The organism is Campylobacter sp. BCW_4338 (assembly GCF_001763255.1).
GTDB classification, from domain to species: Bacteria; Campylobacterota; Campylobacteria; order Campylobacterales; family Campylobacteraceae; genus Campylobacter_D; species Campylobacter_D jejuni.
The window spans coordinates 115,343-222,619 of the sequence record NZ_MJYJ01000061.1; the positions used below are offsets into that span (position 1 = coordinate 115,343).

Here is a 107,277-nt window from a genome sequence, read left to right on the forward strand (position 1 = left end):
AGATCTTTATTGTTTTTAATTATTATTTTGATTTTAGGAATTAAATTTTATTCTATTGAATTTTTAGCAACTGTTTTAGTCATCTCATTTTTAATCTTCTTTCACGAATTAGGACATTTTTTAGCTGCAAGATCTTTGGGTGTAAAAGTTGAAGTCTTTAGCATAGGATTTGGAAAAAGTCTTATAGAACGTGAATTTAAAGGCACAAACTATCGCTTAAGTGCTTTGCCACTTGGAGGATATGTTAAACTTAAAGGACAAGATGATATGCGTCCTGGTTTTGAAAATCTAGACAAAGATAGCTATAGCATTTTAAGCCCCTTAAAAAAGATTTATATTCTTTTTGCTGGACCATTTTTCAACCTGATTTTAGCTTTTTTTCTTTATATTATCATAGGAAATTTAGGTCTAAACAAACTTGCTCCACAAATAGGAAACATAGCGCCAAACTCTGCTGCACAAGACATAGGACTTCAAAAAAATGATACTATCTTAGAAATCAACGGTGTAAAAATTCAAAGCTTTGATGAAATTTCAAAGCATTTAAGTTTAGAGCCTTTGAAAATATTAATCAATAGAGAAGGAAAAAATTTAGAATTTATCTTAACTCCAAAAATAGGACAAGGATACAATGACTTTGGGCAAATTATTGAAAAACCTCAACTTGGAATCAGTCCAAATGGTACAAGCACTCTTGTAAAACATCAAGGTTTAGAAAGTTTTAAATATGCCGCACAAGAAAGTTTTCAAGCTTCTACACTCATCATCAAGGGTATAGTAAAACTCATAAGCGGCGAAGTTGAAGCAAAAAATTTAGGCGGTATTATTACCATGACTGAAATCACCTCAAAGGCTGCACAAAATAGCTTTACTTTACTTTTATTTATCACTGCTTTAATTTCTATAAATTTAGGCATTTTAAATCTTTTACCTATTCCTATGCTTGATGGAGGACATATACTTTTTAATATTTATGAAATGATTTTTAGACGCAAGGTTCCACAGCGTGCTTTTGAATACTTAAGTTATGCAGGTATGGCAATACTTTTAAGCTTGATGCTCTTTGCAACTTATAATGATATATCAAGGATTGTAGGTGAATAAAAAATTTTCCTACCCTATTCCAAATTTTACTGATAGAAGAAAAAGTATCATCTTTTGGCGCTATTTGCGTTTTCAAGCAAGAAAAATTCTATATTTTCCTCAAATAAGACTTCTAGAAAAAACGCTTAATGAAGAAAAAAATAAACATTTAAAAGACTTTTTCTCTCAAAGACCCTATGCTTGCTACAATGCTATAAGAAGATTTTGCGATAAAAGTTTTAAAGCAAGTGAACGCGTTAAAACACTTATTTATGATGTTGATAAGGGACTTACTTGTTTTAAATTTCTTCCCGAAGAACAAATGATTTTTTCTTTTGATGAAGATTTTGAGCTTTTTTTAGGATATAACCATAATGTTTACGAAGAAGGTTTTTGGGCTTTTTCTTTAAAATTTAAAAAATACACTATTTCACAATGTAATTTTTGCTTTACTTTAGAAAATAATCTTCTACTTTCTTGCATACAAGGATATAAATACAAAGATTTTAATATTTTAGAAATTAATAAAATTTTAACTAAAAAATGTCATGGTTTGCGCCCTGTTGCTTTACTTATAGAATGCTCTAAGATGCTTTGTGAAATTTTAAAACTTCAAGCTACTTTAGGTGTACATGAAAAAAATCAAATCCGTTCTCAAAAGGGAAAAGAAAAAGGCTATTTTGTAGATTATCAAAAAATTTGGCTAGAAAATGGTGGAGAATTAATAAAAATCGATAAACACAAATACTACAAGCTCCACCACTCGCAAAAAAACCTAGAAGAAATCCCTTCACAAAAACGCTCCATGTATAAAAAACGTTTTGCCATGCTTGAAAATATTAAACAAAATTTATTCCAAATTTTATCTAAATAATACTTTTTAAATATTCTACACTTTTCTCACAACCTTTTTTTTGAAGTTTTAAAAGCCTCTCTAAGCATTCTTGAGATACTTCTTGAGGATAATAATACTGCATAGCTTTTAAATCTTCAAATAAAGCTTTTTCTATCTTAAAAGCCCCTTTACCTAATTCTTTAACCCCGCCTGTTCCTTTTTCTCTTTTAAAAGTCGCACAATAAGGATAACATTGCTCTACATTAATACGGTCAAGTCCTTCTTTTTTAAGAATTTCTACACAAGTTTTAATGTCTAAATTTCCTTCTCCTAAAGGAACGCCACAAACATATTCTACACCCTCTTCAATGAAAACTATATGATCTTTACAATGCGTGCTAAAAGTATATTTAGCCATGTCTTTGCAAGCTTTTATAGGATCTTCATAGGCCATCATGGAATTTCCAAAATCATATAAAAATCCTATTTTAGGATGATTGATCAATTTCAACAAATCAAGCAAATCCTCTGAAGTTTGATACTCATGATTTTCTATAGCAAGTTTTAAATCATATTTTTCCAAAATCGGTATCAAAGCTTTTATTTCATCCTTTGTAGCTAAAAAATCTTCTTTATCGAATCTAGCAGTAATTTTAGAATCATCATAAGCCCCATCGCTAGCATGTTTAACCTTTTTATTTTTATCGGTTAAGGGCACATAAGAGCGTATAATTTTAGCGCCTAAAATAGAAGCTACTTTAGCAATTTTTTCAAATTTATCTTTATTAAAACCCTTAGAGTCGATCTCACAATACATATTGTATTCATCCAATTTAGCTTTAATTTTTTTAAGATGATTTTCGTCATCGCTTCCTAAGCATCCCCATTCTTCATCCAAACCAAAATCTTTAATGATATTTATAATCACACCCTCACAGCCCAAATTTTTAGCAAAATCGATATAAGAAAATATATCCATCCTGCCATTTTGAAACCATAAATGCATGCTTTCAGTTTCTAAACCTATTTTCATGATACCACTCCTTTTGATGCTTTTTTTCTAGCTATCATCTTAAGTAAAATCGTAGTTACAATCACACCACAAATAGCAAAAATCCCCATTAACGCAAAAACAATTTGATAGCCTAATAAACCTTTAAAATGATCGATCATAAAACCATAAAGCGCAAAACAAAAAAGTTGTGGAGAATAACCAAAAATACAAGCTATACTCATAGCAGCTCCGCTAATTTCTCTAGGTACTTCTATCTCATCCACAGGTGCAAAAAATGTCGCACGCATAGTAAAAACAAGAGCGGCAAAACCTAAGGTTAAACTCATACCAAAATAAATATTTAATTTCTCATGAGGCATAAAAACAAAAATTAATATGGCCAAGGCTCCTAAAATCAAAGCAAAACGCAAATATCTTGTTGAAGATTTAAAGGTTTTATCTGCTAAATATCCCCCGATTGGCCCACCTACTAATTTTAAAGTGTATTGATTGATAATACCATAAGCACCAACCATACCATAAATATCTTTTAAAAATGGAATAAAATAAGTCAAACCACAATACACAGAATAAATAGTAAAAATGGTCAAAGATACCACCCAAATTTCAGGAGTTTTAATCGCTTTAATAACTCCATTCCAAGCGGTTTTGTTTTTGCTGATTTCATTTCCTTGCTCATCTTGGGTATTAATTTTGTCATCTTCAAGTAGAAAATATGCCAAAATACCTGCTATAATCACACAAGTGCTATAAAATAATATAGCAGCCTTAAGTCCACCTGCACCAGACCCTAAAAGTAAAAAAATTCCCAAAGCACTAAAAGCAACTATAGTATCTATAACACCACGTCCTGCTTCTAAAAATCCGAAAAGTCTTCCTTGTTGAGTAGAATCTCCAAGCAAGCGAATGGCTTTAAGCAAAACAGGCCAATACACAACTTCTCCAAATAAAGAAAGCAAACCCCAAGCTATTAAAATTCCATAAAAAGAAGGAAAAGTAGAAATATAAATTCCAACCAAACCCACACAAACCAATGAAAAAGGAATGAGTATTTTTTTAGAAAATCTATCTGCTATATAAATAGATGCAAAATTTCCTACCGTTTGCACTATGCCATAAACTGAGAGCGCGAGTCCAATTTGTGTATTGCTAAGATTCATAAATTCTTGCATAGGCACATAAAAGGCATCTTTTAAAGAGGAAAGTTAAAAACAGTTCCTCCGCCAATAACTAAAACGATAAAAGTAAACCAACGAATAGGTTTCGTACTATTCATATCCACCCTCCTTTTTTAACAATTCGCAACTTAAATTAATTATATCACGGATTAAGATAAAAGGTTAAAATTTCACCTTTAAATTATAAACAGTAATTACAAAAAGTTACAACACTTATTGAAGTATAAATTAAGTATATTTTGATATAATTTAGTCTTGCTTTATGCAAAATCCTTGCTCATGAAAATGGGCTTTAATATCCATAAGGAGAAAAAATGAAACATTATGAGGTTTTATTTATCTTAAAACCAACACTTACCGAAGAGGAAGTGAATGCGAAGTTGGAATTCGTTAAAGAAGTCCTAACCAAAAATGGTGCAGAAATTGAAACTGTTGTTCCAATGGGCACTAGAAAATTAGCGTATAAAATCAAAAAATACGAAAGAGGAACTTATTTTGTGATTTATTTCAAAGCTCCTACAAACTTGATCGCTGAGCTTGAAAGGGTGTTAAGAATCACTGAAGAAGTAATAAGATTTTTAATCGTAAAATATGAAAACAAAAAAGAAATTGCAGCTTGGGAAAAACTAAGCCACGGGATTAAGCAATCTAAAAAAGAAATCAAACCTTTAGATGCTCCTGAAATTCAATAAGGAAAAAGATGTTTAACAAAGTTGTTTTGGTTGGAAATCTTACACGTGATATAGAAATGCGTTATGCACAAAGCGGTAGTGCTATTGGGGCTTCTGCTATCGCAGTAACAAGAAGATTTACCACAAATGGAGAAAAAAGAGAGGAAACTTGCTTTATTGATATAAGCTTTTATGGTCGCACCGCAGAAGTTGCAAACCAATACCTTACAAAAGGTTCAAAAGTACTCATAGAAGGACGTTTGAGATTTGAACAATGGAGTGATCAAAATGGGCAAAATCGCTCTAAACATAGCATTCAAGTTGAAAATATGGAAATGCTTGGCGGCAATTCCAATGCTCCACAACAAGGTGGAATTGGCAATAATAGCTTTTCAAACAACAATTATAGTGGAAACTATGAAAATCAAAGCTATGATCCTTATATGAGTGAAAATCAAAATTTTAATAAAGCAAAAGCAAACCCTGCTCCACAAAGAAACCAAAACCCACAACACGAAGAAAAATTAAAAGAAATTGATATCGATGCTTATGATAGCGATGATACTAATTTACCATTTTAAAGGATAAACTATGGCAGAAAAAAGAAAATACTCTCGCAAATATTGCAAATACACTGAAGCAAAAGTTGAATTTATTGATTATAAAGATACAGCAATGTTAAAACATGCTTTATCTGAAAGATTTAAAATCATGCCACGCCGTTTAACAGGTACAAGCAAAAAATACCAAGAAATGGTAGAAGTTGCAATCAAACGTGCAAGACATGTAGCTCTTATCCCTTATATAGTGGATAGAAAAGAAGTAATCAATAATCCTTTTGAAGGACTATAATCTTTTAAAAGCAAACTTGTAAAAAGTTTGCTTTTATATACATTTATTCTCAAAATAAAATTAAACCAAAGTATATTCTAAAACATCACTAAAAGTATCAACAGCAATGATTTCCATATTGTCTCTAACCTCACTAGGAATATCTTTTAAATCCCTTTCGTAATTTTTTCTTGGGATTAAAGCTATTTTTATATCTGCTTTATAAGCCGCAATTAATTTTTCTTTTAATCCACCTATTGGTAAAACTTTTCCTTTTAAATCTATTTCACCTGTCATTGCAATATCTGCTTTAACCTTTCTATCACTAAAAATAGAAGCAATAGCTGTGCTTATCGTAATGCCTGCACTTGGGCCATCTTTTGGAGTAGCTCCATCTGGCACATGTATATGAATATTATAACTATCATAAACATTAACTTTAGGATCGATAATTATTTTTTTAGGTATTTTTATTTTTCCTTCATCGATTAAAACTTTTATCATGCTAAAAGCAATTCTAGCTGATTCTTTCATTACATCACCCAAACTTCCCGTGAGCGTTAATTCTCCTTTACCTTTAATTTTTACAGCCTCTACTTTTAAAACATCTCCACCTACACTTGTCCAAGCCAAACCATTAACCTGACCTACTTGATTTTCTCCATTATTTTTTTCTATTTCAAAAACTTTTTTATCTAAAAATTCATTCAAATTTTTTGTATTAATAATGACTTTTTTAATATTTTCTAAAAGTAGTTTTTTAGCACTCTTACGACACAACTCTGCCACTTTGCGACGCAAATTTCTAACTCCTGATTCACGAGTATAATCACTAATGATTAACTCTATAGTTTCATCATCAATAGATAATTCATTGGATTTTAAGCCATGTTTTTTAAGCTCATCTGGAATTAAATATTTTTTCATTATATGAAATTTTTCACTTGGAGTATAAGAGCTAAGTTCTATAAATTCCATTCTATCTCTTAAAGGTGCAGGAATATTGCTAATATCATTTGCCGTTGCTATAAAAATGACTTTACTTAAATCAATATTAAAATTTAAATAATAATCCCTAAATTTAGAATTTTGCTCTGGATCTAAAATTTCTAAAAGCACCGCACTTGGATCTCCTCTAAAACTGCGATTTAATTTATCAATTTCATCCAATACAATTACAGGATTAATTTGTTTTGCCTCTATAAGTCCTTGGGTAATACGTCCAGGCATAGCGCCTATATAAGTTCTACGATGACCACGCAGCTCATTAACATCTTCAAGTCCACCTAAGGCTATACGAATAAGCTCTCTTTTTAAAGCTTTTGAAACAGAATTTGCCAGTGAAGTTTTACCAACGCCAGGAGGCCCATAAAGACAAAGTATAACTTTAGCACCATCTTTTTCTGCTATTTTTCTTTTTTCTAAAAGTTCCCTAACTGCAAAATATTCTTCTATGCGTTCTTTTGGTTTATTTAATGCATAATGATCATGGTTGAGCTGTTTTGAAACTTCTTTAATATCAAGTTTTTTCTTAGAAATTTTTTCAAAAGGAACATCTAATGCTGTTTCTATGTAAGTTTGAATCATCGATGCTTCGGAATTATCTTGATGAATGCGTTCGAATTTTTCAATTTGTTTTTTGATTTCTTTATAAGCGTCTTCGTGCATAAATTTCTTCTTTAACTCCAGACGCTTTTGATATTCTCTAACCTCATCTTCTTTTTGTGTATCAGAACCAAGCTCTTTTTGAATTTGTCTTAATTGTTCTTTTAAAAAATATTCTTTATTTACCTTGTCAATACGAGAATGTACTTTGTTTTTAATTTCTTTTTGAATTTTATTGGCTTCTATTTCTTGAGCAATTAAATCTATTAATTTTACTAATTTTTGCTCAAGATCTGTTAAAACAAAAAACTCATAAGCAACTTGTTTTTTAATACGCACAGTATTTAAAATCAAATCACAAATCCTAGATGCATCAAAGCCTTCTTCAATTGTTCTTAAAAGATCCGGAGAAAAATAATGACTAATATTTGCCAAATTTTTTACCTTCTCTTTTAAAACTTCAAGAAGTGCTTCTTTTTTAGTTCCTTCTAAAAAGTCTTCTTTTATAAGTTCTATCTTGGCTTCCAAAGGTTTATTAGAAACTTGCTCTATAATTTTACCCTTAGCATATCCTTGAAAAAGTATTTTCACTCTTCCATCAGGTAAAGGAACTTTTCGCATGATAGTCCCAATCACTCCACAATTATAAATTTCATCAAAATTTCTTCCATTTTCCAACCTTGAAGGTGCAACAAAAAGCATACTATCATTTTTAATCGCAAGATCTAAAGCTTTCATATTGGATGAATCGTTAATAAAAATAGGAGTTATCATAAAAGGATATAAAAATAATTCATCTTCAACCAATACTGGTAAATTTGCTGGATAATTTTGTATCTCTTCAATCTGCATTTATTTTCCTTGTTTATTAAAATCTTTCAAATATACTTCTATACCAAGGAAGCTCAGGTTTGATAATACTTTGCTGATAAAATTCACTTTCTTGAAGTCTTTGTTTATAAATTTGTGCACTTTCATCATGCCCTATGCGCTGGTATAGATTTTCTATAGTACTATTAAGATAAAAAACCGCTAAATTAAATTTTGTAAGCATTGTCTGAACCAAAGGTTCATATTCTGTATAAGGATAATCTTTCAAAAAAGTATCTATTTCTTTTTGGCTTTCAAGCATTAAAGCCTGATTACGATTTGGCACTGCAAATGCATCAAATTTTGCTTTAATTTTAAGATAGCGAATATAATCAGCATTGCGTGAATTTCCAAATTTTTTATTATATTCATCTAAATAAAATTCAGCTAACTTATATTCCTCTTCATCCATATGAGCTTGTGCTAAAATAATTAAAGTAGTTTCCAATAAAGGATCGGCAACGTGCTCACTTGCCATACCATTATAATGATCATCGGCTTTTTCCAAATCCTTGTCCTGCAAATCTTTAATAATTTGCTTATACCACTCACTAGCACTAAGATTGTATAAACCTTCATCATTTTTCGTACTACACGCATTAAAAAAAACCAATAAAAAAACCAATAAAAAAATACCTTTTTTCATACTTCACCTTGATTTATATTCTCAAAAATCTATATTTTAACGATTTTATAATTATGTTCTTCTAAAATTATAATAAAATTAATTAAATAATTTAAAATTTTGGAATGATTATTGCTTATTTTATGTTAAAATATTAAACATTATAACTTGAGGAGAAAACATGACCCTAGCTGTTAAATGCCCTATCTTAGGTTTTGAAGAAACCAAAAATATGGAATTTTCAACTATCGATGAAGTATTTGTAAGACTTAAAAGTCTTGATGGTAAAGACTTTTCTTTTGTTTTAATTAATCCTTATTTAATTAGACCTGATTATGAATTTGATATACCAACTTATTATCAAGAGCTTCTTTCTTTAACACCTGAATCTAATATGAAAATTTTTAATATAGTAGCCATAGCAAAAAGCATTGAAGAATCGACAGTGAATTTTCTAGCTCCAGTAGTCATTAATCTTGATAATAATACTATGGTACAAGTGATACTAGATACAGTTAATTATCCGGACTTTTTTCAAGCTGATCAAATTGCTAATTATATTAAAAAATAATGCTCTATATACTTGCAAATGGAGCTATGGCAACAGCCTTAGCCTATGGATTAAAAGATGATTATGAAATTTGTATAGTAGGAAGAAGTATAGAAAAACTTCAAGCCCTCACCAAAGAAGGCTTTAAAACCTTACTTTACAAAGATTTTAACATAGAAGGTAAAGATGTTATTTTAGCATTTAAACCCTATGCTTTAGAAAATATTGCTCAAATACTAAAAGGACAAGCACGTATCTTAATCTCTGTTTTAGCCAATGTTGATTTTGAAAAACTACAAACCATCAAAGCTCAAAATTATGTTAGAATAATGCCTAATACAGCAGCTAAATACAAGACTTCAACCACACCATATATACTTAAAAACTCTCATTTTGAAAATGAAATTTTAGACATTTTAAAAACTTTTGGCTCGGCTTATAAATTAGATAATGAAATACAAATGAATGCAGCTATGGCGATTAGCGGCTGCGCTCCTGCTTTTTTAGCACTTATAGCAGAAAGTATTGCTAATGCTGGAGTTTATGAAGGTTTGTCAAAAGAACTTAGTCTCAATCTTACGCGCTCTTTATTTAAAAGCTCTAGTACTTTACTAGAACATGAACATCCAGCTATTATCAAAGAAAATATTTGCTCCCCTGGCGGAGTTACAATAAAAGGCATAAAAATACTCGAACAAAAAGGAATTCGCGGAAGTTTTTTTGAAGCCATAAATGCTAGCAGCGCTAAATGAAAAAGGCTTTCATACTTATAGAAAGTATTAGTGCTATAACGATCATATCTTTAATTTTCATTGGTATTTTTTATTACTATACTCAACTTTACAAAAACTATGAAAATTTAAATATTTTTGAAAGACTCTATAAACTTCAAGAAGAATTATATGAAAAGCCCATTTTTAAAACCATCATACTTCAAACTTCAGCCTTAAAACCTATAGTTTTACAAGAACAGTTTGTTAATGATGGTATATTTCAATTTCAAAAATTATACTTTCAAGATCAAAATTATAGCGTTTATTTTAAAGAATGAGCAAAGCTTTTACACTTTTTGAACTTATAATATCACTAATACTTTTTACTTTTATAACTAGCTTACTTTCAAAACCTTTAATGGATTTTTATCATTTAAATTTCACTGCTTTACATACAAACAATCTTATCACTCAAACACATTTAAACTTGCTTAAAATAGAAAAATTAATACAAAATTGTATTAATATTACATTTTCACAAAATACATTAAAATGTCTTTTAAAAGATGAGTTAATTAGCCTAAAAGATAATAAACTTTATCTTATTAACTCTGCTCTTATTTTAGAAAATAATCATACACTTTATTCACCTCATTCTGATTTTAAAACACAACTCCAAAACAGAAAAGATTTATATAACGACAATGAGCATATTAGCTATGCTTATAAAATTAATAAGATTGAAAAAATATCCATCTTGGAAAATGGTATATCTGCAAATTTTACAGGTAGTTTTATTCCTTTGCAAGCTCAATTAGTTATCAAATTGCAAAATGAAGGACTTATATATGAAATAAAGCCAAAATTTAATGAACAATTAAACCAACAAGGATTAATTTCTAAAAACATAAGCTCATTTAACCTGCAAAACAATAAATTAAAAATTTGCCTAAAAAGACAAACAACATATTGCCTTGAAAAAAGAATTTTACTATGAAAAAAGCTTATGTTTTAATTTGGACAATTTTTTTAATATTACTAATAAGTCTATGGATGAGCTTAACCTTAAACATATCCAGCTACACTCCAAAAATAATCCAAGATAGTTATTACTACCTTCAAGCTCAAATTTTAAGTCATAATGCAACACAATTTTCTAAATATTTTTTATATCAAGCAAAGCAAGAAAATAAAGAATGTTTAGATAATATATATTTTAATTACGCAAAAGCTTTGATTAAAATAAAATACTTTTATCCTATTGCACAATGTGTTAATTTTAAATTTTCCAACTTTAATCCCGATGCAAATTTAAGCAAAGATGGTGTTATTATAGCCCACATTAGCATTGCTTTAAATCGTGATAAAAATGTCAATGATGAAATTTTACTCACAAAAAGCATTATTATTTATCCCAAAGAAAATTTTTGGAATTTAAAAAATTAAACCAAAGTCTTAGCAAGCTTAACACACTCTAAAAGACTTTGATTTTCGCATATATAAAGATTTTTAAAATTTAAAAGCTTCTTTGCTGTGCTTTGTCCTATAACTACAACCTTATCTTCTTCTTTTAAGCTATAAAATTTTAAAAAATTTTCTACACTTAAAGGAGAGGTAAATATAAAAATAGCAGGATGAGTAAGTTTTTTATCACCTTTTTTAAAAACATTTTCATAAACAATCATTTCATCTAAATCCACACCTGCATTTTTAAGATCCAAATTTAAAGTCGAAACAATATTTTTAGCCCTTAAATACAAACATTTTTGCGTTTTTAATTCCTCTTTAAATTCAAGAAAAAGATCTTTTCCGTAAGCCTTTGATGGAATTTTAATCTTTTTAAAACCTAAATTTTTAGCGTATTGAGCTGTACTTTGTCCCACAGCGTATAAATTGAGTTTGAAATTTAAAGTGATTTTTGCATGTTGCAAAGCTTTTAAAGCATTTTTTGAGGTGCAGATTAAAGCATCATATAAACTCAAATCCACACTAAAATCATAAAAAACAATCTCATTTAAAATAAGATTTTCCACCCCTTCAAAAGGAGTTTCATTTAAGAGGTAAATTTTCATAGATTTTACGCTTTAACTCTTTAGCTGCCAAAAAAGCATCTTTAGCATCCATGATCGCCCTAACCACAGCCACGCCGCTTAAATTTATACCCTTTAACTCAACAAGTGCTTCTTTATCAATCCCTCCTATGGCTACAACCCCTATAGGACTTTTATCACAAATTTGACTTAAAAGCTCAAGGCTTAAAAGCGAACTTTCTTTAGTAGGTGTTGTCTTAATGGCTCCACAACCTAGATAATTTGCTCCTTGTATAAACTCAAGTTGTTCTAGCTTTTTAAGGCTTAAGCCTATGATTTTTTCATCTCCTAAAAGCTTTCTAGCTAGTTTTACTTCTAAATCTTCCTGCCCTAAATGTACCCCATCAGCATCTAAAGCTAAAGCTATGTCCACTCTATCGTTAATCAAAAAAGGTATTTTATAGGCCTTGCAAAGTTTTTGTACCTTTAAACCTAGTTTATAAAATTCTCTTGCATTAAGCTCTTTTTCACGAAGTTGTATGATACTCACTCCACCTTTTATAGCATTTTCTAAAGTATTTAAAAAACACTCCTCGCTTTTATTTCCCTGAGAGGCAACTAGATAAAGACTAAGATCTAATTTATTTTTCATCTAAAAACTTAAAAAAATGATTTGTAGGACCACAACCTTTTCCGAGATTGAGTGAATAATAAATCGCATTTCTTACATATTCTTTAGCTTCACTAACGGCATGAAATAAATCCTTGCCTTTAGCTAAATTACTAGCAATAGCCGAAGAAAGCGTACAACCTGTACCATGAGTATTTTTAGTTTCTATGCGTTCGCCTTTTAAAATATAAATTTCTTTTCCATCATAAAGCACATCATTGGCATTTTCTTCACTATGTCCGCCTTTAAGTAAAACTGCCTTAGCCCCCAAGCTACATAAATGCTTAGCTGCCTTTATCATCTGCTCTTCATTAGTGATCTTAAAACCACATAAAAACTCTGCTTCAGGAATATTAGGCGTAAGAATGTCTGCAAATTTTACTATGGTTTGCTTGAAAAAATCACAATTTTCTTGCGGCATTAAAGCATAACCATTTTTAGCAAACATTACAGGATCGATCACTATGTTTTGAGGTTTAAACTCGCTTAAATTTTTAGCTACACAGCTCATTAATTCACAAGAACCTATCATTCCAATTTTAGTTGCCTTTGGCATTATATCTTCAAATACGGCAAGCATTTGTTCATCCACACTTTGAGTAGGTATATCGTGTACAGAAATCACCCTTGCGGTATTTTCAGCTACCACACTTAAAACCACACTCATACCAAAAAGATTGTGCGCACTAAAGGTTTTAAGATCGGCTTGTATCCCTGCTCCACCACTACAATCACTCCCTGCTATAGTTAAAACAGGTATAAGTTCGCTTCCTTTTGCTTTCATAAATCTTCCTTTAAAATTTTGATCCATTCTTCACCCTTAGAGCTTAATTTTTGTCCTTTAAAACTCTGTTTTGCAAAAGCTACGATCAAAGCATGAAAAATTTGATAAAGTTCGCAAAGTTCGCATTTTCTCCCTAAAATTTTACACAAATTTTCTTGCTCACTCTCTATACCACTTTGAAAAAATTCTCTTAATTCTTCATAATTTTCAAACTCATAGCCTAAGTGAAAAGCCAAACGCAAACTATAATTATCTACAACCAAAATCTCTCTTTTACAAAGATAATTTAAAATACCATCAACACTTTCAAAACCCAAACCTTTGATATTTAAAAGCCACTCTCTGCTTACATTTGTTTTAAAATTTTCTAAATTTTCATAAGTGTTTATGATACTTTCTACTAAGCCTTTTAAACGCTTGGCTTTGGTATTATAAAATCCGCTAGGCTTAATTAAAGTTGCAAGTTCTAAATTGGATAAAGTATTGATTTGTTCTAAACTTGTAATATTTTCTTTTTTTAAATTTTCTAAAGCTTTTAAGACATTTTTCCAATTTGTATTTTGAGTTAAAATCACAGAAATTAAAAGCTCAAATTCACTCAATCCTTGATTTTCAAGCCAATCAAAATCATGATAATTTAAATCCAAATTTAAAAGCTTGGTAAAAATTTGCGCTCCAGTCATTTAAAATTCTCCTTAAAAGCCAAATAAAATTGCTTTGCAGTACGACCACTTCTACTTGCTCTTAGAGTAGCAAATTCTTTAGCTTTAGCGTGTAAAAGCTCTTTATCACAAGAATAATCTTTAAAATAAAAATCTATCATCTTTAAATACTCTTCTAAATTTCCCTGATAAAAACTTAACCACAAACCAAATCTATCACTCAAGCTTAATCTTTCTTCAGCAGCATCGCTTAAATGAAGTTCTGTATGTGCAATTTGTGTATCAAGATTATCAATAATGCTTTCACTTAATAAATGCCTACGATTTGAACTTGCATAAATAATTATATTATTTGGGGCTTTTTCTATGCTTCCCTCAAGTAAAGGTTTTAAAAATTTATAACTATCATCTCCCTTCTCAAAAGAAAAATCATCACAAAAAAGTATGAATTTAAAATTTTCTAATCTGATTTCATCGATGATATCTACTAAGGCAAATAAATCTTCTTTATTTAATTCGACAAGTCTTAAGCCCTGTTCTTTAAATTCATTAAATGTAGCTTTAATTAAACTTGATTTTCCAGTGCCCTTAGATCCCCATAAAAGTGCGTGATTTGCCCCTTTATTTTGAATAAAATTTAAAGTATTTTCATAAAGTGCTTTTTTTTGACTTTCCATACCTACTAAATCTTTTAAAGTGATAGGATCGATTTCAAAAATAGGCTTTAAATAGTCTTTTCTTGCTCTATAAATTGCTGCATAAGTTTTATTCCAATCCATTTTAAGCCTTTCTTAAATGCGTTAAAATTGCCTCTAAAATATCATCATCGTCTTTGCTTTTTGCTTTGATGAGTTCTTTTTCATCATTTAAAGCAGTAAATTGAATATTTTGCTCATAGTTGCTAATACTTTTAAATTTATTTAAAGCTAAAATTTTAATAATAATCAAAGATAAAAATTGCTTAGTATAAACATCAAGTTTTCCAAAGCGATCTTCAATTTCACCTTCGATCTCATAAACCTCATGAACTTGCTCACACTTGCTAAGTCTTCTATAAAGTTCTAATCTTAGGCGATCTTCGCTGATAAGCTCACTATTTAAAAAGGCATTAACATTGAGTTTTAAATCAAGTTTATTTTCTTTTTGATCCACTTCATTTTTACTTAAAGCATTAAGTTCATCTTCTAACATTTTAAGATATAAACTATATCCAATTTGCTCGATATGTCCACTTTGATCTACGCCTAATAAATTTCCACCGCCACGAATTTCAAGATCATGATAAGCCAAAACAGAACCTGCGCCTAAAAAAGAATTGCTTTCTAAAGAAACTAGACGCTTTAAAGCATCTTTTGTGATAGCATTTTTATCTTCGATTAAAAAATAACAATAACCTTGCTTATCACTTCTTCCTACACGCCCACGCAATTGATGCAAATCAGCCATACCAAAACGATCGCTTTTTTCTACTATGATAGTATTTGCATTAGGTAAATCAATCCCACTTTCTACGATAGAGGTGCTTAAAAGCAAATCATATTCTTTGTTTTCAAATTTCAACATTTCTTCTTCTTGCACCTTGGCATCGATTTTAGAATGTAAAATCAAAATACGCAAAGTAGAAAAAAGTTCTAATAAATGTTTTTTGCATTGCTCTATACTTGCAATATGATTATGAATATAAAAAATTTGCCCACCACGTCTTAACTCTCTTGCTATAACTTCTTTTAAAAGCGCGTCATCATTTTCTTTAACAAAGGTTCTTACATCCATCCTATCTTCTGGTGGAGTTTGCAAAACACTATAAGATTTTATAGAGCTTAAAGCTTGATTTAAGCTTCTTGGTATAGGAGTTGCTGACATAGATAAAATATGTGAATTTTGAGTGATTTCCTTAAGCTTTTCTTTTTGCTTCACTCCAAATTTATGCTCTTCATCAATAATAACAAGAGCTAAATTTTCACATTCTACACTTAAAAGCGCATGAGTTCCTACAACTACACAAGCTTTATTTTCTTTTAAATTTTGTAAAACTTGTTTTTTTTCTGCACTACTTGTAAAGCGATCAAGTTTAAAAACCTTTATACCAAAAGGATCAAAACGCTTTTTTAAGGTTTTATAATGCTGATGAGAAAGCAAAGTTGTAGGCGCAAATAAAAATGCGCAAAATCCACTTTTAACCACTGGATAAATAGCATTCATGGCAACTTCAGTTTTTCCAAAACCCACATCACCGCTTAAAAGCCTATCCATGACTTTTCCACTTTGAAAATCTTGCAAAATTTCATGACAGGCTTTATCTTGATCACTTGTATAATTAAAACCTGCACTAGCTATAAAATCAGCTTGTCTATTTAAATCCATTGTGATTTTTTTTGCTTGCACCAAAGATCTTTTAGCGGCCATAATAACAATTTCAGAAGCTATAGCTAAAAGTTTAGTTTTTAATTTTTCTTTAAGTTTAATAAAACTTGTTTTACCTAGTTTATCTAAGCTTGGAATAGATCCACTCACACCCAAATATTTATCAATCAAATAAAGATTTTCCACTGGTAATAAAAGCTTATCAGAATTTTGATACTCTATAGCAACAAACTCTTTTTTTGCTCCGCTTATCACTATCATCTCAAGACCTAAAAATTTGCCCACCCCATAATCTTCGTGCACTATATAATCCCCATTTTTAAGCTCATCTATAATCAAACTAGCTTTTTTTCTTGTTTTTTGTTTTTCTTTTTGATTTAAAGAAATGATTAGCTCTTCAGGACTAATAAGATTAAGCCTTAAATCACTTTTTATAAAATGGATATTTTGAATATCTTCAAGCTCTAAAGCTTTAAATAAAGCTTCGTTTTTAGCTAAAAGTGTGATTTTTTTATTTTTATGAAATTCAAAAAAATCTTTATTGTAAGAACTTTGCAATTCTTTAAATTTTTTAGCTTGAGGTAAAATTTTTGCATTCACAAAACTTATATCTTTTTCATATTCGTTAATATTAAACTTTTCACAAGCTAAAAAATCAAGTTCTAAATAATCAAAAAAATCATCAATACACCAAAACCCTAAAGAATTGATATCATGTATTAAAGTATCACTTTGAAAATCTTCTAATTTTTCTTTAAAAATTTCATAATTTTCTTTGTCAAAATATTTTAAAAAAGGACAAATTTCAAAATGTTCTAGTTCATTAGGAATAGACTTTTGACTTTGCAAATCAAAATATCTTATGCTTTCAATCTCTTCGCCAAAAAGTAAAATTCTAATAGGATTTTCTTCATTGATACAAAAAATATCAATAATATCCGCACGAATTGAAATTTCACCTTTATCCTGAACTATATCTACAAATTCGTATCCCAATCTTGAAATTTCATCTTCAAAACATTTCAAATCAAAATTTTGTTTTTTATCGATATGATAATTTTGTAAATGTTTTTTTGAAGGAAGTTTTTTTAAAACAGTATTTAAAGGAGAAATAAGGATTTTTTTTTCTTCTTCTTTATGATAAGCATTTAAAATCTTGCAAAGATTAAAAAGTTCTTTGGAAAAAGCCCTTAAATCATCTCCAAACTGCGCTCTAAAATCAGGTAAAACAAAGGTTTTTAAACCCTTAAATCGTGAAACTTGAGCGAGCAAATCTGCTTGTTTTTCATCTTTACAAAGCAAAAGTTCACAAATTTTTGGATTTTGTAGGTATTCATAAAATGAAGCTTGCATTATTCTTCGTTGTTATTTTCAATAAGTTTGATAGTATCTTCTTTAATTTTACTAGTTCCATTAAAGCGACCGCCATTTTCTATAGAAATTTTTTGCGTTGAAATATCGCCATTAACAACTCCGCCCGCTAAAATTTCTAAACTATTGGCCTCAAGTTGCCCTTCAAAATACCCATTTACTACAATTTTATCTGCTTGTAATTCACCTTTTAAATTTCCATTTTTTCCGATAACTACAATACTTTCAGAATGAATAATACCACTTAACTCTCCATCGACATGAAGCATAGAAGCAAAATAAAATTTACCCTCAATTCTCGCACCTGAAGAAATTACTGTTGTTTCTGAGCTAGGACTGGATGTTGGGCTGATACCGCCTTTATTAAAGATTGCCATGGAACTCTCCTTTCTTGATTAAAAAAATCATTCATATTTTTTCTTTGCAAATTTAAAAAATACAAAGGTTCTAAAGTTTTATTAATAAACCTTACCTCATAGTGCAAATGCGGTCCCGTAGAAAGACCTGTATTGCCACTATAACCTATCAACTGCCCCTTGCTAACAAATTGACCTGCTTTGACTACTTCTTTGCGCATCATATGAGCAAATACTGTTTTAAAACCAAAATTATGCAATAAAATTACATTATAGCCATAGCCATTATCACTATAACCTGAAAATTCCACTACTCCACTTGCTGGTGCATAAATAGGAGTACCAATTTCTGCTCTTAAATCAATGCCGGGATGAAATTCCCTTCTTTTTAAAAGCGGATGCTCTCTCCAGCCAAAATTTCCTGTAATGCCTTTATTTTCAATAGGCCATCCATTAGGAATTTGCCCCAAAATTCCAAGCTGCTGCTCATTGGTAAGCTGAAGATTATCAAGTCTTGCACTAATTGTAAGATTATTTTCTGCTTCTAAGCCCAAAGCCTCTTCAAAAGAAGCTATTTTATCTTCTATAGCTGCATACTGCTGAGTTTTTTCTTCTATGCTTTTTTGCATTTGCGAATTAGATAATTCCAATTCTTTGCTTTTTTTCAAAAGCTCCTCACGCTTTTCACTGATATCACTAAGTTTGCTATCGAGATATTTGATATAAAAACCACTAAAAACTAAAAATAAAACAATAAAAGCAATAGTATAAAAAACTATTTTTTTGATTATTTGATTTAAATAAAAATGTCTTGAACCGTTAATATCTGTAATGGTAATAGTGAATTTATTTTTTACCACACCACTCCTTTAAAAAATTTTCTACCAGCATAAAAGAGCCAAAAACTAGATTTTTTTTATTTTCTTCTAATTTTACAAATTCTTTACATTGTATGCCTAGCTTTGATGCAATACTATAAATTTCATCATCAGCCAGCTTTCGTTCTGCACTTTTATATTTATATATTTGTATTGTATCAATAATAGGCTTTAATGCATTTAAAATTTGAAAAATATCCTTATCCAAATAAGCATTATAAATAAGATTTATTTTTTCTCCTTGAAATTTATCAAGCATAGCCTTAGCAGCCATGGGATTATGACCCACATCAACAAAAAAATTTGGAGAAATTTCTTGGCATCTTCCTTGTAAATTTAACTCTTGTAACTTTTTTAAAGCTTCTAAGGTTTTTTCTTGCGAAGTTAAAATTTCACAAGCCTTTAATGCAAGCTTTAAATTATGCTTTAAAAAACAAGGTAAAACAAACTTTTTACAATAAATCTCAAAATTTTCTTTCAAAAAAGGATTTAAGGAAGAAACTTGCAAATCAGCTTTTTTTAAAAAAGCAATTTTTTTTGCTAAGTTTAAAACATTTTGCTCTTGCTCATCACTTATAAGTGCTATAGGTGCCATAATTTTAAGCTTGGTTCTTGCAATATCTTCTAAAGAATTGCCCAAAATTTGAATATGGTCAAATCCAATTCTTGTAAAAATATTCATTCTTCTTTCAAAAACAGAAGTAGCATCATATTCTCCACCCACTCCTGCTTCTAAAACAATGAAATCGCATTTTTGAAATAAAATCATAGCTAAAAAAGTAGCATATTCGAAATAACTTAATTTTTGCAAGTCTTGTTTAAAAATTTCTTCAAGTCTTATATGAGCTTGTTCTAATTCTTCATCATTTGCAATCTTACCATCAAGATAAAATCTTTCATTAAAACTAAAAATGTGGGGGCTAGTATAATGCCCTATTTTATAATTTAAATTTTCTAAAAGTTGGGTTAAATATCTACCTGTACTACCTTTACCATTTGTGCCTATAAGTTGGATTATAGGAATATTTTTAAAACATTTCTTATATTTTTCATACATTCTAAACATCAAAAAACGGTCAATTTTATCGTAATTTATACTTTTTTGGGCTAAAAAATTCTCAACTTTCATTATATTGCTCATTAACCGCTGTAATTTGCTTTATTAACTCGTCTAAAATATTAATACTTGGCTTACTTTGCTTATCAAGATAAGCCACTTGAATTTTAGGAGTTATAATATCTTGCTTATAAATAAATCTAAAATTTTCTATAGTTTTAAGATTTGTATTTACAAGCTGTGTAATTTCATCTTTACTTTTTCCTGGCGAAACAATCAAATAACTCTTTTCATCTATCATCCACAGTTCATCAAATTCGCTACAAGAATCTTTTAAAATTTTTTTAAATCGAACAAAAATTTCATTCAAACTTCCCATACCATATTTTTCCATAATGAAACGGTAATTTACTATAGAAAATAAAGCTAAAGAATAATTAACTTTATACTTATTAAAATTTTCATCCATTTTATCAAGCTCTTTAAGAACACTCCAAGCCTCTCTCTCCTCCAAACTTTGCGTGAATTCAATTTGATTATTTAAAGATGTAATTTTTTCTCCAAGTTGTTTAAATTTTAGTTTTAAATCCTCAAAACTAAGTTTTACTTCCCCATTTTCATCTGGTTTTAAGGTATTAATAAAATCCATGTTTTGTTCATTCGATTTATTAAGCAAAACAAGCAATTCATAGATTTTTTTTAGATTATCATTAAAAAAATTTAAATTTTTTTGGACATACATATTATCAACCATTATGCGATGATTGATAAATTCCATTAATTCGTTCTTAAAATTTTCTTCGCCTATTATAAAAGGTTTTTGTGTTAAATTTTGTATAAAACCTTGAATTTTTAAATCTTCCACCAATGAAGGATTTAAACCCAAGCATAATAATTCACTAAAGTGCTCATAACTACGCTCTTCAAGTTTAACTAAGAGTTTTTTAATCACGCTATCATAATCATCATATTTACTAATGCCATATTTACGAGCTTGTTCTTCTAAATTATTTTCATCATAATTTCTTTCAAGCTCTTTCCATTTTTTGGTAAGCAAGTAAATACTTTCACTATCCATAGTTTTAGAAATTCTAATCGAAGTCACCTTAGCCAAATCTCTTATCTTTTTATCCTTACTTATTTGCAAAGTTTTAGATATGGTATATAAAAAATCAAAAAATTCACTAAATTGTTTTCCGCTTTGTCTATTTAAAACAGAAATTAAAAAACTAATTAGTTCTTCTAAACTTCTTATAGTTTTAGAATTTAATTCTTGTTGATAAATCGGTAAAAGTAAGGTTTTGTATTTGTCAAGTTTAGCTTTATTTGAGCTTGTGATACCATATTTTAAAGATAGTTCTTCAAAAATTTCCGTATAATTTTCAGGAGTTGGTTTTAGTTTTCTTTCTTTTAATGCAATTAAAGTTTGCTTTGCTATTTCATTAGTATTTGGAATCACGTTTTTGCCCTTTAATAGCAATTACGGAAATAAACTCATCAAATGCCTCGCTTGAAGCTGCTCGAATAGCCTCATACCTTGCAGAATCACTAATAATACTATTTGGAGAAATTTCAAAATTATAACTTCCACTTGTACCAAAAGCCTGACTTGAACCATCTTTAAAGACAACATTAAAATCTAAATTTAATTTAGCTTTATAACTAATGACATAGCCATTTTTATCATAAGCTAAAGGAATAAATTCTAAATTATTCATTTTAACATTGATTACATCATCTGCCTCGTGTTTTAAAGCAAGTTTACGCCCTAATTTTGAAATTACCATTTCTTTTAAAGTATCGGCAACATAGATACTATTTTTTGGGTCTTGTTGACTTAATTCAACATTAACATAAACCTTCTCATCGAAAATATTATTAGCGATTTTTGATGTAGGAACATATCCACAAGCACCTAAAAATAAACCTATACAAAAAATTAAAATCTTTTTCATTTAATCACTAGATTAACTAGCTTTCCTTCCACATAAATTTCTTTAACTATACTCTTACCTTCAAGCCATTTAGCAGTATTTTCTTTTGCAAAAGCTAAAATTTCTTCTTTACTCGCACTACTTGAAATTTCAAATTCAGCCCTTTTTTTACCATTAATACTTACAGCTAAATTTAAAGTATCTTTTACAAAAACCTCTTCTTTAAGTTCTAATTTTTTGAAATTTTTACATTTAAAAAGCTCCTCGCTAAGCTCAAAACAAACATGAGGAATAATAGGCTCTAAAATATTTAAAATAATATAAAAAGCCTCTTGCTCCAAAGCTTCATTTTTGCAAAGCGCTAAAGCATTTAAAGCTTCCATGCAAGCTGCAATTAAAGTATTGAAAGCAAAACTTTGATGATAAACTTCAAAAGATTTTTTCAAAGCTTCATATACCTTTAATCTTGCATATTTTTCTTCTTTATTTAAATTTTCTTGTTTTAATTCTACAAGCTCACCTTTTTTAACATTTTGCGCCCTATCATAGAGTTTGCAAATAAATCTATAAGCCCCTTCAACCGCATCATCATTCCATTCAAGCTCTTTAGCCGGAGGCGCAGCAAAAAGTATAAAAAGTCTTGCGGTATCAGCACCGTATTTTTCTATAATCTCATCAGGATCTACAACATTGCCTTTTGATTTTGACATTTTAGCACCATCTTTTAACACCATACCCTGAGTTAAAAGTCTATCAAAAGGTTCATTTTGTGTTAAATAACCTAAGTCTCTTAAAGCTTTTTGGAAAAATCTCGCATAAAGTAAATGCAAGATTGCATGTTCAATACCACCTATATATTGATCCACACTCATCCAATACTTTACACTTTTTTCATCTAAAGCTTTTTCCTGCCAAGTTCTCTCATCACTTGCAAAACGTGCAAAATACCAAGAACTTTCAAAAAAAGTATCTAAAGTATCACTTTCTTTTTGAGCCTCTTTGCCACATTTAGGACAAATACAATTTTTCCAAGTTGGATGTTTATCAAGTGGATTACCCTCACCTGTAATTTGCACATCTTCAGGTAAGATAATAGGTAAATTTTCTAGTTTTTGAGGCACTATACCACAAATTTGACATTTAATCATAGGAATAGGCGCACCCCAATATCTTTGGCGTGAAACACCCCAATCACGAATTTTAAAATTTACAACCCTTTTTCCTATATTTTTAGCTTCAAACTGAGAAATGATTTTTAATCTTGCCTCATTACAATCAAGATTATCAAACTCTTGGCTATTAATTAATTTTCCTGATTTTTGCGTATAAGGTAAATTTTCTTGAGTTTGAATAACTTGTTTGATGGCAAGATTATATTTTGTTGCAAATTCAAAATCTCTTTCATCATGAGCTGGAACAGCCATAACCGCTCCACTACCATAATCAGCCAAGACAAAATTAGCCACCCACAAAGGAATTTTTTCTCCGCTTAAAGGATGAATGGCATAAATTCCTAGAAAATAACCTTCTTTTTCAGAACTTTGTCTTTCTCTTGGGCTTTGATTTTGAATAGTTTTGATTTTATTTAATACATCTTGATTTAATAAATTTTGCGAAAGCAAATTTTGAACAATTTTATGTTCTGGAGCTAAAGCGATATACGAAACTCCATAAATTGTATCTGCTCTTGTAGTAAAAACTTCTAAAGAACTTTCTTTGGTTTTTTGCTTGCTTTCTTCGTCTAAATTTAAAGAAAATTCCAAACCTTCGCTTTTACCAATCCAATTTTCTTGCATAGTTAAAACTTGATTAGGCCATTTATCTTTTAATTCTTCTAAATCTTTTAAAAGTTCCTCAGCATAAGCAGTGATTTTTACATAATAACCTGGCATTTTTTTCTGCACCACTTCATGACCACAACGCCAACATTTTCCGTCTTCAACTTGCTCATTAGCCAAAACCGTTTGATCTTGTTCACACCAATTTACATTTGCTTCTTTAGTGTAAATCAAACCTTTTTCAAACATCTTAATAAAAAATTCTTGCTCAAATTTTGTATAAAGTGGATCTGAAGTAGCAAGCATTCTTTTTTTAGAAAAAGAAAAACCTAAAGAAAAAAGTTCTTTTTTCATATAAGCTATATTTTCATAAGTCCATGACTTAGGATGAATTTTATGTTTAATAGCTGCATTTTCAGCAGGCATGCCAAAACTATCAAAACCTATAGGATGTAAAACATTAAAACCTATCTTGCGATAATATCTTGCCAAAGCATCACCTATAGTATAATTTCTTACATGCCCCATATGAATGCGTCCACTAGGATAAGGAAACATCGATAAAATATATTTTTTAGGCAAATTTAAGTCATCTTTTGGCTCAAAATATTCATTTTCATCCCAAATTTTTTGCCATTTTTTTTCTATTAAACTTGCTTCATAAGCCATAAATTCTCCTTACACAGTTCCTTTTTCATACATTGCACGATTGCGTTCTTTATCTTGTTTTCTTTTTGCTTTTTCAATTTCTTTATTTCTAAACTCAAGCACACTAAATTTAAACCATAATAATGTCGGACTTGCAACAAAGATAGAGCTTAAAGTTCCCGCTATAATACCTACAATTAAAGCCAAAGAAAATCCTTGTATCATTTCCCCGCCAAAGAAATAAAGTATCACAACGGTTGCTAAAGTCAACCCTGAAGTTAAAACCGTTCTTGATAAAGTTGCTGAAACACTTTCATTAATAATAGGTGCAAGTTCGGTTTTTTTACTTGTTTTAATACCTTCTCTGATTCTATCAAAAATAATAATTGTATCATTCAAAGAGTACCCAAGCACAGTTAAAACAGCAGCCAAAGTATCTAGATTGACATCAATTTTAAATAAAGAAATTGCTCCTAAAGTAATCACAACATCATGAATTTCACTGATTATAGCCGCAAGAGCAAAACGCCACTCAAAACGCAACGCTATATAAATTAAAATTGCTATCAAAGATACAGCTATAGCCATAAGTCCTTTATTTCTAAGTTCATCACCTACTTTTGGTCCTACCACATCAGCACGACGCACCTCAAATTTTCCCGTATCCTTTAAAAGAGTGCTTATATGCTCGCCTATATCATTGCTTACATTATCATTACTTCCTAAAAAGCGTATAGTTACTTCTTCATTGCTTCCAAACTCAGTTACAGATAAATTTTGAAAAGTTCCTTGATTTTCTAAAATTTCTCGAATTTGCGTTATAGGAGCTGCATTTTCATATTTAAGCTGAACTAAAGTTCCTCCGCTAAAATCAATGCCATATTGTAAACCCCTATCCCAAAGTAAATAAATAGAACCAAAAAACAAAATAAAAGAAAGGGAAATAGCAGCAAAACGCATTCTCATAAAATCATAAATTTTCTTTTCGCTAAAAAACTGCATTATCTTCTCCTATAGCCAAACCAAAATCTTGTATTATTATTTTTTTCTATGCGTTGCATAAAATAATCAAACATTCCGTGAGTTCCTAAAATAGCTGTAATCATAGAAACAACGATACCAATTCCCAAAGTCACAGCAAAACCTTTAACTGCTCCTGTTCCATAGGCATAAAGTGCTACCGAAGTAACTAAAGAAGTGATATTTGAATCTATAATCGCACTCATAGCATTTTTATAACCTTGTTCTATACTAACTCTTATATTTACTCCATCTCGCAAGAGTTCTCGTATACGCTCATTGATAATCACATTTGCATCTACTGCCATACCCACAGTTAAAACAAGTCCTGCCATCCCTGGTAAAGTTAAAGTTGCTCCAAACATAGCCATAACAGCAACTACTACCAAAACATTAACTAGCATTGCAATATTTGCAAAAATTCCTGCCACACCGTAATACATCATCATAAATACTACAATAAAAACCGATGCACCGATTAAGGCTATCATACTCATTTTAATACTATCAGCACCTAAAGATGGTCCTATGCTTCTTTGTTCAAGTAATTTTACAGGCGCAAGCAAAGCTCCACTTCTTAAAGCTACCGCCACATCGCGTGCTTCTTCTTGAGTAAAAGCTCCACTGATTTGCCCACTACCTCCGCCTATGCGTTCATTGATAGATGGAGCAGAATATACTTTATTATCAAGTACAATAGCAAGACGCTTTCCAACATTTGCTCCTGTATAATCAGCAAATTTTTTAGAACCCTCGGCATTTAAAGTAAAATTAATCACAGGATAATTACTCTTATCACTAATCCCTACTCTAGCATCAGTAAGCATAGATCCATCTAAAATAGGTATACTTTTTAAGGTATATTTTAAATTTGGATTTCTAGAATCAGGCACTAAAATCAGTCCATAACTCGCAGCCTCAGCGTCGCTCATTGTGGAAGCTTGACCCATTTTAGAATCATCAACTTCCATAAGTTGTAAATGTGCTGCTTTTGTGATGCGTTCTTTTGCTCTTAGTTCATCTTCTTTGGTTTTAATCCCTGCAAGTTCAACCAAAATCTTATCATTACCTTGTTTAGCAACTGTTGGCTCTGCTAAACCAAATTGATCAAGCCTATTTCTTATGGTTTCAACTGCTTGCAAAAGTGCAAAATTTTCTATATTTTTTACTTCTTCTGAGGTAAAAGAAATTTTATAGTGCATATTTTCACTTTGTATATTAATTCCTTTTATTTCTTTAAGCAAATTTTCAACTTTTGCAATATCCGCATTATCAAGCAAAGTAAATTCTAAAATATCATCATGGGTATTTAAGCCGTCATTTAAAATATTTTCTTTATTAAAAGAATAACTCAATGAAGATGCAATTGATTTTATTTTAGATTTTACAGCTTCTTCATTATCTACACCTAAGAGCATATAAAGCCCACCTTGCAAATCAAGCCCTAAATTAATCTTCACACCACGTTCTGACTGCAAAAAAGAAGGGAGTGAAAAAGCCACTCCAAAAATAAATACCGCTATAAAAATAATCAAGCGATAATTGATTTTAGAATTACGCATCAATTTTCTTTGCTATAAATTCTCTTGAAATTTTTGCAGTAACATTGTCTTCATTAAGCTTAACTTTGATAAAATCCTCCTCTGGTTTTACGACTTCACAAATAAGTCCGCCATTAGTGATGATTTTATCTCCTTTTTGCAAAGACTCAAGCATTTGTTTATGTGCTTTTGCTTGTTTTTGTTGCGGTCTGATCACCAAGAAATAAAAAATTGCAAATAACACTACAAGAGGTAATAATGAAGTTAAAATTGAATTTTCTGCCATATTTTTCCTTTATTCCAAAAAAATTAAACACTAATTCTATCATTTTTAAAATAATAAAAGTCTTTTTTATTGCAATTTTACTTTCAAATTCTATTTATCTATCATTTTTTGAAAATATTTTTACACAAACCATTAGCCCATTTTTAGCTATTTACGGGTTAGTTTTACTTCTAAAAAGTAAAAATTCTAAACAATATTTTTGGATAGGTTTTTTTGTAGGGATTCTTTGGTTTTGGTGGATTGGTTTATCTTCAATTTATTTTAATCTAAACTATTTAGTACCAATTATACCAATTATCATTGGTTTTATTTATGGACTACTTTTTAGATTATGTTATTTATTAAAATTTGATTTTTTAAGACTTTGTGGAATTTTTTGCATAAGTTTTATCCATCCTTTAGGATTTGATTGGCTTAATTGGGGAATTTTTACAGTTTATGGTTTTTTTGACCCAAGTTATCGTGGTATTATTTGCATATTTTTAATAGCATATTTCATCTATGAGGGTTATATATCAAGATATTATAAAATAGCAATTGTTCTTGTTTTATTCTTTAGTGGATTTCAATATAATGAAAAACAAGCTCAAACTCTTAATTTAAACTACAAACTCATCAATACTAATATCTCTCAAGATCAAAAATTTTTACAAGAAAATTTAAAATCAAATTCTGATATCCTAATTCAAGATATATTTCAAGCTATAAATGAAAAAAAAGAACTTGTAATCTTGCCTGAAACCGCTTTTGCTTTTGATTTAAAAAATACCAAATATGAACTTATGCTTAAAGAATTATCTTATAAAATTACCATTATTACGGGAGCATTTTATACTGAAAAAGAGCATACTTACAATAGCACGTATATCTTTAAAAAAGGCAATGTCTATATTTTAAATAAGCATTTTTTAGTTCCCTTTGGTGAAGAAATTCCATTTTTTAAAGACTTAATAAAAAAATATTTTCTTAAAAATATTGAAGAATTTTCCCAAGGTCCTATACAAAGCAAATATAAATTAGACAATCAAATTATTACAAATGCAATTTGTTATGAAGCTACCAAAGAACAAAACTATCAAAATTCACAAATTATTATAGCTCTAAGCAACAATGCTTGGTTTAATAATAGCAGCGAATACAAACTCCAACAACTCTTAATGAAATTTTATGCAAGTAAATATGGGGTTAGTGTTTATCATGCTACAAATGGTAAAGAGAATATAGTTATACTCCCTAAAAAGCTTTTAAGTAAAGATTGGAAAAAATTTATCCAAAGAAATATTTAATGATAAAAAATAATATTAAAATTTTAATTTTAAAGTAATTTAAGTTATTTTATATTATAATTCTGTCAAATAATATTTTGACTTAGAGGGGTTTTTACCCCAAAGCTAAATTAATTTAGCTTCCTTCCTAACTTTTATATTTATGGGGGATATTGAAAAATATCCCTCTAAGTCAAAAATTAATACAACTTCATTAATTCTTTATAATTATACAAGCCTTATTTAAGCTTGTATAATATTGTTAATTTTTTAAAGCAGCTTTTTAAACTGTTCTAGAGCATCAAGTTGTTCCCAAGGATAGTCCTTTTGTCCTACTTGCCCACGAGCCGCTACATCCGCATAAAGAAAAGTTTCTTTACTTGGTTTATCCAGATGAAATTTATCACGGATCCAATTTGGCGTTAAAGAGAAGTTTTGCATAACAAAATCACTTAAAACATCATCATTTACACTGGTATTTGTGCCCATACAATCCACACTTACCGAAGTAGGTTTTGCAACACCTATAGCATAACTAAGTTGAACAATACATTTTTTAGCAAGCCCTGCTGCAACTATATTTTTAGCTAGCCATCTACCTGCATAAAGTCCACTTCTATCAACTTTAGTATAATCTTTGCTCGATTGTGCGCCACCACCTATTGGAGAATAACCTCCAAAACTATCTACTATAAGTTTTCTTCCTGTTAAACCACTATCATGTAAAGAAGAATGATTAATATATTTACCAGTTGGATTGATTAAAATTCTAGTCTTATTAGGGTCAAAAAGTTCTTTTGGTAAATTACTATCTAAGATAAGTTTCATCACCAAAGATCTTAAATCTTCTATTTTCATACTTTCAACACAAGGCGCAGAAACTACTATAGTATGAATACTTTGCGGTTTGCAATTTTCAAAATTCGCCTTAGTGCCATAATCAATAGTTACTTGAGTTTTAATATCCACGCCAAGTTCGTGTGGATTTGCTTTTGCATAAGCGTAGACTTTATCACATAGCATTCTTGCATAGCTAATGGCTGCTGGCATGTATTCTTCAGTCTCACAACTTGCAAAACCAAACATAATGCCTTGATCACCTGCTCCTGTTTCGCCATCTTCTTGATCAACACCTTGATTGATATCAGGGCTTTGTTCATTTAAAAACACCATAACATCAACTTCATCAGGATGCAAACACTGCTCTTTGTTAAAATGCCCTGCCCCATCATAACCAATGTTTTTTAAAACATCTTTAACTAAATTATCGTAATCAGCTTTACTAAGTTTGTGATTTGACTTAACTTCGCCTCCTATCACAACCTTATTTCCTGCGACAAAAACCTCACTCGCCACCCTTGAATTTTTGTCATTTTTCAAGAGTATATCCACTATCGTATCAGCGATTATATCAGCGCACTTGTCTGGATGACCTGCACTTACGACTTCTGAAGTGAATAGATACATAAAAAGTCCTTTCATTTAAAATGAACCACAATTGTATCCAAATAAACTTATCAAAGCTTGATAAATTAAAAATTCTCTAAAATTAAGCAAAAATTAGCTAAAATCAACTTCTGATATAAAAAATATTTAAAAGGTTTTTATGTTTTCTAAAATCATTCAAAGCTACGCTAAAGGCAACCTCATAGTTCAAATTTGCATAGGTATAGTACTAGGAATACTTATAGGCATTAGTTCTAAAGAAATATCTGAAATTGCAAATTTACTCGGAATACTTTTTACAAGTGCCTTAAAAGCTATCGCTCCTATGCTTGTTTTTGTTTTGATTTTAACTTCAATTTGCACTAAAGATTTTTCTCAAAGTGGTGCTAAGATCAAAAATATTATCATTTTATATATAGTAGGCACCTTTCTTGCTTCAGCTTGTGCGGTTCTTGCTAATTTTTTCTTTCCTGTAAAGCTTGTTTTAGATGGAATTCAAACCGCTACAAACTCATCTCCAACCCACATGAGTGAGATTTTTAAAGATCTTTTATTTAAAATTGTCGATAATCCTATAAATGCTCTTTCAAGTGGGAATTATTTAGGAATTTTAACCTGGGCAATAGCTGGAGGCATAGCATTAAAACACTGCTCTAACGAAGTAAAACAAGTTTTTATAGATATCAATGAAGGGGTTTTGAAAATTGTTAAATTTGTAGTAAAACTTGCTCCTTTTGGAATTTTTGGACTTGTGGCTAATTCTGTAGCACAAACAGGAGCACAAGGCTTACTAAGCTATATAAAACTTTTATTTTTACTTGTAGCTACTATGCTTTTTGTTACTTTTGTTATCAATGCCTTAATAGTTTTTTTTTATACAAGAAAAAATCCTTTTCCTTTGATTTTTATCTGCTTAAGACACAGTGCATTTTTTGCTTTTTTCACAAGAAGTTCAGCGGCAAATATCCCTGTTAATATGGCACTTTGCGCCAAACTTGGCATAGATAAAGAATTTTATGGCATTTCTATACCTTTAGGAGCTACTATCAACATGGCAGGAGCGGCAGTTACTATAGCTATTTTAAGTCTTACTACAGCCAATACCGTTGGTATAGAAATCAGTCTTTTGCAAGCCCTTTTATTAAGCATTATTGCCACCTTTGCAGCTTGCGGGGCTAGCGGAGTTGCGGGTGGATCCTTACTGCTTATACCTTTGGCTTGTTCTTTATTTAATATAGACTATGATATTGCTATGAAGGTAGTTGCCATAGGTTTTATTATAGGGGTTATTCAAGATAGTGTTGAAACTGCTTTAAATAGTTCTACAGATGTTCTTTTTACAGCAATTTGTTCTAAAAATGAATTAAATTATAATATCAAATAAGGTAAAAGCATGCGTCATCTCATCACTACAAAGGATTTTAATAAAGTCGAAATTATGGAGCTTTTTAAAGAAGCAAGTGATTTCTTAGATGAAAAACCTAGAACTTTTCTTAAAGGAAAAAGTATCACGACAATTTTTTTTGAAAACTCTACACGCACCCTTTCATCTTTTGAAAGCGCTGCAAGAAGATTAGGTGCTAGGGTTTTACGCCTTGATGTTTCAAGATCAAGCTCTAGCAAAGGAGAAACTCTTTATGATACTGCTGCTAATTTAGATGCCATGAGTCCTAATGCTATTGTTATAAGACACGCAAACTCAGGAGTTCCTTTGATATTGGCAAAGCATATGCATTGTCCAGTTGTTAATGGAGGAGATGGAAAACACGCCCATCCTACCCAAGCTTTGCTAGATTTATTCACTATTTATAATCATTTTCAAGGCGATGTCGAAGGTAAGAAAATTTGCATCGTAGGTGATATCAAAAATTCCCGCGTTGCAGCGTCCAATATAGAACTTTTAAGCAGATTTAATCTTGATATTACCCTAGTAGCTCCACCACATTTTATGCCTAATACCCATCTTAAAAAACATTATAAGCTTGATGAGAATATCATAGCAAATTCAGATATTATCATGAGTCTTAGAACACAAACAGAAAGACATAATAAAACCGTTTATGCTTCACTTAAAGACTATGCAAATGATTTTTGTATTCAAAAAAGCTTGGTAAAAGATAAAAAGCTTATTTTACTACATCCAGGCCCTGTAAATCGCAATATTGACATAAGTGATGAAATGATGAGTGATGAAAGAACTTTAGTTTTAAAACAAGTTAAAAATGGAGTGGCCATTAGAATGGCTGTTCTTAAAAAACTCATATTAGAAAATGAAGGATAAAAAATGTTAGAATGGGATTTAAGTGCTTTATTTCACAATAAAGAAGCGTTGCAAAATTTTACACAAGATCAAATCCAACAAAGTTTAAATTTCAAAAAAAACTATGAAAATAAACTTTATACATTAAATACTAATGAGTTTTTACAAGCTTTAAAAGATTATGAAAATTTAAATCAAGCTCTTGGCAAAATCATGACTTATGCTTATTTGCTTTTTGCTAAAAACACTCAAAATGGTTCTTTTTACGCACAATACGAAGAAGAATGCAAAAAAATAGAAGAAAATTTACTCTTTTTCGAGCTTGAATTTTGTGAGTTAGTTCCTGAAAAAAGTCAAGAATTTACAACTTTTTGTAAAGATTATGATTTTTATCTTTCTAATTTATTGCAAAACAAACGCTATAATCTTAGCAAAAACGAAGAACGCATTATGCTCTATCTTTCAAATACAGGTGCAAATGCTTTTAGTAGGCTTTTTGATGAAAGTATGAGTGCTTTAAAAATCCCTTTTGAAGGTAAAAAACTTAGCGAAGAAGAAATTCTAAGCAAAATGTATGACGAAGATAGAAAAATACGCAAAAAAGCTGCTAAAAAATTCAGTAAAGTTTTGCAAAAAAATAGCAGACTTTTAAGTTTTATTATCAATATGATAAAAACAGAAAGAAAAAATATAAGCTTATTAAGAGGTTATGAAAATGCTGAAATTTCAAGACATATCAGCAATCAAATTTCGCAAAAAAGCGTTGATTCCTTGATAGCAAGTGCGCAAAAACATTTTAACTTAGTATCGCAATTTTACAAAAGAAAAAAACAAATTTTGGGCTATGATGAGCTTAAAGACTATGATAGATATGCACCCATAGGAAAAGAAGCAAGTTTTGATTTTAAAACAAGTAAAAATATTGTTTTAGAGGCATTTCAAGCTTTTTCTCCGCAATTTTATGATATAGCAAAAAATGCTTTTAATCAAGGCTGGATTGATGTTTATCCACAAGAAAATAAACAAGGGGGTGCTTTTTCACATTCTGCAACTTCTGATGCGCATCCTTTTGTTTTATTAAACTACACCGATAAAAGGCGTGATCTTTTTACACTTGCACATGAATTAGGACACACTATCCATCAAAAACTTTCTTACAATGTAAGCTACTTAAATCAAAACACACCTTTAACCACCGCAGAAACAGCTTCAGTTTTTGCCGAAATGCTCGTATTTGATTTTATTAAAGATAAGTTAAAAAAAGAAGAACTCCTATCTTTATATGCAAATAAAATCGAAGATATTTTTGCAACTTTTTATAGACAAATTAATTTTACTTGTTTTGAAAGACGCTTACATGCTCAAGAAAATGAATTAAGCACCGAAGAAATCAATAAAATTTGGATGGAAGAATCTCAAAAAATGTTTCAAGATAGCGTAAAACTTACAAAAAATTATGCTTCTTGGTGGAGTTATATTCCTCATTTTATCCATTCTCCTTTTTACTGCTATGCTTATGCTTATGCCCAACTTTTAGTTTTAGCTCTTTATGGACTTTACAAAAGCAAAAAATGTGAAAATTTTAAAGAACTTTATATCAAAATGCTTTCTTTAGGTGGAAGTGTGAGTCCAAAAGAACTAGTAGGAATGTTTGGATTTGATATAGAAGATGAAAATTTTTGGGAAATAGGCATAAAAGAAATTCAAAAACTCATCAATGAATTTATGGAGTTACAATCATGCTAGAAACAATCTTAAAAAATAAAAATTTTATCCATACCATGCAAAAGCATTGTTATGAAGTTATTTCACACCTTATAGAAGAAAATATAGAATTTTCTATAGTTGCAAATACAAATTTCATAGATTTCAACCCTGAACTTCCCAAAGAGCTTGATGTTAAACAAAATCCTTATGCTCTTTTTGCCCTTGGAGGATACACCTTTGAATCCATACAGCTAAATAAAGATTTCATTCAATTTCACGCAGGTTTTGGTAATGATGATTTTGATAGTTTTGTAAAGGTTGATTTAGGAGCTATCACGCAAATTCAAATAGAAAATAGCATTTTATTTGTTAATTTTAGCCTTTATAAACGTGAAAATAGTAAAAATTTACAAAAATCTAAAAATATATTTTTAAATAATCCAAAAAATAAAGATATTTTCAAAAAATGAATCTATTTGAAGATTTAAATGATAGCCAAAAACAAGCGGTAAGCCACATTGATGGAGCTATGCTTATCCTAGCAGGTGCAGGTAGTGGAAAAACCAAAACTATCACCACTCGTCTTGCTTATCTTATCGGTGAAGTAGGCATCCCCTCGCATAACACTCTTACTCTTACTTTTACGAATAAAGCAGCTAGTGTTATGCGTCATAGAGCATTAAATTTTCTACAAGGTAATCACAATCCTTTGCTTTGCACCTTTCACAAATTTGGACTTTTATTTTTAAAACTACACTTTGAAAGATTGGAGCGTAAAAATAGTTTTATTGTTATCGATACAGATGATACAAAAAAAATAATTAAAGATTTAATCCATGATAAAAACAAAGATAATGTCTATGATATTATCAAATACATATCTTATTGTAAAAATGAAGGCAAAAGAGTAAGCAATGTCTTTGAAGATTTAAATTTACTAAAAGAACATAATTTTGAAAAATATCAAAATGAATACAAATTTGCCAACTATTACCGTGCTTATGAAGAATACTTATTAAAGCAAAATTTTGTAGATTTTGATGATCTTTTATTGCTAAGCAATCTCATTTTGGAAAATGATATAAATTTTGCCAAAGAACAAAGCTTACTTTATAATTACATTACAGTTGATGAGTATCAAGATACTAATACCTTGCAATATAAAATTCTAAAAAATCTATGTTGTATGCATGAAAATATCACAGTTGTTGGTGATGATGATCAAAGTATTTATAGTTGGCGTGGAGCAAAAATTGAAAATATTTTAAATTTTCAAAACGATTTTAAAAATGTTAAACTTGTAAAACTTGAACAAAACTATCGTTCAGTAGGGACTATTTTACAAGCAGCAAATAATCTCATATCTCACAATGAGCAACGACTTGGAAAAACTTTAATCTGCACTAAAGATACTGGGGAAAATATTAAAATATTAAAAAACGAAAACGAAAAAGATGAAGGTTTATATATCGCTCAAGAAGTGAAAAAATTGCTAAATTCTGGAGTAGAAGCTAAAGAGATCGCCGTTTTATTTCGAGTTAATGCACTATCAAGAGCAATAGAAGAAGCATTTATGAAGGAAAAAATTTCTTATAAACTGCTTAGCGGTATGCGTTTTTATGAAAGATTAGAAATAAAAGATTTAATCTCGTATCTTAGACTTATCTTAAATCCAAACGATGATTTGTCATTTAGGCGTATTATTAATCGCCCTAAAAGATCCATAGGAGAAAAAGCCCTAAAAAATTTAGAAGAATATGCAAAAAAACGTCAAATTTCACTTTTTGATGCCTTATGTGAAAGCGATGGCGGTGTAGGAATTTTAACAACAAAAAAAGCACAAAATGAAGCAAATATTTTTATACAAAATATTCACACTCTAAAAAGCTACGATAATGCAAAAAAGGTTTTTGATAATATAGAAGAATTATTTAAAATCAAAGATTATTTTTCAGAGCAAGATGATGGAGATGAAAGAATCAGAAATCTTGATGAGTTTTATGCTAATCTAAGAGAAAAACTCAAAGAAGATCCCGAAGCTTCTTTAGAAGATCTACTTAGTGAAATTTCTTTATTAAGTGATCAAGATAATTTAGATGAAGAATGTGTTTGCTTGATGAGTATTCATGCTAGCAAAGGTTTGGAATTTGATTATGTTTTTATAATAGGCTTTGATGAAGGATTTTTTCCTTTAAATAGCGAAGAAAATCTCGAAGAAGAACGCCGTCTTGCTTATGTTGCCATCACTCGCGCCAAAAAATTTCTCACAATAAGTGTTGCAAATTCTCGTTTTTATCATGGTTCAAGAGCAAATATCAATCCTAGTCGCTTCTTAGAAGAAAGTAAATTAATCAATGAAAAATCAAAAAATCAAAATATACAAAAAACTAGCTTTTGTAAAGGAGATCTAGTTAAACATAAAATTTTTGGCATTGGTAGGGTTGTTGAAGTTAATAAAAGCGGAAAAGAGGAAAAGCTTAATATTAATTTTGGTGGTATAATGCGTGTAATCATGGCAAGCTTTGTGGAAAAAGCAGTATGAACAAGATCTTTGCAGCCTTTAAACCAAGGGGTTTGAGCTCTAATGCCTTTTTAAGCACTTTAAAGAAAAAATATAAAAATAAAAAAGCAGGATATTCTGGCACTCTTGATCCTTTCGCCAAAGGGATTTTAATCGTTGCATTTGGACAATACACAAAACTTTTCCGTTTTTTAAAAAAAACTCCAAAAACCTATAAAGCTACTTTATGGCTTGGAGTTTACTCCTTAAGTCTTGATGATCAAAATATAAAAGAAATTAAAAATATAAAAGAATTTGATCTTGCAAATTTACAACAAATCGTTGATCAAATGCAAGGAATTATCTCCTATACACCACCGCAATTTAGCGCCAAAAGAATCAATGGAACTCGCGCCTATGAACTTGCAAAAAAAGGTATAGAAGTAAATTTAAAACCTTGTCAAATGGAAGTATTTGATTGCAAGATCTTAAGCTATAATCATCCTTTTTTAAATATTGAAATCACAGTCAGTGAAGGTGCTTATATAAGATCTTATTGCGAACTTTTTGCTAGAAAACTAGGTATTAATGCGACTTTAAGCTCTTTAGAGCGCATTAAAGAAGGTAAATTTGTTTATAATAATGAGAAAAGCTTAAATGTGTTAAAATACATTAACCTAAAGCCAAATTTTATCAAGAATTTAAGTAAACTCGAAAATGGTGCTAAAATTTTTGTCGAAGAATTAGAATTTCATGATGAAGGAGATTATTATATTGAAACAGAAAAATATTTTAGCGTAATTAATATTAAAGAAAATACAGTAAAATATCTTCTGAATAAGGTTGAAAAATGTTAATATTATCAAGAAAAGAAAATGAAAGTATAATTATCGGAGAAGGTATAGAAATCAAAGTCGTTCAAACAGGGAAAGGATATGCCAAAATAGGCATAGAAGCTCCAAAATCTCTTATGATACTTAGAAAAGAACTTGTTCAACAAGTAAAGGATGAAAATTTGCATTCTGTTGTTCAGAATGATATTAAACTTGATGACTTAAGCAAAAAACTAATCAAATGAAAGCTTACGCTAAAGCAAATATTTTTTTAAAACTTACCGGTTTTGACTCAAGAAAATATCATCTTTTAGAATCACGATTTATACTTTTAAAAGATCTTTTTGATGAGCTTGAGCTTGTTGATAAAGAATCAGACTCTAAAAAAGAATTTGAAATCATTAGTAATTTTAAATGCGAAAATAATATTATTCAAAAGGCTTACTTGCTACTTTCTAAAAGATATAATAACGAATTAAAAGAATTATTTAGCAAAAAAAGCCTAAAACTCACAAAAAATATCCCAGTATGTGCTGGACTTGGCGGTGGAAGTAGCGATTGTGCGAGTTTTTTACTACTAATGAATGAAACCCTAAATTTAAAATTAAACCTACAAGAACTTATAAATTTAAGCATACAACTAGGAAGTGATATTGCCTTTTTTTTAAGTGGCTTTCACTCTGCTAATGTAAGTGGCTGTGGTGAAATTATAAAAGAATTTGAAGATGACACACCTAATTTAAAATGGACTTTTCCACAAATATCTTGCCAAACTAAAGCTGTTTATGATGAATTTGATAGAGGAATATTTGACTTTCAAAAAAACAATAATCAAGCGCAAATCTACAAAAAACTCAGCACAAAAGAGTTGTTACAAAACTTTAAAAACAAAGAATTAAATGATTTATTTACTCCTTGTGCAACTTTATATCCTAAAATGAAGTCTTACTTACAAGAAGATTTTTTTCTAAGCGGTAGCGGTAGTAGTGTTTTTAAGGTTGATCGATGAAAATTATTGCGAGAAATAAAAAAGCTTTATTTGATTATAGCATTATAGAACGCTTTGAAGCCGGAATTGTCCTTAAAGGAAGTGAAGTTGTAGCCTTAAGAGCAGGAAGAGCAAATCTTAAAGACTCTTTTGTTCGCATTATAAAAAATGAGATTTTTTTACTTAATTCTCATATTTCATTGCTTCATACTACACATTCTTTCTATAAACACGAAGAAAGAGGCGCTAGAAAGCTTTTAATGCATAGAAAACAAATTGATAAATTATTAGGTAAAGTAAGTATAGAAGGATATACTATCGTTGCATTAGATCTTTATTTTAACACGAAAAATAAAGTAAAAGCCACTCTTGCTTTAGCTAAAGGGAAAAATTTACACGACAAGCGTGAAACTTTAAAGAAAAAGCAAGCCGATTTAGAAGCTAGAGCCGCTATGAAAAATTATAAATAAAGGAAATTAAATGAAAAAAATTTTAACCCTATTTTTAATAAGTTTAACATTTTTTCTTAATGCTTGCTCCAAAGAAGAAGAAATTCAAAATGATTTTATGTTTGAAGAGTATCACAAAGGAGATAAAATAGTCTTAAATAGTGTAAATGGTGGAAGCAAAACTTTAATAAGAACAGATAAAGGTTTTGTGGTAGAAGGAGAGGAAGGAAAAGTTTTAATGTTTGATTTTTTTGGCACTTTTTGCACCCCATGTAAAGAAGAAGCTTTAGATCTTAGTAAACTTTGGAAAAATAATTCTAGCAAATTTATCATTATAGGACTTACGCATTTTGAAGATGTTAGCGATGAAACAGTTAAAAAATTCGCAGATGATTATGGTGCTTACTATTTTCTAAGCAATGGCAGCTCTAACGATCGTATTATTGCTCAAATTTTAAAAGATATAGACTATCAAAATATGGAGCAACTTCCTTTTAAGGTTGTTTTAAAAAATGGAATTTATCAAAAAATAAGCGATTACTGGAATAATAATGCTCCAACAAATTTTTATCTTGGTAAAATTCCAACAGAACTCATGCAAGAAGATTTAAATAAAATCTACAAAGGAAAATAATGCCAAAAACCCAAACTCTAGAACAAATAAAACTTAGTGAACCAAAAATGTATAAAGTTATACTCTTAAATGATGATGTAACAACTATGGATTTTGTTATAGAAATTTTGATGAATATTTTTCATCAAAACCTTGAGAAAGCAAGTCAAACAATGTTAGAAATTCATCACAATGGTTCTGGAATTTGTGGCATTTACACTCAAGAAATAGCTCTTTCAAAACAAAAAAAAGTTATAGATGCGGCTAAACTTGCTAATTTTCCACTACAAGCGAAGGTAGAAGAAGAATGAAATACCAAGAAAATTTACAAAAATATCTTGATAATGCCAAAAATCTAAGCTTAATAAACCACCATGAATTTGTTACCTGTGAGCATGTGCTGTTTGCATTACTAAAACTAAGCACTGATTTTAAGGATATATTTGAAGAATTTTCAGATGGAGATCTTGAACTTCTAGAAACTGAATTAAAAAATTACATTTCTCAAAACAATCAAATTATTAAACAAGAAATAGAACCTACAATATCTGTTGTTTTAGATGAAATCTTACTTTCACTTAAAAATAAAAATAATGAAATTAAAATTATAGATTTTTTAGAAAAGCTCATACAGGATTCAAGAAGTTATTCTAGCTATCTCTTAAAAAAACACAACATAAATCTTAACAAAATTCAAGAACTTCAAAATCATAAAAATATACAAAATTTAAGCAACCACGCAAGTGATTTAACACTTTTAGCTCAAAATGGCAAGATTGATCCTTTAATAGGAAGAAAATTTGAACTTGAAAGAATGATGCAAATTCTTTCACGTCGCAAGAAAAATAATCCTATTTTAGTAGGAGAAGCAGGAGTTGGCAAAACGGCCATTGTAGAAGGATTAGCATTGGCTATTGCGGAAAAAAAGGTGCCTAAAAACTTACAAAATGCAAAAATTTTTAGTCTTGATATGGCTAGTATACTTGCGGGAACAAAATACCGTGGAGATTTTGAGAAAAGAATTAAAGAAATTTTAAATGAACTTGAGAAAATACCCAATGCTATTTTATTTATTGATGAAATTCACACTATAGTAGGAGCTGGAAGCACAGGAGAATCTCATACTGATTTTTCCAATCTTTTAAAACCAGCTCTAAGTAATGGAACTTTAAAATGCATAGGTGCAACAACTTTTATGGAATATAAAAATACTTTTGATAAAAATAAACCCCTAAGTCGCCGTTTTGCTAAAATAAATGTAGATGAACCAAGCCAAGAAGAAAGCTTGCAAATTCTTAAAGGATTAAAAAACAAATATGAAGAATTTCATCATATAAAATTAAACGATGAAATTCTTCAATATGCTGTAATTTGGGGTAAAAAATTTTTTAATGATAAATTTTTACCTGATTGTGCTATAGATCTGATCGATGAACTTGGCGCTTCTTTTGCTTTAAATCCAAAAGCTAAAAAAAATGTCAATTTAAAAGATTTAGAAAATGTTTTAGCAAAAATGACCCACCATCACAAAATGTTTGAATTCGATCAAAATAAAGCTTTAATGAATTTAAAAACAAATTTAAAAGCAAAAATTTTTGGCCAAGATGAAGTTATAGATAGTCTTGTTTCATCACTTAAGCAAAGTTTCGCAGGATTTAAAAATTCCAATACACCACGCGGAGTGTTTTTGTTTACTGGATCAAGTGGAGTTGGAAAAACAGAACTTTGCAAAGCTTTAGCTGAATTTTTAGGTTTAAATTTAGAACGCTTTGATATGAGTGAATATGCAGAAAAACATGCTATAAGTAAACTAATAGGATCTCCAGCTGGATATATAGGTTTTGAAGAGGGTGGACTTTTAAGCAATGCTATCCGCAAAAATCCTTTCAGTCTTGTTCTTTTTGACGAAATAGAAAAGGCTCATCCTGATTTAAGTAATACCTTTTTACAGATTTTTGACAATGCTGAACTCACCGACAATAGCGGTCTTAAAGTAGATTTTAAAAATACAATCATTATTATGACATCTAATCTAGGACTTAAAGAAAGCAATGAGCTTGGTTTTTTAAGCAAAAATGAAGAAAAAAGTAATCGTGCTATCAAAGACTTTTTTGCTCCAGAATTTATTAATCGTATTGATAAAATTTTACATTTTAATGATTTAAACGATGCTATACTTGTTAAAATTATCGAAAAAGAACTTGATGAAATTTCTAAAAATTTAAATAATATAAAATTATCAGTGGATGATAAAGCTAAAATTTATTTAGCTAAAAAAGCCTATAATAAAGAATTTGGAGTAAGGCTTTTAAAACGCATAATTTCTGAGGAGATAGGAGAAAAAATCAGTGATGAAATTTTATTCGGAAAGCTTAAAAAAGGCGGTATAGCTAAAATCAAACTTGGTAAAAATGGAAAGCTCGAATTTATATTCTAAATTACTCAATGCACCTAAAAATGCCCCTGTATTTTTAAGTCAAAATTTAGAAGCTGATTTTATTGTAAAAGCTTATACTTTTGGTCTATTCCCATGGACAAGTAAACCTGTAACTTGGTGGTGTCCAGATCCTAGATGCATTTTAATTCCAAATCAAATTCACATCCAAAAAAATATGAAAAAATTTATTAATCTCTATCAAATTAAACTTGATTATGATTTTTTAAAATTAATTACATTATGTCGCGATACACGCTCTCAAAGCTGGATAGATGATGAATTTATTACCACTTATTATAAGTTATTTACCCAAGGCTATGCGCATAGCCTTGAACTTTATGAAAATAATGAACTTATAGGTGGAATTTATGGTTTAATTTTAGGCAAGGTTTTCTTTGGTGAAAGCATGGTAAGCATTAAAAAAAATGCATCTAAAGCTGCCATGATTAAACTTTGTGATTTACTAAAACCTTATGATTTTATCATAGATTGTCAAGTTTATAACCAACATTTAGAATTTATGGGTGCTCATAATATTTCTAGGAAAGAATTTTTAAATATTTTAAAAGAAAAATGCAATCAAGAAAGTGGTTTTAAAAATTTTAAAGATTTAATTACTTAAAAAATAAGCGTGAAAATCACGCTTATGACATTGCTTTAGCAACTTCAGCAGAGCTTTCACGAATTTTCTCCATACATTCTCTTGCTTCTTTTGCAAGTTCAACACTCTGATTAACATCCTCTAAACCGCTTTTAATGCTCTCAACCACTTGTGATGTAACATTACGAATAGAATTAATCGTAGTGGTAATTTCATTAACTGAATGCCCTGTTCTTTCAGCTAAATTTCTTACTTCATCAGCAACAACAGCAAAACCTCTACCATGTTCACCAGCACGCGCTGCCTCAATAGCAGCATTTAAAGCAAGAAGATTAGTCTGATCAGCAATATCACTAATAGTCTGAATAATAGATTTAATTTCATCTGATTGTTGATTTAATGAAGAAACAAGATTTGAACTTTGAGACATCATATCAGCAATATTCTGAACATTTGAAACAGTGTTTTCAATTACACGATCTCCATCTTGGGTAAGATTATCATTTTTTTCTGCAAGCTCGCTTATTAGACGAAGTTTTTCTTGATCTTTTTTAACTTGTTCGCTTATATCTGTAGCAAATTTAATAATCTTGTAAATTTTTCCATCATCATTTTTAACCGGATTATAACTTGCTTCAAGGTATACTTTTTTATTATTTCTTCCGTATCTTATATATTTACCTGATTGAAATTTACCCTCTCTTAAATCTTCCCAAAATTGAACATAGTCCTTAGAGTGTCTATAATTAGAATCACAGAACATGCTATGATGCTTTCCTTTAATCTCATCAATATTAAAGTCCATAGTTCTTAAAAAATTTTCATTAGCTGTAATAATAGTCCCATCAGGTTTAAATTCAATAATAGCCATAGAACGATTAGCAGCAGCAATAGTATTTCTAAGATCAAGCATTTCATAATGTCTTTGAGTTATATCATTAGCAAATTTAATAATTTTATAAACATGACCATTATTATCACTAATTGGAAGATAATTTGCTTCTAAATAAACATCTATCCCTCCCTTGGCTATACGTCTAAAAAGACCACTTCTAGCTTTTCCATCTCTTAAATCTTTCCAAAAATCACTATATGCTGAAGAATTAACAACTTCAGGCAAGCAAAACATACTATGATGCTTGTCCTTAATCTCTGAAAGGGAGTATTTCATAGTTGTTAAAAAATTTTGATTTGCCTCTAAAATAACGCCATCGGTGGTAAATTCAATTACCGCCATAGTATTCCCAATAGATCTTAAAATATCTCCTAAGCCATTACACTTTTTTTCAAGTTGTTCAATTATTTCAGTATTGTTTTTCTTAGCACCAAACATAAAACTTACCTTTTTAATAATAAATTATTTTAAAATTATATCATATTTATATAGTATTATTTACTTAAAATTATATTAATTTATAAGTTAAATATATCCTTTAAACCTACAATAATCATCTTAAACCCCATAGCAGCAATAAACACTTGTGCTATGCGAGAAAAAACATGTAAAATCAATTTTCCAACTATTTTTTCTATAGTAGCTGCAAAATGAAAAAGTATAAACATAAAAACAAAAGCTATCATTACTCCGCCAAGAGCAACATCAAGCCCACCATCTTCGGCTATAACGACAATACTAGCTAAAGTTCCAGGTCCAACAAGCATAGGAAATGCCATAGGTATTAAACTCTGTCTTAAAATTTCCTTATCATCCATATCCTGATAAGAACTAAAATCCTTAGTTACAATTTTTGTTGAAAAAAGTAAATTTTTAATAGCCATTACAATAAGAACCAAACCACCAGAAACCCTTAAATCATCTAATGAAACTCTAAAAATATAGTTCATAAATAAAGGTCCTGATAATAAAAATACCAAAACTATAGTAAAAGCTGTATAGACAATAGTTCTAAAAAGTTTTTTCCGAAGCATTATAGGTAATCCATCACTCATAGCCAAAAATTGAGTTAAATTACCAAAAGGATTTAAGATGGCAAGTAAAGTAATTGCAGCAAAAAATATCAAATAAAGCTCAGAACCCATACTAGAAAACACTATCAATCCTTAGTTTTTACAAATTCCAAAGAAATAGAATTTACACAATGTCTTACATTTTTAGCAGAAAACCCTTCTCCTTCAAAAACATGACCTAAATGTCCATTGCAGTTTGCACACACAATCTCGGTTCTAATCCCATCTTTATCAGGAATTCTTTTAATAGCCCCTCTTATTTCATCATCAAAGCTAGGCCATCCACAACCTGATTTAAATTTATCTTCGGATTTATAAAGCGAAGCTCCACATTGCTTGCATTGATAAATTCCTTTTTCATAAAAATCATTATATTTCCCACTAAAAGGAGCTTCTGTTCCTTTATTTAAAATTACTTTTTTTTCTTCTTCATTTAATTCCTTCATGATTTACCCTTGTAAAATAATTTTTATATTATATAATTAAAATTTCAATTTTAAATGATAAAATTTTATAATTTTCAAGAAAGTTTTAAATGCAAAAAGAATTTTTTCAAGAGCTTCAAAATATTTTATATGAAAAAAATACAAATATAAAATTTCACTCTTTTCAAAATTTTTATGAAGACTTTAAAAGCCACAAATTTATTTTTAATCACGAGAATCAAAGCATTTTCAAAAAAAATACATCACAACAAATTACCTTACTTCATCCTACGCGTATAAGAAGACCTAAATTTGTCAATTCAACTCATGCGCTTGCTAAAATAATTCATTCAGTCGCTCATATAGAATTTAATGCAATTAACCTAGCTTTAGATGCTAGCTATCGCTTTAAAAATCTACCTTTGCAATTTTATTACGATTGGCTGGAGGTAGCAGATGAAGAAATTAAACATTTCAAACTTTTAAATTCAGTACTTGAAGAACTTGGTTATAAATATGGAGATTTTCCAGTACATGATAATTTAGAATCTGCTCTAGAAGCTACAAAAGACTCTTTAAGCTTTAGAATGGGAGTAGTTCATAGAGGTTTAGAAGCTAAAGGGCTTGATGCCAACCCCTTTGTTGTTCAAAAACTTGAAAGCTCCAATCACTCCATTAAAAATCTTTTAATGGAATATCTTGAAATTATACTTAATGATGAAATAAAACACGTTAAAAAAGGAGATACTTGGTGGAAATTTTCAAATCAAAACAAGTATGATTTTATCGAGCTTTGTAAAACGTTTAAACAATTCTCTCTTGCAGGAAAAAAACTTAACATTCAAGCAAGAATCAAAGCTGGCTTCACTCAAGAAGAATGCGAAGTCATTGAAAAATTTTACTCTTGATTTCTTATCTTAAATTTTGAAACAATAATGGTATATAAAACCCGAATAATTCCATAAAGCACATACAAGCTTGCTAAAATTACTAAACTTTCAAGAGGGTAAAGATATAAAAATGAAAATATTATAATTAAAATAATCAAAACTTTTAAAACGCTAGAACGATTAAAATCAAGCTTTTTAAAGCTAGGATAGCGTATATTACTTACCATTAAAAGCCCTAAAATTGCTTGAAGCACCAAAAAAACTACACCATAAGGCTTTAAAAAATCATAACTGATAAACGCATAAGTCCATATAGCACTCACAACTGCTGCAGTAGGTATAGGAAGACCTATAAAAACAGAAGGTTCATAAGTGCCTGTGGTAACATTGAATCTCGCCAAACGAATAGCTCCAAAAACCACAAAAAAAGCCGTAATCAAAGATCCAAGTTTTCCAAAATCATAACCTATAGCCATATAAAAAAGAACCGCTGGAGCAACTCCAAAAGCTACTAGATCAGCTAAAGAATCAAATTCTACTCCAAATTTTGAAGTAGAATTTGTAAGTCTTGCAACACGGCCATCAAGCCCATCGCAAATCAAAGATAAAATAATATAAATCAAAGCTGTATAATAATTTCCATGTATTGAAGCTATAATAGAAATAACCCCTAAAAAAGCTGAAGCAGCTGTAAAAAGATTGGGTAAAATATAAATTAATTGCGGTCTGTTATTCATTATTTTTCCTTACGCAAAATAGCCTAACAATGAACCTGCTTTAATTTCATCATTTAAGCCTATATGAATTCTAGTATCTTTTGGTAAAAGTAAACTTATAGAGCCATTAATTAAAAAACCCATTTTATCTCCTGCTTTTAAATCATGAGAAATATTATCGAGCTTTAATTTTCTATCAAAAGAACCTGCATAAATTCGCAAGGCTATCGTTTTATTCTCTTTAACTTTTGCCAAAATAAAAGCTCTTTCATTCATCATTTTTGCAGATTTTAATTCACTGCACAAAAAAAGCCCGTGTCGTAAACGAATATCTATTATAGACATTGCAAAAGGTGTATTAAAATTCCCAGCATCATAAAGAGCATTTTTAATAGTAATTTCAACACATTCACCTAAATCTTTATGATGAATATTTTCTATTTTAGTAACCCTGCCATCTATAGGTGCAAAAATAGCTTTTTCATCACTACAAACAAGTTCTCTTTTGGGTGCTCTAAAAAGAAAAATACAAATTACAATTAATGCTAATAGTAGGATGGAAAAAGAATAAAAAATCCACACAAAAATAAAAATCAAGCTTAAAATAATAAGACTTAAATATCCATCTTTTGCAATAAAATCTTTCATTCTTCTACTTTAACTTCAATTTTAACTTCTTCGAGCTCTTGCAAACGAGTTGGTAGACTATTTTGTTCCTCAAACTCTTTAATAATCTCACGCACTTTAGCGCCTTCAATAGTCTCTTCTTCATAAAGGGCTGCTACCATAGTCTCAATCGCTCCTTTATAAGTATTTAAAGTATCTTTAACATCTTTATAGCGTTCATCTAAGGTTTTCTTTACATAATCATCTAAAGATTCTGCCATCTTTTCAGAATAATCTTTTATGGTTTGTCCACCACTTAAGAAAGTATTTCTTTGTTTTTCAAGCACCATAAGTCCTGCAATTTCACTCATACCATACATAGAAATCATAGCTTTTATGATATCGGTTGCTCTTTCTAAATCATTACTTGCACCCGTTGAAATTTCACCTATAAACACTTCTTCAGCTGCACGACCACCCAAAAGTACATCTACTTCAGCGATAAGCTCATGTTTTTGCATTAAAAATTTATTTTCCTCAGGAGTATTTAAAGTATAACCTAAAGCCGCAAGACCACGCGGAATCACAGAAACCTTACTTACACGTTTTGCACCTTTGGTAGTTTCAGCGATTAAAGCATGACCACATTCATGATAAGTAACAATTTTCTTTTCTTTTTCATTAATACGACGTGATTTCTTCTCAAGTCCTGCTATAGCTCTTTCAACAGCTTCAACTAAATCATTTTGTTCTACATATTTTTTAGAATCCCTACCCGCTAAAAGTGCCGCTTCATTAATAATATTTGCAAGATCAGCTCCTGCAAGTCCTGCGGTTAAGCGTGCTATGTCTTCTACCTTAACTTTTGGGGAGATTTTTACATCTTTCATGTGCACTTTTAAAATATCACACCTACCTTTAAAATCAGGTTTATCAACCAAAACTTGTCTATCAAACCTTCCTGGTCTTAAAAGTGCTGCATCTAAAACTTCTGGGCGATTTGTTGCTGCTAAAACAATGACTGGGGAACTTTCTGTCCCAAAGCCATCCATTTCAGCCAAAAGCTGATTTAAAGTTTGTTCTCTTTCATCGTTTCCACCCATCATGCCACTTGCCGCACGACTTTTACCAATAGCATCTATTTCATCTATGAAAACAATAGCAGGAGCTTCTTTTTTTGCATTTTCAAACAAATCTCTCACACGAGAAGCACCTACACCCACAAACATTTCTATAAAAGACGAGCCTGAAACACTAAAAAACGGCACATCAGCTTCACCTGCAACTGCTTTTGCAAGCAAGGTTTTTCCTGTACCTGGAGGCCCAACAAGCAAAAGCCCTTTTGGAATTTTCGCTCCCAATTTAATATATCTTTCAGGATACTTTAAAAAATCTACAATTTCTTTTACTTCTTCTTTAGCTTCTTCAACACCAGCCACATCGCTAAATTTTACTTTAGGTTTTTCTGAATTTACAAGCTTCTTAGAGCTTCCTATGCCCAATATAGAACTTCCCATATTTTTTTGCATACGACTTGCCAAAAACATCCAAATACCAAAGAAAATAAATACTGGCAAAACCCATGAAAAAAGTATATCCGTAAACCAATTTGTTTCAGAATACGCACCATAAGCGATATTTTTACTATCTAGTAAACTCACAAGCTCAGGATCGTTAACTTTTTTTGCTGTATAAACAGTATTGTGAGAGCTTGAAATTGCTTTGATTGTTGTTTGTCCTATACTAACTTGATTGATTTGTCCATTTTCAATAAGCTTTTTTAACTCAGAATAAGGGACATTTTTATTTACTTCATTACCATTCAATGCCCCACCAAAAGAACCATTGCCATCAAAAAATCCCTTAAAAATAATTATCATTACAATTGCAAAAATCGCAAAAATAAAAATGGGATTTTTGTTAAAAAAATTATTACCCTGCGGATTACCCTTATTATTTGGGGTATTATTATTCATTACTTATCCTTTTTATTGTTTTTATATACAAAACTACACCACTCATTGATTTGCATTTCATCAATGAGTTCTAAATCTTGAAATTTTTCTTTAATTCTTGTTGAATATTTATCTAAAATTCCTGACAAAATAAGTATAGCATTATCTTCTAAATGGTTTTTAATATCTTTTTCTAAAATTAAAATCACATCTGCAATGATATTTGCAACAATTAGGTTATATAAACCATTTGCTTTATCTATAGATCCACACCAAGTCTTATGAAAATCGACATCATTTAATCTTGCATTTTCCAAAGAACTATCAATAGCCAACTCATCAGTATCACAAATTTCAACATTACAGCCAAACTTTGCCATGATAATACCTAAAATTCCACTACCGCAACCAAGATCTAAGGCTCTTAATTTACTTTTAGAAAATTTTTGTAAAAATTTTACACAAGAATATGTGCTTTCATGATGTCCTGAGCCAAAGGCTAAGGCTGGATTAATCTTTATATTTATATAATTCTTTTTTTCTTCTTGCCAAGTGGTATGGATATAAACATTATCCACTAAAATAGGTTTTATGCCGTTTTTATATTCTCGTATCCAGTCCTTGTTTTCTTTCTCTACAAGACTTAAATTAGAAATAATTTTATGGTTTAAATTGAAAGTAGTTGTAAGTTTTTGAGCAAATATTTCAAGTGCCCATGAAAGCTCTTCTAAACTCTCATGGGATCTAATATAAACACCATTATCTTTCTCTTCTATAGCTTCTATACCTAAATCAAAAGCAAAATCAAGAAATAAATTTTTATACTGCTCTTCTACGATAAAGAACAATTCGTAATATTTTTTTTGCATTTAGAATTTTAAAAATCAGCCTTTACTCAGCTGCACCTTCTCCACTTCCTATTCCTAAAACATCTTCAAGCTTTTCTTTTAAAACTTGTGGAGTAAAAGGTTTTACAATATAGTTATTTACGCCAGCTTTTAAAGCAGTAATCACTTCAGCTTTTCCGCCCTCAGTTGTAACCATGATAATAGGCATATCTTCATATTTTTTCTCTGCTCTTACTTTTTTTACCAACTCCAAGCCATTCATTTCTGGCATATTCCAATCTGTAATTAAAACTTTTACATCTTCATTTTTAGTTAATAAATCCCAAGCTTCAACGCCATGCTCGGCTTCTAAAACATCATCGTGTCCAAGTCTTGTTAGGGTATTTTTAATAATCCTTCTCATAGTAGAACTGTCATCAACAACTAACAATTTCACAATTTCGTCCTTTCAAAGTTTTTATAGTTTTATTTTACCCTTTTTAGCCTTATTAATCAAGCTAAAAAATTTTAAAAAATAGCATTATATCATCTTTTATTTAAAATTTTACTCAAATATTATTATTTTTATACTTAACCGTAAATAAATATACACTTAAACCTAAAAGAAGCAAGCTTACTCCACCGATAAGATAAATCGCATAAATCATCTGAGAAAAATCACCAATAGCAAGTTTAAATACCAACATCAAAGCTTCTATAGCCAAAGCAATGATAATAGAACCTAAAAATCTCACCATAGTTTTTTGAATTCCGCCTTCTTCTTTTTTTGTTTTTCCTAATACTTCTTGTTCGATCAAAGTTTTTGCCAAATCGAAAATAGCTAAAGCTAAAGTTATAGCAATAGTACTTTCAAACATATGTTCTATACCTATAGCTTGATTATCAAAAAGACTAAAAAAACCTTTTTGAAATAAAAAGCAAGTAATCACAAATAAAACCAGTGCGAAACAAAAATATACCAAACGACTAAATTGAGTAAAAACAAACTCAAATTTTCCTGCTTGAATAATCCTTAAAATATCTTCAAGCTTGATATCGATACAAACAACAAAAAGCAAGTTATTTTTATCATCGTAAATTGGCATAGAAGCTGTCACGCAAAGTTCGTTGTTTAAAACCGAAGGATAAGGATCGCTTAAAACGCATCGTCTTAATTTTACAGCTCTATAAAAATAAGAACGAGTACTTCTATCCTCACCCTGCCCTATTTCATGAGCCTTATTTAAGGAAATTGCATTTTCTATTTGCATGCCTGAAATATCTAAAATATACAAAGCATCAAAAACAACAACTTCATGAGCTATTTTATCTAAAGCTGTTTTAATCGTTTCAAGGTGAATGTCAGGAAGTTTATTAGGTAAATTTCTTGTTAAAATATAACTCATATAAGCTCTAGCGCGATAGCGATTATCTTCAAATCTTTGTATATCTTTTATATACATTATACACCTTCTTTATTGTGTTTAAATTCAGGCACAATCTTTAATAAAGCTTCTGAAATATCTTCACATATTTGTAAATTTTCTATCTCTTTATTAAGCCAATCAAGATCAACCTTTTCATTCTTTGCTACAAAAATACTCTCATATTGCGTTTTAGCATCATTTTCATCAATCAAAAGCTCTTCATAAAGCTTCTCGCCTTTTCTTAAGCCTGTGATTTTAATTTCTAAATCATTACGATTAGAAAGTAAAAGCATTTTTTTAGCTAAATCTATGATTTTTACAGGCTTACCCATATCCAAAACAAAAAGTTCTCCCCCTTTTGCAATAGCTCCAGCTTGTAAAACAAGTTGCACTGCCTCAGCCACAAGCATAAAATAACGCACTATATCAGGGTGTGTTAAAGTTAAAGGCTCATTATTGGCAATTTGTGCTTTAAATTTCGGTATCACACTACCACTAGAACCTAAAACATTACCAAAACGCACACAAGCAACTTCAAAATTTTTATCACTCATACTTAAAGTATAAAGCTCGCAAACTCTCTTAGTGCAACCCATAATATTTGTTGGTCGCACTGCTTTATCTGTACTTATCATCACAAATTTAGCTACTTTATTTTCTTTAGCACTATCGCATAAAATTTTAGTTCCTAAAATATTATTAATTACTGCTGAATGTGGATTTTGTTCGCAAAGAGGCACATGTTTATAAGCGGCTGCATGTAAAATAAGCTCAGGTTTATAAGTTTTTAATACCTCATCTAAACTTTGCTTATCTAAAATACTTAACAAAATAGGAGTAATTTTTTCTTTATATAAATTTAAATCATCATTGATTTTATAAAGATTATACTCACTATGATCAACCATGATAAGATGCTTAGCGCCAAATTTAATACATTGCTTACAAAGTTCACTGCCTATAGTTCCACCTGCTCCACTTACCAAAACTACCTTGTCTTTTAAAAAAGCCGCCACAGCACTATCGTCTAAATCTTTTGGTTTTCTAGCAAGCAAGTCTTCTATACTGATATCTCTTGCTTCATTTCTTGTAAAAGAAAATATTTTTACATCGCAAATACCATAAGCTACAAGTTCTTCAAAAAGTTTTTTAAGCTCTTCTTGTTCAAGTCTTAAAGCAATAATGGCAGTTTTTACCCCTTGTTCTACATAAGATTTTATTTTTTCTTTTTCTTCTACAATAAATTTATCACAATAAGTCCCTATAAGCTCTTTCCTCGCATCAACTACACCCACAGGAAAAAGTCCTAAAGAACCTTCTTTTGCGCCTTTTAACAAATGCAAAGCCTTAGAAGTTGCCCCTACTACAACACAAGGAGTTTCTTCTTCTTTCATTTTAGAAGGTTTAAAATCCACAAGCATTCTTTTGCTAATTCTTAAAGTACCTATAAACATATAAGAAAGAACAAAATCTATCACAATAGCACTTCTTGGAAAAGGATTAAAAAAATCACTAAAAAAATAAAAAATAAGAAAAAAACAAAACTCAGCTAAAAGCAAAGCAATAAAAATTTTTCTTGCTTCATTGAGAGAAAAAAATCTCCAAGCTACTTTATAAATTCTAAAAACAAACAAAAATGAAAGTTTTAAAACAAGCAAAATAATAGCAGAAATCATCATACCATGATAAAAAATACTCGGAATATCTCCACTAAATCTCAAAGAAAAAGCCAGATAAACGCTAAGTAAAATTAAAACAATATCTGAAGTTAAAAAAAATGCTAATCTTTTGCTTTTATAAAAAATCATTTTAAGCCTTTATGCTCTTTAAGATCAGTTTTGAAATTTGATAAACATCATCTTTACTCATCGCCGTGCCACTTGGCAAACAAATTCCTTTTTGGAAAAATAACTCACTATTGCCATTAAGATAAGCCTTAGCTCCTTTAAATACTTCTTGAGTGTGCATAGCTTTCCATAATGGTCTTGTTTCTATTTGTTCATTTTTCAAATCTTCTATGAGTTTTGAAATTTTTGGATGCAAAGCGATATTTTTTTGACTGATATTTATATCTTTTTGACAAGCATTAAGTTCATTTTTATCAAAATCAATCAAAGCTGTACTTAACCAGCGATTACTTCTTGAATTTTCTAATTCATCTAAAAAGCTAAAATGCTCTCCTAAAAATTCTTTATACCACTCATAAATTTCTCTTTTTTTAAGCACTCTTTGTTCTAAAACCTCCATTTGTGCTACGCCAATAGCTCCTAAAACATTGCTTAAACGGTAATTATAACCATAATCTAAATGTTCATAATGCAAACAATTTTCCCTTGCTTGAGTGCTATAAAATCTTGCTTTTTCAATCTTTTCTTTATTTTTTCCTATAAGCATACCTCCACCTGAAGTGGTGATGATTTTATTGCCATTATAAGAATAAGCTCCAAATTCTCCAAAAGTTCCTAAGGCTTTATTCTTATAAAAACTTCCTAAAGCTTCGGCAGCATCTTCGATTAAAACAATTTCATTTTCTTTGCAAATTTCAACAATTTCATCCATTTTAGCCGCATTGCCATAAAGATGAGTTAAAATCAATGCTTTTGGTTTTTTTTCACATTCTTTAATGGCAAGTTTTAACAAATCTACATCGATATTATAAGTTTCATCACAATCTATAAATACAGGTTTTGCTTTAAGATAACAAATAGGTACTACTGAAGCGATAAAAGTAAAAGAAGAAGCCAAAACGATATCATCTTGTTTTATCCCTGCAACCCTTAAGGCTAAATGTAAAGCCGCTGTGGCTGAATTTAAAGCTAAGGCATTTTCGCTTTTACTATAATCTTTTACACTTTGTTCAAAGCGATTTACAAATTCACCCAAAGGTGCTATATAATTACTTTTGAAAACTTCTTCTATGTATTTTAATTCATTGCCGCCCATATGCGGAGGAGAAAGAAAAAATCTCATGATTTATCCTTTGTGTAAAACAAAATTTTTATAAATTGACTCTATTTTACCTAAAAAAATTTACAAAGAATCAAACAAAAATCTTTTTATAATCATTTTATATTTTTCTTTTTGCAGGCACTCCCACAAAAACACCTTTTTCATCTTGATTTTTAACTAAAGTTGCTCCACCACCTAAAATACTATCATCTGCTAAGCTTAAATTAGGCAAAACACAAGAATTAATCCCTAAAAAACAATTTTTACCGATTTTTACATTACCCGCACATTTAGCCCCTACGCTTACATGAGAAAATTCCCCTATCATGCATTCATGCTCAATCACACTTGAAGTATTTAAAATCACGCCTTTTTCTATTTTGGCTTTAGCGTTAACTACTACATAAGGCATGATTAAAATCCCTGCATTTTCTTCCACACTTGCACTAGGACTTATAAGCGCGCTTTTATGGATAAGATTAACAATTTTAAAGCCATTTTCTAAAATTTTTTGATAAATCTTTTTTCGAATTTCATTGTTTCCTATGGCTATAAAAATATCATATTTTGGCAAGGTGCTTTCAAATTTCATTCCTTTAAAATCATCTAAAAAAATACATTCTTTATAGCCCATATTTTTAGCCACATCTTCACAAACAAGCCCATGACCACTAGCACCATAAATATAAATTTTTTCAGTTCTTGCCATTAAATTTCTCTGTTGTAACATAACCTTCTTTGCTTACCCCGCTTCGTTTTAAAACCTTTAAGGCTGTTAAAAACATGATTTTTAAATCAAGTAAAAAAGAAATATTTTTCACATAATACACATCAAGCTCGAATTTTTTCTGCCAAGAAATAGCATTTCTTCCATTTACCTGCGCCCATCCTGTTATACCTGGACGCACTTTATGACGCAATTTTTGCTCTTCATTATAAAGAGATAAATACTCAACCAAAAGAGGTCTAGGTCCAACAAAACTCATATCCCCTTTTAAGACATTAAAAAGTTGCAAAAGCTCATCCAAACTTAAGCTTCTAACAATTTTTCCAAAAGCTTTCAAACGCAATTCATCGCTTAATAACTCACCCTTTTCATCTCTTTCATCGCTCATGGTTTTAAATTTATAAATTTTAAAAATTTTTTCATCTAAACCAGGGCGATTTTGGGTAAAAAACACACTTCCTTGAGTGATTTTTAAAAGTAAAGCAGTGAGTAAAATCACCGGAGAAAAAAGCACTAAAAGCACTAAAGCTAAAATAAAATCAAAAATTCTTTTAAAAACTTTTTCATACATTCTTAATTACCCTATCATAAAGTTTTAAATAACGCTGTGCGATATTATTTTCATCGTATTGTAAAGCATCTTGGGCGGCATTTTTAGCTAAATTTAATCTTAATTTTTCATCTTCTAATAAAAGTGAAATTTTTTCGCTTAAATCCTTGGCATCTTTTGTTTTTGCCCAAAGTCCATCATAAGCATTAGAAATAGCCTCCACACAACCTTCACAATCACTCACCACTATAGCCTTACCACAAGCTTTTGCCTCCAAAACACTTACAGGAAAGCCTTCTTTATAGCTTGGTAAAACAAAAATATCACAATTTTGTAAAAGCTCGACTATATCACTTCTAGCACCCAAATAATGCACCACGCCAGAGTTTAAAAACTCCAAACTTGCACAAGAAGGATTTTCATCTCTTCCACCAACTAAAACAAAATTTGCCTTGTCTTTTAGCATAGCAGCACTTTCATAAAATTCTTTTACACCTTTATGCCATAAAGCTCTTGCTATCATAAGCACAATGGGTTTTTTATCTATGTTTAAATTTTTCCAAAAAAGCTCTTTTTTTTCCGATTCTACATAAATAGGAAAAAATTTTTTTAAATTGATCCCTACAGATTTTATCACGCAAATTTTATTTTCTTTAAGTCCTAAATTCCGCATAAACTCAGCATTACTTTCATTGACAAAAATGAACTGGTGTGCAAATTTAAAACTTAATTTATAAAGATTATTAATAACAAAACGCACTAAATTTGCCTTAAAACCTTGATCTATATAAAAAGAACCCAAGCCTTCTACCAAAGCAAAACGATAAGGAATTTTTGCCCATTTTGCTGCTAAAATTCCAAAGGTATTGCTTTTATGTGCCGCACTTTGAATAAGATCAAGATTTAAATTTTTCAAAACCTTAGCAAGATAAAAAAAATTCTTTAAAACCACAAAAGGATTTAAGCTAGCTCTTGAAAGCTCATAAACAATTACTTTTAAGCCAAGATCTCTAAGTTTTTGCGTGTATTCATCTTGTGGCACTATAACAAAAACTTCATCTTTTCTATCTTTTAATGCTTTTATAATAGGCATTCTAAAATGATAAATACTTGCTCCTGCATGTGATAAAAATCCTATTCTCATTTTCAACCCTTAAATTTTAAGTTTAAAAACCTTAGCATCTCTAGAATTAATCACCAAGTCAAATAAATTCTTATCATAATTTCCTAAAAAAAACATTTGCACATAAGCACTATTAAACATGGTTTTATCCATTAAAATAAATTGTGCGTAAGGAATAGCACTATCCTTTAAATAAAAAATATAAAACTGAGCCTTATCATCGATTGGAGTGATTTTATATTCACCTTGTTTAATAGAATTAATCTCTACGATACTATTTACAGAAACCACATTATCACCTATTTTAAAACTTCTAAAATCATCGCTTAAAACCACTCCATTGCTAAGATAAATTTCTCCATTTTTAACATCAAGTGGATAAGCTGTGCTAAAGGTAAAAGGTTTATCCAAAACTCCTGTATCTAAATTAATAAAAGAAAAACTAGCCACCGTAGAAAAAATCAAAGACATTCTAGCGGGCATATAAAGATAAATATCACGAGTTTTTGGTGTATCGATTTTAAAATCAGGTTTTGATAATGAAGCTAGAAACAAATCCACATTACTTTGATTATAATCTTTCATCATGGCTTGCAAAATGTCTGTTTTTAAAATATCATTTTGCGGAGCATAAAAGCTTTTTTCTGTATATTCTACACTAAGTCTTGCCATATTAGCTGCAGCTTGTTCATCTTTGCTTAAAGCAAAAGAAGGGAAAAAATTATCCTTACCTAAATGCTTTCCACCATCTACTAAAGTTTTCACATCGCTATAATAACGCACAGGATAACCATAATCCCACCAAGTTACCACATAATCTTCTCTATTGGCTATATTCTTTAATTGATTTAATAATGATGCTTCATTTTGAGAAAAAACTGTTGGTGCTTTATAGTTGTAAATATGGATAAATACTGGAGCTAAAGTCAAAATAGTTGCAAAAACAATACAAACATTTGAAGTTAATTGGCTATATTTTTTAACCAATATAGCCTTAAACTCGCTCAATAAAAAACCAAATCCTAAGGCCATTACAGGTACAGAATAAATGGTAAATCTAAGCCCCCCTTTTAAGGCTAAAAACCCGAGCACCAATATAGGTAAAGCCATAATCATACTTTTATGTTTTCTCAAAAGCCATACAAAACCAAACAAAGAAAACAAGAAAACAATTTCACTACCACTAATTCTTCGCATAAATTCGCTAAGATCTACATTTTCAACTTCTTGTATGGTTTGATTGACATTAAAATACATAAAGCCCTGTGTTAAATTCGCACTTTCATCACTTCTAAAAATATAAAATTTAAGCTGATAAAGTATAGGATCAACCCCACCGCTTAAAATCAAAAATATCAAAGTTGCACTACCTAAAATTCCTATAATCATAAAATTTAAGCGTTTTTGCTCTAAGGCGAATAAAGCAAAAAGTATTACTATAATGGCACTTTGATAAAACCATGCTATATTTGAAAGAGTAAGAGAAGACAAAATCACAGCTATATAAAAAATCTTTTCTTTTCTATGAAAAATAAGTGTATAAATTAAAAAAAGTCCAATTAAAGCTACATTTAAAGTATAACTTGAAGGATACCACCAAAGATAAATTCCTATAAATAACGGCAAGGCAATCAATGAAAAAAAGTCTTTTTTTAAAATCATTCTTACCATAAAAAATAAAATAAACATAGGCAAAACAATTACCAGCATATCCGTATCATAATACCCGCTCATAGTGCGATTATAATAACTGTTTGCTATGCTTGCTAAAAAAGCAGCTACAAAGCCCATTAAAGGACGTTTGTATTCATTAGCTAGCAAAATAATAGGAATCACCACCAAAGAAGATAAAAAAGTACTCATATATAAAATGATACTTTCAAAAGAAAAAGGTGTGACTTTATAAAGCCAATAAGTAAGCGCGGATAAAGAAGATCCATAATAACTCAAATCATTAGGCTGATGAAAACCTGCTATCATATCTCTTGCGCCCTCAGCAAAGGCATAGCCATCGTTTGAAATGATCATTAATTGATTATTGAAAAAATACTCATTAAACTCACTTGCCCACCAAACCCAATAAAACCTGCAAAATACACTAAAAACATAAGCTAATATAATCATCACAAATAAAACTAAATAAGGGTTTTTTAAATACTCTTTTTTCAACATCTTCTATCCTAATAAATATTTCAAAGCATCGCGTGCAATTTTTACTTTATCAAAGGCCTTAGCCCTAGTTTTAGCCTTATTTTTATACGCTTTTCTTAATTTATCGTCTTCAAGCATAGTTTTTAAACCCTGAAACATGGAGTTTTCATTATCTACTTCTACTAAAAGTCCAAATTCATCATCGCCAAAAAGCTCTCTTGCGCCACTTTTATGATCAGTGCAAACCACCGCACAAGAACAAGCTAAGCTTTCAATTAAAACATTTGAAAAGCCTTCAAATACAGAAGCAAAAGCAAAAAATTCGCATTTAGCCATGTATTTATAAGGATTATTATCAAATCCTAAAAGCAAAACCTTTTCTTCTAAATTTAACTCTTTAATCAAAGCTAAAAGCTCATCTTTAAGCACACCTTCACCTAAAATCACAAGCTTTAAATCTGTTTTCAATCTCGCATAAGCACGAATTAATAAAGCATGATTTTTACCTTTATCAAGTCTGCCTACACTTAAAATAAATTTATCTTTTAAAGCTATGTCTTCAAGGGCTTTTTGCTCTATGTTTTCTAAATCGATGGCATTGTACAAAATTTCACATTTTTTTGGATTTATACTAAAATTTTGCACTAAATCTTCTAAATTTCCCTTAGAATTAGGCAAGATTAAATCAGCTTTTGGGTAAAGCAAAGAAATTAAAAATTTATTTGCCAAAGAATTAAAATTATTTTTCGCATACATCACACTTGGCGTAGTGCATTCATTGATCACAAGGCGAGTTTTATTTCCAAACATTCTTGCCATTAAAGCTATATAATTAGGTCGATTTAAAAAAACAAATTCTGTATCAATGCCTAAATTTCTGCAAAGTTTTTTGTATTTTAAAGCCAAAAAAGGTAATTTTAAAAATTTCAAAATAGGATTTTCACTAGGTTTTGAATATTCTAAAAAATGAATTTGACACTCTGGAATTTCATAAGAAATTTTATCATTCATCAAGATCAAATGCACTTCAAATTTCAAACTTAAAATAGGCAATAAAGTCGCCACAACTCTTTCAGCACCACCACTTCCTAAAGAATAAATAAAAATTCCTAATTTTTGCATAAAGCCACCCGAATTTTCGATAATTTTTCAATCATATTATTTGGAATTATACTTAAAATGAGTAATATCAAAGCAGGAGCGTTGATTTTTATACTCAGGCTTTTAAACAAACATTTATAAAGAGCTTTATAATTTTTTGCAAGTTTTGCATAATAAGCTGCCATTTTATAATAACTCGCACAAGTTTTTTTATAATCTTTATCCTTACTCATTCTAAGTTCATTTTCTAAAATTTTAGCAAGCTCTAAATATCCCAAATACACCCTATAAGCATTTTTACTCGCCCCTAAAGTCACGCTATCTTGCCTAAAAATCCTATAAATCCTAAAAGCCTTATGAATATAAAAACTTTTTTCCTTGTATAAATTTACCCAAAGCGTGGCTTCATTGCCATAAAATTCTTCATTAAAACGCTTGTTTTCAAGTAGAGATTTTTTAAAAACAGAAAAAAACTCTCCGCTAAATTTAGCCATTAAAAAATCTTTTTTAGAAATTTCGCTATCTTTTTCCAAACCCTTGCCGCTAAATTCCTTGCTTAAATTTCCTTCTTTTTCTATCAAACAATTTCCAAAAACATGAGCATAACCTTCGTTTGCTTTTTGCATTAAGATGCCTAAAGCCCCAGATAAAAGTTCATCATCATCATCTAAAAAAGTTACAAACTCGCCACTTGCTTGATCTAAGCCATTATTTTTATTGCCATTTGGACCTTGTTTGTAGTTTTGATTTAAAAAATACTTAATGCGATCATCATTTTTTTGTAAATTTTGCACCACACTTTTAGTATCATCGCTAGAATTATCATCGCTTATAATAATTTCTAAATCTTTAAAATCTTGATTTTGTATGCTTTTAATAGCCTTTTCTAACAAAACTTGACGATTAAAAGTTGGTACTATAACAGAAAGTTTAGGCATTTTTAACCTCGACTATAAGCTTAAGCCATTCTTCTTTGATATGAGAAATTTCAAAATCTTTACACCTTTGTTTGGCATTATTTACAAGTTCTTTTCTAAAATTTTCATCATTTAAAACAAGTTCGAGTTTTTTAGCAAGTGCTATTTCATCATCACAACCTACCAAAAGCCCGTCATGATTATCTTTGATCAAATCCTTAGCACCATTATAATAAGAACTTGAAATTCTACAAACCTCAAAATACAAACTTTCAATTAAAACCGTTGGCAAACCCTCTACAAAAGAACAAAGGCAAAGCGCTTTTGCTTTTTCATAAAGAGCCTTGACATTTTCAACGCGTCCTAAAAAATCAACTTTTATTCCTAAAGATTTTACCTTGTATTCAAGTTCTTGCCTTAACTCTCCATCTCCTGCTATAACAAATTTATAATTTTCTTGCAAATTTTTATCCAAATGCGCTATAGCTTTTAAAAACATTGCAGGGTTTTTGTTGTGATCTAAACGCCCTATAAAAAGAACTACATTTTCTTTTTCAAAACTAGAATCAAAAGGAATTTCTTCGCTAAAATGGCAAGGGTTTAATAAAAGCTTAACCCTTTTTACAAATCTTTCATAATACACCTTATCACTGCTTCCAAGCACACTTAAAGCATCACAAAAAGGATAACTTACCCTTCTTAAAAAACGCCAAATTTTAGGTTTTAAATACGCTTCATTACTATGCTCACTTATAATGAGTGGAGTTTTAAGCCCTATTTTCGCAGCAATACAAGCAATATTAGTCGTATCCAAAAAAGAAATAAAAACATCAGCCTTACTTTCTTTCAAAGCCTTTCTTAAAGCAAAAAATTTCTTAAAACGACTTGCGATTTTATGATAAAGTGTGTCAAATCTAAATTGTTCTAAACTTGTAACTTTAACTTCATTTTCAAGCTTATAAAAAGATTCTCCTGCATGAAATTTAATAATACTTACTTCATGCTCTTTACAAAGTGCATTAGCTAAGGTTACTAAAACACGCTCAGCGCCTCCTGAATTTAAAGTTGCGATAATAAAGCTTATTTTCATCATTTCTCCTCTTTAAGCTTACCGTGTTCTAAACGATAAACCTTATCACATTGCGTTATCGTAGAAAGGCGATGTGCGATAATAATCATGGTTTTATCTTTAGAAATTTTATAAATTTCATCCATGATTTTTGCTTCACTTTGAGTATCAAGCGCAGAAGTTGCTTCATCGAGCACTAAAATTTCAGGCTCTAGATATAAAGCTCTTGCTATAGCTATGCGTTGTTTTTGTCCCCCGCTTAAATTACTCCCCCCATCACCTACTTTTGTTTGCACTCCTTGAGGTAAATTTTTTATAAAATGCTCTAAATTTGCTTGTTTGATAACCTTACTAAGTTTTTCTTCATCAACCGCATCTCCAAAAGTGATATTTTTAGCTATGCTGTCATTAAAAAGATAAATATTTTGCGGGATATAACCTATTTTTTGGCGATAATTTTTTGCATTACTTGCATTTAACTCTTGCTTATCAATTAAAATTTGCCCTTCTTTTGGTTTTAAAAGTCCTATGATAAGATCTACTAAGGTACTTTTTCCACAACCACTCTCCCCTATAAAAGCGATTTTTTCGCCTTTTTTAATGTTTAAATTAAGATTTTTAAATAAATGTTTTTTTCCCTCATAACCAAAGCTAAGATTGCAAATTTTAAGCTCTTGATTAAAGCTTAATTTTTCCTCGCCCAAATTTTCTTCTTCTTGTCTTAAATTTTGATAAATAATATCCAAAGAAGAGTGATAATAAAGCAAATCATGATAACTTGTGATAATACGATTTGCGCTTGGCATTAAGCGATAAAGCGCTAAAACAAAAATAGAAATCGTGGATAAAATACCTGAAATATCACTTTCATTTTTCAAAACCAAAAATACCACGATAAAAACAAGTACGCAAAAACCTATTCCTTCAAGATAAATTCTAGGCACTGCAGCTACGCTTTCATTGGTAATATTTGCTTTAGAAAAAGCTTCACTTTGTGCTTTAAACAAGCTTAACACTCCATCTTCTTTAGTTTTAAGCTTGATAAATTTGAAATTGTTTAAATTTGTATTTAAAATTTCGAAGAAATTTTTCATCGCTTCTTCACGTTTTAGTCCTGCTTTTTTAATGATAGGACTTAAAATTTTCACTAAAATAAAGGCATTTAACACCATAAAAATACTCAAAAATAAAGTGATTTTATAGTTAATCAAAAGCATTAAAGCATAAAGCAAAAGCACTACAAAAATTTCACTCATCAAAAGTAAAAATGATGAAATCATAGTGCTTAGATTATAAACTTCTCCTGTAATGGACTTTAAAATTTCAGATTGATTTTTTTGAGTAAATTTTTCATAATTAATATTTAAAAATTTAGAAAAAACCTTATAAGCAATCGCGTGATAACGCCCTTTAGAAAATCTTGCCAAAAGATGAAAATAATACGCATTTAACAAAGCTCTAAACACATAAAAAACAATAAGCCCCACTCCAAAATAAACAATGATTTCAAAAACAGGGATATTAAGATATTCTTTTAGGCTGATTAAATATTTATTGCGATCAAAATAAGAAAAATCACTAGCCAAAGTGATAAAAGGCATTACCAAAGAAATTGAAAAAGTTTCTATAAAAGAAACAAATACTGAAAAAACAAGCAAGAAAAATAAAAAATTTTTATCTTCCTTGCTTAAAATAAAAAAAAGTTTTTTTAACACTGTTTTTCCCAATCAAAAGCAGATTTACAAATAAGCTCTAAATCATCATATTTAGGCTGCCAAGAAGTAAGATTTCTGATTTTACTTGCATCAGAAATCAACACACTAGGATCGCCCGCACGGCGTGGGGCAAGTTCTACTTTAAAATCCGCTCCGCTAACTTTTTTCATCGCTTCAATCACTTCTTTTACACTAAAACCATGTCCATAACCTACATTAAAAACATTACTTTCATTCTCTTTTAAATAATCCAAAGCTGCTAAATGCGCGCTTGAAATATCATCTACATGGATAAAATCTCTTATGCAAGTACCATCTTTTGTATCATAATCATCGCCAAATATGAAAAGTTTTTCACGTTTTCCTGCGGCACATTCAGCTGCAACTTTTATAAGCAAAGTCGCTTTTGGATAGCGTTGTCCTAAAGTATAATCCATACAAGCACCTGCAACATTAAAATATCTTAAAATACAATGCTTAAATTCAGGATTTGCCATACTTGCATCACGCAAAACTTCTTCGCTCATAAGCTTACTACGACCATAAGGATTAATAGGTGCTAAAGGACTTGTTTCGCTCACAACAGGAGTTTGTGGTTCGCCATAAGTGGCTGCCGTTGAAGAAAATATAAATTTATTCACTCCAGTTTGCAAACAAGTTTCGATGAGATTTGTTGTATTAACAGTGTTGTTCATATAATATTTTAAAGGATTTTGCATACTTTCAAAAACTTCAATGCTCGCTGCAAAATGCACAATAGCGTCAAATTTTTCTCTCTCAAACAATGCTTTTACGCCTTGAAAATCACTTAAATCTTGTTCAAAAAATTTAAAAGCTCTTATTTTTTGCAAATCTTCTATTGCGATTTTAGAGCCCTTAGAAAGATTATCTAAAACACAAATTTCATGATCTGTTTTTAAAAATTGTCTTAAAGTATGAGAACCTATATAACCTGCGCCACCGCTAATAAGAATTTTCATCATCATTCCTTTTTTTAAAAATGTCAAAAATAAATTTTAATATATTTTCTTAAATACTTAAGATTGAACTTTTGAAATTTCATTCTCACAAGCTTTTGCAAAAACTTCTGCATAAGAACGATCTGATTTTTTTGCACGCAAAAAATCTCTCATATAAGAAAGAAAATCAACATAATCTTCTTCACTAACATTACCTTTAATAAGTTCATATTTTAAAAAAAGCATATAGGTGTTTAAAACATCACTTTCACAATATTCGTGAATTTTTTCAAGTTCATTTTCATAAAAAAGTTTCATTACCTCATCGCCATGTACATCATATTTTCCTGGCAAACCCACCATAGAACAAAGTGTATCAAGCTTTATTCCACGCCCATTAGAACCTAAGGATTCCAATAAATCACAATGTTTTAATTCTGAAAATCTTGTTTTATAATTATTCCATTTATCACTTTGGGTATCTAAATAAGTTGCTGCTTTTAAATTGTATTTTAAAGCCCTTAAAACAAGAACAGGCATATCGAAATTTTTACCATTAAAACTGACTAATTTTGGCTCATAATTTTCTATAAAATTAAAAAAATTCTCAATCATTTCTTTTTCATTTTGCCCATCAATTTTATTTACTTTGATAAATTTTCCAAAATTATCGCTTAAAACCGCACAAATACTGATGATTTTATGATAAGGCAAAGGCAAAAACTCACTTCCGCTTTGTTCTTTTTGCCACTGAAGTGCTTTTAAACTTACCTCTAAATCACTTCCTTCAAAACCTAAAGTTTTGCGGATAAGCTCAACATCTGGCACACTCTCACAATCAAAAACACAAATATAACCTTCATTTTTTGCCATTTTTAACCTTTTTTTAAATAATTTCGCTAAAATCATAGCAAAAATTTTAAAATATTAGGCTTTTAATGAAAATAGCAATTGTTCGTTTATCAGCACTTGGTGATATTATCCAAAGTGCCGTGGTTTTGCAATTTGTCAAAAATTTTAAAAAAGATATAAAAATTCATTGGTTTGTAGATGAAAAATTTGAAGGCATACTCAAAAATCATCCTTTAATAGACAAACTCTATGCCCTGCCCTTAAAAGACAAAAAAATTTTAAAAAGCCTAAAAATTCTTCTTAAAGCAAGAAAAAACAACTATAATACAGTAATAGATCTACAAGGGCTTATAAAATCTGCTATTGTAAGTCGAATTTTAAGTAGAAATAATTTTGGTTTTGATAAAAATAGCCTTAAAGAAAGTTTTGCTCATAATTTCTACAACCAAAAACTTGAGTTAGATTACAATGAAAATGTATTTGTAAGATACTTAAGTCTTACCTCCTTTATGTTAAATACTGATTTTAATGTCAAAAATTTAGCCTTTAAGCAAGATATTTTTAGCGTAGATGAAAATTTAAAACAACTCTTAAACAATAAACTCAAGCTCGACAAAAACGAAAAAAACATACTCATACACGTGGGTTCAAGTGTAGAAAATAAAATCTATCCTAAAACCAAACTTGCTATACTTTGCAAACTTTTAATCAATGAATTTCAACAAGCAAAAATTTGGCTCGCTTGGGGAAATGTAAAAGAATACGAATTTGCTAAAGAGGTTTTAAATCTTAGCGGTATTGATGAAACACATATAGAATTAGCGCCAAAATTCAATCTTGAAGAACTAATGGCTTTTACAAAAATGATGAATTTAATCATAGGAAATGATAGCGGCCCAACACATTTAGCTTTTGCTTTAAATAAGGCATCTATTACGATTTTTGGTGCAACACCAAGCTACCGCAATGCTTTTCAAACTCATACCAATAAAATCATTGATGCAGGTAAAAAAATCCAAAATGCCAAGCATATCGATAAAAGTGATTTTTGTATCACGCGTATAGAAGAAGAAGATATCTTCAAACTTGCCAAAGGCTTACTTAATGAAAAATAGTGATAGAATATATCTTAGTCTTTATTATATTTTGAAATTTTTTGTTACTTTTATGCCTGAGTGTATCTTGCATTTTTTAGCTTTGATTGTAGCAAGAATCACTTTTTATCTTAACAAAAAACATCGCAAGATCATCGATATAAATTTGCAAATCTGCTTCCCTCAATACACTCAAAAAGAACGTGATAAACTATCTTTGAAAATTTATGAAAATTTTGCTCAATTTGGAATTGATTGTTTACAAAATCAAAACACCACCAAAGAAAAAATTCTCAATAAAGTAAATTTTATCAATGAAAATTTTCTTATAGACGCTCTAGCTTTAAAGCGTCCCATTATCTTCACAACTGCACACTATGGAAACTGGGAAATTTTAAGCCTTGCTTATGCAGCTAAATATGGTGCGATTTCCATAGTGGGGAAAAAGTTAAAAAGCGAAGTTATGTATGAAATTTTAAGTAAAAATCGCACCCAATTTAACATAGAGCTTATTGACAAAAAAGGGGGGTTAAGACAAATGCTAAGTGCCCTAAAAAAGGGGCGAACTTTAGGAATTTTAACCGATCAAGACTGCGCAGAAAACGAAAGCGTAAGATTAAAATTTTTTAACAAAGAAGTGAATTATCAAATGGGAGCAAGCCTTATCGCACAAAGAAGTAATGCTTTGATCATCCCTGTTTATGGCTATAAAGAAGGTGGTAAATTTTGCATAGAGTTTTTTAAAGCAAAAGATTCTCAAAATGCAAGCTTAGAAGAACTGACACTTTATCAAGCACAAAGTTGCGAAGAAATGATTAAAAAAAGACCTTGGGAATACTTTTTTTTTCATAGACGCTTTGCAAGTTATAATCAAGGAATATACTCATGAATATTTCAATAGTAATACTAACTTTTAATAGCCAAAAATATCTTCAAGAAGTATTACAAAGTGTTAATTTTGCCAATGAAATTATTTTAATAGATAGCGGAAGCACAGATGATAGTTTAATAATAGCAAAAGCTTTTAAAAACGTGAAAATTTTTCATCAAGATTGGCTTGGTTTTGGAAAGCAAAAACAATTTGGAGTTGAAAAAGCAAATAATGATTGGATATTTGTTTTAGATAGTGATGAAGTTTTTACTGAAGAATTAAAAGAGGAAGTATTGCAAATAATTAAAAATCCATCATTTAAAGCATACAAAGTAGCAAGATTAAATTTTTTCTTTGGAGAAGCAATAACAAAAATGGGGCTATATCCTGATTATAACATAAGACTATTTCATAAAAAATATGCCAAATTTGATGAAAGAGAAGTTCACGAAAGCATAATCTGTCAAGAAAAAATAGGGAAATTAAAACATCATTTTTTACATTATGCTTATGAAAATATCGAGCAATTTATAAATAAGCAAAACAAATACTCAAGTCTAAATTCTAAAAAAAATAACCTTCTTAAAGCTTTAATAAATCCTTATTGGACTTTTTTTAAACTTTATTTTGTAAAATTAGGTTTTTTAGAAGGCAAAAGAGGTTTTATCATAGCAAAGCTTTATGCACAATATACTTTTTGGAAATATATTAAATAGGAGTGCAACAATGAAAGGCATTATTTTAGCTGGAGGTAGTGGAACTAGACTTTATCCTAGCACATTAACTTTATGCAAGCAACTTTTACCTATATACAATAAACCAATGATTTATTATCCTATGTCTGTTTTAATGCTTGCAAAAATTAAAGAAGTTTTGATTATTTCTACTCCAAAAGATATTGATAGATTTAAAGAGCTATTCAAAGATGGTTCTTTTCTTGGAATGCAAATTCAGTATAAAATTCAAGAGCGTCCAGAAGGTTTAGCACAAGGACTTATTTTGGCGCAAGATTTTATTCAAGATGATGATATTGCATTAATTTTAGGAGATAATATTTTTTACGGACAAGGCTTTAGTGATATTTTGGAAAATGCAAAAGATGACTTAAAAAAAGGATTTGCTAGTATTTTTTCTTATCATGTAAAAGATCCAGAAAGATTTGGAGTGGTAGAAATAGATCAAAATGGAAATGTTTTAAGCCTGGAAGAAAAACCCAAAAATCCAAAAAGCAACCATGTGGCAACTGGTTTATATTTTTATAATAATGATGCTATAGATATTGCAAAAAATGTAAGACCAAGTGCAAGAGGAGAACTTGAAATAACAGATGTAAATATAGAATATTTAAGGTTAAATAAGCTAAAATCACAACATTTAGGAAGAGGTTTTGCTTGGATTGACACAGGAACTCACGATAGTCTTATAGAAGCTAGTTCGTTTGTGCAAACCATAGAATTAAGGCAGGGTTATAAGATTGCCTGCTTGGAAGAAATAGCCTACAATAACAACTGGATAGATAATGAAGTCCTAGAAAAAAGAGCATTGTTACTTTCAAAAAGTAATTATGGTCAATATTTATATAAAATACTTAGTCAAGGAAAATAATGTATATTTTAGTTACTGGCGGAGCTGGTTTTATAGGTAGTAATTTTTTATTATATTTTTTTGAGAAAAATCCAGATGCTAAAATTATAAATTTAGATTTTTTAACATATGCTAGCGATATATCAAATTTAAATGAATTAAAAAATAATCCTAATTATATATTTATTCAAGGAGATATAAGTGATGTTTTTTTGATTAATGAAATTTTCAGAAAATATAAAATAAATGCGGTTATAAATTTTGCAGCAGAATCACATGTAGATAATTCTATAAAAAATCCAGATATTTTTATAAAAACAAATATATACGGAACTTGGAATTTATTAAACTCAGCTTATAAAACTTGGTTTCTCGAACCTTTTCTTAAAAAAGACGAATTTAAACAAAGTTTCTTTTATCAAATAAGTACAGATGAAGTTTATGGATCTTTAGGAGAAAATGGAAAATTTACAGAAGATAACGCTTATGCTCCAAATTCCCCTTATTCAGCTTCAAAAGCAAGTGCTGATATGCTTGTTAGAAGTTATCATTATACTTATGGATTAAATGCTGTTATCTCTAATTGTTCTAATAACTATGGACCTTTTCAGCACGATGAAAAACTTATACCCACTATAATAAGAAATGCTTTAAATGGGACTCCGATTCCTATATATGGAGATGGTAAAAATATAAGAGATTGGCTATATGTAAAAGATCATTGCATAGCTATAGAAAATATTTATAAATATACTTTTGAAAAAATAAACGAAAATAATAACTTTTTTGATGTATTTAATATAGGAACAAATGAAGAATGGCAAAATATAGACATAGCTAATAAAATTTGTTCTTATTTAGATAATGTATTGCCAAAAAAGACTTCTTATAAAGAACAAATTATTTTTGTAAAGGATAGAGTCGGTCATGATAGAAGATATGCCATAGATTCGACAAAATTACAAAGGGTTATAGATTGGAAAGCACAAGAAAATTTTAATAGCGGTTTAGATAAAACTATACAATGGTACATTAAAAAATACAGGGGTTAAATTTGAACTATACAATATTAAAATTCAAAGCCATAAATAGTAAAAATTCAATATTAAATGTCCATCAAAAAGATGTAAATTGTCCATTTGAAATTAAAAGAATTTTTTATATATATGATTTTTTAGATGATTCAATAAGAGGTGATCATGCTAATTTAAATTCAGAATTTATTTTTATAGCTTTAAATGGAAGTTGCGAAATTTTAATAGACGATGGAAAAACAAAACAAAAAATAATATTAAACAACAAAACCAAAGGCTTATATATAGATAAGATGATATGGAAACAAATGTATAATTTTTCTAAAGATTGTATTTTATTGGTATTAACAAATACTTACTATGATGAAAAAGAATATATTTATGATTATAAGTATTTTTGTGAATTAAAAAATAATATGGGGGGGGTATGCTATAAAAATCATGCCTTAAAAGCGGCATGAAAAGTTATAAAATTTTAAAGTTAGATGCCATAAAAGATGATAGAGGTAAATTAGTAGCTTTAGAAAGCAATAAAGAAATTCCATTTGAGATAAAAAGGGTGTATTATATATTTGATACAGATCCAAATTTTCCAAGAGGAGCACATGCACATAAAAATTTAGAGCAAGTGCTTATAATGATGAGTGGTTCTTGTGATATAATACTAAATGATGGAAAAAATTGTGAAAAAATTTGTTTAAATCGTCCTGATATGGGTCTTTATATAGGTAAAAATATGTGGAGAGAAATGAAAAATTTTTCTTATGGAGCAAAATTGCTAGTTTTGGCAAGTGATTTTTATGATGAAAAAGAGTATATAAGAAATTATGATGAGTTTTTAAAGGTTTTATAATGCTTAAAAAATATTTTTTAGAATATTTGGATCAATTTATTTACAGTTTTCTATATAAAAATGTTGGCATAATGCCTATTAGATTATGCAAATTTATTGCTGTTTATTATCCAGATGCAAGAATAAGAAAATTATATTGGGAGAGAATGGGAGTTCAATTTGGTAAAAATTCTTTTGCAAACATTGGTTTAAATATAATTTTTAATAGGATAGAAAACATAAAAGTGTTTATAGGCAATAATGTTTCTATTGCTAGAGATTGCACTTTAATAGTTGATAGTGGACCATGTAATAATAGTTTTTTACTAGATTGTGAGTATGTCAAAAATAAATTAATACATGATGGAGATGCAAAAATTATTATAGAAGATGATGTATGGATTGGAGCAAATGTAACAATTATGCCAAATGTAAAGATAAAAAAAGGAAGTATAATAGGCGCTTGTTCACTTGTAACAAAAGATACAGAAGAATATACAATTTATGCTGGTACCCCAGCAAAAAAAATAAAGAAAATACTATGAAAAGAAATATCAAACAATATACTAAAAATTACACAAGCAAAGAGCATGATTTTGAAGAAATAATGGTTTATTATAGAAGAAAAAAAGTATTAGAAATTTTAAACAAATACAATCCTAAAAACATTTTAGAAATAGGATGTGGCATGGATTCTATTTTTAATTATTATAAAAATTTTAATAAAGCAACTATAATAGAACCGTCTGATGCGTTTTATAATAAAGCTATAAGCGATTTTAAGGAAAAGGATAATATAGAAATTTTTAATGATTTCTTAGAAAATATAACAAAAACATTGAAAAATAATAATTTTGATTTTATAATATGTAGCAGCTTATTGCACGAAGTAAATAATCCTGATAGTTTTTTAAAAGATATTTTAAAAATATGTATTAAAGAAACTATAATTCATATAAATGTCCCGAATTCAAATTCTTTTCATTTGCTTTGGGCTTATGAGAGTGGTTTGATAAATAAACTTGGAAATTTGACAAATACAGCCATAAAATTTCAACAAAATACAACATTTGATTTAAATAAACTCACACAATTCGTAAAAAATCATATTGGCGGGGGGGGGTGTATATTAGATAGTGGTTCGTATTTTATAAAACCTTTTAATCATTCTAAAATGTCATTATGCTTAGAAAATAAAATTATAGATGAAAAATTACTAGATGGTTTATACAAATTAAATGATTATATGCATGAATTTGGTGCTGAAATTTTTGTAAATATTAGGATTTGAATGGATATATTAGAAATAACAGAAAGCGAATATCATAATTTTGATTTAACATTTTCATATTTTGACTTAGTCAGTTTTATAAATTATAATAAATATAAAGTAAATGATGTGAAATATTTTTTATTTAAAAATAATAAAAATAGATTTATTATTTCTTGTGGTATTAAAGAAAATGATATGCTATTTCCTTTTTCAGCACCATTTTCATGTTTAATAAACATATCAAGAGATAATAAAATGTTGTATTATCATGAAGCTATTAAACTTATAATTAAATGGGCTAATGAAAATTGTAAAAAAAATATATATTTTAATACACCACCATTATTTTATAACTACAGCCATATAACAAAATTGCAAAATGCGTTAATATCTAATAATTTTATTATAAATGATTATGATGTGAATTATGAAATTTATTTAAAAAATATAGATAAATCTAGAAAAAACTTACGCTCTAATTTTGAAAATAACTTATCTCTAATTAAGAGTAATAATTTACAAATAGCATATGACATAATAAAAGAAAACAGAGAAAGTAAAAACTATAATTTAAATATGACAATTGAAGATGTAGAACAGACATCAAAAATTATACCTACAGATTTGTTTTTAGTATATAAAGATGATATACCTATAGCATCTGCTATTGTTCATATAATGAGCCAAAATATAGCTAGAGTGGTATATTGGGGAAATACTACAAATAGCAATAAATATCGCCCTATGAATTTTTTATCTTATAATTTATTTTTATATTATAAAAATCAGGATTTCAAAATAGTTGACATAGGCACATCAACTCTACATACTACTCCAAATTTTGGATTATGTGATTATAAAGAAAGTATAGGGTGTAGTTGTTCGCCAAAAATAAATTTTTTACATAAAGTAAAAAAATGAAAAAAATATCTATCATAACTCCATGTTTTAATCATGAAAAATATGTGAGTTATTTTTTACAAAGTGTTTTAGAGCAAAGTTTTAGTGATTTTGAGCTCATTATAGTAGATGATTGTTCAAGTGATAATAGCACAAAAGAAATTCAAAAATTTAAAGATCCAAGAATAAAACTTATAAAACATGAATTTAACAAAGGTATAAATGCGACATTAAATACAGCTTTTGAAAACTCAAATGGAGAATACATAGTATTTTGTGCAAGTGATGATATATTAGAAAAAAATGCTTTAGAAATTATCTATAAAACATTTAAAGATAATGATATTATAGCTGTATATCCAAATTTGATTTGTATAGATGAAAATAATGAAATTTTAGGGAACTTATATCCATTAAAACAAAGAAATAAGGTAGAATTATTATATTATTTATTTATGCGATACAACTGCTTAACATCAGTTGGATTATCTTTAAAAAGAGATGTTTTTGAAAAATTATATCCTTTACCAAATTCAATGTGCAACTATCAAGATATGAAGATGCATATTGATATATTAAATATTGGCGAAATTAAAATACTTGAAACACAACTTATAAGATACAGAAGAACTAGGGACAAAACAAATATAAGTGCTCATAATAGCATCACAACAACTCGAGAAAATCTAGAAACAGAAATGCTCTTAGATACTTACTTAAAATTTGATAATATATTTTTATTAGAGCAAATTTTTCATAAAGAAGTAAATAAAACAAATATAAAACCTTATCAAGAGACATTGCCTTTTTTTTTAGGAATAATGGCTTTAGAATCTGACAACATATATAAAAAATATTGGGGTTATCATAAAATAATGGAATTTTATAAAAATGATGCCAATGCTAAAATTTTATATGAAAAATATAATTTTACATTTAAGGACTATCTACAATTAGCAAAAAAATGTAATACAGGGGATATTTTTATAAAAAAATATAGAAAATATAAAAAAATGTTTAATTATACAGCTTTATTATTAGGTATAATTGTATTTATTTTAATTTTTAATTTTATAATAATGGAAATCAAATGATAAAATTTTTAGACTTAAAACAAATAAATGATAGATTTAATACTGAATTTATAACAAAATTTAAAGAAATTCTAGAAAGTGGTTGGTATATACTTGGAAAGCAATGTGAAAAATTTGAAAATAATTTTGCAAAATATTGTGGGGTTAAACATTGCATAGGCGTTGCAAATGGGCTTGATGCTTTAAGATTGATCATAAAAGCTTATAATTTTAAAGAAAATGACGAAATCATAGTTCCCGCAAATACATACATAGCATCAATTTTAGCTATAACTGATAATAAATGCAAACCTATACTGATAGAGCCTGATATCAATACTTACAACATAAATCCTGATTTAATAGAAGAAAAGATCACAAAAAAAACTAAAGCTATCATGGTTGTTCATCTTTATGGTCAAGTTTGTGATATGGAAAAAATTCAGTTGTTAGCTAATAAATACAATTTAAAAATTATAGAAGATTGTGCTCAAGCACATGGCGCTATTTATAAAGATAAACGAGTTGGAAATTTGGGAGATGCTGCCGGTTTTTCTTTTTACCCTGGTAAAAATTTAGGTGCTTTAGGGGATGCTGGGTGTATTTGCACCAATGATGATAATTTTGCATCTAAAATTAGAGCTTTAGCAAACTATGGCTCTCATAAAAAATATGAAAATTTATATACAGGATTAAATTCTAGATTAGATGAGATACAAGCTGCTTTTTTGGATATAAAATTAAAATATTTAGATGAAGACAATAATAAAAGAAAAAATATAGCAAATTTTTATCTACAAAATATAAAAAATGAAAATATTATATTACCTAGTAATAAATTTGATCATGTTTGGCATCTATTTGTAGTCAAAACAAAACTTAGAGATAAATTACAACACTATCTAAATAATCATGATATTCAAACTATTATACACTATCCTATCCCTCCTCATAAGCAAAAATGCTATAAAGATTTAAATCATTTACAACTACCCGTAACAGAAAACATCCATCAAGAAGTTTTGTCATTACCTATATCGCCAACCATGAAAGAAAATGATTTTAAAAAAGTGGCTGATATATTAAACAAATGGAAAGTCTGATAGATCGCTCTCCATTTTATTCGATTATTCTTTAAAAAATTTCAAGAAATTTTTTATAGTATTCCCAACTATTAATAATATCTGGTCTATGCTCTTTTATATGTTGTAATTCATAATCCAAAATATTTTTAATTTTTTTTCCTAAATCTTGATGCTCCTTTAAATAATTTAAAACATCTTCTTCTTTTACCATATTTTCAAGTCTTTCATTCGCTTTTTTCTCTAAAATAATCATAAATTTTTCAAAATATTCTCTAAGATCATTGATTAAAGCTTTATCATCTTTAATAATGGTCCAATTTTTATTTTCTATATTAATCGAAATTTTATCAAATAACTTACTTTTTGTATTTACAAGTTCTTTTTTTATATCAATTAAATCATCTTTTATCTCATTATAATGCTTATCATTGTCTAAAAATACTTTATTTTCATCAGATACTATTATCAAAATATCATTATTGACAATAAGTCTATAAGGTAGTAAATAATACAATTCGTTCCAAAATTTCTGCTTAAATTTATATTCATCATTATCATTTGGTTCTTTAAAATTAAGCTCTTTAGCAAGAGTTTTTATAGTGGCAAATGCATTATCTTTTGAAATTGATTTCGTGTCTACATATAATATATTTTTGTTTTTAATCAAGTTTATATTTGAAAAATAGCTAAAACTTAGCTCTTCGTTTACGATAAAATAGATAGATGATAAATCAGGTTTTTTAAGATTAGTATTATGTCCATTTTTATCTGTATATCTTATTCTATCTAAATTTTCAAATATATCTTCATTTATATAAAAATTTTTTAATTCATTTTTACCAAGTTCTTCAATCTTATAAGAACCATGATTAACCATTGTTTTTAATCTAGATATAGGATCTCTTGTCAAAATTACAACAGGCTTATTTTTATTTAAAATTTTACTTATATGCTTATATTTTGGCTGCATACTTTGATACCAAGCTATTTCTACATAATAATTTTTTTTATTAAAATTCTTATATTCTTTATAATAACTATAATTATTCTGATATAAGACAAAGTCATCTAATTCGCAATATTTTAAAAAACTTTTAAAAGCCCAATGCCCACTTACACCATAGCTAAATAATATAAATTTATAATCATCTTTTAAAGGTTTACAAAATTTTAATAAATAAGGAGTAAAAATATTGATATTAAATTTTTTCTCATATTTAGTGTATATTTTATTTTTTTTATATTTTATAAATTCAGCTATTCCTTGCTGTTTGATTATTTGTATGGATTTCGATTTTTTCATTGATTTTCCTTTATATATTTTTTTAAATATAGCAATTTTTCTTTAGTTACCATATCAGGTGATATTATATCTTTATATTCTTTGATACTAAAATCATCTATGGGAATTAATTCTATCTTATTTTTATCTAAGCTTCTCTTAAAATATGGAAAATGATAGTTTAAAAATTCTGTTTGATAAATTTTTAACTTTTTTATATCCAAATACTCTATACAATACCTATCTTCATGCATACTTTCTGCCCATTTAAGATGATTATTTTTTATCAACCATTGATCATTACTCTTGTTATTCAAGATATTATTGATACTCTTATACTTTACTATAAATACCTCAGCTCTATCATCATCTTTATAATAAAAATCTATTCGAGAATAACAAAGTATATCATAGTCTTTTTTAGGTATATAAAAACTTTTGTAAAGTCTTTTAGCATCATAAATATGATCAACATCTATTTTTATAAGCCATTCTCCTTGTGGAATAAAGCTTGCAACATAATTATAATAACTATAAAGTTTATTTTCTTCACTTTGCGGATTTTCAATTTGTACTTCATAAGGGTATTTTACTGGTATAAAAGAAGGATACTGTTTGCAAAATTCTAAGATTATCTCTTCGCTTCCATCATTGCAATCATTATATCCTATAATCCCTCTTTGTATAGCCGGAAGTATACTTTTTAACGAAGCTTTCAAAGTTAATGCTTCATTTTTTACTCTTATATAAGCCCATGGATTTAAAGGTGATGTTGGATTTTTAGATTTTTCGTCAAAATCAAAAAATCCTTTGTGTTTAGATTTTATAATGTGATTTATTTTATAAAAATGTTCATTATCATATTTTTCTATATTATCTACTATATCTTTTGGAATATACGAATTTAAATTATCAAGTTTTATTTGCATAAATTGATTGAGTAATTTTTCTCTAATTATTGCCCTTATATTTTTATTTGGTATAAACAAGCATGCAATCTTCGCTAAATATTTTTTTAAATAATACGGATAATATATCATTGCCATAACCTTTTTTGTTTATATTATAGTATAATTTTATCTTATAAATTATTATGATAGGTTTTTATTTATGAAATTTTTTATAATCAATTTAAAAATAGCCAAAGATAGAAAAGAATATATGCAGAATTTATGTTTAAAGCATAATTTAGATTATGAAATCATACAAGCTGTTGATGGAAAAGAGTTGGATAGTGATTTTGTAAAAAATATTAGTGATTTTTCTTTATCGGAAAAATATTTAGGTAGAACTTTAAGTCTTGGTGAGATAGGGTGTGCTTTATCCCATAAAAAATGTTTTGAAAGAATGTTTGAGTTAAATTTAAATGAGTGTTTGATATTGGAAGATGATGCTTATTTTGATGAAAAATTAAATTATATTTTAAGTTTAAAAGATAAATTTCCAAAAGATTTAGAATTATTCCTACTTGGTCATTATAGGCAGGTTTATTTAGACGATGGATTTCGTATAGAAAGCCCATTTTCTTTAAGATATGATTATAAAATAGATGATTTTTATCATGCAAAAAGATTGGTTGGTGGCGGCAATGGAACCCATGGATATTATATCAATAAAAATGGCGCCTTAAAAATGTATAAATACTTAGAAAAAATAATATTTCCATATGATCATTGTACTAGTAATGATAATATAATAAATGTATATGCTTTATATCCTGTTGTTATAACTACTGATGAGATATTTGGAGCCCAAACTTATGTGCAAGATGATAATAAAAGAAGATATAGAAAAAGAAGTAAAATTTCAAAATATATAAAAAAGATAAAAAATAAAATCGTATTTTTTATACCTAGTTTAAAAAAATTGAGAAAATATGAATAATTTTGTATTATATAGCTTGTATTTTATTTATTCTGCATTTTTCTTAAATAAATATAGAAGAATTATAAAAGGTAAGATCTTATATCAAAAAGAACATGAGAATATAGCTAATTATTTGGAACATACTTATATAAAAAAATACTTTGAAAATAAATTAGATGACATACAGATAAAAAAAACACAGAATATAAATGGCAAAAAAATAATATGGCAATTTTGGTATCAAGGTATTGATAATGCACCTTGTATTATAAAAAAGTGTTTTAAATCTGTTCAAAAATATAAAGGTAATTATGAAGTTGTTTTACTTGATAAAGATAATATAAAAGATTATTTAATATTTCCTGATTTTATTTATCAAAAAATTGATGATAAAAAATTTGGAGAAAAAACGATAACTATTTTTTCTGATTTATTAAGAGTTTCTTTGCTCAATAATTATGGTGGAATTTGGCTAGACGCTGGTATGTTTTTAAGCGGAGAAATTCAAAAAGAAATTTTAGATCAAGATTTTTTTATTTTTCATAGATCTGCAAAAAAACCGCAAGATTACAAAAATTGGATAAATTTTAATTATAATTTTTTTTCTTGGGATGAGAAATTTAAAGTTAATATTGTAAATGGTTTTATATTATCAAATAAAAATAATGAGATTATGAAGATAATGCAAGATATATTGATTAATTATTGGAAATATGAGAATAAATTAGTATATTATTTTATGTTTCAAATATTGTTTGACACCTTAAAGAAAAAGTATTTAAATTTAAATTTATACATAACAAATGATACAGATATTCATCTCTTGCAATATCATGCAAAAGATAAATATAGTGATAAATTATGGAATGATATAAAAAATAAAACAAGCATACATTCATTAAAAATTTTTAAAAAAATTAGAAAACATTCCATGATAGATAAAATATTATTTAAGGATACAATATGATCGATAATGAAATTACGATAGTAACAGCTTTTTATGATATAGGTAGAAAAGATATTAAAAATTTTGAAAGAGATAATGATAAATATTTATCTTATTTTGAATTTTTAGCAGGTATCAAAAATAAAATGATTATATACACCCAAGAAAATATAAAGGAAAAAATTTTAGATACAAGAAAAAAACATAATTTAGAAGACAAAACCATAATAATAACCAAAGAATTACAAGAATTTGATGAGCAAGGTTATAAAAAAATAATAGATACTTTTAGAAACTATGATCAAAGTATAAATAGAAAAAATCCAAACAATATAGAATGTATTTCTCCTATGTATTGCTACCTTATGTATTTAAAACCTTTTTTTGTATGTGATGCTATACAAAGAGGTTTGACTGATGAGAATATAATGTGGCTTGATTTTGGTTTTAATCATGGAGGAAATTTTTTCGTAGATAAAGATCAATTTAACTTTTATCTACAAAAACAAAATAGTATAGATGAAAATAAAATTAATCTCTTTTCAATAAAAAATGATGATAAACAAACTTTAGCAAACATTTACTTTTCCATGGAAACATTTTTAATAGGTGGTATTATATTCGCAAAATCAAAAAATTGGCTCTTATTTAAACATCATATGCAAAAATGTATAAAATATTTTACCTCATTTGGAATAATTGATGACGATCAAATAATGCTTTTATGGTGTGCTAGAAATTATCGAAAAAATTATAACATTATAAAAGTTTATTTTTGGTTTGATTCTTTATATCATTTTATACCACAAAATATTGCAAAAAAATTAAAAATAAATACAAATCAAATTAAGTATTATAAAATAATCAAAGAAAAATTAAAAGAAGATTTTAATAATAAAAATATAAAAAATATATTTATAAATTTAATTAAATATTGCTATTTTAAATTTATAAATAAAAATCATAAAGTATTATAAAGCTAAATCTTATTTGCTCTCATACATAAACTCTTTTCCTCTCTCTCCAAAACTTCAAATAATTTCTGATGAAATTCATCATGTAAAAACTCTTTTGATAGTTTTTTTATAATTTCATTGCTTTTCTTTTTATCGTGATAATTTTGATTTAAAATTTCTTTATTTTTATTCTCATATCTTCCATTTGGATTAAATTCATAATGATAAATACAAGTTTTAAAAACAGCTATTTTCTCACAAAACATAAAATAAACATAACAAAAAAGCACATCTTCGCCATAACTCAAACGCTCATCTATTTTAACTTTTTCAAAACTTTTTAAGATGATATCTCTTCTAAAACACTTCGCCCAAACCGACCAGCAAAAATGCCTTTGTTTGCTTAAAAATTCTAAAAATTCCTTTTGATTAAAAACTTCATCTTGCTTAAAACGATAAAACTGCTTGGTTTTTACCCTATGTACAAAGGCATCAAAACAAAGCAAATCAAAACCTTTTTTCATCTCTTTAAGTGCTATTTCACAAGCATCAAGAATTAAAAAATCATCACTATCTAAAAACATTATAAAATCAGAACTAGAATGCAAAACCCCCAAATTTCTACTTGCAAAAGTGCCTAAATTTTCCTCATTTTGAAAGATGTTTATTCTTGGATCTTTTTTAGCAAATTCTAAAACCATATTTAAACTATCATCTTTACTTTTATCATCGATAATCAAAATTTCAATATCTTTTAAAGTCTGATTTATGCAACTTTGCAAAGCTCTTAAGATAAAATCGCAAGAATTAAAAAGCGGGATTATGATAGAAAGTTGTGGCATATTTTTCCTAAATTTTGTTAAAATAATAAAAACAATTCTATCAAAGTTTAGGAAATTTATGAAAATTTTTATACACCTTCCCACTTGGCTAGGCGATGCGGTGATGGCTTCACCTGCTTTATACGTTATAAAAGAACATTTTAAAAATGCTCAATTTATCCTTTATGGCTCTTTGGTTTCCACGGCACTTTTTAAGGAATTTCCTAATTCTAAAATCATCATAGAAAATAAACAATCCCGCTATAAACAAGCCCTATCTTTACGCAAAGAACTTGGCAAAATCGATTTTAGCTTTGCTTTTAGATCTGCGTTTTCTTCTAAGATTATCTTGCATATTCTCAAAACAAAACAAAGATATTTTTTTGACAAAAACAAGCACAAAGAAGAACATCAAGTATTAAAATACCTTTATTTTATAGAAAACTCACTTGGCATAAAAGCTCATTTTAAAGACTTAAAACTTCCCTTTAAACTAAAATTTCAAAACCCTCTTATCTTAAGAAATGGTAAAAAAATTCTAGGACTCAACCCTGGTGCAAGCTTTGGAAGTGCAAAAAGATGGGATGCGAATTATTTTGCTAAAGTGGCTTTAAATTTCAGCCAAAGTCATGAAATTTTAATCTTTGGCGCAGGAAAAGCCGAACAAGAACTTTGTAATGAAATTTATCAAATTTTAAAAGAACAAAACATAAAAGTAAAAAATCTTTGCAATAAAACCACCATCAAAACCCTTTGTCAAAATATCGCTTTTTGCGATCTTTTCATCACAAATGACAGTGGACCTATGCACATAAGTGCGGTTTATAAGGTAAAAACCGTAGCTATTTTTGGCCCTACGAAATTTACTCAAACTTCACCTTGGCAAAATGAAAACGCAAAATTAGTGCATTTAAATCTAGCTTGTATGCCTTGTATGCAAAAAACCTGTCCTTTAGAACACCACAAATGCATGAAAGATTTAAAGCCTGAAAAGGTGATAGAAGAAATTAAAAAATTAAGCACTCCATAAAAAAATTTTAGTTAGAATAAAAATTTATTGCAAAAATTTTATAGGGTTGCTTATGCTTTTTAGCTCTTTTATTTTTATTTTTATTTTCCTGCCTTTAACCTTATTAGGCTTTTATGTATTAAAAGCTTTGCAATATTATACAAGTGCAAAAATATTTCTAATATTAGCTAGTTTATTTTTTTATGCCTATTTTAAAATTGATTATATTTTCATCTTAACCTTTTCAACCTTGATAAATTTTTTTCTTGCAAACCTTATCTTAAGAAAAGAAAATAATGGGACAGGATATACTTTACTTTATCTAGGTATTATCTTCAACCTTTGCTTGCTAGCAATCTTTAAATATACAGACTTTTTTTTGGAAAACTTTAATCTTTTTTCCAAACTTGCTCATTTAGACTTTAATATTCCTTTACCACATATTTTACTACCTTTAGGAATTTCATTTTTCACTTTTCAACAAATTGCATTTTTAGTGGACTGTTATAAAAAAAGTAATATTGAGGATTTATTGGAAAATAAAAAAGTTGATTTTATAGATTATTGCTTATTTATCAGTTTTTTTCCGCAACTTATCGCAGGTCCTATAGTCCATCATAAAGAAATGATGCCACAATTTCATTCTTTACTTAATAAAGAAAAAGCTTTAATCGATTGGGAATTAATAGCAAAGGGCTTGTTTATATTTTCTATAGGACTTTTTAAAAAAGTTTACATAGCTGATAGTTTTGCTTCTTGGGCAAATGCAGGATTTACAGTTGTGCAAAATGGAAATTTTTTAAATATTTTTGAGGCTTGGGCAACAAGCCTTTCGTATACTTTTCAACTCTATTTTGATTTCAGTGGATATTGTGATATGGCCATAGGATTAGCTCTTTTTTTCGGCATAGCTTTACCTATAAATTTTAATTCTCCATATAAAGCTTTAAATATAGCTGATTTTTGGCGAAAATGGCATATTACTTTAGGAAGATTTTTAAAAGATTATTTATATATCCCTCTTGGAGGAAATCGCTTTGGAAAATTTATCAATCTACGAAATCTTTTTATCGTAGCTTTTTTAAGCGGAGTATGGCATGGAGCCGGATGGGGTTTTGTTATATGGGGAATTTTGCACGCTATAGCTATGATAAGCCATAGAATTTATAGTTTTTGGACTAAAGGCAAAACTTTTTTAAATTCGAAAATTTATAAAATTATATCTTGGTTTATCACTTTCAATTTTATCAATATAGCTTGGATTTTCTTTAGAAGTGAAAATTTACAAGGGGCTATAAACCTCTTAAAATCAATGTTTGGGGTAGTTTGGGTGGAATTGCCGTTAAAATTCAAAGCAGGGCTTTTATTTAAAAAAATAGGCGGAAATGATACAATGGTAGGTTTTATTTTAGTCTCCTTTATACTATGTATTTGTTTTAAAAATAGCATTAATATGCTTCAAGATTTTAAGTCGAGCTTTAAAAATTCCCTTATTATAATGTTTTTATTTTATATAGCTTTAATTACTCTTATTGCTACACCATATACCGAATTTATCTATTTTAATTTTTAAGGAAAAATATTGTTTACTTCTGATAAAAAATTCATTCTTTTTTCTTTATTATGTCCTTTGCCTCTCGTAATAATTCTTTTTACATTGCTTTATATTCGCGATCCTTTTTGGTTCTTTCATCCACCATATTTTAGAAAAGAAACTTACATGAAAGATATGAGAATGCAAGCTAGAGGACTCATTCTGTACAAAGATTTTGATTCTGCCATAATAGGCACTTCTATGCTTGAAAATACCTCTGCTAAAGAAGCAAACAAAAAACTAGGAGGTAATTGGATAAATCTATCTTTAGGTGGAAGCACATTTGCATTAAGAGCGGTAATTTTAGATTATTTATTTAAACATAAAGATATTAAAAACATTATTTATTCTTTAGACATTAGAGCTTTAAATGAACTTGAAACACCCAAAGACAAAAACTTTATTTCACTCTACAATGATAAAACTATTGATTTATTTAAATTATATCTCTCAAGTCGTTTTATTAATTGTGCTATATTTTTTTCAAAAAAAGAAAAATGTATAGGAAAAGATAATTTAGATACTTTAACAAATTGGTTTTTAGAAAATAAAAACCACTTTGGAGGTATTGAATACTGGAGTAAAGAATGGTGGCATGATAAAAATTTTCAAAATGAAATTTTACAAGCTCAAAATTTTCAACCAAATTTTGATATAGATATTTCACATTTTAAAAATTATACAAAAAAATATCTCTTAAGTTTTATTAAAAAATATCAAAAAACGCAGTTTTATCTTATTATACCAAGTTATTCAAGATTAAACTATAGAAAACTCAGTTATGGGGAATATTATAATAAAGATAGTGCTCTATTTTCAAACTATTATGCTATTTTAAGTTGGATTATACAAGAAACTCAAAAATATCCTAATGTAAAAATATATGGATTTGATGATTTGGACTACGCTGACAACATAAAAAATTATAAAGATCCTGCACATTACAATACTGATATGAACTCTATGCAACTTAATGCCATAAGAGATAATACGCATATTTTAAATACCCAAAATATAGTTAAATATCTTAATACAATGGAAAGGAAAATTAAAGAATTTGACTTAACACCATTTGTAGAGTATATAAAAAATCAAAATTTTTGAAAATTAAAAACCTTCATCTATAATCTGACAAAGTGTGTGTATGATTAAAATATGCATTTCTTGAATTCTAGCCGTATCATCGCTTGGTACGACAAGATTATAATCACAAAGCTTATTCATCATTCCACCACCCTTTCCGCTAAACCCTAAACAAAGCATATTAAGTTCTTTCGCCTTTTTAAAAGCTTCTAAAACATTAGGGCTTTTTCCACTCGTTGAAATACCGATTAAAACATCATTTTCATTTCCTAAAGCTTCCACTTGTCTTGAAAAAACAAACTCAAAACCATAGTCATTTCCTATAGCACTAAGTGCTGAAGTATCGGTTGTAAGTGCTATACCTGCTAAAGCCTTGCGTTCTTTTTTATAACGCCCACTGAGTTCAGCTGCAAAATGCTGTGCATCAGCTGCACTTCCACCATTTCCACAAATCAAAATCTTACCATTTTTTTTAAGACACTCACACAAAAGCTCACCTATTTTAGCGATTTGTCCTTTTAAAATTTCACTTTCTTGAGCGATTTTTTGATGTTCTTGCCATTCTTTTTCCACTAAATTTATCATTTTTTATCCTTAATCTTTTCTATGATCTTGCTTGTACTAAATCCTTCTTCAAAGTCGATTAATTCAACCTTTGAAACGATATCCACACCCACAACAAGCTTATCTTTATAATCAGCTCCTTTAACCAAAATATCGGGTTTTAAAAAGCTTATAAGTTCCAAAGGCGTATCTTCATCAAAAATCACTACAAAATCCACAAAATAAAAAGCTGCCAACATACAAGCTCTTTGAAACTCTGAATTTACAGGACGACTCTCGCCTTTGAGTCTTTTCACACTCGCATCTGAGTTTAAGCCCACAATCAAAACATCGCCCAATCTTTTAGCTTTCTCAAGGTATTTTATATGTCCAAAATGCACGATATCAAAACAACCATTTGTAAAAACAATCTTTTTATCATTTTGTTTTAAAAGCGTTAAAAGTTCTTCTTTGCTTTTGATTTTTTTCTCAAAATCCACACGATTAAAACTCTTAATCTCATCAAAACTCGCACTCACGCTACCTATTTTACTTACCACAACAGCTGCGGCTTCATTGGCAAGTTCGCAAGCTTTAAAAATTTCAATCTCATTTGCCAAACAAAAAGCTAAAACGGCGATCACACTATCGCCAGCTCCTGTTACATCATAAACCTCTAAGGCTTTAGCAGGTGCGATTTTTAAACCCTCATCAAAAAGTGCAATCCCCGCTTCTGAAAGGGTGATGATAGAATAACGCAAAGCAAAATCTTCTTTTAATTTTTTAATCCCTTTTTCTAAATTTTCACCCTTTAAATTTTCAAATTTCAAAGCCTCTAAAGCTTCTTTTTTATTAGGTGTAAGTAAGGTTGCACCGCTGTATTTGCTAAAATCACTGCCTTTAGGATCAACTAAAACAGGGATATTTAAAGCCTTAGCCTTTTCTATCACAGCCTTACAAACTTTAGGGGTTAAAACACCTTTGGCATAATCGCTTAAAACCACAGCTTTAAAATCTTTGATCTTTTCATCAAACAAAGCTATAAGTTCATTTTCAAGTAAAATTTCACTTGTATCTTCTTCATCTAGTCTTAAAACCTGCTGATTGTGCGCCATAATGCGATTTTTAAAAGGGGTTTTGCGTCCTTTTTGGATCAAAAATTCTCCTTTTAAATTTTCTTGTAAAAATTTCCCACTCTCATCATCGCCCACAACACCAAGTGCAAAAACATCAGCTCCTAAACTTTTCAAATTTGCATAAACATTCGCAGCCCCGCCTAATCTTTTATCTTCTTTAAGAGTTTTAGCTACCAAAACAGGGGCTTCAGGGCTGATACGCGAACAATCACACCAAGTGTAATTATCCACCATAAAATCCCCTATAATCAAAATTTTAGGTTTTTGCTGACTTAAAAACTCAAGCATTTACTTCCTTTTCAAAAAGTCTTTTTATCTCTCCTAAATAATCTTTTATCCCCTCTTCTAAAGTGAATTTTGGCTGATAATCCCAAGTTTGATCTAGTTTTGCCTCGGTATGAAATTGATAAGATTTTACATAAGGATTTGGGATATATTCGCAAGGCAAATCAGTCTTTAACTCTTTTTGCAAAATATCAACTATATCTTGAAAAGTTCTTGCTTTACCACTGCCTACATTATAAACTCCACATTTTGAATCAAGGGCGATTAAATTGGCATTAATAACATCTTTGATATAGGTAAAATCTCTATAAATTTTATCACTTCCTTCAAACAAGCGTGGATTTTTTCCTGCTAAAATTTGATGGCCAAATTGCAAAACCATAGAAGCGGTTTTGTTTTTATAAAATTCGCCTTTTCCATAAACATTAAAATATCTAAGTCCTACTAAATGGGCTTTATCGTAGTATTTTTTCGCTAGCTTGTCCATCATCAATTTTGAAAAAGCATAAGGATTTTTTGGTTCTTCATCTTTACCTACAGTTTGTGGACTTTTTGCATCACCATAAACCGAAGCTGAACTTGCATAAATAAGCTTTGCATTAAGATCTATGCTAAGTTCTATAAAATCTTTAAAAGTATTTAGATTGGTTTGTAAAACCTTAGTTTGATCAAAAACTGTAGTGTCTGAAATTGCTGCTTGATGAAAAATAATCTCTGGCTTAAAATCTTCAATCTTTTTTAAAACTTTTTCATCATTAATATCACCTGCAAAAAGCTCTCCATCAAATTCAAGTAAATTTTTAAAATGCCCAAAACTTTGCAAATTTCCATTTTCAAAAGTCGCACTACTACGCATTTTATCGATGATTAAAATTTCATGTTTTTCTTGCAAATTTAAAGCCAGTTGCGAACCTATAAATCCCGCACCACCTGTGATTGCTATTCTCATTTAAATGTCCTTTTCTTTAAAAAAGCTCAAAATTTCTTTTAAATTTTTAAATTGTCTAAAAAAATCGCCTTCTTTTTTTTCTTCATTCACTAAAATCAAAGTGCCAATATCAGCATTTAATCCTGCTTGCATATCGCTTAGATTATCTCCGATAAAGATAGAATTTTTCATATCTAAATCAAACTCATCTTCTGCTTTTAAAAGCATTCCTGTTTTAGGTTTGCGACACTCACAACCTTCTAAATGTGGACAATGATAAATTTTATCAATTTTTATATCTTGTTTGGCAAATTCTTTAAGCATATAATCACAAAGCTTAAAAAAATCACTTTCCTTGTAATATCCTCTTGCAATGCCTGATTGATTTGTCGCTATAAAAAGCAAATAATTTCTAGCTAAAAAATATCTACAAAGCTCAAAAATTCCATCACAAAATTCAAAATCTTCTATTTTATAAACATATTTTTTATCTATATTAATCACACCGTCTCTATCTAAAAATAATGCTTTTGTTTTCATAAAAAACATTATAATATAGCTTTTTTAAAAAGAAAATAAACATTATCTTTAATTTCTTAAGATTTTTATAAAAATAAAGATATATAATACCTAGCAATCTAATTTTTACTAAGGAGAAAACAAATGAAAAAATTATTAGTAGTTTCTGCTTTGGCATGTCTTGGTGTTTCTGCTTTTGCTGCAGATGGTGCTACACTTTTTAAAAAATGTGCAGTATGCCATGGTGCAAAAGCAGATAAAGTTTATTTAAACAAAGTTCCAGCTTTAAAAACTCTTTCTTCTGCTGAAAGACTTCAATACATGAAAGAATATTCAGAAGGCAAAAGAAATGCTTATGGTCAAGGTGCGATCATGAAACTTAACCTTAAAGGTTTAACTGAAGAAGATTTTAAAGCTATCGAAGCTCATATTGAAACTTTAAAATAATTTCTAAAAAAGGCTTTTCTTTTTAAGAAAGCCTTTTTTTATCCAAAGCTTCTTTTTTACGCCTTTCTAATTCTATAGCATCACGCAAAGAATCCTCATCATCATTTAAAGTAGTAAATTTATAATCATCATCAAATTGTTTATTTTTAATCCCCCAAAGCAAAGTTGCCAAAATGATAAAAAACGCTAAGATAGAAACCCCTATCATCATCATAATTATACTATTCATTCTTTAATCCTTAAAGCATTTAAAATAACTATTATACTACTAAAAGACATAGAAATAGCAGCGAATAAAGGATTAATCATACCCAAAAAAGCCAAAGGTATGGTACAAGCATTATAAAACAAAGAAAAAGCAAGATTTTGCTTGATAATTTTAAAGGTATTTTTAGATAATTTGATGGCTTTTTTTAAAGAAAGCAAGTCATTTTTCAAAAGTAAAACATCACTACTTTCTATAGCTAGATCACTTCCTTCTCTTAAAGTCATCGAAACACTTGCATATTTTAAAGCTAGTGCATCATTTACCCCATCACCTACAAATAAAACTTTGTAATTTTTGCTTAAATTTTCTATAGTTTTCATTTTATCTTCTGGCAAACAAGAAGCTTGATAGTTTTGAATTTCTAACTTTTTAGCGATTTTTTCCACTGCTTTTTGATGATCGCCACTTAGTATCATTAATTCTTTCTTTTCTTTTTTAAGATAAGCAATAAGCTCTTTTGCACCTTCTCTTAAAACACTATCAAACTCAAAAGAAGCTAAAATTTTACCTTCCTTAGCAAAAATAAAATGTGTATTATCAAATTCTTTAGCCACAATACCCTTTTCTTGCAAAAATTTAGAACTTCCGCCTAAAAGCAACCCTTCATTTAACTCAGCACTTAAACCTTTAGCTTGAATGCTTGAATGCTTTTTAAAATCCAAATTTAAATTCTTAGCTCCTTTTTGCTTTAAATACGACGCAATATTTTGAGAGATAGGATGTTTAGAAAGTTTTACAAAATTATAAAGCTCATTTAAATCAAGCGCTTCATCTAAAAAAACCTCTTTAAGTTCAAGCTCTATTTTGGTTAAAATACCCGTTTTATCAAACACCACGCAATCACATTTGCTTAAATCTTCTATCACGCTAGAACTTTTAAACAAAATATGTTTTTTCAAAGCTCTACCTAAAGCTACAAGATTGCTCACTGGTGTTGCTAAAGCCAAAGCACAAGGACAAGCGATAATCAAAACTGCAATCGCATTGACTAAAGAAATTTCAAAACTCTCTTCCTTATAAAAAAACCAAAAAGCAAAACAAATAAAAGCGATCAATAAAACCGTTCTAGAAAAATAAGCCGAAAGACTATTGACCAAACTTTCAAGTTTTGCTTTTTTAGAACTTGCAAGTTCTAAAAGCTGGATAATTTGACTGAGTTTTGAATCCTTGTAAAGCTTTGTTGCTTCATACTCCACACTTCCATCAAGCACTATACAAGCTGAAAAAATTTCATCTTCTTTTTGTATGAGTTTTGGAATACTTTCTCCGTTTAAAGAAGAAGTATCCACACTCATTTCACCACTTTTACAAATCCCATCGATTAAAATTTTATCTCCAGTTTTAAGCAAAATTCTATCCCCTAAACAAACCTTTTGCACTTCTTTAGGAACAAATTCTTTACCATCAAAAACCAAAACTTCATTTTGCAAAAAATCATTAAGCCCATCTATAGTATCTAAAGCACGCTTTTTGCTAAACATCTCAAGATATTTACCTATAAATACAAAGCAAACTATCATCGCCACAGAGTCAAAATACACCTCCCCTACCCTAAAAAACATAGCCCATAAAGAATAAATATAAGCCAAACTCGCTCCGCTAATCACCAATACATCCATATTTAAACTATGCATTTTTAAAGTTTTAAAAGCGCTTTTATAAAAATGAGATCCCGTATAAAAAAGCACAGGAGAACAAAGGATAAATTCAGCAAAATTTAAAATATCTTTAGTATCCTTATCCATACCGCTAAAAAATCCTGCGTATTTTGCCACTGCTATCCACATGATATTCATCACACAAGCTATAGCCACAACAAGCTTAGAATAAAATTCTCTTTTTAGTAAATCCGCTTTTTTTGAAGCCTTGCTCGCATCATAAGCACTCGCTTTATAGCCTATGCTTTCAATAAGTCTTAAAATTTGCACCAAAGAAATACTTTGTTCATCAAAAACAATGCGTGCTTTATGGCTTAAATGATTGATATCAAGTTCTAAAATTCCTTCTTGCTTGGTTAAAATTTTCTCATTAAGCCACACACAAGCTGCACATTCTATACCGTGTATCATGAGATAAATTTCACTAAATCCTTCTTTAGTTTTAGTAATAAACTCATCATAATTTTTCATTTCATTTTGAAAATTTACAGGGCTTAAGGTTTGATTTCCAAGCTTTTCATAAAACTCATCTAGTCCACTTTCATGTAAAATTTCCCAAACGCTCTCACAACCCTTACAACAAAAAAATTTACCCTTATACTTTATCATTTGGGCTTGTTTATAATCAAGTCTACAATGTTCACATTTCATAATCATTCTTTAAAAAAATATTTTTTATAATTATAGACAAATTTGACAAAAAGTGCATTTTTTTACTAAAATCACATTTTACAAAAATTATTCTGCTAAATCTTACGAGGACTTATGGAAAAAGAAAAAAAACAACATCAAAGAACCCACGTTCCAGTGGAAGGTTATAAAATCGAAGAATTAAAATTATTAGATCTAGAAAATCTAGTTAAAATCGCCAATGAATGTGAAATCGAAAACCCAAGAGAATTTCGCCGTCAAGAACTTATTTTTGAAATTTTAAAAGCACAAACAAAAAAAGGCGGTTTCATACTTTTTACAGGGATTTTAGAAATTTCTTCTGAAGGTTATGGCTTTTTAAGAGGCATGGACTCTAATCTTAGCGATAGTGTTAATGACGCTTATGTTTCAAATTCACAAATTAGAAAATTTGCTCTACGTGTAGGCGATATCGTTACAGGACAAGTTAGAGAACCAAAAGATCAAGAAAAATACTACGCTCTTTTAAAAATCGAAGCGATCAATTATCTGCCTTTACAAGAAGCTAAAGAAAGACCTTTATTTGATAACTTAACCCCTATTTTTCCAACAGAAAAAATCAAACTCGAATACGATGCTATGAAGCTTACAGGTCGTGTTTTGGATCTTTTTACTCCTATAGGAAAAGGACAACGCGGACTCATCGTTGCTCCACCACGCACAGGTAAAACAGAGCTTATGAAAGAACTTGCTACTGCTATTGCAAAAAACCACCCAGAAATGCATTTAATCGTGCTTTTAGTCGATGAAAGACCTGAAGAAGTTACCGATATGCAAAGATGTGTAAAAGGCGAAGTTTTTAGTTCTACTTTTGATTTACCTGCTTATAATCATGTGCGTGTAGCCGAACTTGTGATAGAAAAAGCCAAAAGAATGGTAGAAACAGGTAAAGATGTTATCATCTTGCTTGATAGCATCACAAGACTGGCGCGTGCTTATAACACCGCAACTCCAAGCAGTGGAAAAGTCCTAAGCGGTGGGGTGGATGCTAATGCTTTGCACAAACCAAAACGCTTCTTTGGTGCAGCTAGAAATATAGAAAATGGAGGCTCTTTAACCATAGTTGCTACGGCTTTAATTGACACAGGTTCAAGGATGGATGATGTGATTTTTGAAGAATTTAAAGGCACAGGAAATAGCGAAATAGTTCTTGATAGAAATATTGCTGATAGAAGAATTTATCCTGCGATTAATATTATCAAATCAGGAACAAGAAAAGAAGAATTACTCCAAGGCGTAGCAAATCTTCAAAAAATTTGGGCGATCCGTTCGGCGATTTCTCAAATGGATGATGTTGAGGCATTGAAATTTTTATATTCTAAAATGCTTAAAACCAAAGACAATGTAGAACTTTTATCTATAATGAACGAGTAGAAAATGCTTCAAGCTTTAGCGATTAAATACAGACCAAAAACCTTTGATGAACTCATAGGACAAAAGACAGTTAGCGTAAGTTTAAAATACGCTCTAAATCATAATCGCTTAGCTCATGCTTATCTTTTTTCAGGACTTAGAGGAAGCGGAAAAACCTCAAGTGCTAGAATTTTTTCTCGTGCTTTAGTTTGCGAACAAGGACCAAGTGATACTCCATGTGGCACTTGCAAGCACTGTCTTGCAGCACTTGAAGGCAAACATATAGACATTATAGAAATGGATGCTGCAAGCAACCGTGGACTTGAAGACATACAAACCTTAATCGAGCAAACCAAATACACCCCTTCTATGGCAAGATTTAAAATTTTCATCATCGATGAAGTGCATATGCTTACCCCACAAGCTGCAAATGCACTTTTAAAAACCTTAGAAGAACCACCAAGCTATGTTAAATTTATACTTGCAACCACAGATCCTTTAAAACTTCCAGCCACTGTACTTTCAAGAACGCAACATTTTCGCTTTAAACAAATTCCACAAAGTGAAATTTTAAATCATCTTAAAAAAATTTTACTTAAAGAAAATGTTAAATTTGAAGAAGAAGCTTTAAAATTCATAGCAAGAAGTGGCAATGGATCTTTAAGAGATACTTTAACCTTGCTTGATCAAGCCATTATTTTTTGTCAAAATGAAATCAGCATTAGTAAAATTACAGATATGTTAGGCTTTTTAGATCCTCAAAAAATCAAAGCCTTTTATCAGGCTATTTTAACAAAAGACAAAGAAAAAGTTTTTGCATATTTAGAAGAATTGCAAGACTATGAAGCTTCAAGCGTGATTGATGAAATGCTTTTTTATTTAAAAGAAAGTTTTTTTGCAAAAAGTACAGAATTTTCTACTTTAATTTATGAAAGATTTTTCCGTATTTTATCAAAAGCTAAAAATATGCTTTGCGATGATGATGGCTTTACGCTTTGTGTTATGGCTTTTATGATGATGGAAGCAAGTCATTTAAAAGAAATTGACGCACAAATCCAAGAAATTAAACAAGAAAATATAACAAATACTACACCTAAGATCACACCTTCTCCCATCATACCTCATCTTGAGAAAAAAATAGAAAAAAATGCTTATGAAATCTTGCTTGATAGTATTTATGATAGGGATTTTGATCTTGCAGAATGCTTTAAACAAAGCACAAAATTTATTAGTTTTGAAAGCAATACTTTAAATATAAGCTCAAACGCACAAGGACAAAATCGCGATACGCTCAATAAAGGTTTTAAACTCATACAAGAACTTTTTAAAGCTAAATTTGGAGAAAATGCAAAAATTAATGTGCAAAAAGCACTAACAATTGATGAAAATAAGCTTCAATCCTTAACTCAAGAATTACCAAACAGTGAAAATAAAAACAATATTCAAAGTTCTATTAATATGCTTAAAGAAGGAGCTAAAAAATTTGACCCACAAGAAGATCTTAAAGAGGCTCTTAAAGATTGTTTTGGGGAGCCTAGTATAGAAAATTAATCATCATTTTTAAGAGAGATGAAAATCAAAGCTAAAAACATATAAGTTACCAATCTTGTAGCACCAGGCAAACCATTCCAAACATTACTCATCCACATTTCAAACCATTCTGCAGCAACTACTTGAAAGGCAAACCATAAATACAGCAACAAGTTAAGGAAATAATCCCAAAAATCTTAGCGTTAAGAAAGCTTTGAGCATCTAAATTTCTAGCTTTAAACATATCATAAACACCTTTTAGGGCTGTTAAGGTAATAAAAATTTCAAAAAGAATAATTATTATATAGCCTATATGATGAATCACAGGAGAAGTAATAACCCCATAAACTATAGCATTACCTAAATAATCAGACTTTATATCCGCACTCATCACAATGCGAAACAAATTGGAAATTAGAATTGTAATCTGTCACATTTCTAAAAACCACTATACCTGCTAACGATGCAACGGTAAGCAAAATAATAATTTTTGAAAATCAAATCATTTTACTTATGCAAAAACATTTTTATTACATTTATACCATTTTAATAATATATTCTTAATAAAAATTAAATTTTTAAATTCTTTTAAGCCTTAAAGAATTAAGTACCACAGCAACAGAACTAAAACACATTGCAAGTGCTGCTATATGAGGACTTAAAGTGATAAAAGGTACAAATCCTGCTGCGATAGGAATGCAAAGTACATTATAAATAAAAGCCCAAAAAAGATTTAGCTTGATAATACTGCGTGTTTTTTTAGCAAGTTTAAAACATTTAAAAATCGCTGATAAATCATCTTTTATCAAGATAAAATCTCCTGTTTTTTTTGCAAGTTCATTTGCCTTTGAAAAACTCATACTCACGCTTGCAGCAGATAAAGCCGCCGCATCATTGATCCCATCTCCTACAAAAAGAGTTTTTTTAAATTTTTGAATGATTTGTAGTTTTTCTTCACTCTTAAGTTGGGCATGAAATTCGTCTATTTGTAATTCTTTAGCTATTTTTTCTACATTTTTTATATGATCACCACTTAAAATAAAAGTTTTAAGATTTTGCCCTTTTAAATTTAACACAAGCTCTTTGGCCCCATCTTTTAAAGCATTACTTAATAAAACACCGCCTAAACACTTTTTATTCTTAGCAAAATACACCCTAACATATTCTTTAAAAGAATCAAAAAAGATATCGCTTTCTTTTGTGTCAACTTCATTTTTGTGCAAAAACTCCGCGCTACCTACAAGATAAATATTATTATCTTCTTTGTATTTTATACCAGAACCCACAATCACTCTTCCCTCGCCCTTTAAATCAAAAATTTGATCTTTATGCAAAGCCTTGGCTATAGGATGAGAGCTTAAACTTTCAATTTGACATAATTTATCAAAATCATCTTTAGAAAGATTGTGCTTAAAAATACTCAAATTTTCCTTTGTTAATGTACCTGTTTTATCAAAAAAAGCGTACTTAACTAAGGCTAATTTTTCTAAAGCAGCAGGATTTTTAATAAGAATGAAATTTTTTGCCGCATTTGCACTTGCCACAACCAAAGCTATAGGCGTTGCAAGCCCTAAAGCACAAGGACAAGAAATCAAAAGCACAGCACAAGCGTGTAAAAAAGCTGTATTTAAATCCGCTTTTACCGCCCAAAAAACAAAAACTAAAAAAGCAAAAAATATTATACCCCCTACAAAGTATTTAGAAATTTGATCTGCTAAATTTGCCAAAGGACTTTTGATATTTCCTGCTTCAAAAACTAGATTTTTGATTTGTTCTAAAGTACTATCCATAGCCTTTTTGTTTGCTTTGATCCTTAAAGCACCATTTAAAACTACTGCTCCTGCTTGAACTTCATCGCCTTCTTTTTTTAAAACAGGTAAAAACTCCCCATTTAAAAAACTCATATCAAGCTCTGCGCTCCCTAAAAGCACTACCCCATCTGCAACAATGCTTTCTCCTTCTTTTACCAAAAGCACATCGCCACTTTTGACAAAAGAACTTGGAATTTCTTTAATACTTTCATCTTCAAGCAAAATTTTTGTCTTTTTTGTATCTATATTTTCCAAAATTCTTTGATAATCTTGTGCTTTAAATTTAGCTTTACTTTCAAGATATTTTCCTAAAAGCACAAAGGAAATAATCATCATTGCACCACTAAAATACAAATCTTCTTCTTTAAAAATTTGCAAATACACTAAAAAAGAATACACAAAAGCACTCAAAGTCCCTAAAGCTACAAGGGTATTCATATCTAAATTTTTACTTTTAAGTCCTAAAAAAGCATGAGAAAAAAAATCTCTCCCGCAATAAAATATCCCAAAAAAACTCAAAGCCATTTGGATATTTTGCGAAAAAGAACTTTTAACAAACATTTCAAAATACATAATAATCACACTCAAAACTATACTTAAGAGCAAATTTTTTCTTAATTCTAAGTGTTTTTTTGCCTTGTATGCGTTCAAGCTTTGTTCATCTTCTAAAATTTCAAAGCCTAAATTTTGAATTTTTGCGATGATATCTTTACGTTTTTCTTGATCTTCAAGTAAAAAAACCCCGCTAGAATTCACATAAGAAACACTAGCATCTTTAACACCATCAATTTTTTTACAAGCTCTTTCTATAGCATTAGAACAATTAACGCAAGTCATTTTACCTATTTTTATACGCAATTCTTCCATTATAAACGCTCTATGATCTCAAAACCTAAATCTTGAAATTCTTTTGTAAAATTTGATACTTGATTTTCTTCTAAATTTAAACTTAAAATTTTTTGCTCCAAATCTACTTCTATATTACCAAATTCATCTTCAAGAGAATTTTTGATCAAATTTACACAACCTATGCAATTAACATTTTTTACTTTAAATTTCATTTTCACTCCTTATAGGATGTATGGTAATGTGCCCGATTTCAAATTCATGTAGTAATTTATGGGATAAATCCTGAGATAGTTTTTCAAATTCCTTTAGATCGCAAACTTTCACTTTTAAATGCATAGAAGCTACTAGCATTTTATTGGTGATTTGAGTAATATGCAAATCCACCACCTCATCCACACTAGGATTTAAAAGTAAAACTTGTCTTACTTTTTCTATATCCACAGGAGAACTTTCAAGTAAGACATTAGCGCTTTGTTTAAGCAAGATAATTGCCCATCTTAAAAGTAAGATTGATAATACAATAGCTAAAATCGTATCTATATAAACAATACCACTGAAATACACCGCTATCCCACCTATAATAACCACTAAAGAACCCAATAAATCACTCATCATATGTAAAAAAGCAGATTTCATATTGACATTTTCTAAATTTGCACCCTTAAACATCATCAAAGCATTAACCCCATTTACCAAAAAGCCCAAAATAGCTACAATTATCATGGTTTTAGCGTCAATTTCTTTTGGATTAATAAATTTTTCTATAGCCTCATAAATGATAAATAAAGCCGATAAAATAATGGTTAAAGCATTGACAAAAGCCACTAAAACTTCAAGACGAAAGTACCCAAAGGTCTTTTGATGATCTTGCCATTTTTCTACAGCTATGATGGCTAAAAAACTAAGAGCTAAGGCAAAAACATCAGAAAACATATGCAAAGTATCGCTTAAAAGTGCCAAAGAATTTGAAAGGATTGAATAAATAAATTGCACAAGCATCATAGAAAAAGTCATTAAAAGAGAAATTTTTAAAATCTTTTTATCCATACTCCTTGCATCAGCATGGGAATGATGATGTTCATGAGAATGTTCTTCGTGATTATGATTACAAGATTTGTTAGCTAAAGGCTCGTGTGATAAAAATTTATACATTTTATATCCTTTTTGCTTGACATTTTAAGATATTAAGCTAAAAAGAATATAAATATTTGTTATTCTTATAAAAATTAAAAGTCAAAAAGTTCGCCTAACCAACTTTCTTTCTTTTTCTTTTTATAGTAATCATTGTGCTGATGATAAGCTGAGTTATTATATCTTGACTCTTGTCTTGAAGCTTGGTTAAAATTTGCTGTATTAGGGACACTGCGTTCTATGATTTTGTCAAGTTCTCCACGATCAAGCCAAACGCCACGACATTTTGGACAATAATCAATCTCAACTCCACTCCTATCGCTCATAACCAAATCCACATTGCAAACTGGACATAACATACAATACCGCCTTTTTTTAAATTTTTGATTTAAAATTATAAAAAGAAATACTAAACAATTTTACAACAAGTTTTAATGTTTTTTTGCATGTCTAGTCATCATAAAACTTTGTTCAAAAAATATAAGCAAAGTAACACTCACTCCTATAGCTAGAGCCAAAGTCACAGAAACAGTTGTAAAAAAATAATCAAAAAATTGAACCAAAAATTCAGACTTAGCCTTCAAATCATCACTGCGTATAAAAGAAATAAGATACAAAATCGCTTTATAAGCATAAATTCCAGGTATCATAGGAATAAGAGCAGGAAAAGCGATAATTTCAGCAGGGGTTTTGATGATTTTTGCTAGAACAATTCCTAAACTTCCTATACAAAATGAGGCAACAAAAGTTGCAATTGCTAAAGTTTGAAAATGAAAATATTCCACCAAGGTAAAACGAAGCCCATGTGCAATTGCTGCTAAAAGAGCAGATAAAATAAGGGTTTTTAAAGGTGGATTGCAAGCATAAGCAAAGCCAAATCCCGCCACAGCAGCAAAAAACATATCTCTTAAAATAAATTCAATCATCTTAAAATCCCAAAATCCGAAATACTAAGCGTCATGTAAATTCCAAGTGCTATACAACAAATCAAAATAGCCACGCTGATAATACGACTAAGTCCCATTAAAATATGATCTTTTAATATATCAATCACAGAATTTATAAAAAATACCCCTGGTATAAGATATAAAATACTAGAACCCAAAGCCACATCAGAAGTATTGGTATATCCCATATCCAGTCCAAAAAATACAAACCACGATGAGATAAAAGAACAAAGGATGTATTGAATTCTTAAATCAATCTTTGCTTTAGTTAAAATATATCTTAACAACAATCCCACGAAAGTTGCAAAAAACACCAAATTTCCAGCGCCAAAATCACCGCCAAAAAGCCTACAAAAAGCCGAATTTGCCATAGAAACAAATAAAAGATTAAGCAAATAAGAATGCTTTTTTTGTTGAGAAATTTTCTCAAAAACAACTTGTGCTTTTTCAAGATCGTATTTGTGATCATATATAGCCCAGCTTAAAGCACTTAAATCAAAAATAAGCTTAAAATTAACATGGGCATGATGATTGGGTATAACATAAGTTCTTTGAATGGAGTTATCATCCATATCTACAACATTTAAAGTAATATGATGAAAAAAGAAATTGATATTTATCTCATAGCCATAAACCTCAGCTATTCTTCCTACGCATTTTGCCACCCTAGCTGTATAAGTTCCAGCACCTAGCAAAGTTTTAGTATATATGATTAAAAAATTAGTTAATCTTTGTATATCAGGTTTTTCCATATTTTGATCATCTTTAACTTAAATTTATTACAATTATAGCAAATTTGAAAATAATAAAGAAAAAAATATTTATAATTTAAATCATTTATTAAAAGGCTTTTTGATTTTGATATAAATTAAACTTGCTAAAATCACAAAAACAATTATAATGATTAGAATTTGAGTTAAATAAGTTTTAATCAACTCTTCATTTTGTCCTATATAATAACCCAAAAATACAAGTATAGCCACCCAAATAGCACTACCAAGTGCAGTAAAAAGTATAAAATTTACAAGTTTCATTTTTACCAAACCTGCGGGCATAGAGATGTACTGACGAATCCCTGGTAAAAGACGACAAGTAAAGGTTGAAAATTCCCCGTGTTTGTTAAAAAATTCTTCAAATTTAGCAAATTTGGCTTCATTTATACCAAAATACCTGCCCCATTTTAATACAAAATTTTTACCCCAAAAAAAGCAAATATAGTAATTAATCAAAGCCCCTAAAACAGAACCTAAAGTCCCGCTAAGTATACAAAGAGTAATATCAAGTTCGCCTTTATGTGCTAAATATCCAGCAGGTATCATAACAACTTCACTTGGAAAAGGTATAAAACAACTCTCTAAGGTCATTAAGATAATAATACCCAAATACCCCCAAGCACTAGCCGTCTCAACAATAAAAGAAATGATTTCTTGCATATTAGCCTTATTTGAAGAAAAATTTTAAAAAATTGTAGCTTAAAAGATTAAACAGTAAAAAGCGGTTTTACACCGCTTTTTTTTATTTACCTGCAACTGAAACTTGATTTGGATTGTCCGCTGCACGAGCAATCATGCACTCTTTTAAAATAGCAGCATCAGCTGGATCGCTAACTTTTTTATTAATCCAGCGTTCAACTTGTTTCATTGTTTTTGACTCTGGCTCTGGAGCTTCGTATTTTGCCATCAAACTTGCACAATCAGCCAAAGCAATGATAGGTAATAAACTTGCAAAAAGTATTTTTCTCATCTTTTGCTCCTTAGAATTTTACATTATACATTAACATGATATTATCAGCTCTTGCTTTATCTTTTTTCGCTCCACCAAATGGTAAGCCACGATTACCCCAAATGTTTTGGATATTAGTATAGCTTAAGCGTAAGAATTGATATCTATCAAGTTGATAAATCACATAAAAATCATGTGCTGTTCCTCTTGTCATTCTTATATTAAGCGGATCATTGATACTTGGACGGCTCATAGTATACCAGTATCTACTTCCCCAGAAGAACTCATACCCTACTTTTAAAGCCTTGGTAAAATCATAGCGTCCGCCTACATGCACAGCATAGCCGTCTTCTTCATTAAACTTGCCATTATAACCTTGCATCTGAAGAATTGTGCTTAATGGCGAACTTAATTGATTGTTGTTCCCGTGAGAATAACCTAAAGATAGAAAATAATTAAAATTCGTTCCAAAAGCTTTGTAATTTTCAAAATGAAGATTTGCTATAGTTAAATCTCCTAAATTTACCACACCATCATCATCAAGAATAGTAGTACCGGCACCACCAGGTAAAGCAATTGGACCATTGTTAAGCGGCAAAGCAAAATCGCTTAAATATGCAATATTAAATAATATTAAATTATCTCCCATGCCTTCTATAGGAAGCACTCCTTCTACTGCAGCATAGTAAAGATTTGCATCAGCATCTTTTTGATCGCTCATCCAGTCTCTTACCTTGCCTTCTTCATCCCATTGATAAGTTTTACCATAAGCTGCACGGATAGCTACCTTATGATCTTGCAAACTTTCAGGTTTATAAGTGATCACCGCTGCATCACCTAGAGCGTTGATTGCCAAGGCTGGATAAGTGGATTGTCTTAAAGCATTGTTTCTAAGATTACTTCCTGGACCATCGGTTCCTGGCTGTCTTCCTATAGTTGCAATCCACTCAGGTGTGATATAGTAATCAAGATAAGCTCTATCTACATAAAGTACAGGCCCACTTGTTCTTGTGTTTCTTCCTGCATCTAAGTCATAAGGAGTACCACTCCAACCCATTTGAGACCAGTTTTTAGCCATAGATAAACGACCATAGAATTTGGTTTTATCATTAATATCAGCATTCATATTTAAATGAAGCTCATTCATCCATTTGTTATTAGCACTATAATCTTGTCCGCTAACTTTATAGTTTGTATTTGAAACCGCTGTTGAAAACTCAAGTCCAAATTTAACCTTGCTTAAAGCAGCTTGAAATTCTGTTTCATCAGCTCTATCATTAAGATCAGCAAGTTCAGCTTTTACAGCTTCATTTTGCTTAGCTTGAGCTTCCCTTTCTTTTCTGATTTGTGCAAGTTCAGCTTGAATTTGTGCAAGCTGTTTTTGAAGCTTGGTTATTTCATCATCTGTATTTTTAGCAAAAAGTGAAGATGAAAGAAGACAAGCACTTAAAATAAGTGAAAACTTAGTTTTCATAATCATAACTCCTTGTAATTTTGTTACATTTCACTGAAATAAAATTATAATTATAGAAAAAAAAGCTTTAAAAAAAATTATGTGTTAATTATTTTTAGCTAGTCAAATTTTATGACTAGCTTTACATTGATAAGATTTAAATTTAATTACAAAATTTTTATATCTAAAATTTTATCTCCTTGGCGTATAGAGTCTAAAACTTCCAAACTTTCTTCATCTTTTGGATCAATTTGCCCAAAAACAGTATGAACCCCATCTAAATGAGCTTGAGGGCTGTGACAAATAAAAAATTGAGAGCCACCCGTATCGCGTCCTGCATGCGCCATAGATAAGGTTCCACGCTCATGTTTATGTTCTTGATCATCACATTCACAAATGATTTCATATCCAGGCCCACCTATACCATTGCCGTGTGGACAACCCCCTTGTACGACAAAATTTGGGATCACACGATGAAAATTTAAATCTTTATAAAATCCTTCATTAGCCAAAGTAGCAAAATTACAAACCGTTTGTGGAGCCTCATCACCAAAAAGTTTTAGCTTCATTGTACCTTTTTCAGTTTCTATAAGAGCAAATTTGTATTCATTTACTTTGCTTGTGTCAATTGTTTTTATCATATTTTTCTCCTTAATCTATATTTGTATAAACAGCTTGAACATCATCATCATCTTCTAACTTATCTAAAAGTTTTTCTATATCACTAAGCTGTTCTTCGCTAAAGCTTACAGGATTGTTTGGTATATACTCAAGTCCTGCTTTTTTAAGAACTAAACCCTTAGTTTCTATAGCAGAGCTTAGCTCACCAAAAGCAGTATAATCACCGCTAATTACTAACTCTTCTTCATTTTGTTCTAATTCTTCAAGCCCTGCATCGATCAAATCAAGTTCTAATTCTTCTAAATCCCCTGCAAATTTTTCAAGATGAAAAACCGCTTTTCTAGTAAACATAAAGCCTAAAGATCCATTTTGCAAAACTTCTCCACCATTTTTACTAAAAATAGCTTTTACATTGGCCACGGTGCGTGTAGGGTTATCACTCATACATTCAACTATAACCAAAGCTCCATGTGCAGCTTTTCCTTCATAATGAATGTTTTTAATATCTGCGCTATCTTTTCCACTCGCACGCTTAATAGCCGCATCTATATTATCTTTTGGCATATTATTTGCTTTTGCTGTAGCTATAGCACTTCTTAATTTTGGATTCATATCAGGATCAGTGCCACCTTCTTTAGCAGCTACTTGTATGGCTTTAGCAAGCTTAGGAAAAAGCTTGCTCATTTTATCCCATCTAGCCTCTTTAGAAGCTCTTCGGTATTCAAATGCTCGTCCCATAAATTCTCACTTTCTTTAAAGATTTTCAAACTTAAAAGTATAAACTAAAAAGGCTAATTAAAGCTTTAAATGGTATGATTTTACCATTTATTTTAGGAGAAGTTTTTGAATATCGCAAAAAAAGAACTTTTTGTTGCTTGGTTTTTCTTGATTGTTGCTATTGTATTTGAAGTTTTAGGTACTAGTTTTTTAAAAATGGAAAATCAAATTTTAGGCTATATATTTATGGCTTTATTTATAGCTTTTTCTTATTTTTTTATGGGCAAAGCGATTAAAAAAATTCAAGTAGGCATAGCCTATGCTGTATGGGAACTTTTAGGGATTATTCTTATACTTTTAGTTTCTTTTATAGTTTTTAAAGAGAGTTTAACCTTAACTCAAATTCTAGGCATTGTTCTTTCTATCGTTGGAATTATCATGATTAATATAGGCGAGGTTAAAGAATAATGTATATTTTTATCATTGTTTTATCAGCATTGTTAGATATCATAGCAAATTTATTGCTAAAAAAATCAGATGGTTTTAAACATAAAATTTGGGGCTTGGCTGCGATTGTCAATGCTATACTTGCTTTTTTTCTACTTTCTTTTTCTTTAAAATACGTTCCTTTAAGCATAGCTTACTCAACTTGGGGTGCTATAGGCATCATAGGAACTTGTCTTGGTGGATGGATTTTATATAAAGAAAAATTAAACAAAATAGGAATTTTAGGCATCATTATCGTAATAATAGCAGTATTTTTACTAAATTATTAAAACAGCAAAATGCTGTTTTAATGTTCCATTTTGTTTTTCGCTTCAATACCCATTAAAGAAAATGCGGTTTTAATACTAAGAGCAACCAAAGAAAATAATTTAAGTAAATCATTTTCATTTGCAGAGCCTATAACTTTATTTTCATTGTAGAATTTATGAAAATTTGCAGCTAAATTTTTAAGATAATCAGGAATTTTTTGCAAAGCTCTAGCCTCAAAAGCATCATTTAAAATAGCTTTTAAATTCAAAGCTTCAAAAAGCAAATTTACGCTATCTTGATTTAAACTTTGTAAATCAGCTCTCATTACATCATCGATTTTTTTACCAGCTTTAGCAAACACTTGATGAATTCTAGCGTGTGCGTAGTTGATATAATACACAGGATTAGAGCTATCTTCTTTTTGCAAATCACTAATATCAAATTCCAAATGAGTATCGCACTTTTTACTCAAAAAGATATAACGCAAAGCATCACTTCCTATTTCATCAATCACATCGCTCATCAAGATAAAATTTCCTGCTCTTTTACTCATTTTATAAGGCTCTCCATCTTTAAGCAAGGAAACCATTTGTGCTAAAATAATCTCAAGATTATTAGAGTCAAATCCCAAAAACTCCATCGCAGCTTTCATTCTAGGGATATAACCATGATGATCTGCTCCCCAGATATTAATACACTTGCCATAACCACGACTCATTTTATCCTTATGATAAACAATATCTGCTGCCAAATAAGTCCCGCGTCCATCTTCACGGATAATTACCCTATCTTTTTCATCGCCTTTTTGCGAAGAAGCAAGCCAAATTTTACCTTCTTGCTCGTAAATTCCTTTATGTTTTTTTAAAGATTCTAAAGTTGCATTTAAAGCGTCATAATACGATCTTTCGCTTACATAGCTGTCAATTTTAATCTTTGCTTGTTCTAAATTTTGTTTAATCAAAACAAGCATTTTATCTTTTGCCCAATCAGCTAAACTAGGGATATTTTCTTCACTAAAAAATTCTTTACCAAATTTTTCAAAAGCTTCTTTTGCCAAATCTGCTATATACTCGCCTTTGTAATATTGCTCTGGATATTCAACATTTTCATGAAGTATATTTTCTTTCACACTTAGTAAAATAGAAAGCCCTAGTAAATAAATTTGATTGCCCGCATCATTGACATAGTATTCTGTATCAAATTTATAACCCAAATGTCTTGCAAGTCTTGTTAAGGTGTCTCCAAAAACAGCGCCTCTTGCATGTCCTATATGTAAAGGTCCAGTAGGATTTGCACTCACATATTCAAGCAAAAAACTTTCTTGTTTTTTTTCTCCTTTAGAAAAATCATTTGGATTTGCTAAAGCCTGATTTGCAAGTTCATTTAAAAAAGTTTTGGAAATTCTAAAATTTAAATACCCATTTACAGCTTCAACCGATTCAAAACAATCATGATTTTGAAATTTGCTCGCTAAGTCGCTAGCAATCAACATAGGAGATTTTTTTAATTCCTTAGCCAGTGAAAAAGCCAAAGGGGTAGCAAAATGTGCTAAATTTTTATCCTTTGGATTTTCAAGTGTAAAATCACACTCTAAAATCTTTTTAATTTCATTAAAAATAATACTTTTCAAAAGACTAAACCTTAAGCTTTTTTTGTTTCGTCTATACTTGCATCAGCATTTGTATTATTAGTTGTGTTTTTGTTTTCTTCTATTTTTTGAGTATTTTTTGCTACTTCATCATCATTATTCATTTCATCTTTAAAAGTTTTAATACCTTTGCCTAAACCCTTTGCAAGTTCTGGAATTTTTTTTGCTCCAAAAAGCAATACAACAATCAATAAAATAATCAACCAATGACTTGGACTTGACCAACCACCCATTTTATTCTCCTTCATTCCAAATATTTTGAATTTGTCCTAGATTCTGCCCTTTGATTCTAAATTTATGGGCAATTAAAATCGCTCGCAATGCTTCATAGCTTTGCTTTAGCTCATCATTAATGATAAGATAATCATACTCGCTAAGCTCTTTCATTTCATCACTAGCGTTTTGTAATCTTTTTTCTAGTTGTATTATTGTATCAGTATTTCGCTTAATAAGTCTTTTTTTGAGCTCATCTTTATTTTTTGTAGTAATAAAAACAGAAACAATCTTATCAGCCATTTTTTGTCTGGCTATTTTAAATCCTTGCACATCAATATCAAAAACAACTATTTTTCCATTATCTAAAGCATCTTGAGTGTGCTTTAAAGAAGTGCCATAAAAATTTTCATGCACTTTAGCCCATTCTAAAAAATGATCACCATCTATACCTTTTTGAAATTCTTCATGGGATATGAAATGATAATGTATTCCATTTTTTTCACCCTCTCTTGGTTTGCGAGTTGTTGAAGAAATAGAAAAATAAAGCTCATCTTCAAATTCATCAAAAAGTTTTTTTAAAAGAGTTGATTTTCCAGCTCCACTAGGACCTGAAATCAACAAAATAAAACCTTGCAATTTTAATCCTCTTTAAAACTAATGTTTATATTTATATTCATATTCATACCCTTAAGAGCAGCTTTTAAGGTATCATCCTTAATACTTGAAGTGATCGCTCCTACTATACTTTGGCTAAGCTCATTAACTATCTCTTCACTATTATCATCTTTAGTTGCATTACTTACTATAGGCTCTTCATTTTTTTCTACAATTTCCTCTCCAAGAGCTTCTTGTATATCACTTTCTTTCAATGCATCAAAATCACTTATATTTAAATTTGGCACAACCACTTCCTCTTCATTTGTTCCTAATTCTTTATCGTCTAAAATTGGTTCATCTTTAAAATCTTCTAAAACCTTGCTACTATTATCACTATCAATACCATAATCCAGCTCATCAAGTTGAGCTAATTCTTCTTTGATTTGATCTTGAGTACTCAAATTTGAAGTAAAATCATCCATTTCATCTTGAACATCTTCTTCCACAACAGGAGCAAACTCCTCTAAAACTTCCTCTGATTCTTCACTATCTTTTGCTTGACCTAAAAATTCAGCATCCTCAGGAAGATCATCAAAATCCATTTCTTTTTCTTGCTCTTCAACCACAGGAAGATCATCAAAGTCGCTTATATTAGCTTGTAATTCTTTGTTATCTTCTAAATCTTCATCATTTTTATCATCTAGTTCATCTAAACTAGGCTCAGTATCCAAAGCTGTATGTTCTTGGCTTAAGTCTTCTTTTTCGTTT

111 protein-coding genes and 5 pseudogenes (2 of these 116 only partly in view) are annotated in these 107,277 nt (G+C 29.4%); 49 read left to right on the plus strand and 67 right to left on the minus strand.

Annotated elements, in window-relative coordinates:
* Position 1, plus strand: partial view of a CDP-diacylglycerol--glycerol-3-phosphate 3-phosphatidyltransferase gene (gene pgsA, locus AJN69_RS06830; RefSeq protein WP_044780215.1) — a 1-nt sliver only. 536 nt of this gene lie to the left of the window's left edge; just 1 of its 537 coding nucleotides falls inside the window; the start codon falls outside the window, past its left edge; its stop codon straddles the left edge of the window (only 1 of its three bases is visible, at position 1).
* Positions 1–1,104 carry the 3' portion of an RIP metalloprotease RseP gene (gene rseP, locus AJN69_RS06835; RefSeq protein WP_070276533.1) on the plus strand. It extends 3 nt beyond the left edge of the window, so 1,104 of the gene's 1,107 nt are visible here — the last part of the coding sequence; its start codon lies off the left edge, out of view; its stop codon occupies positions 1,102–1,104. Before pgsA ends, rseP begins: the two co-directional genes overlap by 4 nt.
* On the plus strand, positions 1,097–1,957 hold the full coding sequence (locus AJN69_RS06840; RefSeq protein ID WP_070276532.1) for a VirK family antimicrobial peptide resistance protein: 861 nt from the start codon (positions 1,097–1,099) through the stop codon (positions 1,955–1,957). Before rseP ends, AJN69_RS06840 begins: the two co-directional genes overlap by 8 nt.
* Here the strand turns inward: AJN69_RS06840 and AJN69_RS06845 are convergent.
* Both AJN69_RS06845 and AJN69_RS06850 read right to left on the minus strand, forming a co-directional pair.
* Entirely contained in the window at positions 1,950–2,951 is a 1,002-nt protein-coding gene (locus AJN69_RS06845; RefSeq protein WP_002870549.1) for a sugar phosphate isomerase/epimerase, read from the minus strand. The genes AJN69_RS06840 and AJN69_RS06845 overlap by 8 nt on opposite strands.
* Positions 2,948–4,209: pseudogene (locus tag AJN69_RS06850) on the minus strand (MFS transporter). The gene AJN69_RS06845 and the pseudogene AJN69_RS06850 overlap by 4 nt, the downstream one beginning before the upstream one ends.
* A gap of 216 nt (positions 4,210–4,425) precedes the next feature.
* Between AJN69_RS06850 and rpsF the strand changes: the two are divergent.
* From rpsF to rpsR, 3 genes are read left to right on the plus strand one after another with little or no spacing between them, the layout of a single operon-like run.
* Positions 4,426–4,803 (plus strand): 30S ribosomal protein S6, encoded by a 378-nt coding sequence (gene rpsF, locus AJN69_RS06855; RefSeq protein ID WP_002812868.1) that lies wholly within the window; start codon positions 4,426–4,428, stop codon positions 4,801–4,803.
* An 8-nt stretch (positions 4,804–4,811) separates the two neighbouring features.
* On the plus strand, positions 4,812–5,363 hold the full coding sequence (locus AJN69_RS06860) for a single-stranded DNA-binding protein (protein ID WP_002861797.1): 552 nt from the start codon (positions 4,812–4,814) through the stop codon (positions 5,361–5,363).
* A 10-nt stretch (positions 5,364–5,373) separates the two neighbouring features.
* Positions 5,374–5,634, plus strand: a complete 261-nt coding sequence (gene rpsR, locus AJN69_RS06865; protein ID WP_002853032.1) for a 30S ribosomal protein S18 — start codon at positions 5,374–5,376, stop codon at positions 5,632–5,634.
* A gap of 60 nt (positions 5,635–5,694) precedes the next feature.
* On the opposite strand, the gene lon is transcribed toward rpsR, so the two are convergent.
* Together lon and bamD are read right to left on the minus strand one after the other, a co-directional pair.
* Complete coding sequence (gene lon, locus AJN69_RS06870; protein WP_044780211.1) at positions 5,695–8,070, minus strand: endopeptidase La; 2,376 nt, start codon at positions 8,068–8,070, stop codon at positions 5,695–5,697.
* 16 nt (positions 8,071–8,086) lie between these two features.
* Entirely contained in the window at positions 8,087–8,734 is a 648-nt protein-coding gene (bamD, locus tag AJN69_RS06875; RefSeq protein ID WP_002870545.1) for an outer membrane protein assembly factor BamD, read from the minus strand.
* Between the two features lie 160 nt (positions 8,735–8,894).
* Here bamD and fliW point away from each other — a divergent pair, with 160 nt between their 5' ends.
* From fliW to AJN69_RS06900, 5 genes are read left to right on the plus strand one after another with little or no spacing between them, the layout of a single operon-like run.
* Positions 8,895–9,284 (plus strand): flagellar assembly protein FliW, encoded by a 390-nt coding sequence (gene fliW, locus AJN69_RS06880; protein ID WP_002852982.1) that lies wholly within the window; start codon positions 8,895–8,897, stop codon positions 9,282–9,284.
* Positions 9,284–10,015: a pyrroline-5-carboxylate reductase gene (locus AJN69_RS06885; protein ID WP_044780209.1), complete on the plus strand. Its 732-nt coding sequence runs from the start codon at positions 9,284–9,286 to the stop codon at positions 10,013–10,015. Before fliW ends, AJN69_RS06885 begins: the two co-directional genes overlap by 1 nt.
* Positions 10,012–10,314 (plus strand): transformation system protein, encoded by a 303-nt coding sequence (locus AJN69_RS06890; protein WP_002855822.1) that lies wholly within the window; start codon positions 10,012–10,014, stop codon positions 10,312–10,314. The genes AJN69_RS06885 and AJN69_RS06890 overlap by 4 nt, the downstream gene beginning before the upstream one ends.
* Positions 10,311–10,973: a hypothetical protein gene (locus AJN69_RS06895; protein ID WP_002870543.1), complete on the plus strand. Its 663-nt coding sequence runs from the start codon at positions 10,311–10,313 to the stop codon at positions 10,971–10,973. The genes AJN69_RS06890 and AJN69_RS06895 overlap by 4 nt, the downstream gene beginning before the upstream one ends.
* Positions 10,970–11,422, plus strand: coding sequence for a hypothetical protein (locus AJN69_RS06900; RefSeq protein ID WP_002870542.1), 453 nt, complete (start codon positions 10,970–10,972; stop codon positions 11,420–11,422). The genes AJN69_RS06895 and AJN69_RS06900 overlap by 4 nt, the downstream gene beginning before the upstream one ends.
* Here AJN69_RS06900 and AJN69_RS06905 read toward each other — a convergent pair.
* The 15 genes from AJN69_RS06905 to yajC are packed head-to-tail and all read right to left on the minus strand — an operon-like array spanning position 11,419 to position 27,355.
* Positions 11,419–12,048 carry a uroporphyrinogen-III synthase gene (locus AJN69_RS06905; RefSeq protein WP_002870540.1) on the minus strand — a complete coding sequence of 210 codons (630 nt, stop codon included), beginning with the start codon at positions 12,046–12,048 and terminating at the stop codon, positions 11,419–11,421. The two genes, AJN69_RS06900 and AJN69_RS06905, sit on opposite strands and share 4 nt — an antisense overlap.
* Positions 12,026–12,658, minus strand: coding sequence for a thiamine phosphate synthase (thiE, locus tag AJN69_RS06910; protein ID WP_044780208.1), 633 nt, complete (start codon positions 12,656–12,658; stop codon positions 12,026–12,028). The genes AJN69_RS06905 and thiE overlap by 23 nt, the downstream gene beginning before the upstream one ends.
* A complete protein-coding gene (gene thiD, locus AJN69_RS06915) occupies positions 12,648–13,460 on the minus strand; it encodes a bifunctional hydroxymethylpyrimidine kinase/phosphomethylpyrimidine kinase (protein WP_044780282.1) in 813 nt (270 codons plus the stop codon). Before thiD ends, thiE begins: the two co-directional genes overlap by 11 nt.
* Positions 13,457–14,143 (minus strand): 3-methyladenine DNA glycosylase, encoded by a 687-nt coding sequence (locus AJN69_RS06920; protein ID WP_044780207.1) that lies wholly within the window; start codon positions 14,141–14,143, stop codon positions 13,457–13,459. Before AJN69_RS06920 ends, thiD begins: the two co-directional genes overlap by 4 nt.
* Positions 14,140–14,901: an ATP-binding protein gene (locus AJN69_RS06925; protein ID WP_002870536.1), complete on the minus strand. Its 762-nt coding sequence runs from the start codon at positions 14,899–14,901 to the stop codon at positions 14,140–14,142. The genes AJN69_RS06920 and AJN69_RS06925 overlap by 4 nt, the downstream gene beginning before the upstream one ends.
* A gap of 1 nt (position 14,902) precedes the next feature.
* A complete protein-coding gene (locus AJN69_RS06930) occupies positions 14,903–17,839 on the minus strand; it encodes a DEAD/DEAH box helicase (protein WP_070288238.1) in 2,937 nt (978 codons plus the stop codon).
* Positions 17,839–18,234 (minus strand): polymer-forming cytoskeletal protein, encoded by a 396-nt coding sequence (locus AJN69_RS06935; protein ID WP_002861809.1) that lies wholly within the window; start codon positions 18,232–18,234, stop codon positions 17,839–17,841. Before AJN69_RS06935 ends, AJN69_RS06930 begins: the two co-directional genes overlap by 1 nt.
* Positions 18,171–19,073, minus strand: coding sequence for a M23 family metallopeptidase (locus AJN69_RS06940; protein ID WP_002861810.1), 903 nt, complete (start codon positions 19,071–19,073; stop codon positions 18,171–18,173). Before AJN69_RS06940 ends, AJN69_RS06935 begins: the two co-directional genes overlap by 64 nt.
* Positions 19,060–20,220, minus strand: a complete 1,161-nt coding sequence (locus AJN69_RS06945) for a folylpolyglutamate synthase/dihydrofolate synthase family protein (protein WP_070288239.1) — start codon at positions 20,218–20,220, stop codon at positions 19,060–19,062. Before AJN69_RS06945 ends, AJN69_RS06940 begins: the two co-directional genes overlap by 14 nt.
* Positions 20,210–21,607 carry a hypothetical protein gene (locus AJN69_RS06950; protein WP_044779153.1) on the minus strand — a complete coding sequence of 466 codons (1,398 nt, stop codon included), beginning with the start codon at positions 21,605–21,607 and terminating at the stop codon, positions 20,210–20,212. Before AJN69_RS06950 ends, AJN69_RS06945 begins: the two co-directional genes overlap by 11 nt.
* The gene (lptE, locus tag AJN69_RS06955; protein ID WP_070288241.1) at positions 21,591–22,103 is read right to left on the minus strand and encodes an LPS assembly lipoprotein LptE; all 513 of its coding nucleotides are present in this window, start codon (positions 22,101–22,103) and stop codon (positions 21,591–21,593) included. The genes AJN69_RS06950 and lptE overlap by 17 nt, the downstream gene beginning before the upstream one ends.
* Positions 22,100–24,529 (minus strand): leucine--tRNA ligase, encoded by a 2,430-nt coding sequence (gene leuS, locus AJN69_RS06960; protein WP_002880809.1) that lies wholly within the window; start codon positions 24,527–24,529, stop codon positions 22,100–22,102. The genes lptE and leuS overlap by 4 nt, the downstream gene beginning before the upstream one ends.
* 9 nt (positions 24,530–24,538) lie before the next feature.
* The gene (gene secF / locus AJN69_RS06965; protein ID WP_002858025.1) at positions 24,539–25,510 is read right to left on the minus strand and encodes a protein translocase subunit SecF; all 972 of its coding nucleotides are present in this window, start codon (positions 25,508–25,510) and stop codon (positions 24,539–24,541) included.
* Positions 25,510–27,090 (minus strand): protein translocase subunit SecD, encoded by a 1,581-nt coding sequence (gene secD, locus AJN69_RS06970; RefSeq protein ID WP_070240191.1) that lies wholly within the window; start codon positions 27,088–27,090, stop codon positions 25,510–25,512. Before secD ends, secF begins: the two co-directional genes overlap by 1 nt.
* Positions 27,083–27,355 (minus strand): preprotein translocase subunit YajC, encoded by a 273-nt coding sequence (gene yajC, locus AJN69_RS06975; RefSeq protein WP_002786346.1) that lies wholly within the window; start codon positions 27,353–27,355, stop codon positions 27,083–27,085. Before yajC ends, secD begins: the two co-directional genes overlap by 8 nt.
* Between yajC and AJN69_RS06980 the strand changes: the two are divergent.
* Positions 27,328–28,654, plus strand: a pseudogene (locus AJN69_RS06980) (apolipoprotein N-acyltransferase). The gene yajC and the pseudogene AJN69_RS06980 sit on opposite strands and share 28 nt — an antisense overlap.
* A gap of 236 nt (positions 28,655–28,890) precedes the next feature.
* Here AJN69_RS06980 and metK read toward each other — a convergent pair.
* The gene (metK, locus tag AJN69_RS06985; protein WP_070288243.1) at positions 28,891–30,087 is read right to left on the minus strand and encodes a methionine adenosyltransferase; all 1,197 of its coding nucleotides are present in this window, start codon (positions 30,085–30,087) and stop codon (positions 28,891–28,893) included.
* A 139-nt stretch (positions 30,088–30,226) separates the two neighbouring features.
* On the opposite strand from metK, the gene sstT reads away from it, so the two are divergent.
* The 13 genes from sstT to aat are packed head-to-tail and all read left to right on the plus strand — an operon-like array spanning position 30,227 to position 42,475.
* Positions 30,227–31,450: a serine/threonine transporter SstT gene (gene sstT, locus AJN69_RS06990; protein WP_044780199.1), complete on the plus strand. Its 1,224-nt coding sequence runs from the start codon at positions 30,227–30,229 to the stop codon at positions 31,448–31,450.
* A 9-nt stretch (positions 31,451–31,459) separates the two neighbouring features.
* Positions 31,460–32,347, plus strand: a complete 888-nt coding sequence (locus AJN69_RS06995) for an aspartate carbamoyltransferase catalytic subunit (RefSeq protein ID WP_052857573.1) — start codon at positions 31,460–31,462, stop codon at positions 32,345–32,347.
* Positions 32,348–32,350: 3 nt separating this feature from the next.
* The gene (locus AJN69_RS07000) at positions 32,351–34,072 is read left to right on the plus strand and encodes a M3 family oligoendopeptidase (RefSeq protein ID WP_070288245.1); all 1,722 of its coding nucleotides are present in this window, start codon (positions 32,351–32,353) and stop codon (positions 34,070–34,072) included.
* Positions 34,066–34,503 carry a hypothetical protein gene (locus tag AJN69_RS07005; RefSeq protein ID WP_044779148.1) on the plus strand — a complete coding sequence of 146 codons (438 nt, stop codon included), beginning with the start codon at positions 34,066–34,068 and terminating at the stop codon, positions 34,501–34,503. The genes AJN69_RS07000 and AJN69_RS07005 overlap by 7 nt, the downstream gene beginning before the upstream one ends.
* Entirely contained in the window at positions 34,500–36,575 is a 2,076-nt protein-coding gene (locus tag AJN69_RS07010; RefSeq protein WP_002866122.1) for an ATP-dependent helicase, read from the plus strand. The genes AJN69_RS07005 and AJN69_RS07010 overlap by 4 nt, the downstream gene beginning before the upstream one ends.
* A complete protein-coding gene (gene truB / locus AJN69_RS07015; RefSeq protein ID WP_002870522.1) occupies positions 36,572–37,390 on the plus strand; it encodes a tRNA pseudouridine(55) synthase TruB in 819 nt (272 codons plus the stop codon). Before AJN69_RS07010 ends, truB begins: the two co-directional genes overlap by 4 nt.
* Positions 37,384–37,611, plus strand: coding sequence for a carbon storage regulator CsrA (csrA, locus tag AJN69_RS07020; protein ID WP_002852854.1), 228 nt, complete (start codon positions 37,384–37,386; stop codon positions 37,609–37,611). The genes truB and csrA overlap by 7 nt, the downstream gene beginning before the upstream one ends.
* Positions 37,608–38,375 (plus strand): 4-(cytidine 5'-diphospho)-2-C-methyl-D-erythritol kinase, encoded by a 768-nt coding sequence (locus AJN69_RS07025; protein ID WP_044780194.1) that lies wholly within the window; start codon positions 37,608–37,610, stop codon positions 38,373–38,375. The genes csrA and AJN69_RS07025 overlap by 4 nt, the downstream gene beginning before the upstream one ends.
* Positions 38,372–38,824, plus strand: a complete 453-nt coding sequence (gene smpB, locus AJN69_RS07030) for an SsrA-binding protein SmpB (RefSeq protein ID WP_002852861.1) — start codon at positions 38,372–38,374, stop codon at positions 38,822–38,824. The genes AJN69_RS07025 and smpB overlap by 4 nt, the downstream gene beginning before the upstream one ends.
* Before the next feature lie 10 nt (positions 38,825–38,834).
* Positions 38,835–39,437: a TlpA disulfide reductase family protein gene (locus AJN69_RS07035; protein ID WP_044780193.1), complete on the plus strand. Its 603-nt coding sequence runs from the start codon at positions 38,835–38,837 to the stop codon at positions 39,435–39,437.
* On the plus strand, positions 39,437–39,727 hold the full coding sequence (locus tag AJN69_RS07040) for an ATP-dependent Clp protease adaptor ClpS (RefSeq protein ID WP_044779145.1): 291 nt from the start codon (positions 39,437–39,439) through the stop codon (positions 39,725–39,727). Before AJN69_RS07035 ends, AJN69_RS07040 begins: the two co-directional genes overlap by 1 nt.
* Positions 39,724–41,853: an AAA family ATPase gene (locus tag AJN69_RS07045; RefSeq protein ID WP_044780192.1), complete on the plus strand. Its 2,130-nt coding sequence runs from the start codon at positions 39,724–39,726 to the stop codon at positions 41,851–41,853. The genes AJN69_RS07040 and AJN69_RS07045 overlap by 4 nt, the downstream gene beginning before the upstream one ends.
* Positions 41,828–42,475: a leucyl/phenylalanyl-tRNA--protein transferase gene (gene aat / locus AJN69_RS07050; RefSeq protein WP_044780191.1), complete on the plus strand. Its 648-nt coding sequence runs from the start codon at positions 41,828–41,830 to the stop codon at positions 42,473–42,475. The genes AJN69_RS07045 and aat overlap by 26 nt, the downstream gene beginning before the upstream one ends.
* Positions 42,476–42,497: 22 nt before the next feature.
* Here aat and cetZ read toward each other — a convergent pair whose 3' ends face one another.
* The 3 genes from cetZ to AJN69_RS07065 all read right to left on the minus strand — a co-directional run bounded on the left by cetZ (position 42,498) and on the right by AJN69_RS07065 (position 44,868).
* A complete protein-coding gene (cetZ, locus tag AJN69_RS07055; protein WP_044780190.1) occupies positions 42,498–43,787 on the minus strand; it encodes an energy taxis response protein CetZ in 1,290 nt (429 codons plus the stop codon).
* 80 nt (positions 43,788–43,867) lie between these two features.
* Positions 43,868–44,494, minus strand: a complete 627-nt coding sequence (locus tag AJN69_RS07060; RefSeq protein WP_079396821.1) for a MarC family protein — start codon at positions 44,492–44,494, stop codon at positions 43,868–43,870.
* A 14-nt stretch (positions 44,495–44,508) separates the two neighbouring features.
* Positions 44,509–44,868, minus strand: coding sequence for a methionine-R-sulfoxide reductase (locus AJN69_RS07065; RefSeq protein WP_002861829.1), 360 nt, complete (start codon positions 44,866–44,868; stop codon positions 44,509–44,511).
* 89 nt (positions 44,869–44,957) lie between these two features.
* On the opposite strand from AJN69_RS07065, the gene AJN69_RS07070 reads away from it, so the two are divergent.
* Positions 44,958–45,755, plus strand: a complete 798-nt coding sequence (locus AJN69_RS07070; protein ID WP_002870517.1) for a ferritin-like domain-containing protein — start codon at positions 44,958–44,960, stop codon at positions 45,753–45,755.
* Here the strand turns inward: AJN69_RS07070 and pssA are convergent.
* The 18 genes from pssA to AJN69_RS07160 all read right to left on the minus strand — a co-directional run bounded on the left by pssA (position 45,746) and on the right by AJN69_RS07160 (position 65,402).
* Positions 45,746–46,474, minus strand: coding sequence for a CDP-diacylglycerol--serine O-phosphatidyltransferase (pssA, locus tag AJN69_RS07075; protein WP_002859122.1), 729 nt, complete (start codon positions 46,472–46,474; stop codon positions 45,746–45,748). The genes AJN69_RS07070 and pssA overlap by 10 nt on opposite strands.
* 9 nt (positions 46,475–46,483) lie before the next feature.
* Positions 46,484–47,101 (minus strand): phosphatidylserine decarboxylase, encoded by a 618-nt coding sequence (locus AJN69_RS07080; RefSeq protein ID WP_002861831.1) that lies wholly within the window; start codon positions 47,099–47,101, stop codon positions 46,484–46,486.
* Positions 47,098–49,035, minus strand: a complete 1,938-nt coding sequence (ftsH, locus tag AJN69_RS07085; RefSeq protein ID WP_002861832.1) for an ATP-dependent zinc metalloprotease FtsH — start codon at positions 49,033–49,035, stop codon at positions 47,098–47,100. The genes AJN69_RS07080 and ftsH overlap by 4 nt, the downstream gene beginning before the upstream one ends.
* The gene (locus AJN69_RS07090) at positions 49,035–49,883 is read right to left on the minus strand and encodes a 50S ribosomal protein L11 methyltransferase (RefSeq protein ID WP_044780188.1); all 849 of its coding nucleotides are present in this window, start codon (positions 49,881–49,883) and stop codon (positions 49,035–49,037) included. Before AJN69_RS07090 ends, ftsH begins: the two co-directional genes overlap by 1 nt.
* A 22-nt stretch (positions 49,884–49,905) precedes the next feature.
* Positions 49,906–50,298 carry a chemotaxis response regulator CheY gene (locus AJN69_RS07095; RefSeq protein WP_032603349.1) on the minus strand — a complete coding sequence of 131 codons (393 nt, stop codon included), beginning with the start codon at positions 50,296–50,298 and terminating at the stop codon, positions 49,906–49,908.
* Positions 50,299–50,410: 112 nt separating this feature from the next.
* Entirely contained in the window at positions 50,411–51,304 is an 894-nt protein-coding gene (locus AJN69_RS07100) for a PDC sensor domain-containing protein (RefSeq protein ID WP_002861835.1), read from the minus strand.
* Positions 51,304–53,076, minus strand: a complete 1,773-nt coding sequence (gene pglF, locus AJN69_RS07105; protein WP_044780187.1) for a UDP-N-acetylglucosamine 4,6-dehydratase (configuration-retaining) — start codon at positions 53,074–53,076, stop codon at positions 51,304–51,306. The genes AJN69_RS07100 and pglF overlap by 1 nt, the downstream gene beginning before the upstream one ends.
* A gap of 1 nt (position 53,077) precedes the next feature.
* Positions 53,078–54,238 (minus strand): UDP-N-acetylbacillosamine transaminase, encoded by a 1,161-nt coding sequence (pglE, locus tag AJN69_RS07110; RefSeq protein ID WP_044780186.1) that lies wholly within the window; start codon positions 54,236–54,238, stop codon positions 53,078–53,080.
* A gap of 97 nt (positions 54,239–54,335) precedes the next feature.
* On the minus strand, positions 54,336–54,926 hold the full coding sequence (gene pglD / locus AJN69_RS07115) for a UDP-N-acetylbacillosamine N-acetyltransferase (protein ID WP_044780281.1): 591 nt from the start codon (positions 54,924–54,926) through the stop codon (positions 54,336–54,338).
* Positions 54,913–55,515 carry an undecaprenyl phosphate N,N'-diacetylbacillosamine 1-phosphate transferase gene (pglC, locus tag AJN69_RS07120; protein WP_044780185.1) on the minus strand — a complete coding sequence of 201 codons (603 nt, stop codon included), beginning with the start codon at positions 55,513–55,515 and terminating at the stop codon, positions 54,913–54,915. Before pglC ends, pglD begins: the two co-directional genes overlap by 14 nt.
* Entirely contained in the window at positions 55,508–56,638 is a 1,131-nt protein-coding gene (gene pglA / locus AJN69_RS07125) for a N,N'-diacetylbacillosaminyl-diphospho-undecaprenol alpha-1,3-N-acetylgalactosaminyltransferase (RefSeq protein WP_044780184.1), read from the minus strand. The genes pglC and pglA overlap by 8 nt, the downstream gene beginning before the upstream one ends.
* 9 nt (positions 56,639–56,647) lie before the next feature.
* Entirely contained in the window at positions 56,648–58,789 is a 2,142-nt protein-coding gene (gene pglB / locus AJN69_RS07130) for an undecaprenyl-diphosphooligosaccharide--protein glycotransferase (protein WP_044780183.1), read from the minus strand.
* 3 nt (positions 58,790–58,792) lie between these two features.
* Entirely contained in the window at positions 58,793–59,890 is a 1,098-nt protein-coding gene (gene pglJ, locus AJN69_RS07135; protein WP_044780182.1) for an N-acetylgalactosamine-N,N'-diacetylbacillosaminyl-diphospho-undecaprenol 4-alpha-N-acetylgalactosaminyltransferase, read from the minus strand.
* Positions 59,878–60,807, minus strand: coding sequence for a GalNAc(5)-diNAcBac-PP-undecaprenol beta-1,3-glucosyltransferase (pglI, locus tag AJN69_RS07140; RefSeq protein ID WP_044780181.1), 930 nt, complete (start codon positions 60,805–60,807; stop codon positions 59,878–59,880). The genes pglJ and pglI overlap by 13 nt, the downstream gene beginning before the upstream one ends.
* A complete protein-coding gene (gene pglH / locus AJN69_RS07145; RefSeq protein ID WP_079396366.1) occupies positions 60,800–61,879 on the minus strand; it encodes a GalNAc-alpha-(1->4)-GalNAc-alpha-(1->3)-diNAcBac-PP-undecaprenol alpha-1,4-N-acetyl-D-galactosaminyltransferase in 1,080 nt (359 codons plus the stop codon). Before pglH ends, pglI begins: the two co-directional genes overlap by 8 nt.
* A complete protein-coding gene (pglK, locus tag AJN69_RS07150; protein ID WP_044780179.1) occupies positions 61,876–63,570 on the minus strand; it encodes an ABC-type lipopolysaccharide transporter PglK in 1,695 nt (564 codons plus the stop codon). Before pglK ends, pglH begins: the two co-directional genes overlap by 4 nt.
* On the minus strand, positions 63,564–64,550 hold the full coding sequence (gene galE, locus AJN69_RS07155) for a UDP-glucose 4-epimerase GalE (RefSeq protein WP_044780178.1): 987 nt from the start codon (positions 64,548–64,550) through the stop codon (positions 63,564–63,566). The genes pglK and galE overlap by 7 nt, the downstream gene beginning before the upstream one ends.
* Positions 64,551–64,607: 57 nt before the next feature.
* Positions 64,608–65,402 (minus strand): 3'-5' exonuclease, encoded by a 795-nt coding sequence (locus tag AJN69_RS07160; RefSeq protein ID WP_044780177.1) that lies wholly within the window; start codon positions 65,400–65,402, stop codon positions 64,608–64,610.
* A 65-nt stretch (positions 65,403–65,467) separates the two neighbouring features.
* Here AJN69_RS07160 and waaC point away from each other — a divergent pair, with 65 nt between their 5' ends.
* Genes waaC through wlaRG form a run of 12 tightly spaced genes read left to right on the plus strand, consistent with a single transcriptional unit; the run spans position 65,468 to position 75,145 of the window.
* Entirely contained in the window at positions 65,468–66,496 is a 1,029-nt protein-coding gene (gene waaC / locus AJN69_RS07165) for a lipopolysaccharide heptosyltransferase I (RefSeq protein WP_044780176.1), read from the plus strand.
* On the plus strand, positions 66,486–67,364 hold the full coding sequence (gene htrB, locus AJN69_RS07170) for a lipid A biosynthesis lauroyl acyltransferase HtrB (protein ID WP_070288246.1): 879 nt from the start codon (positions 66,486–66,488) through the stop codon (positions 67,362–67,364). The genes waaC and htrB overlap by 11 nt, the downstream gene beginning before the upstream one ends.
* Positions 67,361–68,062, plus strand: coding sequence for a glycosyltransferase family 2 protein (locus AJN69_RS07175; protein WP_070288247.1), 702 nt, complete (start codon positions 67,361–67,363; stop codon positions 68,060–68,062). The genes htrB and AJN69_RS07175 overlap by 4 nt, the downstream gene beginning before the upstream one ends.
* Before the next feature lie 10 nt (positions 68,063–68,072).
* On the plus strand, positions 68,073–68,951 hold the full coding sequence (rfbA, locus tag AJN69_RS07180; protein ID WP_070288347.1) for a glucose-1-phosphate thymidylyltransferase RfbA: 879 nt from the start codon (positions 68,073–68,075) through the stop codon (positions 68,949–68,951).
* The gene (gene rfbB / locus AJN69_RS07185; RefSeq protein ID WP_070288249.1) at positions 68,951–69,982 is read left to right on the plus strand and encodes a dTDP-glucose 4,6-dehydratase; all 1,032 of its coding nucleotides are present in this window, start codon (positions 68,951–68,953) and stop codon (positions 69,980–69,982) included. Before rfbA ends, rfbB begins: the two co-directional genes overlap by 1 nt.
* 2 nt (positions 69,983–69,984) lie before the next feature.
* The gene (gene wlaRA, locus AJN69_RS07190; protein WP_070274344.1) at positions 69,985–70,425 is read left to right on the plus strand and encodes a class E lipooligosaccharide biosynthesis 3,4-ketoisomerase WlaRA; all 441 of its coding nucleotides are present in this window, start codon (positions 69,985–69,987) and stop codon (positions 70,423–70,425) included.
* A complete protein-coding gene (gene wlaRB, locus AJN69_RS07195) occupies positions 70,422–70,817 on the plus strand; it encodes a class E lipooligosaccharide biosynthesis 3,4-ketoisomerase WlaRB (protein ID WP_070288252.1) in 396 nt (131 codons plus the stop codon). Before wlaRA ends, wlaRB begins: the two co-directional genes overlap by 4 nt.
* Positions 70,817–71,341: an acyltransferase gene (locus AJN69_RS07200; RefSeq protein ID WP_070288255.1), complete on the plus strand. Its 525-nt coding sequence runs from the start codon at positions 70,817–70,819 to the stop codon at positions 71,339–71,341. The genes wlaRB and AJN69_RS07200 overlap by 1 nt, the downstream gene beginning before the upstream one ends.
* A complete protein-coding gene (locus AJN69_RS07205; protein ID WP_250540932.1) occupies positions 71,338–72,087 on the plus strand; it encodes a bifunctional 2-polyprenyl-6-hydroxyphenol methylase/3-demethylubiquinol 3-O-methyltransferase UbiG in 750 nt (249 codons plus the stop codon). The genes AJN69_RS07200 and AJN69_RS07205 overlap by 4 nt, the downstream gene beginning before the upstream one ends.
* Positions 72,088–72,990 (plus strand): hypothetical protein, encoded by a 903-nt coding sequence (locus tag AJN69_RS07210; protein WP_070288257.1) that lies wholly within the window; start codon positions 72,088–72,090, stop codon positions 72,988–72,990.
* Entirely contained in the window at positions 72,987–74,063 is a 1,077-nt protein-coding gene (locus tag AJN69_RS07215) for a glycosyltransferase family A protein (protein ID WP_070288260.1), read from the plus strand. Before AJN69_RS07210 ends, AJN69_RS07215 begins: the two co-directional genes overlap by 4 nt.
* The gene (gene wlaRG, locus AJN69_RS07220; protein WP_070288262.1) at positions 74,060–75,145 is read left to right on the plus strand and encodes a class E lipooligosaccharide biosynthesis aminotransferase WlaRG; all 1,086 of its coding nucleotides are present in this window, start codon (positions 74,060–74,062) and stop codon (positions 75,143–75,145) included. The genes AJN69_RS07215 and wlaRG overlap by 4 nt, the downstream gene beginning before the upstream one ends.
* Before the next feature lie 31 nt (positions 75,146–75,176).
* Here wlaRG and AJN69_RS07225 read toward each other — a convergent pair whose 3' ends face one another.
* Together AJN69_RS07225 and AJN69_RS07230 are read right to left on the minus strand one after the other, a co-directional pair.
* Positions 75,177–76,430: a DUF2972 domain-containing protein gene (locus AJN69_RS07225; protein WP_070288265.1), complete on the minus strand. Its 1,254-nt coding sequence runs from the start codon at positions 76,428–76,430 to the stop codon at positions 75,177–75,179.
* On the minus strand, positions 76,427–77,449 hold the full coding sequence (locus AJN69_RS07230) for a hypothetical protein (RefSeq protein ID WP_002876190.1): 1,023 nt from the start codon (positions 77,447–77,449) through the stop codon (positions 76,427–76,429). The genes AJN69_RS07225 and AJN69_RS07230 overlap by 4 nt, the downstream gene beginning before the upstream one ends.
* A gap of 70 nt (positions 77,450–77,519) precedes the next feature.
* Here AJN69_RS07230 and AJN69_RS07235 point away from each other — a divergent pair, with 70 nt between their 5' ends.
* The 3 genes from AJN69_RS07235 to wlaTC are packed head-to-tail and all read left to right on the plus strand — an operon-like array spanning position 77,520 to position 80,198.
* The gene (locus AJN69_RS07235) at positions 77,520–78,293 is read left to right on the plus strand and encodes a glycosyltransferase family 25 protein (protein WP_070288267.1); all 774 of its coding nucleotides are present in this window, start codon (positions 77,520–77,522) and stop codon (positions 78,291–78,293) included.
* Complete coding sequence (wlaTB, locus tag AJN69_RS07240) at positions 78,286–79,242, plus strand: class E lipooligosaccharide biosynthesis protein WlaTB (protein WP_070288268.1); 957 nt, start codon at positions 78,286–78,288, stop codon at positions 79,240–79,242. Before AJN69_RS07235 ends, wlaTB begins: the two co-directional genes overlap by 8 nt.
* The gene (wlaTC, locus tag AJN69_RS07245; RefSeq protein ID WP_070288269.1) at positions 79,239–80,198 is read left to right on the plus strand and encodes a class E lipooligosaccharide biosynthesis protein WlaTC; all 960 of its coding nucleotides are present in this window, start codon (positions 79,239–79,241) and stop codon (positions 80,196–80,198) included. The genes wlaTB and wlaTC overlap by 4 nt, the downstream gene beginning before the upstream one ends.
* 2 nt (positions 80,199–80,200) lie before the next feature.
* Here wlaTC and AJN69_RS07250 read toward each other — a convergent pair whose 3' ends face one another.
* Entirely contained in the window at positions 80,201–81,019 is an 819-nt protein-coding gene (locus AJN69_RS07250) for a glycosyltransferase family 2 protein (RefSeq protein WP_070288272.1), read from the minus strand.
* Between the two features lie 58 nt (positions 81,020–81,077).
* On the opposite strand from AJN69_RS07250, the gene waaF reads away from it, so the two are divergent.
* The 3 genes from waaF (at position 81,078) to AJN69_RS07265 (ending at position 84,705) form a co-directional block, all read left to right on the plus strand.
* Positions 81,078–82,028: a lipopolysaccharide heptosyltransferase II gene (gene waaF / locus AJN69_RS07255; RefSeq protein ID WP_070288278.1), complete on the plus strand. Its 951-nt coding sequence runs from the start codon at positions 81,078–81,080 to the stop codon at positions 82,026–82,028.
* 52 nt (positions 82,029–82,080) lie between these two features.
* Positions 82,081–83,580 (plus strand): MBOAT family protein, encoded by a 1,500-nt coding sequence (locus AJN69_RS07260; RefSeq protein ID WP_070274361.1) that lies wholly within the window; start codon positions 82,081–82,083, stop codon positions 83,578–83,580.
* A gap of 147 nt (positions 83,581–83,727) precedes the next feature.
* The gene (locus AJN69_RS07265) at positions 83,728–84,705 is read left to right on the plus strand and encodes a hypothetical protein (RefSeq protein WP_172399495.1); all 978 of its coding nucleotides are present in this window, start codon (positions 83,728–83,730) and stop codon (positions 84,703–84,705) included.
* Positions 84,706–84,708: 3 nt separating this feature from the next.
* On the opposite strand, the gene gmhA is transcribed toward AJN69_RS07265, so the two are convergent.
* The 4 genes and pseudogenes from gmhA to gmhB form a co-directional block, all read right to left on the minus strand.
* Positions 84,709–85,269, minus strand: a complete 561-nt coding sequence (gene gmhA, locus AJN69_RS07270; protein WP_070288281.1) for a D-sedoheptulose 7-phosphate isomerase — start codon at positions 85,267–85,269, stop codon at positions 84,709–84,711.
* Positions 85,266–86,651, minus strand: coding sequence for a D-glycero-beta-D-manno-heptose-7-phosphate kinase (gene rfaE1, locus AJN69_RS07275; RefSeq protein WP_070288284.1), 1,386 nt, complete (start codon positions 86,649–86,651; stop codon positions 85,266–85,268). Before rfaE1 ends, gmhA begins: the two co-directional genes overlap by 4 nt.
* A complete protein-coding gene (rfaD, locus tag AJN69_RS07280) occupies positions 86,644–87,597 on the minus strand; it encodes an ADP-glyceromanno-heptose 6-epimerase (protein ID WP_070288287.1) in 954 nt (317 codons plus the stop codon). Before rfaD ends, rfaE1 begins: the two co-directional genes overlap by 8 nt.
* A pseudogene (gmhB, locus tag AJN69_RS07285) lies at positions 87,598–88,159 on the minus strand (D-glycero-alpha-D-manno-heptose-1,7-bisphosphate 7-phosphatase). It abuts the gene before it with no gap.
* Between the two features lie 80 nt (positions 88,160–88,239).
* Between gmhB and AJN69_RS07290 the strand changes: the two are divergent.
* Complete coding sequence (locus AJN69_RS07290) at positions 88,240–88,542, plus strand: cytochrome c (protein ID WP_002870485.1); 303 nt, start codon at positions 88,240–88,242, stop codon at positions 88,540–88,542.
* Positions 88,543–88,564: 22 nt separating this feature from the next.
* On the opposite strand, the gene ccoS is transcribed toward AJN69_RS07290, so the two are convergent.
* The gene (gene ccoS, locus AJN69_RS07295) at positions 88,565–88,771 is read right to left on the minus strand and encodes a cbb3-type cytochrome oxidase assembly protein CcoS (protein WP_002852798.1); all 207 of its coding nucleotides are present in this window, start codon (positions 88,769–88,771) and stop codon (positions 88,565–88,567) included.
* Positions 88,768–91,125: a heavy metal translocating P-type ATPase gene (locus AJN69_RS07300; RefSeq protein ID WP_083262297.1), complete on the minus strand. Its 2,358-nt coding sequence runs from the start codon at positions 91,123–91,125 to the stop codon at positions 88,768–88,770. The genes ccoS and AJN69_RS07300 overlap by 4 nt, the downstream gene beginning before the upstream one ends.
* 108 nt (positions 91,126–91,233) lie before the next feature.
* Between AJN69_RS07300 and rho the strand changes: the two genes are divergently transcribed.
* Together rho and AJN69_RS07310 are read left to right on the plus strand one after the other, a co-directional pair.
* A complete protein-coding gene (gene rho / locus AJN69_RS07305) occupies positions 91,234–92,532 on the plus strand; it encodes a transcription termination factor Rho (RefSeq protein ID WP_002853705.1) in 1,299 nt (432 codons plus the stop codon).
* A 3-nt stretch (positions 92,533–92,535) separates the two neighbouring features.
* Positions 92,536–94,062 (plus strand): DNA polymerase III subunit gamma/tau, encoded by a 1,527-nt coding sequence (locus AJN69_RS07310; protein WP_070288291.1) that lies wholly within the window; start codon positions 92,536–92,538, stop codon positions 94,060–94,062.
* Here AJN69_RS07310 and AJN69_RS09740 read toward each other — a convergent pair.
* The 13 genes and pseudogenes from AJN69_RS09740 to AJN69_RS07370 form a co-directional block, all read right to left on the minus strand.
* Positions 94,059–94,432: pseudogene (locus AJN69_RS09740) on the minus strand (DUF2165 family protein). The gene AJN69_RS07310 and the pseudogene AJN69_RS09740 overlap by 4 nt on opposite strands.
* Entirely contained in the window at positions 94,410–94,529 is a 120-nt protein-coding gene (locus AJN69_RS10655) for a DUF2165 family protein (RefSeq protein ID WP_353477116.1), read from the minus strand. The pseudogene AJN69_RS09740 and the gene AJN69_RS10655 overlap by 23 nt, the downstream one beginning before the upstream one ends.
* 90 nt (positions 94,530–94,619) lie before the next feature.
* Positions 94,620–96,719, minus strand: a complete 2,100-nt coding sequence (gene copA, locus AJN69_RS07320) for a copper-translocating P-type ATPase CopA (protein WP_070288292.1) — start codon at positions 96,717–96,719, stop codon at positions 94,620–94,622.
* Positions 96,719–96,913: a heavy-metal-associated domain-containing protein gene (locus AJN69_RS07325; RefSeq protein ID WP_002861875.1), complete on the minus strand. Its 195-nt coding sequence runs from the start codon at positions 96,911–96,913 to the stop codon at positions 96,719–96,721. Before AJN69_RS07325 ends, copA begins: the two co-directional genes overlap by 1 nt.
* Positions 96,903–97,853, minus strand: coding sequence for a CDF family cation-efflux transporter CzcD (gene czcD, locus AJN69_RS07330; RefSeq protein ID WP_070288295.1), 951 nt, complete (start codon positions 97,851–97,853; stop codon positions 96,903–96,905). Before czcD ends, AJN69_RS07325 begins: the two co-directional genes overlap by 11 nt.
* A gap of 74 nt (positions 97,854–97,927) precedes the next feature.
* A complete protein-coding gene (locus AJN69_RS07335; protein ID WP_002870479.1) occupies positions 97,928–98,191 on the minus strand; it encodes a zf-TFIIB domain-containing protein in 264 nt (87 codons plus the stop codon).
* Positions 98,192–98,263: 72 nt separating this feature from the next.
* Entirely contained in the window at positions 98,264–98,758 is a 495-nt protein-coding gene (locus tag AJN69_RS07340) for a threonine/serine exporter family protein (protein ID WP_070288298.1), read from the minus strand.
* Entirely contained in the window at positions 98,755–99,531 is a 777-nt protein-coding gene (locus tag AJN69_RS07345; RefSeq protein ID WP_002881600.1) for a threonine/serine exporter ThrE family protein, read from the minus strand. The genes AJN69_RS07340 and AJN69_RS07345 overlap by 4 nt, the downstream gene beginning before the upstream one ends.
* An 81-nt stretch (positions 99,532–99,612) precedes the next feature.
* A complete protein-coding gene (locus AJN69_RS07350) occupies positions 99,613–100,212 on the minus strand; it encodes a DedA family protein (protein WP_070288301.1) in 600 nt (199 codons plus the stop codon).
* Positions 100,213–100,294: 82 nt separating this feature from the next.
* Positions 100,295–100,522 (minus strand): hypothetical protein, encoded by a 228-nt coding sequence (locus AJN69_RS07355; protein WP_002894642.1) that lies wholly within the window; start codon positions 100,520–100,522, stop codon positions 100,295–100,297.
* A gap of 10 nt (positions 100,523–100,532) precedes the next feature.
* A complete protein-coding gene (locus AJN69_RS07360; protein WP_070288306.1) occupies positions 100,533–101,975 on the minus strand; it encodes a DUF3373 family protein in 1,443 nt (480 codons plus the stop codon).
* Between the two features lie 146 nt (positions 101,976–102,121).
* Complete coding sequence (locus tag AJN69_RS07365; protein WP_002870474.1) at positions 102,122–102,595, minus strand: peptidylprolyl isomerase; 474 nt, start codon at positions 102,593–102,595, stop codon at positions 102,122–102,124.
* A gap of 10 nt (positions 102,596–102,605) precedes the next feature.
* Complete coding sequence (locus AJN69_RS07370) at positions 102,606–103,313, minus strand: YebC/PmpR family DNA-binding transcriptional regulator (protein WP_002787769.1); 708 nt, start codon at positions 103,311–103,313, stop codon at positions 102,606–102,608.
* 105 nt (positions 103,314–103,418) lie between these two features.
* On the opposite strand from AJN69_RS07370, the gene AJN69_RS07375 reads away from it, so the two are divergent.
* On the plus strand, positions 103,419–103,760 hold the full coding sequence (locus AJN69_RS07375; protein WP_002861885.1) for a multidrug efflux SMR transporter: 342 nt from the start codon (positions 103,419–103,421) through the stop codon (positions 103,758–103,760).
* The gene (locus AJN69_RS07380; RefSeq protein ID WP_002870473.1) at positions 103,760–104,068 is read left to right on the plus strand and encodes a multidrug efflux SMR transporter; all 309 of its coding nucleotides are present in this window, start codon (positions 103,760–103,762) and stop codon (positions 104,066–104,068) included. The genes AJN69_RS07375 and AJN69_RS07380 overlap by 1 nt, the downstream gene beginning before the upstream one ends.
* Before the next feature lie 17 nt (positions 104,069–104,085).
* Here the strand turns inward: AJN69_RS07380 and argS are convergent, their stop codons facing one another.
* The 4 genes and pseudogenes from argS to AJN69_RS07400 form a co-directional block, all read right to left on the minus strand.
* Positions 104,086–105,678 carry an arginine--tRNA ligase gene (argS, locus tag AJN69_RS07385; protein WP_070287573.1) on the minus strand — a complete coding sequence of 531 codons (1,593 nt, stop codon included), beginning with the start codon at positions 105,676–105,678 and terminating at the stop codon, positions 104,086–104,088.
* An 11-nt stretch (positions 105,679–105,689) separates the two neighbouring features.
* A complete protein-coding gene (locus AJN69_RS07390; protein WP_002852866.1) occupies positions 105,690–105,929 on the minus strand; it encodes a twin-arginine translocase TatA/TatE family subunit in 240 nt (79 codons plus the stop codon).
* Between the two features lies 1 nt (position 105,930).
* Entirely contained in the window at positions 105,931–106,548 is a 618-nt protein-coding gene (gene gmk, locus AJN69_RS07395; RefSeq protein ID WP_070286622.1) for a guanylate kinase, read from the minus strand.
* 2 nt (positions 106,549–106,550) lie between these two features.
* Positions 106,551–107,277 (minus strand): annotated as a pseudogene (locus AJN69_RS07400) (hypothetical protein); the annotation flags it as partial.

Coding starts and splice junctions, on each gene's coding strand:
- AJN69_RS06845 (WP_002870549.1), bottom strand. CDS start 2,951: ATGAAAATAGGTTTAGAAACTGAAAGCATGCATTTATGGTTTCAAAAT.
- rpsF (WP_002812868.1), top strand. CDS start 4,426: ATGAAACATTATGAGGTTTTATTTATCTTAAAACCAACACTTACCGAA.
- AJN69_RS06860 (WP_002861797.1), top strand. CDS start 4,812: ATGTTTAACAAAGTTGTTTTGGTTGGAAATCTTACACGTGATATAGAA.
- rpsR (WP_002853032.1), top strand. CDS start 5,374: ATGGCAGAAAAAAGAAAATACTCTCGCAAATATTGCAAATACACTGAA.
- lon (WP_044780211.1), bottom strand. CDS start 8,070: ATGCAGATTGAAGAGATACAAAATTATCCAGCAAATTTACCAGTATTG.
- bamD (WP_002870545.1), bottom strand. CDS start 8,734: ATGAAAAAAGGTATTTTTTTATTGGTTTTTTTATTGGTTTTTTTTAAT.
- fliW (WP_002852982.1), top strand. CDS start 8,895: ATGACCCTAGCTGTTAAATGCCCTATCTTAGGTTTTGAAGAAACCAAA.
- AJN69_RS06885 (WP_044780209.1), top strand. CDS start 9,284: ATGCTCTATATACTTGCAAATGGAGCTATGGCAACAGCCTTAGCCTAT.
- AJN69_RS06890 (WP_002855822.1), top strand. CDS start 10,012: ATGAAAAAGGCTTTCATACTTATAGAAAGTATTAGTGCTATAACGATC.
- AJN69_RS06895 (WP_002870543.1), top strand. CDS start 10,311: ATGAGCAAAGCTTTTACACTTTTTGAACTTATAATATCACTAATACTT.
- AJN69_RS06900 (WP_002870542.1), top strand. CDS start 10,970: ATGAAAAAAGCTTATGTTTTAATTTGGACAATTTTTTTAATATTACTA.
- AJN69_RS06905 (WP_002870540.1), bottom strand. CDS start 12,048: ATGAAAATTTACCTCTTAAATGAAACTCCTTTTGAAGGGGTGGAAAAT.
- thiE (WP_044780208.1), bottom strand. CDS start 12,658: ATGAAAAATAAATTAGATCTTAGTCTTTATCTAGTTGCCTCTCAGGGA.
- thiD (WP_044780282.1), bottom strand. CDS start 13,460: ATGAAAGCAAAAGGAAGCGAACTTATACCTGTTTTAACTATAGCAGGG.
- AJN69_RS06920 (WP_044780207.1), bottom strand. CDS start 14,143: ATGACTGGAGCGCAAATTTTTACCAAGCTTTTAAATTTGGATTTAAAT.
- AJN69_RS06925 (WP_002870536.1), bottom strand. CDS start 14,901: ATGGATTGGAATAAAACTTATGCAGCAATTTATAGAGCAAGAAAAGAC.
- AJN69_RS06930 (WP_070288238.1), bottom strand. CDS start 17,839: ATGCAAGCTTCATTTTATGAATACCTACAAAATCCAAAAATTTGTGAA.
- AJN69_RS06935 (WP_002861809.1), bottom strand. CDS start 18,234: ATGGCAATCTTTAATAAAGGCGGTATCAGCCCAACATCCAGTCCTAGC.
- AJN69_RS06945 (WP_070288239.1), bottom strand. CDS start 20,220: ATGAAAGTTGAGAATTTTTTAGCCCAAAAAAGTATAAATTACGATAAA.
- lptE (WP_070288241.1), bottom strand. CDS start 22,103: ATGAAAAAGATTTTAATTTTTTGTATAGGTTTATTTTTAGGTGCTTGT.
- leuS (WP_002880809.1), bottom strand. CDS start 24,529: ATGGCTTATGAAGCAAGTTTAATAGAAAAAAAATGGCAAAAAATTTGG.
- secF (WP_002858025.1), bottom strand. CDS start 25,510: ATGCAGTTTTTTAGCGAAAAGAAAATTTATGATTTTATGAGAATGCGT.
- secD (WP_070240191.1), bottom strand. CDS start 27,090: ATGCGTAATTCTAAAATCAATTATCGCTTGATTATTTTTATAGCGGTA.
- yajC (WP_002786346.1), bottom strand. CDS start 27,355: ATGGCAGAAAATTCAATTTTAACTTCATTATTACCTCTTGTAGTGTTA.
- metK (WP_070288243.1), bottom strand. CDS start 30,087: ATGTATCTATTCACTTCAGAAGTCGTAAGTGCAGGTCATCCAGACAAG.
- sstT (WP_044780199.1), top strand. CDS start 30,227: ATGTTTTCTAAAATCATTCAAAGCTACGCTAAAGGCAACCTCATAGTT.
- AJN69_RS06995 (WP_052857573.1), top strand. CDS start 31,460: ATGCGTCATCTCATCACTACAAAGGATTTTAATAAAGTCGAAATTATG.
- AJN69_RS07000 (WP_070288245.1), top strand. CDS start 32,351: ATGTTAGAATGGGATTTAAGTGCTTTATTTCACAATAAAGAAGCGTTG.
- AJN69_RS07005 (WP_044779148.1), top strand. CDS start 34,066: ATGCTAGAAACAATCTTAAAAAATAAAAATTTTATCCATACCATGCAA.
- AJN69_RS07010 (WP_002866122.1), top strand. CDS start 34,500: ATGAATCTATTTGAAGATTTAAATGATAGCCAAAAACAAGCGGTAAGC.
- truB (WP_002870522.1), top strand. CDS start 36,572: ATGAACAAGATCTTTGCAGCCTTTAAACCAAGGGGTTTGAGCTCTAAT.
- csrA (WP_002852854.1), top strand. CDS start 37,384: ATGTTAATATTATCAAGAAAAGAAAATGAAAGTATAATTATCGGAGAA.
- AJN69_RS07025 (WP_044780194.1), top strand. CDS start 37,608: ATGAAAGCTTACGCTAAAGCAAATATTTTTTTAAAACTTACCGGTTTT.
- smpB (WP_002852861.1), top strand. CDS start 38,372: ATGAAAATTATTGCGAGAAATAAAAAAGCTTTATTTGATTATAGCATT.
- AJN69_RS07035 (WP_044780193.1), top strand. CDS start 38,835: ATGAAAAAAATTTTAACCCTATTTTTAATAAGTTTAACATTTTTTCTT.
- AJN69_RS07040 (WP_044779145.1), top strand. CDS start 39,437: ATGCCAAAAACCCAAACTCTAGAACAAATAAAACTTAGTGAACCAAAA.
- AJN69_RS07045 (WP_044780192.1), top strand. CDS start 39,724: ATGAAATACCAAGAAAATTTACAAAAATATCTTGATAATGCCAAAAAT.
- aat (WP_044780191.1), top strand. CDS start 41,828: ATGGAAAGCTCGAATTTATATTCTAAATTACTCAATGCACCTAAAAAT.
- cetZ (WP_044780190.1), bottom strand. CDS start 43,787: ATGTTTGGTGCTAAGAAAAACAATACTGAAATAATTGAACAACTTGAA.
- AJN69_RS07060 (WP_079396821.1), bottom strand. CDS start 44,494: ATGGGTTCTGAGCTTTATTTGATATTTTTTGCTGCAATTACTTTACTT.
- AJN69_RS07065 (WP_002861829.1), bottom strand. CDS start 44,868: ATGAAGGAATTAAATGAAGAAGAAAAAAAAGTAATTTTAAATAAAGGA.
- AJN69_RS07070 (WP_002870517.1), top strand. CDS start 44,958: ATGCAAAAAGAATTTTTTCAAGAGCTTCAAAATATTTTATATGAAAAA.
- pssA (WP_002859122.1), bottom strand. CDS start 46,474: ATGAATAACAGACCGCAATTAATTTATATTTTACCCAATCTTTTTACA.
- AJN69_RS07080 (WP_002861831.1), bottom strand. CDS start 47,101: ATGAAAGATTTTATTGCAAAAGATGGATATTTAAGTCTTATTATTTTA.
- ftsH (WP_002861832.1), bottom strand. CDS start 49,035: ATGAATAATAATACCCCAAATAATAAGGGTAATCCGCAGGGTAATAAT.
- AJN69_RS07090 (WP_044780188.1), bottom strand. CDS start 49,883: ATGCAAAAAAAATATTACGAATTGTTCTTTATCGTAGAAGAGCAGTAT.
- AJN69_RS07100 (WP_002861835.1), bottom strand. CDS start 51,304: ATGTATATAAAAGATATACAAAGATTTGAAGATAATCGCTATCGCGCT.
- pglF (WP_044780187.1), bottom strand. CDS start 53,076: ATGATTTTTTATAAAAGCAAAAGATTAGCATTTTTTTTAACTTCAGAT.
- pglE (WP_044780186.1), bottom strand. CDS start 54,238: ATGAGATTTTTTCTTTCTCCTCCGCATATGGGCGGCAATGAATTAAAA.
- pglD (WP_044780281.1), bottom strand. CDS start 54,926: ATGGCAAGAACTGAAAAAATTTATATTTATGGTGCTAGTGGTCATGGG.
- pglC (WP_044780185.1), bottom strand. CDS start 55,515: ATGTATGAAAAAGTTTTTAAAAGAATTTTTGATTTTATTTTAGCTTTA.
- pglA (WP_044780184.1), bottom strand. CDS start 56,638: ATGAGAATAGGATTTTTATCACATGCAGGAGCAAGTATTTATCATTTT.
- pglB (WP_044780183.1), bottom strand. CDS start 58,789: ATGTTGAAAAAAGAGTATTTAAAAAACCCTTATTTAGTTTTATTTGTG.
- pglJ (WP_044780182.1), bottom strand. CDS start 59,890: ATGCAAAAATTAGGAATTTTTATTTATTCTTTAGGAAGTGGTGGTGCT.
- pglI (WP_044780181.1), bottom strand. CDS start 60,807: ATGCCTAAACTTTCTGTTATAGTACCAACTTTTAATCGTCAAGTTTTG.
- pglH (WP_079396366.1), bottom strand. CDS start 61,879: ATGATGAAAATAAGCTTTATTATCGCAACTTTAAATTCAGGAGGCGCT.
- galE (WP_044780178.1), bottom strand. CDS start 64,550: ATGAAAATTCTTATTAGCGGTGGCGCAGGTTATATAGGTTCTCATACT.
- AJN69_RS07160 (WP_044780177.1), bottom strand. CDS start 65,402: ATGGCAAAAAATGAAGGTTATATTTGTGTTTTTGATTGTGAGAGTGTG.
- waaC (WP_044780176.1), top strand. CDS start 65,468: ATGAAAATAGCAATTGTTCGTTTATCAGCACTTGGTGATATTATCCAA.
- htrB (WP_070288246.1), top strand. CDS start 66,486: ATGAAAAATAGTGATAGAATATATCTTAGTCTTTATTATATTTTGAAA.
- AJN69_RS07175 (WP_070288247.1), top strand. CDS start 67,361: ATGAATATTTCAATAGTAATACTAACTTTTAATAGCCAAAAATATCTT.
- rfbA (WP_070288347.1), top strand. CDS start 68,073: ATGAAAGGCATTATTTTAGCTGGAGGTAGTGGAACTAGACTTTATCCT.
- rfbB (WP_070288249.1), top strand. CDS start 68,951: ATGTATATTTTAGTTACTGGCGGAGCTGGTTTTATAGGTAGTAATTTT.
- wlaRB (WP_070288252.1), top strand. CDS start 70,422: ATGAAAAGTTATAAAATTTTAAAGTTAGATGCCATAAAAGATGATAGA.
- AJN69_RS07200 (WP_070288255.1), top strand. CDS start 70,817: ATGCTTAAAAAATATTTTTTAGAATATTTGGATCAATTTATTTACAGT.
- AJN69_RS07205 (WP_250540932.1), top strand. CDS start 71,338: ATGAAAAGAAATATCAAACAATATACTAAAAATTACACAAGCAAAGAG.
- AJN69_RS07210 (WP_070288257.1), top strand. CDS start 72,088: ATGGATATATTAGAAATAACAGAAAGCGAATATCATAATTTTGATTTA.
- AJN69_RS07215 (WP_070288260.1), top strand. CDS start 72,987: ATGAAAAAAATATCTATCATAACTCCATGTTTTAATCATGAAAAATAT.
- wlaRG (WP_070288262.1), top strand. CDS start 74,060: ATGATAAAATTTTTAGACTTAAAACAAATAAATGATAGATTTAATACT.
- AJN69_RS07225 (WP_070288265.1), bottom strand. CDS start 76,430: ATGAAAAAATCGAAATCCATACAAATAATCAAACAGCAAGGAATAGCT.
- AJN69_RS07230 (WP_002876190.1), bottom strand. CDS start 77,449: ATGATATATTATCCGTATTATTTAAAAAAATATTTAGCGAAGATTGCA.
- AJN69_RS07235 (WP_070288267.1), top strand. CDS start 77,520: ATGAAATTTTTTATAATCAATTTAAAAATAGCCAAAGATAGAAAAGAA.
- wlaTB (WP_070288268.1), top strand. CDS start 78,286: ATGAATAATTTTGTATTATATAGCTTGTATTTTATTTATTCTGCATTT.
- wlaTC (WP_070288269.1), top strand. CDS start 79,239: ATGATCGATAATGAAATTACGATAGTAACAGCTTTTTATGATATAGGT.
- AJN69_RS07250 (WP_070288272.1), bottom strand. CDS start 81,019: ATGCCACAACTTTCTATCATAATCCCGCTTTTTAATTCTTGCGATTTT.
- waaF (WP_070288278.1), top strand. CDS start 81,078: ATGAAAATTTTTATACACCTTCCCACTTGGCTAGGCGATGCGGTGATG.
- AJN69_RS07260 (WP_070274361.1), top strand. CDS start 82,081: ATGCTTTTTAGCTCTTTTATTTTTATTTTTATTTTCCTGCCTTTAACC.
- AJN69_RS07265 (WP_172399495.1), top strand. CDS start 83,728: ATGAAAGATATGAGAATGCAAGCTAGAGGACTCATTCTGTACAAAGAT.
- gmhA (WP_070288281.1), bottom strand. CDS start 85,269: ATGATAAATTTAGTGGAAAAAGAATGGCAAGAACATCAAAAAATCGCT.
- rfaE1 (WP_070288284.1), bottom strand. CDS start 86,651: ATGCTTGAGTTTTTAAGTCAGCAAAAACCTAAAATTTTGATTATAGGG.
- rfaD (WP_070288287.1), bottom strand. CDS start 87,597: ATGAGAATAGCAATCACAGGTGGTGCGGGATTTATAGGTTCGCAACTG.
- AJN69_RS07290 (WP_002870485.1), top strand. CDS start 88,240: ATGAAAAAATTATTAGTAGTTTCTGCTTTGGCATGTCTTGGTGTTTCT.
- ccoS (WP_002852798.1), bottom strand. CDS start 88,771: ATGAATAGTATAATTATGATGATGATAGGGGTTTCTATCTTAGCGTTT.
- AJN69_RS07300 (WP_083262297.1), bottom strand. CDS start 91,125: ATGATTATGAAATGTGAACATTGTAGACTTGATTATAAACAAGCCCAA.
- rho (WP_002853705.1), top strand. CDS start 91,234: ATGGAAAAAGAAAAAAAACAACATCAAAGAACCCACGTTCCAGTGGAA.
- AJN69_RS07310 (WP_070288291.1), top strand. CDS start 92,536: ATGCTTCAAGCTTTAGCGATTAAATACAGACCAAAAACCTTTGATGAA.
- copA (WP_070288292.1), bottom strand. CDS start 96,719: ATGGAAGAATTGCGTATAAAAATAGGTAAAATGACTTGCGTTAATTGT.
- AJN69_RS07325 (WP_002861875.1), bottom strand. CDS start 96,913: ATGAAATTTAAAGTAAAAAATGTTAATTGCATAGGTTGTGTAAATTTG.
- czcD (WP_070288295.1), bottom strand. CDS start 97,853: ATGTATAAATTTTTATCACACGAGCCTTTAGCTAACAAATCTTGTAAT.
- AJN69_RS07335 (WP_002870479.1), bottom strand. CDS start 98,191: ATGTTATGTCCAGTTTGCAATGTGGATTTGGTTATGAGCGATAGGAGT.
- AJN69_RS07340 (WP_070288298.1), bottom strand. CDS start 98,758: ATGATTGAATTTATTTTAAGAGATATGTTTTTTGCTGCTGTGGCGGGA.
- AJN69_RS07345 (WP_002881600.1), bottom strand. CDS start 99,531: ATGGAAAAACCTGATATACAAAGATTAACTAATTTTTTAATCATATAT.
- AJN69_RS07350 (WP_070288301.1), bottom strand. CDS start 100,212: ATGCAAGAAATCATTTCTTTTATTGTTGAGACGGCTAGTGCTTGGGGG.
- AJN69_RS07355 (WP_002894642.1), bottom strand. CDS start 100,522: ATGAGAAAAATACTTTTTGCAAGTTTATTACCTATCATTGCTTTGGCT.
- AJN69_RS07360 (WP_070288306.1), bottom strand. CDS start 101,975: ATGAAAACTAAGTTTTCACTTATTTTAAGTGCTTGTCTTCTTTCATCT.
- AJN69_RS07365 (WP_002870474.1), bottom strand. CDS start 102,595: ATGATAAAAACAATTGACACAAGCAAAGTAAATGAATACAAATTTGCT.
- AJN69_RS07370 (WP_002787769.1), bottom strand. CDS start 103,313: ATGGGACGAGCATTTGAATACCGAAGAGCTTCTAAAGAGGCTAGATGG.
- AJN69_RS07380 (WP_002870473.1), top strand. CDS start 103,760: ATGTATATTTTTATCATTGTTTTATCAGCATTGTTAGATATCATAGCA.
- AJN69_RS07390 (WP_002852866.1), bottom strand. CDS start 105,929: ATGGGTGGTTGGTCAAGTCCAAGTCATTGGTTGATTATTTTATTGATT.